Genomic DNA, 113,571 nt, shown 5'->3' on the forward strand with positions numbered 1-113,571 from the left:
CACCCGGAGCTCCAGTTCGACCGCCCGTACCTGCTCGCGATGGCGAACGCCGGGATCCAGTACGGTCACGGCACCAACGGCTCGCAGTTCTTCGTCACCGTCGTTCCGACCTCGCACCTGAACCGCAAGCACACCATCTTCGGCGAGGTCGCCGACGACGACTCGAAGAAGGTCGTGGACGCGATCGCGACCAGCAAGACCGCGCCCGGCGACCGGCCGCTCGAGCCGATCGTGATCAACAAGGTAGTCATCGAGCGCAAGAACGCCTGAGCTATCGGCGGGGCCGGGAGCCGGCCCCGCTCTTCCAGGCTCTTCAGGGGAGGAACGCACCGGCGTGACCGAGACCGTCTGCTACCGGCACCCGGATCGGCCCGCCGGGGTGCGCTGCCAGCGCTGCGACCGGCCGATCTGCCCGTCCTGCATGAACAGCGCCGCCGTCGGCTTCCAGTGCCCGAGCTGTTTCACCGAGGGCGTCCGCTCGGTGCCCCGGACCCGGACCTCGCTCGGCGGCATCCAGCGCGGCAACCAGTCGATCGTCACGTACGTGCTGCTGGCGCTGAACGTGCTGGTGTTCATCGCGGTCCGCACCGGCAGCCCACAGCTCGTGAACGATCTGGTGATGGTCCCGGTGCTGGCCGAGCACGAGCCGTGGCGGCTGCTCACGTCGGCGTTCACGCACCTGCAGATCTTCCACATCTTCTCGAACCTGTTCATGCTCTGGCAGCTCGGTCCGCCGCTGGAGCAGATGCTCGGCCGGCTGCGCTTCACGGTCCTCTACCTGCTGTCCGCGCTCGGCGGCAGCGTCGCGGTCTGGATCCTGTCCAGCCCGGGCGGCGCGACCCTCGGCGCGTCCGGCGCGGTGCTCGGCCTGGTCGGCGCGCTGCTGGTGATCCACCGTGCCCGCGGCCAGGACATCACCTGGATCATCATGTACGTCGGCGTCACCGCGTTCCTGTCCTTCGTGATCCCGAACGTGTCCTGGGAAGGCCACCTCGGCGGCTTCGTCGTCGGCGCGGCGATCGCCTGGATCTACCTCCAGCTGGCCAAGCACAACCGGCGCGACAAACAAAAGGCCTAGGCCACAATTCCGGCTCAGTTGGATAAAACCCGGTGACAACCCGGCGCGGGTACTCGTCTAATCAGGTGACGTCCCGACGGGGGACCGACTTGGTTAGGACATCCAGATGAGCCCACGCGCGGTGGACAAACGGGCCCGGCCCGGCAACGAACAGCATGCGATCCGGCCGCCGGCCCCGGAAACCCCGAGCGCGATCACCGTGCTCGCGGCCGCGGACCACCCGAGCAACCGGATCTCCCACCAGAAGCCACCCGCCAAGGCTTCCTGAACAGCCCGGGACCTGCGCGGGCGGTGGTCAGCGCAGCAGGAGACAGCTGTCGCCGAACTCGTGCCACAGGTAGTTCTCGTGCAGCGCGGCGTCGTACGCGCGTTGCACCAACTCCGTGCCGGCGACTGATTCGAGCAGGAGCAGGTGGGATGCCTCCGGTGCATGCCAGCCGGTGATCAGGCCGTCCACTACCCGCGGCGGGTTCTCCGGTCGGAGTACCAGGTCGGTCCAGCCATGTGATGGCGAGACGGAGCCGTCCGGTGCGACAGCTGACTCGATCGCGCGCACGGCGGTGGTGCCCACTGCGATCACCCTGCCGCCGTTGGCCTGCACCCAGTTCACCAACCGGGCAGTGTGTACGGGCACGTCGTACCGCTCGGGCTGTGGCGTCTCGTGGCTTTCCAGCGAAGACACGCCGCAATGCAAGGTGATCGGCGCGATCAGTACGCCCTGGGCCGCGAGCTGACTCACCAGTTCGAAGCTGAAAGGACGTGCGGCGCTAGGCATCTCCGCACTACCAGGTTCGCGGGCAAAGACGGTTTGGTACGACGCCAGCGGCCAGCGCTTGCCGACATAGTTGTACGTGATCGGACGGCCGTACCGCTGGAGGTAACCGAGTACGTCAGCCACCGGCGGCTTGGCGATCCACAAGCGGTTGCCAGGCGAGTACGGCGCCAACAGCGTCAGTACGCCCTCCGGCAATGGCACCTGGTCCCCAGCCGCACCGGCCAGCATCGGTGCGCCGCCTTCACGCAGTTCGACCACCCAGGTGCCGTCGTCAAGTGGTGCAGAGAAGTGCACTGTGTACGACGGTCCGTCAACCGCCGCGGCCAGCGTGCCGGAGGTGTTCACCAGCAACAGGTCACCAGCTCGCAAGTGATCACCCAGCCGGTCGAAGCGGGTGTGCGTGACGGTCGACCCCTCCGCGACCAGCAGCTTCACCTGGTCCCGTGACAAACCACGGGCCTCCGGCGGTTCACCGGCACTCAGTGCATCCGGCAGGACGAACCTCGTGTGTGGATGCACTTTCACGACGTCACCGCCGGCGCGAACTCGGCTGCTCGGTACCTACCACTCTCCGGGCGGTTGTCCAGCAACTGCAGGAACGCGGGTACGACCGTCGCGGGCTCCGGCCGATCGGAGATGTCCTCACCAGGGAACGCCGCCTGGTGCATCGCCGTCCGCAGATCACCTGGATCGACCGCGTACACAGCCAATGCGGGATGCTCAGCGGCCAGCACCCGAGTCGCGTGATCTAGCGCGGCCTTGGCGGAGCCGTAGCCGCCCCAGGTCTCGTACGCCTCAACTGCCGCGTCGGAGCTGATGTTGATCAGCACACCGGATGCCGCGGTCAGCGCGGGGAGCAGTGCTTGTGTCAGTGCGATCGGCGCGAGTACGTCGACCTCGTACACGCGACGTAGTTCGTCGAGGTCGGCGGTGCCGAGTGGCTGCAACGGGCTCGGGCCGAGGTAGCTGGCGTTGTTCACGATCAGGTCCAGCCGGCCGAGCCCGGCGATCGCGTCCACCAGGTCGGCGCGGTGATCCGGGTCGGTGATGTCACCGGCCAGCGGGACCACGTCGGTGCGGCCGGCCAGCGCGTCGGCGGCATCTTTCAGCGCCTCGGCGCCGCGAGCGTCGATCACCAGCGCCCAACCGCGATCGGCCAGCCCGTGCGCGAGCGCGAGACCGAGCCCGGCGGACGCACCGGTGACGAGAGCGACAGGACGGTCGGACGGTTCAGGAGTCATGCGGCCACCGTCGTACCTCAACTGAACTTGATGTCAAGGGTTGCCATCAGCATCGAATGGTCGAAGTCGTGACCCAGGCCGGTGCCTACGGTGATGAGCAGGACGAGCACAGGGAGCAGCCATGCCAGACGGAAGGCAAGAGAGCGGCGACGACGGCCAGACCAGATACGAGCAGAAGCAGTTCGAGGCCGGCTTGGGCGGCACCCGGAGCGACCCGAAGGGCACGCCGGTCGAGAGCGGCTGGCTGTCGGACCCGAAGAAGACCCTCGACGGCGATTCGCACGGTGCGAAGAAGCAGACCGGCAGCCGGACCAGGGACTCCGGCGGTCGGCGCGGCACCCAGCGGTAGCACTTCCCGGGTTACGGCTCCGGGAGCAGGATGCCTGGGTTGAGGACGTGGTTCGGGTCGAGGGTGGTTTTGACTGCCTGGAGGGCTTCGACGGCTAGTGGGCCGATTTCGGTGACGTAGGCGTCGCGGTGGTCGGTGCCGACGCCGTGGTGGTGCGAGATCGTGCCGCCGACGGTTGCGATCGCCTGGTTCGCGGCTGATTTCGCCGACCGCCATTGCGCGATCGGGTCGTCGGCCTGGGCGCAGATGACGGTGAAGTAGAGCGATGCGCCCGTCTCGTACACATGGGAGATGTGGCAGAGCACCAACGGTGGTGTCGCGCTCAGTGCGCCGACGATCGCCTCGGTGACGGCCGCCTTCAGCGCGGGGATGCGGGACCAGAACGCGGCGGTCTCGAGCGTCTCCACCAGCGCGCCTTCGTCCAGGAGCGGATCGCGCAGGTACGGGGCCCGGTACCGGCCGGTGCGCCACGTCTCGCCCGGACCTTCGCCCAGGTTCGTACCGCCGGCCGCGGTGAGTACGTCCGCGGTTGCCCGGTTGTACGGGCCGTCGAAGCCGATGATCGCGAGTACGCCGCCGGAACCGCCGCCGAGGACATCCGGGTCGGCGAGGTTCACCGCCGTCTCGACCTCGTCGGACAGCCGGAGCACGGTCGGCAACGGTCCGTCCTGCGCGAGCCGACGGACGGCGGTCAGTCCGGCGTCGAAGTTCTCGAACCGCCAGCCCTCGAAATGCCGCTCTGCCGGGCGCGGGCGAATCCGGACCCGTACCGAGGTGATGATCCCGAACGCGCCCTCCGACCCGAGCACCAGTTGCCGGAGGTCCGGCCCGGCCGCGGACATCGGCGCCCGCCCCAGCTCGACCGTGCCGCGCGGCGTGGCGAGCGTCAGCCCGACCACCATCTGGTCGAACCGCCCGTACCCCGCCGAGGACTGACCGCTCGAACGCGCGGCCGCGTAGCCGCCGATCGACGCGCCTTCGTAGGACTGCGGGAAGTGGCCGAGCGTGTACCCGTGCTCGGCCAGCAACGCCTCGGCGGCGGGGCCACGGACGCCGGCCTGGAGCGTCGCGGTACGCGAGATCTCGTCCAGCTCGACCAACTGGTCCAGCCGGCGCAGGTCCACGGTCACGAACCGCCGCGACGGCGCCAGCCCACCGACGACCGAGGTCCCGCCCGAGTACGGAACGAGGGCCAGCTCGTGCTCGGCGCAGCCGGCCAGCAGCGCGGCCACTTCGTCGTGGGAGGCCGGATAGACGACCGCGTCCGGCATCCCGGAGGCGTCACCGGCGCGGAACCTGAGCAGATCGGTCGTCGAGTAGCCGCGGGTGTGTGCCCATCGCGAGGACAGGTCGGACGCCACGTGCTCGGCGCCGACAACTGACGCGAGGAAACTGAGCTGCCCATCAGTCAACCTGTGCAGGTCCTCGGCACCCCGAGGCTCATTCCCAATCCGCGCCCCGCCCGAATCGGGGCCGGCCGAGCCACGACCGGCCGAATCGGGGCCGGCCGCGCCGGGAGGCGTCTGAGGGCGCTTGACGCCCAGGTGCTTGAGTGCGTCGATCGCCGCCGCCGGGAGGGCGACGGGGTGCGTTGGGTCGCCCCAGCGGCCCGGCGTGAGTTGCACCACCGGGAGGTCCGATTCGGTCATCTCTGCCTCCCGTTGACGGGGGTTGCGAGGTAGCGTCCGTGGGAGGTGGAACCCCCTGGCCTCCACCTCCCACGGACAGTTCCGGGATGCCGGAGTCGCTGATACACTCTGACATGTGATGTCTCAGCGTAACAGCACGACTCAGCCCGGCACCACCGGTGAGCCGGAGCCCGCCGCCACCCGCCCGGCCCCGGCCAACGCGATCGGCGAAGAACGCATCCTCGACGCGGCGTACGAGTTGCTGCTCGCGATCGGGATGCGCCGGATGACGATGGCCGATATCGCCCGGCACGCCGAGGTGTCCCGCGCCACCCTGTACCGGCGCTGGCCGAACGTGCAGGCGGTGGTGGCCGCGCTGATGACCCGGGAGTGGACGATCGCGCTGGTGTCGGCGTTCCAGCCGGACGCCGTTGACGGCCGGACTCGCTTGGTCGAGGGCGTGGTCGAGGTGGTCGCGAAGACCCGCGTGCACCCGCTGATGCGGAAGATCATCGAGCTCGACCCGGAGTTCCTCACGCCGTACCTGCTGGAGCGCCGCGGCAGCAGCACGGTCGCGCACCTGGCGCTGGTCGAGGAAGGCATCCGCCAAGGTCAGGCGGACGAGTCGATCCGGGCCGGCGACCCGGTCTGGCTGGCCCGGCAGATCATCCTGGTCTCGCTGGCGTCGGCCGTGTCCGGTCCGGTGATGGCGGAGAAGGACGAGTACACCAAGCTGGACGAGGAGCTGCGGATCATGCTCACCAGGTACCTGACGCCATGATGACCGTGGGCGACGCGAGCCTGAACGCGTCCCGCCGTGCCCGTGAGCTGGACTCACTGCGCGCGGTGGACGTGCTGGTGATCGGTGGCGGGGTCACCGGCGCCGGCGTCGCCCTGGACGCGGCCGCCCGCGGGCTGACCGTCGCCCTGGTGGAGAAGCACGATCTGGCCTTCGGGACCAGCCGGTGGAGTTCGAAGCTGGTGCACGGCGGCCTTCGGTACCTGGCTTCCGGGCACATTGGCATCGCGTACGAGAGTGCCGTCGAGCGCGGCATCCTGATGAAGACGACCGCGCCGCACCTCGTCCACCCGGTCCCGCAGATCGCACCGTGGTTGCCGCAGGCAAAGTTCGCGCAGGCCGCGCTGCTCCGGTCCGCGTTCCTCGGCGGGGACATCCTGCGTACGTTCGCGCGGACCAGTGAGGACTACCTCCCGCACTCCCGCCGGGTCAGCTCCGCGGAGATCCTCCGGTACGCGCCGACGCTGCGCCCGGAGGGGATGCGCGGCGGCTTCCTGACCTGGGACGGGCAGTTGTACGACGACGCGCGCCTGGTCGTGGCGATCGCCCGGACCGCGGCGCAGTACGGGGGCCGCGTCCTGACCCAGGTCGCGGCCACCGACGTCACCGGGCGCGGCGCGGTCCTGATTGACCAGCTGACCGGTGAGCGGCGTGACGTCGACGCGCGGATGGTGATCAACGCGACCGGGATCTGGGCCGATCAAGTTGCCGCCGGCATCAAACTCCGGCCGAGCCGTGGTACCCATCTGGTGCTGCCGCAGTCGGTGTTCGGCGGGCTGTCCGCAGTCCTCACCGTGCCCGTACCGGGCGTGCTGCGCCGGGTGGTGATGGCGATCCCGGCGCCGGACGACCGGGTGTACGTCGGACTCACCGACGAGGACGCGCCCGGCCCGGTCAGCGACGTACCCCGGGCGACCGACGCGGAGATCGACTTTCTGCTGAACACGATCAGCGCGGCGGTGCAGCAGCCGATCACCCGGGCGGACCTGCTCGGCACGTATGCCGGGCTGCGGCCGCTGCTCGACACGGGTCACCACAACGGGACCGCGGACATTTCCCGGCGGCACGCGGTGCTCACCAGTCCGGACGGGGTGGTGACGATCGTCGGCGGGAAGCTCACGACGTACCGGCGGATGGCCGCGGATGCGCTCGACACGGCGCTCGACCAATCGTCGGTGGAGGCGCGGCGGCCGTGCGAGACGCATCGGATTCCGCTCGTCGGCGCGGCGGACCGGGTTCGGCTGGCCGCGGTCCGGGCGCCGGCGCGGTTCGTGCAGCGGTACGGCATGGAGGCGCCACGGGTGATCGCCGGGCCGCCGGAGCTGCAGGAGCCGATCGCGCCCGGGCTGCGGACGACGTACGCCGAGCTGCGCTTCGCGATCCGGCACGAAGGCGCGCTGACCGAGGACGACGTACTCGATCGGCGGACCCGGATCGGCCTGTCGGCCGCGGACCGCGAGCTCGCGCTGCCGGCCGTCCGCGAGGCGTTCGCGGCGGTCTGAACCGGTTGTGGATAACCGGAACCACCCGGGCCCCCGTTCGGGTTAGGTTTGGCGGCGGGGAGGTGGAAAGGTGATGCAGCCTTATCCGGTGCCGCACCAGCCGGGGCCGTACCAGCCGCCGCCGGTGATTCCGCGGTACCGGCCGCTGAAGCCGGTGGCCATCGTCAGCATCGTGCTGATCGGGCTGACCGCGGTCGCGGCGGTGGTCCAGTCGGTGCTGATGTGGCGTTCGTACGACGAGGTGAAGCGGCTCATCTACGGCCTCCTCACCGAGGACGAGATCAACAGCAACGTCGAGACGATCGCCGGCGTCGGCCCGTTCCTGAACCTGGTCAGCTACCTGCTGATCGGGACCGGGATCGCCTTCATGATCTGGCTGTGGCAGGCCCGGGAGAACACCGACTTCCTGTACTCACCGTTCGCGCCGCGGCCGGCCGTACCCGCCGATCCGGTCCGGGGCCCGCACCGGCGCGCGGCCGGGTGGATCGTCGGGTCGTGGTTCTGCCCGATCGTCCAGTTCTGGTATCCGCTGCAGATCGTCCAGGACATCGCCGCCGCGAGCGAGCCGCCGGAGCAGCCCGGAGCGGGCCGCTCCGGGCGGATGCGGATGCTGCTGACCGGTTGGTGGGCGACCTGGACGGGCTTCTGGGTGATCGTGGTCGGCGGCGGTTCGTTCGCGGCGATCAGTTTCATCGTGTGGTTCATCCGGCTGGTGCAGGTCGCGGACAACAGCGACCCGGACAGTCCCTATGCCGACATTTACGACATGCAGGACTTCATGGTGCGGGTCGCGCTGGCCGTCGACATCGGGTTCACGGTCGCGGCCGTGCTGCTGATCGTGGCCGGCGTGGCGGCCGCGTTCATGATGCTCCGGATCACCGACTGGCAGCACCTCCGGGCGACCACGCCGCCGCCGGCGCAGTGGCCGACGCGCCCGCCGGAGCCACCGCGGTACGCGCCTCGATTCCAGCCGCCGCAGGCTCAGCCGCCCGGGCCTGGGTTCCCGTCCTACGGGCCTTGAAGGAAGACCACGCTCGCGTCGTCGTACCGCTTCCCCTTCGCGGTCGAGAGCGCGTCATACTCGCGTACGCGCTCGACCAACCGGCGCGGGCCTTCGGTGCCGAGTACGTCGAGAAGCTCGTCCCAGCCGTGCCCGTACCGTTCGCTGAACCGCGAAGCGCCGTCCGTGAGCAGCGCGATCGCGTCGACGGCGGCACGGTCGGTGTCGCCGGTCACCGCCTCGTACGCCGCCTTGGGCTCGGTGCTCGCGACCCAGAATCCACCCGGCTGATTCCGCAACCGGCGTACGGCGGCCAGCGTCCGTTCCGGCAACTGGTCGATCCGGTCGTCACTGTGTACGGTCACCTGTCCGGCCGGCGAGCGTACGACGATCGGCGAATCGGCCAGGACCAGGTGCTCGACGTGATCCGGATGCAGCCGCACCATCGCGACCGTTGACGACGGGCTGTCCGGATTGCCGACATCACAGCTGTCCGCGTGACCGGCCCGGACCGTGGCGATCACCTCGGCGAGGATCTCGGGCGGCGAAGCGGACGAGCGGGTGAGCAACGGTCGCGCGAGCTCCTCGGCCAGCCGCATCACCAGCCAGGCGACCGAGTGCAGGCAGCCAGACTCGACTCCGGCCGGAGCGGTGGCACCGTCGAGTACGACGGCGAAGTCCGGCCCGGTCAGGACCAGGTCCTCGTTCACCGCCGGCGGTCGCCGATCCGGCGCGGCCTCACTGATCGAACGGATCTCCACCGGGCCCAGGCTAGGGGACACGCCCTAGACGGACTCCGACCAGCTGTCGGCGAGGGACTGGTCCAGGGCGACTTTCGGGGACCAGCCGAGAGTTTCGCCGATCAGGGTGATGTCGGCCTGCTGCCAGGCCGCGCCGAGAGCGGTCTGGTCGTCGTCGACGATCCGGGCCGGCTGACCGCTCCGCTCGAACAGCTGACCGGCGACGTCCCGGGCCAGCGTCGCCCGGCCGGTGCCGACGTTCAGCACCGGTGGCAGCTTGCCGTCCGCGAGCGCGACCGCGAGTACCGCCTCGGCCACGTCCCGGACGTCGACGAAGTCCCGCCAGACATCCAGCGACCCGACTTCGATCAGCTGCCGCGACCGCAGGTCCCGGATCACCCGGCCGGTCAGCGTACTCTCCGGCGCGCCCGGCCCGATCACGTCGAAGATCCGCAGCACGACCGCGTCCCAGCCGGCCCGTTGCGCCCGCAGCACGAGTTCCGAACCGGCCAGCTTGGTGATCCCGTACGGTCCGAGCGGCCGCGGCGGAGTCTGCTCGTCGAGACTGGTCCCGTGCTGCCCGGCGCCGTACTCGGCCGCCGACCCGAGCTGGACGAACCGGGCGTGCCCGGCGTTGTCCCGCACCGAGTTGAGCAGCGCCGCGACCGCGATCACGTTCGCTCCGACCAGGTCGGCCGGCTCACCGAGGGTGGCGCCGACCGCGTTGACGATCACGGTCGGCTTGTACATCCCGATCTGGGTGTCCAGCGCGTACGGGTGCATCGAGGTCAGGTCGCACCGCCGGAACGGCTCGCTCCGCGTCCGGCTCAGGCCGCGGTACTCGATCCCACGATCAGCGAGCAGCGCGCAGATCCGGGCACCGAGAAACCCACCCGCCCCGAACACCATCACCCGCTGAGAGGGTGTTCGAGGACTCTGTGCCGTAGCGCCGAGGTGCCGTGCCGAGTGCCCCGCAGTAGGTACAGAGTCCTCGAACACCCTCTTGGTTCCGGTCACTCCTCCATCGTGCGGTGCCTATTTGTCGGTGGGCCTACCGTTCGCCGTCACAACTGTCTCGGTGATGTGTCGGCGCCGGGTGGCAGGGTGGGTGCACACCGAGCGAGGGAGTGCCATGGCTGACCGAGGGCGTACGGCCGCGCCGACCGAGTCGACAATCCGGGACTGGGACGAGGCGGACCCGTCCGGGCAGACGTACCGGCGGGTGTTGTTCGTCGACGCCGACCTGACCGAGGTGCAGAACCGTGGCGGGGTGTTCGAGGAGTGCACGTTCCGCGGGGTCAAGTTCAACGCGTCCACGCATACCGACGCCGCGTTCGTGAACTGCACGTTCGTCCGGTGCTCGCTGTTCGACACCACCTTCACCCGATGCAAACTGGTCGGCAGCTACTTCGACGACTGCAGCTTCAACCTGCTCAAGGTGACCGGCGGCGACTGGTCCTTCACCGCGCTCCCGCGGGCGAACCTGAAAGGCACCGAGTTCAGCGGGGTGAAGTTCCGCGAGGCGGATCTGACCGGCATCCGCGCCGCGAACGCCGGGCTCCGCGACCTCGACCTGTCCGGCGCGACGCTGCAGCGGGCCGATTTCACCGGCGCCGACCTGCGCGGCTCCGACCTGTCCACGCTCGATCCGCTGACCGTGACACTGCGGGACGCGCGGATCGACGTTACCCAGGCGATGATTGTCGCGGCCGCGCTAGGGCTCGACGTCAGACCGTGAGCTGTGGATATCCCCAGGTAGTTACGCGGTCGTCCACGGGCCTATCCACAGGCTGTGGATAACTATCCGGATAACTGTGTATTCGTTCTGTGATATCTCACGGCGGCGTTACGACGGTTCGGCGCCACCGAAGTACCACGCCGGTGCCGGGCGGGGCGTCGCCTCGAGCGTACGACGAGCAGCGCCGCGTGCTCGACCGCGTACGGCGCCGTGACCAGCCGGCGCCCGCGTACGCCGACCAGCAGGCCGTGCGCGATCGTCTGCAGCCCGGCCGCGAGGCCGACCCCGCAGAAGGCGCCGAGCGAGTTCGTCATCACGTCGTGCAGCTGGCAGGTCCGCCCGAGCGACGGGATCAGCGCCTGGATCGCCTCGATCGACGCTGACAGCCCGATCCCGGCCGCGACCGCCTCGGCCCGGCGGCTGCCGGCCAGCGTCAGCATCCCGGTGAACGGGACGAAGAGCAGCACGTTGAGCGGCGCCTGGATCGAGGTCAGCCCGCCGGAGCCGGCCATCCGCGCCCCGCACTGACCGACCACACCCAGGTGCAGGCCGGTCGGGCTGAGCGTCGCCGCGAGGACGAGGACGAAGGTCGCCGGCAGGCAGAACGCGGCCAGCCGGGGGATCAGGTCGCCCGGCCGGCGCAACGACGAGATGGCGATCGGCAGCGTCATGCCGGTGAGCACGAGCCAGCTGTCCAGTAGGTGTGGGATACCGCGATAAGTCTCGAGCACGCGTCCGGACCCTCCCGTGGTCGACGGCTGCCTCGAACCCTTCTCGACTTCCAGAACGACAATCTGCCGACCGCTCCCACCGCCGCCAGGCCTGTCCGGACATCTGCACGCAGCCGCAAGCCTCCCGTTACAGTCTGTGACACTCCGTGCACAAATTGACACGGAAGGAAGGTGCTCAGGGCAACGATCATGTGCCTTCCGGATCAGCGGCCGATCAACCGATCGGTGGAGCCGGATCCGGCCGGGCGGTCGATGTGCCGGACCGGGCTCCGGCGGCACAGTCGAGGTACCGAACCGAACCCTCGACAGGAGACCACCATGAACACCCCCGCGAACCTCGGGCACCCGCGAAGCGCCGCCACGTTGCGGAGCGTGCGGCTGCTGGTGACCGGCTACCTGGCGATCAGCGTGCTGACCCTGATCGCGATCGTCGTGATGCGCAACGACGCGACGGCCGTCAACCCCGCCGTCTGGACCCGCGGCACCATCGTGGTCGCCGCGGCGACGGTGACCTTCCTGCTCGCCCGGAGCGCCGCTCGCGGCTCCCGCGGGGCCTACCGCCGGCTCCGGATCGTCTCGGCGGCAATGCTGGTCGCGGTCGTGGTGATCATCGCCCTGCCGGGTACGTTCCCGCTGTGGATGAAGAGCGAGCAGGCCGTCTGCGGGCTGCTGCTGCTCGGTGTCGCCGTCCTGGTGAACGGGAAGCACCTCCGCTCGGTGTTCACTGACTAGATGAGCGAGCGCGTGTGGCCGGTTCGGCTGACAGTGGTGCCGTACGTACTGCTGGCGCTACTCGCCGGCGTCACGAGCCTGATCAAACGCGACCAGCCCGAGTCGCTGACCATCGATCTCGGGCTGTGCGCGCTGGTCGGGCTGTGGACCCTCGGAATGTTCACGCTGCGGCCGGCGCGACGGAGCGACACCCGCGCGATGGCGATCTTCATCGCGGGGTACGTGGTGCTGCTGGCCGTGCTCGTGGTCCGGGACCCGTGGTTCGGGTTCCTCACCCCGGCCGGGTACTTCTACACCTTCATGCTGCTGCCGTGGCCGTTCGAACTGCTCGGCGTCGGCGCGGTCGCGGTGATCGCCGGGACCGCACAGTCGTACGACATTCCGAAGACGGATGTGTTCGGCCTGCTCGGCTGCGCCGCCGCGATCGGCGTGAACGTGGTCGGGATGTGCTTCGGGGCCTGGCTCGTCCAGCGTCGCGAGGTGCTCAGCCGGCAACGCCAGGACGCGGTCGACGCGCTGACCGAAGCCAACCAGCGGCTCGAGGCGACGCTGACCGAGAACGCGGTGCTGCACGAGCAGCTCCTGACCCAGGCCCGGGAGGCAGGCGTGATCGACGAACGACAGCGGATGGCCCGCGAGATCCACGACACCCTCGCGCAGGGGTTGACCGGCATCGTCACGCAACTGCAGGCCGCGGAGCATTCCGCCGACTGGCGCCGGCACGTCACCACCGCAGTCGATCTCGCCCGGGACAGCCTGACCGAGGCACGGCGATCGGTGCACGCGTTGCGTCCACAGCCGCTGCAGTCGGCCACGTTGAACGAGGCGATCGGCGATGTCGTACGCCGCTGGTCCGCCGTGCACGGGATCGACGGGCGGCTCACCATCACCGGTACGCCGCGGGTGCTGACGCCCGATGAAGAATCCACCTTGCTGCGGGCCGCGCAGGAGGCACTCGCCAACGTGGCCAAGTACGCGCAGGCTACTCGGGTGGGGGTGACGTTGTCGTACCTGGAGAGGAAGGTCGCGTTGGACGTACGGGACGACGGGATCGGGTTCGATCCGGCCGCGAGTACTGACGGGAGCACGGCGTCGGCGGGCGGGGGATTCGGGCTGATCGCGATGCGGCAGCGGGTCGAGGCACTGAACGGCACCCTCGAAATCGAGTCCGAGCCCGGCGCCGGCACCGCGATCTCAGCAACCATCCCAACCTCCGGAGCAGCCGCCGACGCGGGCGCATCCGTCGACGCGGGAGTTGCCGGGGATGCGGGAGTAGCCGGAGCGGCCGGGGATGCGGGGGTGTCCTCGTGATTCGGTTGCTGATTGCGGACGATCATCCGATCGTGCGCGACGGGCTGAGCGGGATGTTCGCGGCCGAGCCCGGGTTCGAGGTGGTCGGCCAGGCCGGCGACGGCGCCGAGGCGGTACGGATGGCCGAAACGCTGCGCCCCGACGTGATCCTGATGGACTTGCAGATGCCCGACATGAACGGCCTCACCGCGATCACCGAACTCGCCGAACGCGGCATCACCTCGCGCGTACTCGTCCTCACCACCTACGACACCGACGGCTACGTCGTACCCGCGATCGAAGCCGGCGCCACCGGTTACCTGCTGAAGGACGCCCCTCGCGACGACCTGCTCCGCGCCGTCCAAGCAGCCGCCGAAGGCAAGTCGGTCCTCGCCCCCTCAGTGGCGAACACGTTGATGAACCACGTCCGTACGCCACCCACCCCCGACATCCTCAGCCCCCGCGAACTGGAGGTCCTGCAAGCCGTCGCGGCCGGCAACACCAACCGCGAAATCGCCGCCCACCTCTTCATCAGCGAAGCGACAGTCAAGACCCACCTACTCAACATCTACGCCAAACTAACCGCACCCGACCGAGCCTCAGCCGTAGCCAAAGCCTTCAAACTCGGCCTCCTCTGACCCCGGCGCTTCACTCCCGACTGGGCCGCGACGGCCCAGACCGATCCGGCCCGGACCGATCCGTGAACGACCGCTCCCCACCGGACGAGGCCGCGGCCTGCGGCGTACTCGCCCCCGCCGGGGTCTGCACCTGAGCCCCTGCTGCGTCCACCCTCAGCCCTTGCGAAGTAGCCGTCTGGCTCGCGGTCACGTTGACGCTGCCCATGGTCGAACTCGCCTTCACCGTTCCACCAGAGTTCGCATGCACATCGACTGACCCCTGCGGCGCCCGAACGTCCGCGTTGCCGTTGAGATCCGTGACCCGGACGTCGCCCAGCTTCGCGTGCAGGTTCGCGTCCTTGGTGGAGCCGACCGTGATATCTCCTCTCGACGAGGGCGTAGTGCGGGTAACTCCCACCCCTGTGGTCACGTCGACCTTGTCTGCGTTCCGGATGTCGACGGAGGCAGTGCCGGTCGACACATCAACCTCGCCGGCGCTCTCCACCTGGACGTGACCGTTGCCGCAGGTCGCATCGACAGTGCCCGCGTGCTCGACCCAGATTACGCCGTTGCCGGTCTCCGCCTCAACCTTGCCGGCACTCCCAACGTCGATATCGCCGTTGCCGGAATGCGCGTCAACGCTCTCGGCCTTTCCAACCTTGACCTTGCCGTTACCGGTGTTCGCCTTGACTGTCCCGGCGTTCGTGACGTCGATGTTGCCGTTACCAGTGTCCGCCTTGACTGTCCTGGCGTTCGTGACGTCGACGTTGCCGTTACCAGTGTCCGCCTTGACTGTCCCGGCTTGCTCAACCTTGACGTCGCCGTTGCCGGCCTTCGCCTCGACGGTCTCGGCTTGCTCAACCGTCACGTCGCCGTTACCGGTCCTCGCGTCGACGATGTTCAGCTTGCCTGACGTCTCAAGGCTCGCGTTGTGGGTCCGGCACTCCACCGAGCTGCCTTCCGGCACGACCGCGTAGATGTCGATCGGCGAAGGACTCTCCATGGAGTTTCCGCCGCTGACGTTGTAGCCAAAACGAGAAGCGTGACTGCCCGTGACGATTTGAGTATTGTTGCCAAAGGACATGTGCGTCGTGCGTCCACTATCGCTCACCGTGACCATCGACCCGTTGCCCACGACAACGTCTCCGTAGTAGTGCCCGCTACTGATGGTCCCGCCTTCGACGGAACCACCTACCTGTTGCACCTTGGCTTTGATTCTGCCGTCGGGGCCCGTACGCACACCGGCGTCCTGGACGGCATCCGCTGCCGGGCCGGTCGTATCCCTGGTGCTGACGGTGATCCGCGCCTCGGTGCAGTTGGGGTCGGCCACCACAATCACCCGCCCACCCGCCCCCAGCAACCGAGCGTCAAGCGTCACCGGGTCAGACCCCGGCACGGTCCACGTACGACTGGTCCCGCCCTGTCCCCGCCCGTCCGGGCCGCCCATGCCCGCCTGAGCCCCCGGGCCGCCCTGGCCTGGCGGACCTCCTTGGCCTGGACCTCCCGGGCCTTGTGTCGCTCGATCCTGAGCAGCTGCCTGCATTCCTTGCCGGAGCTCCTGCGCTGCTGCTCGGGCGTCGGCCTCTTGAGGTGACATGACCGACTGCGCAGCACCCGGTGCCTGAGCACCGGCGGATTGTCCGACGCCGGGTTGCGGTGTCATGCGGTACGGAGCCTGGCCGGCTCTTGCTTGGGCAGCCTGGATCGCCGCGTCTGCCTGCTGAACCGCTGCCCGCACCTGCTCAAGCACCGACTGCGCCTGCTGAGCCGGTGGTTGGTTCGGCCGGGCAGGGCCGGGCTGCATCACGTTGCGGTAGGCGGTCGCCATCGCGCTGTCACCGACGGTCGGTGTCGCGGAGACGATCGGGGCCTGGTTGCCGGGGCCCGCCGCCGGTGTCTGGGCTGCCGGGTTGAACGGAGTTGCCGGCTGGGCCCCTGGCGGCGGGGGTGCCTGGGGTACCCCGGGTGCCTGGCCTGGGGCCGGCTGGACTCGCTGGTTCGTTGCCGCCGCCGGGTTGAATGGCTGTACGAACGGGGGCGCCTGGCGCGGGGTTGCTGCTTGGGAGGCGAGGAGGGTTTGGCGGGCGATGTCCTCGGTCTGGCGAGCTAGTTGGAGTAGTCGGTTTCGATCGGCGGCGATGGCTCGGAGGGCGGGCTGGTAGCTCTGGTATGCGTTTGTCGCGGCGATCACTTGTGGATCACCGAACATGCCCTGCGGGTCGCGTATCTGGCGGAACGAGTTCGTCGTCCGGCCGGACCAGGCGCTGCCGTGGATCGCGGTGATCCGGCCCGAGATTTCGGCGGGGCTGCCGCCGCGATCGATCTCCGCGGTCAGACTCGGGCGCTGGGAGTCCACCTTCCCGTTGCGGTCCGTACGCGCGTTCCGATCCACCAAGTCCCGGAACTCCTGGCCCTTGGACTTGGAGATCCGGTCCATGAACCGCATCATCGCGCGGAGGACGCGCACCAGTTGCTCACGCGCTTGCGTGAGGACCTCTTCCTCCAGCGCCACGTCACCTCACTCGGCTCAAACTCGGCATACCGTCACGCAGCGTACCCGGCGAGCGGTTCGCCCCCAGCCCAGCTCAAACACCAGTTTCATCACGGCCCGGCGTGTCGTCAACGTCGGCCGGACCGGACCGGCATTCGGTCGTGAACCCCAAAGCCAAACGGGGATCAGCCGCGTACCGCGCGGATCGGAACGAGCTCTCGGCCCCTGCGCGACTGCCTGTCGGAAACGGCAGCTTGACAGTACGTCGCGTGCGCACGGCTACGTCGTACCGGCGATCGAAGCCGACGACACCGGGTACCTGCTGAAGGACGCCCCACCCGACGAACTCCTCCAGGCCGTCGCCGAAGCCTTCGAACTCGGCCTCCTCTGACCGGCCGACACTCAGTCCCGCCCACTCCCGGATTCCCGCCCCGGCCCAGAGCGCTCCGAAGCCTTGAAGTCCCGCTCCCCGCTGGACGAGGCCGCGGTTTGCTGCGTATTCGCCCCCGCCGGGATCCGCACCCGCCCTGGAGGCCCCTCCGCCTTCACCTTCAACCCCTCATCGACGGCGGCTGGGAGCGCGTTCACGCTGACCGAGCCAGTGGTCGAACTGGCTCGCACCTCTCCACCTGTGCTCGCAGAGACCCTGACGTTGCCCGTCGACGACCTCGCTTCGGACCAGCCCTGGACGTCGTCGATGTCGACCCTCCCGTCTGTCGAAATCCCTGTCGCATGCTTGGAACTCACGATGCTGACATCTCCGGAGCTGGACTTCCCGTTGGCGGTCTCCGAGTTCCTGATCTCGACACGCCCGCTTTCCGAGGCCCCTTTCGCGTCTTTCGAGGCCACGATGGTGATGTCTCCGGAAATGGTTGTCCCCGTGGCACGCTCCGCGTTCTTGATGTAGACCTGCCCGCTGTCGGTTGTGCCCGTGGCACGCTCCGCGTTCTTGATGTAGACCTGCCCACTGTCGGTCGTCGCCTTGACCGTATCGGCACCATCCACGGTCACCTGACCACTCCAGGTGTTCGCCTCTACGGTCCCGGCGCTGGTGACGTCGACCGAGCCGGAGGCGGTGTGGACCCTGACGGTATCTACTTTGCCCTCCGTCACGAGCGCGGCCGAGGTAGTCCTGCAGTCAACCGAGCTACCTTCCGGCACGACGGCATGGATCTCGATCTCCGGGGTAGAGCCGCGGTGGACTATGCCACCGTCGTCGCCGGCGCCGTAGTAGTTGTAGGCAAATCTCGAGTTGCCGTCCCCGGTGACGAACATGTTGCCGCCGGCGGCCGGGTCATTTGAGATGTATTGAAGAGGGCTGTTGGGGTCGCCGTTGGCCGCCATGGTCTCCAGCTCGTCCATTGAGTACGATCTGCCATTGGCATAGACCGTCTCCTGCCCGTCAGGGCCTATGTGCAGATCTCCAATGATCACTCGTCGGGCGCCGCCGCTCGATCTCATGCCTCGGTCGACTCTGTCACCGCCGAACGTATTGCCGACGTAGTTGTTCTGGATGTCCCTGACCGTGTGACTGCTCACGCCCATGTCATTGCCCACGACAAAGTCACCCTCGAAGACCCTGCCACCGAAGTCAGTGCCGCCGACATTGTTCTGGATGCCCCGCTGGTACGTACCCCTGACGTTGCGGACCGTCCTCCCGCTGGCCGCCTGAACGTCTACCTCGGCCAAGATTCGGCCCGAGTCCTGGGTCAGCTGGGCATTCCGTACGGCGTCGTACGCCGGGCCGCGGGTAGCGTAGGTACTGATCGTGATCTGCGCTTCGGTGCAGTTCGGGTCGGCCCGGACATGGACCCGCCCGGCCGAGCCGAGCAATCGGGCGTCAAGCGTTACCGGGCCGGGTTCCGCCACGTGGATACGACTGGTCGGCAGGCGCCCACTGCCACCCTCGCCTTGTTGCGGTGCGGATGAGGAGTAACCGGGGGGTTGGGGTCGCTGGGCCGGACCGGGCTGTCCTGCGCCTGGTTGGGCTCCGGGTTGCTGCGCTTGTGGCTCTTGTGCTCGGGGCTGCGCGCCTGGAGGGACCGCTGGGCGCTCTTCGGCCTCCTCCTCCGGGTCGAGGGCAGAAAGGTACTCCGAGTACAGACTCCCGCTGTACCGCCGATCATCGGTGAATCCGCTTGAACCGCCCATTTCGACGGAGCTGAGGCGGTCTAGGCGCTCGGCTTCCTGCCGCAACACGTCGGGGTTTACCCCCGGACCGTAGGTTGCCCGCAGCATCGGCATGAACCGTTCCGGGCCAGTCGCGTTGGACGGCCCACTCTGGTTGGCCGGGCCACTCTGGTTGGCCGGGCCAGGCGGATTGACCGGGCGGGGCGGGTTGGCCGGCGCGGGCGGCGCGGGCCGACTTGCCGCTGATGGGGACTGGTTTGCGGTCGCTGGCGCCGGGTTGACCGGGCTCATCGGCTGAGCCCCCGGTGCCGGGGCTGCAGCTGGCCGCACCGCTGGTGTCGGCGTCGGTGCTGGCGTCGGTGCTGGCGCTGGTGCCGGTGCCGGGGTAGCTGGCCGCGCCGCCGGTGTTGGGGTCGCCGGTGTTGGGGTGGCGCCAGGGGTTTGGTTTGTTGCGGCGGCTGCCGGGTTGAACGGCTGGACGAAGGCCGGCGATCGCGGCGGGGGCGCCGCCTGCGGTGGCGTGACCGTGGGAGGTGCTTGGCGCGGTGGAGGGGTCGGCTGGGGCGGGGTGCTCGTGGGCGGTGTCGGCTGGGGCTGAGCTGGCACTTGGGGTGACGTTGGGGTGTTGAGTACGGCTTGGCGGGTGACGTTCTCTGCGTCGCGCGCAAGTTGAAGAGCCCGGGCTCGATCGGCTGCGATGGCTCTGAGTACGGGCTGGTGGCTCGTGTACTCGTTCGTCGCGGCCACCACGGCGTCGTCCGCGAACATGCCTTGCGGGTTGTCCACCTCGCGGAAGGCGTTGACCGCCCGGGCGGTCCACGCGGGACCGTAGCTCTCGGTGATCCGGGCGGCGATCTCGGTGTCGCTGCCGCCGCGGTCGATCGCCGCGGTCAGACTCGGACGCTGGGAGTCCACCTTCCCGTTGCGATCCGTACGCGCGTTCCGATCCACCAAGTCCCGGAACTCCTGCCCCTTGGACTTGGAAATCCGGTCCATGAACCGCATCATCGCCCGGACGACACGCACCATGGCCGCACGCGCTTCATTCAAGATCTCGTCCTCGGTTGCCACGTCACCTCCCTCGGCTCGGACCCGGCATATCGTCACGCGGCGTGCCCGGGCGAGATCGTCTCAGCCTCATTGAAACATGAGTTTGAATCTCGACCCCGGCTGTCGTCAATGCGAGCCGTGGCGGATCGGAGTCCGGTCGAGAACCCCAATGCTAATGGGGATTAGCTGCTAATACCCAGCTAATCGGAGTGAACTGTTGACACCTGCGTGAAGCGCTGGCGAAACTTCCGGAACCGTAGTGGTAGGGCGTATTAGCAGGAAAGGTGACCGGATGCGTCGCAGCCCGGCAAAGCGACCCACGCAGGCTGATATCGCGCGGCTCGCCGGGGTCAGTCAGGCGACCGTCTCGCTGGTGCTCAACGAGCGCGACGCGGGGGTACGGATCAGTCCGGCGACCCGCGAGCGGGTGCTGACCGTGATGCGCGAGTGGGGGTACGTCGCGAACGCGTCGGCCCGTTCGCTGGCCGGCGGGCGGAACAAGATCATCGGCGTCTACACGTTCGAGCCGGTGTTCCCGACCAGCGGCGTGGACTTCTACTTCCCGTTCCTGCTCGGCATGGAGCAGGAGGCGGCGGACCTCGGCTACGACCTGCTGCTGTTCACCAGCGCCGGCGGCGAACGGCAGATCTTCCGCGACGGCTCGACCCGGCTCTGGCACGCGGACGGCGCGCTGCTGCTCGGCCGCGACCCCAATGTCGAGGAGATCGAGCAACTCCGCGACTCCGGTTTTCCCTTCGTGTACGTGGGCCACCGTGAGGTAGCCGGTCCACCGGTCTCGTACGTGGCCGCCGACTACGCGGGTGCTACGCGGCAGCTCACCGAGCGGCTGTTCCAGCTCGGGCACCAGCGGGTCGCGTACGCGCGGATCGGCAATGGTGTCGCTCAACCGAGCCGGGATCGCGAGCAGGGGTTCCGCCGGGCAACGCCCTCCCGGCATCTCACCGGTCCGGTCTGGACGCTGGACTCGGTCGCCGAGGTGGATGGGTTGTTCGAGGAGCTCCAGCGCGCCGGAGTCACCGCGGTGCTGGCCGAACAGCAGCTGCTCGCGGAGGAGTTGTTGTCGTGTACCAGGCGGCGCGGTTTGTCCGTACCGGATGACCTGAGTGTCGTGGTGCTTGGCGATTCGACCGGCGCGCGGCAGGACGGTACGCCGTGGACCGGGCTGATCGTTCCGCGCGAACAGATGGGGCAACGGGCGACGGCACTGCTCGTCCGGCAACTCGAAGCACCGGACGCGAGTGCACCGAACTCGGGTGCGCCCGACGAGGGTGCGCTGGACGAGGGTGCGCTGCGCTCGGGTGGGCTGAGCGAGAGCGTCGAGTGCTGCTTCGCGGTCGGTGCGACCGTTGGACCTCCCAAGGAGTTTTCATGATCCGCGTTGTGGTCAAGCGACTGCTGATCGGCGTCCTGGTGATGTGGGGCGCGGCGTCGCTGATCTTCCTGATCGTCCGGGTCGCACCAGGCGATCCCGTCTCGATCCTGCTCGGTCCGGATGCGACCCAGGACCAGATCAAGGAGCTGAGCGCTTCACTCGGTCTGGAACGCCCACTGGCCGTGCAGTACGTCGACTACCTCGCGCACGTCGTACGCCTCGACTTCGGCGACTCGTACCGGCTAGGGCATCCAGCGATGACCGAAGTACTCGATCGGCTGTCCGTGACCGCCGAACTCATGCTGGCGTCCACACTGATCGCTGTCGTACTCGGTCTGCTCCTCGGCCTCCTGGCCGGCGGCCGACCAGGCAGTGTGGTCGATCGAGTCGTGTCAGCCGCCGCGATCGCATTGCAGTCGTTCCCGACGTTCTGGATCGGCATCATGCTGATCCTGGTCTTCGCGCTCGCGCTACGACTGCTGCCAAGCGCGGGATCGGGTACGCCGCAACATCTGATCCTGCCGACGATCACCATGGCGTTACCGTTCACCGCGATCGTCGCGCGCCTGACCCGGACCAGTGTGGTCGAGACGCTGCGCGAACCGTACATCCAGACCGCGAAGTCGAAGGGCCTCACCGATCGTCAGGTACTGCTTGGCCACGCGCTCCGCAATTCGCTGCTTCCGGTCGTGACCATCGTCGGTCTGCACATGGGCGGTCTGATGGGCGGCGCGGTGATCGTCGAGAACGTGTTCGCCTGGCCAGGGCTCGGCTCGCTGGTCGTCGATTCGGTCACCAACCGCGACTACGAGGTGGTCCAGGCGGCGACGTTCGTGATCGCCGGGGTGGTGATGCTGTTCAACCTGGCCGCCGACCTCGTCTATTCACAGCTCGATCCGCGGATCCGCCTGGAGGGCAGCTGATGGCCACGCTCGCTGCGACGCGTCCACTCGCCGTTCGCCGGATCGGTACCTGGTTCGGCCGGATCCCCTACGTCGTGCTGACGATCTACGCCCTGGTCGCGGGGCTCGGACCGTTGGTGATCGACTACAACCCGATCAGTACGTCGCTGGACGACCGCATGCTCAAGCCTGGCGCCGAGTTGTCCACAGGCGGCACCGCCTGGCTGGGGACGGACGGTCTCGGCCGCGACGTATTCGCCCAGGTCGTGTACGGCGCGCGAACGTCGATCCTGATCGGTATCGCCACCGTCGTGGTGTCCTGCATCATTGGTGTCACCATCGGTACGGTCGCCGGGTACTTCCGTGGCCGGCTGGACACGTTCCTTGCCCGTGGCATCGACATCCTGATGGCGTTCCCGGCCATCCTGCTGACGATCGTGATCGCCGGCGCGTTCGAGCGGAGCGTACCGGTGGTGGTGATCGCGCTGGCCGCGACCGCGTGGATCTCGTTCGCCCGGGTCACTCGCAGCGTCGCGCTGTCGCTGCGCGAACGGGCCTGGGTGGACGCCGCCCGGGTGCTCGGTGTGCGCCGCCGGGCGATCCTGCTCCGGCACGTGGCACCGTTCACGATCGGTCCGGTGGTCGCGCTCGCCACCCTCGAGTTCGCCCTCGTCGTACTCGCCGAGGCCGGCCTCAGCTTCCTCGGTATCGGGCTGCCGCCGTCGGCGGTTTCCTGGGGTCAAACCATTGCCAACGGCAAGCAATACCTGGCGAGCGCGTGGTGGATCTCGGCGCTGCCGGGGATCGCCCTGTCGCTGTTGATCGTCAACATCGGAATCCTCGGTGACCAGCTCACCGCCCGCTACGGACGCGGACACCTGAAGTGACGCGCCGTCCTCCCGCGAAAGGCAGGAGAACCATGATTCCTCTGACCCGACGGGCCGCACTGGCCCTTGCGGCCGGTGCCGCCATGGCCCTGACCGCATGTTCCGGCGCCGCCACCGGCGGCGGCTCGGGTTCCGGTGGTGGCGAGGTCGTGATCGCCGGCACCTACCCGGTCGACAGCATCGATCCCGGCGGTCCACAGGGTGGTGGCACCGGACCACAGATGGTCGAGCAGCAGCTCTTCAGCCGGCTGGTACGGACCAAGGCGGACGGTTCGGTCGAGGGTGACCTGGCGACGTCCTGGAAGTCCGACCCGGCCGCGAAGACCTGGACGTTCACGTTGCGCAAGGGCGTGAAGTTCAGCGACGGCAGGGAGTTGAAGGCCGCCGACGTGGTCGACTCGTTCAAACGGTTCACGGACCTGAAGGGTACGAACGCGGCGAACTTCCCCGGGTACACGATGACGTCGCCCGCCGACGGCACCGTCGTACTCACCGCGTCGAAGCCGGACGCCGCTGTCCCGCGCAAACTCACGGTGTTCTTCGTACTGCCCGCGGGCGTCGGCGCGAACGACACCGCGTTCTTCGACAAGCCGGTCGGGACCGGTCCGTTCAAACTGGACAAGTTCAGCCCGAACGAGATCGTCCTGGTACCGAACCCGCAGTACTACGCCGGCGCCCCGAAGGTCACCAAGGTGACGATCAAGAAGATGCCTGAGCTCGCCGCGCGGTTGACCGCGTTGCGTACCGGTGAGGCCGACGTGGTCTGGGGCATCCCGGACGACCAGCTTCCCGAAGTACAGCAGGACTCCACGCTGAACGTCGAGGTCATCCAGAGCTCGGCCGTGTACACGATGTGGTTCAACTCGTCGACGCCCGCGTTGAAGGACGCCGCCGTACGCCGGGCGCTTTGGCAGGCCGTCGACTTCGCGACGATCATCAAGAAGCTTTATCCACAGACCGGTTCGCTGTCCGACTCGGTGGTGTCGAAGCAGACCCTTGGCTACGTAGCGCAGACGCCCGTGACGTACGACCCGGACGCGGCGAAGGCGGCGCTCACGGCGGCTGGATTCGACTTCGGCACGAAGCTGCGGCTGCAGTTCGCGAATGACGAGTTCAAGCAGTTCAACCAGGCGGTGGTCTCCGATCTGCAGAAGATCGGCGTCCAGGTGGACCTGCTGCAGAAGGAGCAGGCGGTCTTCACCAAGGACCTGCTCGCGCTGAACTGGGACATCAACTTCCAGCAACTGTCCAACCCGATGCTCGACGCCGTGAACACGGTCGGCCGGCTCTACCCGTGTGCGGCGAAGCGCAACGGGTACTGCAATCCGGCGTTGGACAAACTGATCTCACAGGCCGCCGGCAGCACCGACGAACAGGAGCGGGTCAAGCTGTACGGCGAAGCGGAGAAGATCATCTGGGACGACGCGGTCGGCATGTATCCAATGGCAGTCAAGTATGCGTACGCGTGGAACAAGCGGCTGAGCGGCTTCACTCCGGACCCGAACGGACTGCCCGGCTTCGCGCACCTGCAGGTCAACTCTTGAGCCCGGCCAAACAACCCACACCTGTGCAGGAACCTGTGGACAACTTCGCGTCACGGACACCCGCACCTGTGGATGAGCCGTTGCTCGACGTGTCCGGACTCAGCATCGACCTGCCTACGCGTTCTGCACCGGTCCGGATCGTCGACGAGGTGTCGTTCGCGATCCCGGCGGCAACGACCGTCGGGTTGATCGGGGAGTCCGGCTCCGGCAAGACGATGACCGCGAACGCGTTGATCGGTCTGCTACCGGACGGTGCCGTGGTCCAAGGATCGTTGCGGTGGCGGAACGAGGAGTTGCTCAAGGCAACTTCTTCCCGCCGCCGGGAGTTGCGCGGGGACGAGATCGCGATGATCTTCCAGGACCCGTTGGCCGCGCTGAACCCGACGCACACGATCGGGCGCCAAGTCGGCGAGATCCTGCGGCGTTCGGGGCAGTCCCGGGCCGCGGTCCGTACCCGGGTCGTCGAGCTGCTGGACCGGGCCGGCATACCCGAACCGGCGGCGAAGTTGGCGAGTTATCCACATGAGTTCTCCGGCGGCATGCGCCAGCGCGCGGTGATCGCGATGGCGTTTCGCTGCTGCTGGCCGATGAGCCCACGACCGCGCTCGACGTGACTGTTCAAGCGCGCATCCTTCGACTGCTCCGATCGATCCAGGAGGAGTCGGGATTGTCGATGCTGCTGGTCAGTCACGATCTCCGGGTGATGGCGCATGTCGCGCATCAGGTGGTGGTGATGTACGCAGGCCGGGTCGCCGAACGTGGTCCGACGGCAGCGATCCTGCGAACGCCGGCCCACCCGTACACCCGTGCACTGGTGCAAAGCGTTCCGGCCGTACGCACCAAGTCCGCACTCGCGCATCCACTGCCTGGTACGCCGGCCACGCCCGCCGCGCGTCCAACGGGTTGTGCCTTTCATCCACGGTGCCCGTTGGCGCGGGATCGATGTCGCGAGGAGCAACCCGTGCCGCGTTCCATCGGCCCGGGACGCTGGACCGCCTGTCACTTCGCCGAGGAGGTACTCGATGCTTGAGGTCAGGGACCTCCGGGTCACGTTCGGCCCACGCCGGAAACCCTTCGTTGCTGTCGACGGGGTCAGTATCACGGTCGGCGTCAACGAAACCGTCGGTCTGGTGGGGGAGTCGGGGTCGGGCAAGACTACCGTCGCCCGTTCGATCGTCGGCCTGGTTCGTCCACAGGCTGGGGACATCCGGTACGACGGTACGCCGCTGCCACCTGGTACGCGGCGGCCCGGCGAACTGCAGCGCGCGATCCAGATGGTCTTTCAGGACCCGCGGTCGTCGCTCAATCCACGGATGACCGTTGCCTCAATCATCGGTGAGGCCTGGCGCACCCATCCGTCCGCTGCGCCCGGCCCGGATCGCATCGGCGCGCTGCATCAGCTCCTTGCCGATGTCGGGCTGGACGAAACCGTTGCGACGCGGCGCGCCGGGCAGTTGTCCGGCGGGCAGTGCCAGCGCGTCAGCCTGGCGCGGGCGCTCGCGGTCAAACCACGACTCCTGGTTTGCGACGAGGCCGTGTCCGCGCTGGATGTCTCGGTGCAGGCGCAGATCCTTCGGCTGCTCGACGACCTGCGCCGACGGCACAACCTGTCGATGCTGTTCATCTCGCACGACCTCGGCGTGGTTCACCAGATCGCGGACCGGATCGCGGTGATGCGTCGCGGCGTCCTCGTCGAGGAAGGCGCGGCGACAGAGGTGCTGAGCGCGCCACAACACGAGTACACCCAGACCTTGCTTGCTGCTGCGCTCGAACTGAACAGTTAGTCCACAGGTCGTGCCTGCGCGACCGCGTCGGCCGTCGCGCTCTGGCCGGCCGTGCGCAGGCCTTCGATCACGCCGTCGATGTCCGCATCCGGCCGGTTCTGGCTGAGTTTGAACTTGGCCTCGATCCGGTTGATCGCCAGCTCGACGCCGACGATCGCGCGCAGCTGCCCACTGATGAACTTGGCCGGCGCGTCATTCACCGACCACGGTTCGTCCCGGCCCGCCTCGTGCTGATCGGACAGTCGGCGTACCACGTCCTCCACCCAGCCGGCATCGTCGTGCACGGTCAGCGTTCCGTACACGTGCGCGGTGATGTAGTTCCAGGTCGGAACCACGCGTCCGTGCTCACGCTTGGATGCGTACCAGGCCGGCGAGATGTACGCGTCCGGTCCGCGCATGATCACCAGCGCGTCGCCGACCACTGGCTGCTGCCACTGCTCGTTGTTCCGCGCGAGATGACCGCGCAGAACATTTCGTTCAGGATCGTGGACGAACGGCAGCATCGTTGCCAGCAAGCCGGCCGGCGTCATCGTGACCAGATCCGCCGCACCATGACTCGCCAGCAGTTCCTGCAGCTCGCGGTCATCGGCGGCGAAGTGCGCGGGTACGTACATCATCCACATCCTCACCTGTTGCGTTCAGCAACAGCCTGTCCTCCGTACGCGCTCGGGGACAGGTCCATTCGATCCTGCCTTCAGCAGTCCACTCAGGATTTCAGCGCGGCGGCGTTCTCGTAGTCGCGGCGCCAGTCGCCGGTGGGCGGGAGGATGACGCGTTCGGCGCCCGCTTCCTCGTACGCGGCGAGCTGCTCTGCCGCGTTCCCGTCCAGCTGCGGGGCGATGACTGTTGCCTTGAGCGTCTTTCCGTCGGCGAGCTCGTTGATGCGCGCCAGGTTGGTTCGGACCTCCTCCGGCGTCATCGCGATCGTCGCCCAGCCGTCGCCGAACCGCGCCGCGCGGCGATGCGCCCGCGCCCCGGTTCCGGCGATGAAGATCGGCGGCACCGGCGCGCCGGGGGACAGCGTCACCTCGAGGTCCGCGTCCAGCGAAGCCGACTTCCCGGCGATCAGATCCGGCAGCACGGCGAGCGCCTCGTCGGTCAGCCGGCCGCGATCGGTGAACTCGACACCGGCCGCGCGCCAGCCGATGTCACCATGCGCCGGGTTGCCGGTGCCGACGCCGATCACCAGGCGGTTGTTCGATACGAGCTGCAGGGTGTTGATCTGCTTGGCCGCCCAGGCGACCGGCCGCAGGGCCAGCAGCATCACGTTGTAGCCGACGGTGATCCGCTCCGTCACGGCCGCGGCCGTCGCCAGTACGACCGAACTGTCGAGCATCGGTGCGCCGGCGATCAGATGATCCGTCGACCAGACCGAATCCAGCCCGAGCTCCTCGGCGTGCCGGGCACTCTCACGTACGTCACCGAGAATCGCCTGCCCCGGCTGGGGCGACGAGGTCGGCAGGATGACTCCGATCTCAAGACTCATACCGGACCCAACCTGACGTAGGGGCGAACCATTCCCATCCGGTCCGGGTTAGGGTCCGTTGATGAGCAGACGAGTCGCGGCGTACGCCGTATGTATCGACGGTGAGCGGGTGCTGCTCGCGCGGTACGTTTCGCCCCACGGGGACGGGTCCTGGTGGACGCTGCCGGGTGGGGGAGTCGAGCCGGGCGAGGACCCGTACGACGCCGTGGTCCGCGAAGTCGCCGAGGAAACCGGGTACGAGTGCGTCGTCGAAGAGCTGATCGGCGTCGACTCGCGGGTGATCCCGGCCGCGCTGCGCCGCGTACGAGGCAAGGTGGACCACCAGAACATCGGAATCTTCTACGCCGTCCGCATCACCGGCGGCACCCACCGCCCGGAGCCGAACGGGGAGACCGCGGAATCGGTCTGGACACCGATCGCGGACGTCGAAACGCTGCGCCGGGCAGGCCTCGTCGACATCGGCGTCGCGCTCGGTACGACCCGCCCGCCGAGCGGCCACGTGCCACCGGTGACCGCCGGCGGCCTGATCGAACGCTGATCAGTCGACGAGGATCTGTTCGCGGAGGATATCGGCGTGACCGCAGTGATGGGCGAGCTCGCGGAGCACCTGGAGGTACACCCAGTGCAGGGTGCGCGGCCCGCCACGATGACCGGTCACGACCGCGTCGAGGGGCAGGTCCGCGACCGCTGCCCGAGCGGTCGCGCAGGTCTCCCGGAAGGCGGCCGTGACCGAGGCGATGGTGTCACCGGCAGCGAGCTTGAAGGACGCATCCGGACTCTGCACCAGACCGAGCTCCCGCCGCGACCTGCCGCCGACGCACTCCTCGAACCACACCCGCTGCATCCACGTGACGTGCTTCAGCAACCCGAGCAACGTCGTCGCCGACGGCACCAGCCGCCGGCGGGCCTGCTCCTCGCTGAGACCGTCGAGAGTCGCCTCGATCGTTCGCCGATAGTCCTCGACGAACGCGTCGAGCTGGGCCCGACCATCGTCCAGCAACGTGTCCGCCGGATGCTTTGCCTGAACCCGATCGCCATCCACGAGGAGCAAGCCTACGGAATCAGGGGATGTAAACCCCGTTGAACCATTGGCCGCGGGCGTCATCGGTGTACACGTCGACGTTGAAGTTGTAGTTGCCGTGCTTGCCTTCCCACAGGTAACCGGGGAGGCCGGAGCTGGCGTTGATGTCACAGATGATGTCGTTGGTGCACAGCGTCAGTACCGGCACGTCGCCGAAGAAGTTGTCGGCGCCGGCCAGCGGGGCGCCCACCACCGGAGCAACCAGCGGGTGCGCGGCGGCACCGGCGTTGCCCGGGCCCGCGGCACGCTTCGGATCCGCGATCAGCACCGCGTTGACGTTGTCGAACGTCTCCCAGTTCTCCGTCACCCAGGTGTGCACGACCGCGGCACCGAGCGAGAACCCGACCGCCTTCACATGCTGCCCCGGGCACGCGTTGCGATGATCCCGGATCAGCCGGTTCAGCTCGTTCACTCCCTGCCGGGCATTCACCCCGATCGGCTGCGCTGGGTACCCGACCCGCTGGCTGATGTTCCCACTCCAGTACGGCGCGTTCGAGTCGTTGTCACCCGTACCGCCGACCACGATCGTGTACGTCCCACCACAGTCATCCGCCTGCGCCGGGCCCGCCAACGCGTACACCCCACCCGCCGCAACCATGAGGCCGGCCAACAGTGCCGCAAGTTTCCGCATCATTTTCCTCCCGAGTAGTAACTCTCTGCAGTCTCCCGACCACACGACCGCCGACGCTACCCACGCCCCATCACATCCCCATCAAGCCCGAACAACAGGCCACCGGATGACCGCATCCGTCCATCCGGGCGGCCGCTTGTCGATCCGCGCCGTCGCCGAGCATCGGAATTGCATGATCGAAGACATCGTCCGGCCCGAGCGCGTCCGTACCGGCAGCTGGCTGGACATCCTCGCGTCCAACCTCGACTACCACCGCGCCACGTTCCAGTGGAAATGCGAAGGCCTCACCGACGCCCAGCTTCGGCAGCGCCCGATTCCGTCGTCGAACCTGACCCTGCTCTCCCTGATGCGCCACCTGCAGGGCGTCGAACGCTACTGGCTCCAGCGCCGCCTGGCCGGTACGTCGCCCACCTTCGTTCCGTACCGGATGACCATCACGCCCGAAGGCGACGAGTGGTTCGACGAATCCGACCCGACACCCGCCACCGAGGTGTACGCCGACTACCTGGCCGCCTGCCAGACCTCCCGCGACCTCTTCCCCCAAGCCACCCACAACCTCGCCCGAATCGAACCGAACCCCGAATTCGGCCGCACCAATCTCCGCTTCATCCTCGAACACGTAATCGAGGAATACGCCCGCCACACCGGCCACGCCGACCTACTCCGAGAATCCCTCGACGGCACCACCGGCGAGTAATCCCCAGAACCCCTGGACGTGGGTCCTGGTCGTGCGAGACCGAGCTGGGTGACGACGCCGAGTACCGCGGGATCTTCACGGTCGTGTTCGCTGACGCGCGGCCTGGGGGCTGACAATCTTCCTGGCGGGTGGTGTCGAGGTATGGGGCGCGCGTTCGACGTGATGGTAAGTACTCGATCGCATCCCGTTGAGGAGATTCCCACCATGTCCAATCAGGCTGACTCCGCGAAGGGCGCCCCGACCCGCAAGGTCGTTGCCGCGTACTTTCTCTCGCTCGACGGTGTGGCCGAGGCGCCGGACAAGTTCCTCACCGGCTGGGACGACGAAACGGATGCCAGCGGCGCTGACCTGATCGCCACCCAGGACACCGTCATCCTCGGGCGCCGCACGTACGACGACTGGACCAACTTCTGGCCAACCAGCGACATCCAGCCGTTCGCGGACTTCATCAACGCCGCCCCCAAGTACGTCGCGACGTCCACCCCGCTCACGGGCAGCTGGGCCAACTCGTACCCGATCGAAGGCGACCTGACCACCTTCGTACGCACCCTGAAAGCCCAGCCAGGCGGCGACATCGGCATCCACGGCAGCATCTCCATCACCCAGTCCCTCCTCGCCGCCAACCTCGTCGACGAACTCAGACTGGTAATAGCCCCCACCATCGCCGGCACCGGCCAACGCCTGCTCGAAACCCTCCCGCCCACCCACCTAGAACCAACCCCCGCCACCACCACCCCCAGCGGAAATCTCCTCATCACCTACCACGTACTGCATTAGCCGGCCGCCAAAATCCCGACTTTGTCCACACCCTTGACCACACCCCGTGGACAACTCGCCCTTCAAGTCCGCTACCCCGCACTCACCAAGGCACGGGGAGCGGGCACGATGACACCCCCACGACGGCGATCACAGCCCACCGGCCGATTTGTCCACAGCCCGATCACCGTGCACACGGCAACCACCGCGCTCCTCGCCCACGTGCCGCTCGCCCGACGATCAGCGGGACGCCACCTCGGTGTCCCAGTACGGGGGTAGGTCGGCCGGTTTCCAGGACGGATCGGGACGGAAGTCCGTGTACTGGCCGTCGAACGGGAATCGGCCGGCCTCGATGTCGCCGGTGATGCGTTCGCCGGCGGCGCGGATGCGGTCCGCCTCGGCTGCCGTCCAGTACGCCGGATGATCGACCCGCTCGGCCAGCTCGTCCTCGTCTTTCAACGACCAGCTGCGATCGGGCGCGACCAGGATGTCGAGCGCGTGATCGAGAATGTCGATCCCAGCCGACCAGCGGCGTACCGGCGACTCCAGGTTCACGTACCAGCCTTCGAACCGCATCTCCAGGTCAAAGAACCACCACACCGAATGGTCTGCCTCGGGTTCGGTGCGGATCAGCACGTGCCGGCCTTCCCAGTGCCGCGGCCAGAGCATCGACACCGTCCGATCGCGCTCCATCAGCGACATCTTTCGAATCAACGCACCATCCCGACCACCACGCAACATGCAGTCCGACCCAGCCGCAGTCCAGGTAACCAGCGCCTCCGCGTCATCCCGCACAACCCGCCCGGCCTGCACCGCCGCAATCATCCCGTTCAAATGCACATCCCGCCGAGCAACCGCCCGACCAACAACAAACCCCATCACGCCATGCTAGGGCCGTCACTTGACTGGTTGGTGGGGTAGATCAGCCGCTCACTGCGCAAGGCGGTCCATCAGCTCTGCGCGCTGATCGGCGATTGCGTTCGCGATACGAAGGACATCTGTGTCCGAGGCCTGAAGCTGACCGTCGACGGTTGCCGGCTCGCTCGCCTGGTCTGCTGCCTTCTGGATGCGGGTTCGGCCCGATCCCGTCTCACCAGCTGGCGACTTGAGCAGCGGCTCGTCAGGGCACACGTCGGTTCACGGGTGGTTGGGAGCGGTGCGGAGGGCGGCGACGGAGGAGTCGCGCGGAGCACGCGGGGGGACGTACGCCACGTGGGGGACGGACGCGGATATGCGTGGAGAAAAAGGTGGTGGAGACGAGGGGACTTGAACCCCTAACCCCTGCCTTGCAAAGGCAGTGCTCTGCCAGTTGAGCTACGCCCCCGGGTGGTCAGTGACCTGGGGTCACTGAGTCTACGGCCTCGGACCAGAGGTCCTTGTCGGCGCGGGACTGCTGGGTTTTCTTGTAGGCGAAGTAGCCGCCGATGCCGGCCAGCAGTACCAGCAGGATCTTTCTCAGCACTGGAGACTCCTTGGATCGGACTTCGGTACCACGTGTGGGTGGGCCTAACTGGACTTGAACCAGTGACCTCTGCCTTATCAGGGCAGCGCTCTAACCGTCTGAGCTATAGGCCCGCGTACTGCGGTGTCGAACCCGGGAGAGATTACCGCACCAAGTGCCCTACTCCCAAACCGGTTCCGGCCAGGCCCTTGACGGGCCCGGCCGGGTTGCCGGGTGCCGGGTCAGTCCTCGGACGCGAGGGTGACTTCGAGGCCGCCGAGGAGCGTGGCGGCGATGTTGTAGAGGAAGGAGCCGAGCGTCGCGAGCGCGGTGATGATCAGTACGTCGGCGCAGGCGAGCAGGGTGGTGAAACCCATCACCTTGCCGGTGTTGATGTAGTTCTCCACCCGGAACGGTTCGCCGGCCGGCGTGCCCAGGACTTCCTGGACGGTGCTGTTGATGTTGTCGAAGACCCCGGCCGCGCCGATCGCCGACCAGACGATGAACACCGCCACCCAGGTCACGATGCCGAACGCGATCGACAGCAGGAACGCCGTCTTCATCACCGACCACGGGTCGATCCGGGACATCCGCAGCCGGGCCTTGCGGGTCTGCGGCCGGCTCGACGCCTTGGCGTCCTTCTCGGCCAGGCGGGCCTGCTTGGCCTCTTCCCGCTCGGACTTGTCCGGTTTCGCCGACTTCACCGCGGCCGCCTTGTCCAGTACGGCCTGTCGCGCCGCGCTGACCCGGTCGCCGATGGACTCGGTTTTCGCCTCGTTACCGCCGTACGCGGCGCCGTTCGACGCGGCGCCGTTGGAACCGGCCGCACCGTTCGACCCCGCCGCCCACGGCTCCGGCCGACCGGCCGCACCCACAGCACCACCGGCGCCAGCAGCCCCAGCAGCACCTGAACCCGGCCGCGTGCCACCACCGGGAGTACCAGGAGTACCAGCACCGGGCCGCCCCGGCGCGCCACCCTGCGTACTCTGCGTACCCGGGCGGGGTTGCGGGCGGTACTCGGCCGACGGGCGCTGTTGCCCGTTCGACCCGCCTCGCTGCTGTCCGTTGCCACCCGGAGCGCCAGTACCACCCGGTGCCCCGTTGGAACGACCGTTGGCGGCACCGTTGGAAGCCGGGTTGGCCGGGGCGGCAGACTGCTTCCCGCCCGGCGCGGTGCGCTGGGACTTGGAGCCGTCGGCCGCACCTTCAGGCCATGTCGGCCTCGCGCGGTTGGTCATCAGTCACCCTCCTGGCCGGCTTCGTCGCTTTCGACGGTAGCCGGGCCGTCCACGTCCGTCGAACGCTCTTCATCATTCTGGACGCTCTCAGAGGTGGATTCGGTTGTCGATCCGTCCACATTCTGGGCACCGTCCTCGACAGTACCCTCCTCGGCCGGATCCGATTCGTCGAGTGCGACGGTCAGATCGGTGTTCCGGGCGATCGCGACCACCGCGTCGGACTCGCCGACCCCGGCGAACCGGACACCCATCGTGTCCCGGCCCTTGACCGGCACGCTGTCGACCCGGCTGCGGACGACCTGGCCGCTGGCCTTGATCGCGAGCACCTGGTCCTCGTCCACGACGATGATCGCGCCGACCAGCGAGCCGCGCTCGTCGTTCAGCTTGACCGCCTTGATGCCGAGCCCGCCACGACCCTGCTGCCGGTACTCCGACACCTTCGAGCGCTTCGCGTACCCGGCGTCGGTGACGGTGAAGACGAACTGGACGTCCTCCTCCGAGCCGGCCCGGATCACCGACATCGACAGCAACTCATCGCCGGACCGGAACTTCATCCCGGTGACACCCGAGGTGGCCCGGCCCATCGGCCGCAGCTGGTCGTCGTTCGCGGTGAAGCGGATCGACTGGCCCTTGCGGGACACCAGCAGGAGGTCGTCCTCGGCGGTGGCCAGGTCGGCGCCGATCAGCTCGTCGTCCTCCTCGCGGAAGTTGACCGCGATGATGCCGCTCTGCCGGGCCGAGTCGTAGTCCCGCAGCGCGGTCTTCTTCACCAGGCCGCGCTTGGTCGCCAGTACCAGGTAGTCAGCCTGCTCGTAGTCACGCAACGTGAGCACCTGCGCGATTTCCTCGTCCGGCTGGAACGACAGCAGGCCCGCCACGTGCGAGCCCTTCGCGTCCCGGGCCGACTCCGGCAGCTGCCACACCTTGGCCCGGTAGACCCGGCCCTTGGTGGTGAAGAACAGCATCCAGTGGTGGTTCGTGGTGGCGAAGAAGTGGCTGATCTCGTCCTCGGCCCGCAGCGCCGCGCCGCGGACGCCCTTGCCGCCACGGTTCTGGGTCCGGTACAGGTCGGTCTTGGTGCGCTTGGCGTACCCGCCGCGGGTGATCGTGACGACCACGTCCTCGTCCGGCACCAGGTCCTGCACGGACAGGTCGCCGTCGGCCGCGATGATCTCGGTACGGCGCTCGTTGCCGTACCGCTCGACGATCTCCGTGAGCTCGTCCTTGACGATGGTCCGCTGCCGCTCCGGGCTGGCCAGGATGTCCTCGAGGTCGGCGATGATCGCCTCGAGCTCCTGCAACCGCTCGATGATCTTCTGCCGCTCCAGTGCGGCCAGCCGGCGCAGCTGCATGTCCAGGATCGCCTGCGCCTGGATCTCGTCGATCTCGAGCAGCCGGATCAGGCCGGTCCGCGCCTCGTCCACGTCGGGGCTGCGCCGGATCAGCGCGATCACCTCGTCGAGGGCGTCCAGCGCCTTCACGTACCCGCGGTAGATGTGGGCGTTCTTCTCCGCCTCGCGCAGCCGGAACCTGGTCCGCCGCTGGATGACCTCGATCTGGTGATCGATCCAGTGGCTGATGAACAGGTTCACGCTGAGCGTGCGCGGCACGCCGTCGACCAGCGCCAGCATGTTGCAGCCGAACGTGTCCTGCAGCTGCGTGTGCTTGTAAAGATTGTTCAGTACGACCCGTGGCTGCGCGTCCCGCTTGAGCACGATCACCAGCCGCTGACCGGTCCGGGACGAGCTGTCGTCGCGGATGTCCGCGATGCCGTTCACCTTGCCGGTGTTCACCAGCTCGGCGATCTTCTGCGCCAGGTTGTCCGGGTTCACCATGTACGGCAGCTCGGTGACCACCAGGCTGGTCCGCCCCTTGGCGTCCTCCTCGATGTCCACCACGGCGCGCATGGTGACCGAACCACGGCCGGTCCGGTACGCGTCGTCGATGCCCTTGTAGCCGACGATCAGCGCGCCGTTCGGGAAGTCCGGGCCCTTGATGTGCTGCAGACAGGCGTCGAGCAGCTCCTCCGGGGTCGCGTCCGGGTGCTCGAGCGCCCAGTCGACCGCGGCCGCGACCTCGCGCAGGTTGTGCGGCGGGATCTGGGTCGCCATCCCGACCGCGATCCCGGACGAGCCGTTGACCAGCAGGTTCGGGAAGCGGGACGGCAGGATCACCGGCTCCTGCGACTTGCCGTCGTAGTTCGGCCGGAAGTCGACCGTGTCCTGGTCGATGTCGCGGACCATCTCCATCGCCAGCGGCGCCATCCGGCACTCGGTGTACCGCATCGCGGCGGCCGGGTCGTTACCCGGCGAACCGAAGTTTCCCTGGCCCTGGATCAGCGGCGCCCGCATCACCCACGGCTGCGCCAGCCGGACCAGGGTGTCGTAGATCGCCGAGTCACCGTGCGGGTGGTACTGACCCATGACGTCACCGACGACGCGGGAACACTTGTTGAAACCACGGTCCGGCCGGTAGCCGCCGTCGTACATCGCGTACAGGATGCGCCGGTGCACCGGCTTCAGGCCGTCGCGGACCTCGGGCAGCGCGCGGCCGACGATGACGGCCATCGCGTAGTCCAGGTACGACTGCTGCATCTCGGTCTGCAGGTCGAGTGGCTCGACGCGGTCGTGGCCAGTGGGCGTCTCGGTCATGAAAAAGTCCCGTTCAGATCAGTACGTCGGATGAGCAGCGAGATCAGATGTCAAGGAAACGAACATCCTTGGCGTTGCGCTGGATGAAACTGCGCCGTGCCTCGATGTCGTCGCCCATCAGCGTCTGGAACGTCTCGTCGGCGCGGACCGCGTCGTCGAGGGTGATCTGCAGCAGCACCCGGTTGGCCGGGTCCATCGTGGTTTCCCACAGCTCGTTCGCGTTCATCTCGCCCAGACCCTTGTAGCGCTGGATCGGGTTCTCCTTGGGCAGCTTCTTGCCCGCTTCGGCGCCGGCCTCGAGCAGCCCGTCGCGCTCCCGGTCGGTGTACGCCAGCTCGTCCGGCTGGTTGCTCCAGCGGATCTTGTACAGCGGCGGCTGCGCGGCGTACACATGGCCACGCTCGATCAGCGGCCGCATGAACCGGAACAGCAGCGTCAGCAGCAGCGTACGGATGTGCTGGCCGTCGACGTCGGCGTCGGCCATGATCACGATCTTGTGGTAGCGGAGCTTCTCTTCGTCGAAGTCCTCGTGGATACCGGTGCCGAGCGCGGAGATGATCGCCTGCACCTCGTTGTTCTGCAGGACCTTGTCGATCCGGGCCTTCTCGACGTTCAGGATCTTGCCCCGGATCGGCAGGATGGCCTGGAACTTCGGGTCCCGGCCGCCCTTCGCGGAGCCACCGGCCGAGTCACCCTCGACGATGTAGACCTCGCACTCCTCCGGGTTGGTCGACTGGCAGTCGGCCAGCTTGCCGGGCAGTCCACCGCCGCCGAGCAGGCCCTTGCGGTTGCGGGCCAGGTCGCGGGCCTTCCGGGCCGCGATCCGGGCACTCGCCGCGGCGCTCGCCTTGCGGATGATCTCGCGGCCCTCGGCCGGGTTCTGCTCGAACCAGGCGCCGAGCTTGTCGTTCACCACCCGCTGGACGAAACCCTTGACCTCGGTGTTGCCGAGCTTGGTCTTGGTCTGGCCCTCGAACTGCGGCTCGGCCAGCTTGACCGAGATGATCGCGGTCAGACCCTCCCGGATGTCGTCACCGGTGAGCCTGTCCTCCTTCTTCTTGATCATCCCCTGGTCCTCGCCGAACGAGTTCACCAGTGAGGTCAGCGCGGCCCGGAAGCCCTCCTCGTGGGTACCGCCCTCGTGGGTGTTGATCGCGTTCGCGAAGGTGTGCACCGACTCCTGGAACGATCCGCTCCACTGCAGCGCGACTTCGAGGCTCATGGTGTCATCCGCGGTGGCCGCCTCGAACGAGATCACGTCCCGGTGCACGGTCTCGCGAATACCGGTCAGGTACTTCACGTAGTCGACCAGCCCGTCCGCGTACCGGAAGGACTGCTCCAGGGGCTTGCCGTCCTCGTCGATGTGATCGGGGCGCTCGTCCCGGATCACCAGCTCGAGGCCCTTGTTCAGGAACGCGTACTCGCGGAAGCGGGTGGCCAGCGTCTCGTACGAGTAGGTGGTCGTCTCGAAGACGTCCGGGCTGGCCCAGAAGGTGATGGTCGTACCGTTCGAGTCCGAGGTGCCGATCTCGGCCAGGTCCTCGTCCGGGTTCCCCATCGTGAAGGACTGGGTGTACAGCTTGCCGCCGGTCTTCACGTCGACCTGGAGCCGGGTGGACAGCGCGTTCACGACCGAGACGCCGACGCCGTGCAGACCGCCGGACACCTTGTACCCGCCGCCGCCGAACTTGCCGCCGGCGTGCAGCACGGTCAGCACGACCGTGACGGCCGGCTTGCCCTCGGACTCGACGATGCCGACCGGGATACCCCGGCCGTTGTCCTCGACCCGGACCCCGCCGTCGCCGAGCAGCGTCACCACGATCCGGTCACCGTACCCGGCCATTGCCTCGTCGACCGCGTTGTCGACCACCTCGGTGACAAGGTGGTGCAGACCGCGCTCACCGGTGGACCCGATGTACATCCCGGGGCGCTTCCGGACCGCGTCCAGCCCTTCCAGCACCTGGATCGCACTCGCGTCGTACTCCCGCTCGACGACCGACGAGGGAATCTCGTCCAGATCGGGTGCGGCGGTATCACTGCGGCCGATGGGGTCGGCGGACTGGTTGGCGTCGATCTCGATCGGCTCGTCGGTCACCGGTGGTTGTCCTCCTCGGACCCCGCGTTCGCGAGGCATCGCGGCACAGTAGAGCCGCCGTCTACGGTGATGGCGGCGGTGCGTCCACCAGTGTACCCGTCGAGCGAAGCAGAACCTGCCACCAGCCGCCTGAAACTCACCTCAGGGCGTCTTTTCTCCCTCATCGCCATGTCCCCTCTCGCGGGTGGGGGGCCGGAAAGCGCTCACGGGCACTGAGTGGCTCTCAGCCCGCTTTCGATTGTCCGGCGATCGACCTTCGGGAGACCGACCGGTCCAGACCGCTGCGGGGCGGTCCGATCGACTGCCGGCCGGCCGCGCACCCACCGCCCCTTAGGATCGCTGCCGTGGAAAGTCTCGACGAGATCATCGACGCGATGATCGCCGACCGGGTGATTCACCGGCATCGGCGGATCTGGCTGGTGGTGATCGCCCTCGTCGTGGTCGCCGCCCTCGTGGTCCTGGCCACCGGCGGCTGGAAGGAACGGAAGGGCCGCTCGGTCCCGACCCTGACCGCGCCGGCCACCGTCACCGCGGGCCGGTACGAGTTCGACTTCACCACCGCCGTGATCCTCCGGAAGCCGAAGACCGACTACAGCGAGGCCGAGACCCGGCTCCGGGTCTCGTTCAAGGCGAAGAACATCGACTCCGAGGAGCACAAGAGCCAGAGCCCGGACAGCGGGCTGCTGCTCTTCGTTCCCGGCCACGGCGCGGACCTGGTCGACGCGACCGGCATCACCTGCCGCGGCGAGGTCACCTGGGTGCTGGTGTACGGACTGCCGCCGGAGGACTGCTACACGGAGTTCAAGGTGGAACCGGATTTCAAGGCCGACGAGGTCGAGATCGGTGTACAGGCCGAGTCGTTCGAGGCGACCAGCGGCGTGTTCGGCGCGAACGACACCAAGTTCTGGCAGAACGAGGCACCGGTGGCGGTCGTACGTTTCACGCCGAGCGAGAAGACCGATGGGGGCAGCAAATGAAGCTCTACCGCCCCGCGACCATCCTGGTCGGTGTCGTCTTCGTGCTGGTCGGCGGCCTGACCCGGCTGGCGACACCCGACCAGGTGTACGACGAGCAGAACATCAAGGTGGTCAGCGGCACGATCGGGCAGGCACTGGACTACGCCGGCAGCGGATCGACGGTGAAGGTGACCCGGATCAAGTTCGCCCGCTCGGTGCTCGACAGCACCGCCAGTGACGACGACAAGCCGCTGGAGACGAACGGCATCTACCTGGCGATCGAGTGGGACGCCGTCCGCGGCGTACCGAAGCCGGACGGCATCACCCCGACGCTGATGTCCGACGGCGGCAGCGTGTACGTGCCGGTGCAGGGAGTGAGCAGCAGCGGGATGGACTTCCCGGATGCCGGGTTCGCGAAGTCCGGGACGCTCGTCTTCGAGGTGAACCCGGCGGACATGAAGGGCCTGACGCTGAAACTGCGCTCGCTGATGATCTTCAACGTCTACAACTCCAGCATCCAGGTCGATCTCGGCATCCCGACCGAGGCCGTCGCCCAGCAGATGGTCGACACCGCCGCGCCGGAGTACGTCGTGGAGAAGTCAGTCACCCGGGTGGAGTCATGACGTTCTCCGGCCGGACGTCCCGGCTGGTCGTACAGGTCTCCCTGCTGGTGGCGTTGCTCGCGGTCGGCGTCTTCGTGATGTTGCGGCCGTACATCGCCGACGAGGAGCAGATCTACAGGCAGGGCCGGATCGACCAGGTGGTCAGTCAAGGGCCGGTGACGATCGGGCATGTCGAGTGGAAGCTCGAGTCGCTCAAGGCGTACACCACGCTGGTCGACGACGAGGGCAAGCCGATCAGCCTCGGTGCCCCGGCTGGCTCCGTCGTGGTGGTTGCCAACCTGACCGCGACGCCGCGGGACGGCCTGTTCCTGAAGGAGCGCGGCTTCAGCTGCAGCAGCACGCTGCGGGACGACCGCGGCAACACCTGGGAAGACCAGCAGGCGTACGGCTATCCGCTGCCGACGTACTGCAGCGACGACGACCACCCGTTCACGATGAACAAGCCGGCCCAGGTCGCGCAGGTGTACGTGGTCCCGAAGACGGCCGTACCGCATCTGACCGGGATCATCTTCGAGGACTTCGACGAGCGCCGCCGGGCGCTGATCACGCCCTGACCCTGCACCGACTGCCCTGCACCAACCTGATGGTCAGGCGGTGACGGGCTGCTTGGTTTCGGTTGCCTTGGCCTCGGTCTCGGCGGCGAGCTCGGTCCGGCGCTGCGTACCGACCGAGATGCACAGGTCGAACGCGGCCGCCAGCAGCGCGATCCGGAGCGGCTCGAAAATGAGGTCGCGGATCAGGCCGGTGATCTCCATGTTCATCAGGCCCCAGTAGTCACCGTGGTTCCCGATCAGGCGCTGGATACCGACGTACGCCCAATCGCTGCCGAGCAGCCAGAACGTGTAGACCATGCAGACCACACCGAGGAACACCGGCCCGACCCGGACGAGCAGCCGGAACGCGTTGATCGCCGGGTAGAACTTCTCCCGGACACCGGCAAGCAGCAGGTCCGGGGCCTTGTACGTCAGCTCGACAATGCGCCCGCGCTGCGCCGGCTCCGCCTCGGCGCGAACGCCCAGGCGGCGCTCCAGCCGGGTACCACGGAACGCCGCGCCGCCGGAGAGCACGCGGTGCCCGAAGACGACCGTGGTGATCGCCAGCCAGGTCAGCGGCTCGGCGACACCCAGCTTGAACAGCGGCCAGAGGGACTCCCAGAAGAAGCCCCAGAGGAACTCGATTCCGGCCGGGATCGGGATGTGGATGCCGGCGAAGAACTCCTTCGCGCTGTCCCACCAGCCCAGTGACCAGTACCAGAAGCTGCGGTCCTTGAACCAGTCCTTGCCCTCGATGATCGCGAACGGCGTGATCACGAAGGTCAGCAGCACGAAGAACGCCTCGGCCCAGACCTGGGCGAACTTCACCGGCCGGTTCGGCCACCGGTCGTCGACGCCCTGCAGCACCCGCCGCAGCACGAGCAGGACGACGAGCGCCGGCAGGTACTGATGCCAGCTCGTCGGACCGAGCTTGAAGAACTGCGAGCCTTGCTGTGTCCCGTTCAGCACCAGGTTGGTCGCCGCGAGCTGCTGGACCTGAGCGTCGAAGAAGCCCCAGGCGGACCAGACCGCGACCAGCGGCAGCAGCGTGACCGCCAGCAGCTCCAGCAGACCGCGCTGCGTCGGGTCCGACGTCTCCTCCGCCTCGCTGCTCGCCGCGTCCCGCCAGCGGTACAGCGACATCGCGCAGGTCCGGATCATGCCGACCGCCGCGGTGATCTGGAGTAGTACACCGACCGCGAACAGGCCCGTACCGAGGCTGGAGTGCTGGTGCTGGCCCAGCCAGATCGCGCCCTGCAGACACACCGTGAAGCCGAGATACCCGGCCAGCCACCAGGTGGTCATGGGCAGCAAGTTCTTCCACCAGAGCCGGAACGTATCCAGGATCAGGTGGACCATCTCGCGAAAGCCATCAACCAGCGTGCGCATCGGGCCCGATCCTAAGGGAGCGGTGGGTCGCGGCCGCAATCCGCGTCCGGCCGTCGCCGTGGGTGGTCAGCCGTAGGTGTCGCGGGGGCCGCGGCCGCCGCGGATGGTGCGGGGGCCCTTGCGCCAGGAGGGGGTGTGTGGGCCCTGGACGTTGACGCGGGTGACGGTGCCGTCGCCCAGTTCGGTGTTCAGGCGGCGGACCAGGTCGGGGGCGAGCAGCTTGAGCTGGGTCGCCCAGGCGGTCGACGAAGTCCGCACGGTCAGCACGGTGTCCTCGTACGACTCGGGTTTGCAGTGTTCGGCCATCTCGCGCCCGACGATGGTCGGCCAGCGCGCCATCACCCCGTGCACCGCGACGTCGACCTCCCAGCCCTGATCGCGCATCAGCCGGCCGAGCGTGTTGGTCAGCTTCTGCGGGTCGCGATCATCGGGCCGGGCGCTGCTGATCTGGGCGCCGTCGATCCGCGGCCGGCGGCGGCGCTTGACCGGCTTGATGCCGCCCTTCGCCGCCTGCTGCTTCAGCCGGCCGGCCAGCGACTTGGCCAGATCCAGACCCTGCTTGTCGTGCTCGGCCTCCGGCCCCGGGTCGCTCTCGAGGTCGCTCTCGGCGGAATCCGGAGGTTCAGGCACGCCGAACGGTCCCGTCCCCGACCTCGAAACGCACCCCGCTGAGCTCAGCCGGTACGTCCGCGCCGACCGCCGCGGTCACCAGCACCTGCTCGGCCGGTGCGACCAGCTCAGCCAGACGGTCGCGGCGCTGCGAATCGAGCTCGGCGAACACGTCGTCGAGGATCAGCACCGGTTCACCTCCGTCCGCGCGCAGCAGCTCGTACGAGGCCAGCCGTAGCGCCAGCGAGAACGACCACGACTCACCGTGACTCGCGTACCCCTTCGCAGGCAAGTCCCCGAGCCCGAGTACGACGTCGTCGCGATGTGGTCCGACCAGCGAAACCCCGCGCTCCAGCTCGTCCTGCCGCTTCTCCCGTAACGTCGCGAGCAGCACCTCCGCGAGTTGCTCCCGGGACACGACTCCCGGTTCGAGCACGATCGATGACTTGTACTCGAGCCGCGCATCGCCCTTGCCGCGGGCAACAGCGTCGTACGCGCCGGACACCAACGGGCGCAGGGATTCCAGCAGCTCCAGCCGGGTCGCCAGCAGATCGGATCCGGTCCGGGCAAGATGCGAGTCCCAGACTTCGAGCGTACGCAGCTGTCCTTCGGCGGCGCTGGTCCGGTTCTGGCGTCGTGCCTGGGATGCGCTCCGGAGCAACGAGTTCCGTTGCTTCAGCACCCGGTCGTAGTCCTGGCGTACGCCGGCCATCCGGGGCGACCGGAGCGTCAGCAGCTCGTCCAGGAACCGCCGCCGCTCGGACGGGTCGCCCTTCACCAGCGCGAGATCCTCCGGCGCGAACAGCACCGTACGCAACAGGCCGAGCACTTCCCGGGGCCGCGGCACCGGCGAACGGTTGATCCGGGCCCGGTTCGCCTTCCCCGGATTGATCTCCAGCTCGACGACCACGTCGCGGTCGTACTGGCTGCGGATCTCGGTCCGCACGATCGCCCGGGAGGCGCCGGCCCGGACCAGCGGGGCATCGGTCGCGACCCGGTGCGAACCGAGCGTGGCGGTGTAGTGGATCGCTTCGACCAGGTTGGTCTTGCCGTGACCGTTCGGCCCGACGAAAGCCGTCACGCCCGGGGCGAGCTCGACCTCCGCCTGCTGGTAGGACCGGAAGTCGAGCAGACCCAGGGCGGTGACGTACACCTCAGTGCTTGGTCGGGGGCGTCGCGTACGAGGGGTCCTCGGCGCCCTTCACCGCGTGACCGCCGAACTGGTTACGCATCGCGGCGATCGCCTTCATCGCCGGCGAGTCGTCCTGCCGGGACGAGAACCGGGCGAACAACGCGGCCGCGATGGCCGGCACCGGGACCGCGTTGTCGATCGCGGCCTCGACCGTCCAGCGGCCCTCGCCGGAGTCGTCGGCATACCCCTGGATCTTGGCCAGGTGGTTGTCGTCCTCGAGCGCGTTCACCAGCAGGTCCAGCAGCCAGGACCGGATCACGGTGCCCTCGCGCCAGGACCGGAACGCCTCCGGCACGTTGTCGACGATGTCGGCCGCCTCGAGCAGCTCGTAGCCCTCGGCGTACGCCTGCATGATGCCGTACTCGATGCCGTTGTGGACCATCTTCGAGAAGTGCCCGGCACCGACCTTGCCGGCGTGGACGAAACCGAACTCGCCTTCGGGCTTCAGCGCCTCGAAGATCGGCATCACGGCGTCGACGGTGTCCTTGTCGCCGCCGCACATCAGCGCGTACCCGTTCTCCAGGCCCCAGACGCCGCCGGAAACCCCGCAGTCGACGAACCGGATGTCCTTCTCGGCCAGCTGCGCGGCCCGGCGGGTGTCGTCGGTCCAGCGGCTGTTGCCGCCGTCGATCACGATGTCACCGGGCGACAGCAGCTCGGCCAGCTCGGTCACGACCGGGTCGATCGCCTGCACCGGGACCATCACCCAGACCACCTTCGGCGCGCCGGTCAGCTGACCGACCATGTCGGCCAGGTCCTTGGCGTCCGAGATCTCCTGGTTCGAGTCGAAACCGACCACGGTGTGACCCGCGTCGCGGATCCGCTGGCGCATGTTGCCGCCCATCTTGCCGAGACCGACAAGGCCGAGCTCCATCGTGAATCCCCTTGTTCTGTTGGATTTCAGCTGTTCAGGCGGACCGGCATCAGCACGTACCGGAACTCGCTGATCGGGTCGCCGTCGAAGTCCCGTACGCCGGTCAGCTCGGCCGGCTTCGTCGCCTGGGTGAAGGCCAGGTGCGCCACCGGCGTACCGATCGCGCCCAGGCCGTCGAGCAGGTACGTCGGGTTGAAGCCCACCGTCACCGGGTCCCCGGAAACCCGGGCCTCCAGCGACTCGGACGCCTGCGCCTCGTCACCGCTGCCGGCGTCCAGCGTGACGGTGTCGTCCTCGAACGTCAGCCGGACCGGAGCGTTCCGCTCGGCCACCAGCGCGACCCGCTTGACCGCCTCGACCAGGGTCGCGGTGTCGATCCGGACCCGGGTCGCGATCGCCGCGTCGGTCGGGATGATGCCACGGACCTTCGGGAACTCGCCGTCCAGCAGCCGGGTGGTGGCGCGCCGGCTGCCACCGGACACCTGCCCCTCGAAGCCGACGATGCCGTCACCGGTACCCGGCGCGGCCAGCGACACGGTCACGTCCGAACCCGTCATCGCCTTGGCGGTCTCGGACAGCACCCGGGCCGGCACCAGCGCGGCCGCGGACGCGTCGGGGGACTCCGGGTTCCACTCCAGCTCACGGATCGCCAGCCGGTACCGGTCGGTGGCCAGTAGGGAGATCGTCGAACCCTCGATCTCGACCCGGACACCGGTCAGCACCGGCAGCGTGTCCTCGCGGCCGGCCGCGGTGACGACCTGGGAGACGGCCTGGGTGAAGACATCCGACTTCACCGTGCCGCTCGCGGCCGGAAGCTCCGGAAGGGCCGGGTACTCCTCGGTGGGAAGCGTCTGCAGGGTGAACCGCGAGCTGCCACAGGTGACCTGAGCCTTCGCACCGTCCACCGCGACATCCACGGGCTGGTTCGGGAGGCTCTTGGAGATGTCGGCGACGAGCCGGCCGGAGATCAGGCACTTGCCCGCGTCCGCCACCTGCGCGGGCACGGTGACTCGTACCGACGTTTCGTAGTCGAAGCCGGACAGGGTGATCTGCCCGTCCTCGGCCTCGACCAGAAGGCCGGCCAGGATCGGGACGCTGGGACGACTGGGCAAACTACGCGCGGCCCAGGCCACCGACTCGGCCAGTACGTCGCGCTCGACGCGAAACTTCACCGCTGGGTGCCTCCTGTATCGGCTGGGTGCCAGGCAGATCCTGCCACGGACAAGTGTGCTGTGCGCCATTCGGGCCTGACGTGGCGCTTCGGGCGGGTCGCGTCGGCGTCGTACCGGTGTTGTTGCCAGCTGTCGTGCAACTGCTGTCGAGGACAGCCTGACAGGTCGCTCAAGCCGGCGCGAGTGCGGGGTTTTCCCCAGCTCGAGCCGCTCGTTCGTTTTGTGGACTTTGGACTCTCTACAGGTTCCATAGTGTTCTTCGCACCGGTGGATAGTGTGGAAAAGCGGTGTCTTCGCAGGTCAGACCGCAAATGGCCATGTGGACGGCGTGTGGACGGCGCTCGCTTTGTCTGCGGACGACGGTGGACGACGAAATCTGTCCCCACAGCCAATCCACATGATCGACTGACCTTTCCACGGCAATACCCACAGTTTTCCACAGCTGTGTCCCCAGGCTGTGCAGCTCTCGGCAGCTCAGTTCGACGGCCGACGAGCTACTGCTGTTTGGCCTGATGCTTGATCCGGTTGGTCAGTTCGGTGACCTGATTGAAGACCGACCGCCGCTCGGACATCAGCTGCCGGATCTTCCGCTCGGCGTGCATCACGGTCGTGTGGTCGCGGCCGCCGAACTGCTGGCCGATCTTCGGCAGCGACAGGTCGGTGAGTTCGCGGCACAGATACATGGCGATCTGCCGCGCGGTCACCAGTACGCGGCTCCGGCTCGATCCGCACAGGTCGTCGATGGACAGCCCGAAGTACGAGGCGGTCTGGCCCATGATCATGCTCGCGGTCACCTCGGGCTTGCTGCCCTCGGGGATCAGGTCCTTCAGCACGATCTCGGCCAGGCTCAGATCGACCGGCTGCCGGTTCAGGCTGGCGAATGCGGTCACCCGGATCAGCGCGCCCTCGAGCTCGCGGATGTTCGTCTGCACCTTCGACGCGATGAACTCCAGCACCTCCGGCGGCGCGGTCAGCCGCTCGGTCGCCGCCTTCTTCCGCAGGATCGCGATCCGGGTCTCCAGGTCCGGCGGCTGGATGTCGGTGATCAGACCCCACTCGAACCGGTTCCGCAGCCGGTCCTCCAGCGCCTCCAGCCGCTTCGGCGCGCGGTCGGAGCTGATCACGATCTGCTTGTTCGCGTTGTGCAGCGTGTTGAAGGTGTGGAAGAACTCTTCCTGCGTCTGGATCTTGCCTTCCAGGAACTGGATGTCGTCGATCAGCAGCACGTCGACATCGCGGTACCGGCGCTGGAACTGGGACGCCTTGTCATCACGGATCGCGTTGATGAAGTCGTTGGTGAACTCTTCACTCGACACGTACCGGACCCGGGCGCCGGTGTAGAGACTGCGTACGTAGTGCCCGATCGCGTGCAACAGGTGCGTCTTGCCCAGACCGGAGTCGCCGTAGATCAGCTGCGGGTTGTACGCCTTGCCCGGCGCCTCCGCGACCGCGACCGCCGCCGCGTGCGCGAACCGGTTCGAGCTGCCGATGACGAACGTCTCGAAGGTGTACTTCGGGTTCAGCCGCGCCTCACCCTGCGCCTCGGTAGCCGGCTGGGTCGGCACTGAGCCGCTCGGCCGCGGAGCAACCGAACCAAGCGGCTGCCCGAACGGCGGCTGCCCATAGTGCTGCGGCGCAGCCTCCTGATGCGGCGCGTACTGCGCCCCGTGATCCGGATCAGTCAGCGCGGACTGGATCGTCGGCTGGTACGCGCCATCCGTACGCAACGGTTCCCGCACCGCCGGCGGCTGCGGCCGCCCACTCCCCGCCCGCTGCCCACTCCCAAGCCGCCCCTGCTGCTCCTGCACATTCCCCTGAACACCCTGCTGCCCAGCCTGCTGCCCAGCTCCGTGCCCAGCCTGCTCCCCAACTCCTTGCCCGGCGTGCTGCCCAGCTCCGTGGCCAGCCTGCTGCCCAATCCCTTGCCCGGCTTGCTGCCCAGCCTGTTGCCCAGCACCCGGCTGCCCCAACTGCTGTGCCTGCTGCTGCCCCTGCCCGACCGGCTGCCCCTGCCCGTGCTGCTGCTCCTGGCCGTGCTGCTGCCCGTGCTGCCCCTGGCCGTGTTGCTGCGCCCCATTCGCCTGCTGCGACCGGTCCAACTGCTGCGACTGATCCACCTGCGGTTGCTGGTCGGCCTGCCCACCCGGCTGCAGCCCTGCCTGCTGGTGCGACTGCTGCGACGGCTGCTGCCCGATCTCACCGAACTGCCCGTGCCCGAGCTGACCTGCCTGACCAGGACCGGCCTGACCCGACTGCCCGGACTGCCCGTGCTGATCCGACTGCCCGGACTGCCCGTGCTGATCCGGCTGCCCGGACTGACCGGACTGCCCAAACTGACCCGACTGACCCGACTGCCCGAGCTGGCTGTACTGCCCGAACTGCCCCGGCTGCCCAAGTCCACCGTGCTGCCCCGGCTGCCCAAGTCCACCGTGCTGCCCCGGCTGACCGAACGGCCCGGGCTGCTGGTGTGGTTGCTGTTGGGCGTGCTGCTGCAGATGAGGCTGCTGCCCGTACTGCTGCTGCCCCAGCGAGTTCTGCTGGAGATGCTGACCGTGCTGCTGTGATTGCGCGGGTTGCTGCGAGTACTGCTGCTGCGGCGCCGCCTGCTGCTCCTGAATCTCCGGGTCGAGTGACGGGTCGACAGTCACCGCGATCCGGATGTCCCGACCGAAGCTCTCGGTCAGAATCCGCTCCAGGTCCGGCCGCAGCCGAGTCTCCAACTGCCCCCGGGTGAAGTCGTCCGGCACCGCCACGATCGCCGTACTCTCGTGCAACGTCACCGGCCGAGAGTTCGTCAACCAGGCCCGCTGATTCGGCGGCAACCCAGCAAGCACCCGAGCCCACGCATCCCCCAGATCCGTAGCCGCCCCCACCACCGCCCCACCCAACTGCCCCGAGTACTGCCCACCCGGCTGCTGGTTGTGCTGCTGGGAGTGCGGCTGTCCGGTTGCCTGTTGGGTTGGCTGTTGTCCGAGGTGCTGTTGTCCGGCTGCCTGCTGGGTGTGCTGCTGCCCGAGGTGCTGCTGCCCGTGCTGTCCTTGGACCTGCACTTGCTGCACCTGTTGCTGAGTCTGAGGTTGCTGCGGTGCCATCTGCGGCTGCTGCGCTTGCTGAGGAGCCGCCTGCTGCGGCACGTAGTGCGGAGCCGACTGCCCAACCAACTGCTGCCCACCAACTTGCTGATACGGCTGCTGCTGCGAAACCTCCTGAGCCACCCGCTCCTGAGCCACCCGCTCCTGAGCGACCTGCTCCTGAGGCACCCGTACGTCAGTCGCGTACTCCTGCGATACCTGCCCGTGAAGCTCCAGCTCCCGAGCCGCCTGCCCGTGGGCCGCCTGCTCCTGAGCTGCCTGCCCGTGGGCCGCCTGCCCCTGAGGTACGTGTTCGTGGGGCATCTGTTCGCGGGACTGACCAGCCGGCGAGAACGACTCCTGCGTCAGCTCATGCGCCTGCTGCGGCACCAACTGCTCCTGGGGGAGCTGCTCCGACGACAGCTGTTCCTGGCCGACCTGCTCCGACTGGATCTGTTCCTGATTGGTCTGCTCCGCGGGCGGTTGTTGCTGCTGAGCCTCTTCCTGGGAGACGCCGTCGGCAGGCGACTGGTCCTCAGAACCGTGCTGCTGAAACGCCTGCTGCCCGGTGACTTGCCGCCCGGCGACCGGCTGCTCCGATGACGGCTGCTCCGGGGGCTGCTGTACGGGGGACTGCTGCACCTGACCCTGTTGCTCCGACGTGTCCTGCCCCAAGACCTGTTGTTCCGCGAGTTGGAGCTGTTGGTCGGTGGAAGGCTTGGGTGTCGGCTCGTCGGTGGCGGACGTGTCCGCGTTCGAGTGACCGACGGACTGTGGCTCGGCGGGGGAGTTGCTCGGCCGCTGATCGTCGGCGGGCGCCGCGGGCTGCGCGCTCGACCCGGACGCCGCCGGGAACAGCGGTTCCGGGACCTGCGGGTCTGCGGTGTGCAGATCTGCGGTGGCGGAGCCGGGGGTGTCCGAGCCGACGGTCTGCGCGTTCGGGCTGACCGTCTGCGAGTTTGGGTTTGAGGTTTGTGGGCTTGGGTTGTAGGGGGACGAGGGGGTGGGGGTCCACTGGTTGGGGGCTGGGTTGTCCACTGGTGCATCACCCTCGTTCGGTCCCGGGACGGCTGTGTCTCGGGACCCAGTACCCCATTCGGCGGATCCGCTCCACTGGTTGCCCGTACCGGCGTGTTGGATGTCGCCGACGGCGGGGGCGCTGCCGAAGTAGGTGCTGCCGACGGCCGGGAGGTCGGTGGCGGCACGTTCCAGTTCGGAGCGGTAGCCGTACGGTCCGGGTGGTGGCGCGGGGCGGTACCCGGAAGCCGGCGGTTGCTGTGGCATCGGGATCGGCAGTGACGGGCTCAGGTAGTCACCCGGATCCGTCCACGGCCGGTCCGCCCGCGACTGCTCCCGCTGGGACTGCTCACGCCCCGACCGGTCCGTCTGCGACCGGTCCGTCTGCGACTGGTCCGGCCGCGGTTGCTCTGTCCGCGGTTGTTCCGTGCGGGGCAGCTCTGATCGGAATGGTTCCGGGCGGGGCTGTTCCGGGCGGGGGCGTGGCTCGGGTGCGGGTGGGACCTCGGTGCGGAAGTTCGCGGTCGGCTCGGGCCGGAGGCCGGCGTCGGGTTCGGGCCGTAGGTCGTGTTTGCCGTCGGCGGCGAACTCCGGTCGAGGTTCGGCCGGGCCGGTGGTGAATGGGCCGGTCGTGAATGGGCTGGGTGTGAAATCCGCATTGGCGGAATGGTCCTCGACCACGCGTTGCTCCCCGAATCCATCGCTGCGGTGGCCGGCGCAGACCGGGAAAGCTCCCGTCCGGCGCGACCGTTCGACCCGATACCGTGCGGCTGTTGAGTCGGCGTGCTGTTCGGCTCAGCGCGGTAGCTACCGCCGTTCCTGGTATCCGCCTTGTCCACACGGTTGTCCACAGTTGTGAACGACCGCCGGAGCAGGTTGGTTACCGATCGCGGGGTGTGGGACCTCTGGTGTGAAGGAGTGACGCTAACAAGTCCGCCCAGCCACCTTCAAGCCGTCATCCACAGGCTATGAACACCAAATTGGGGGCAACCTGCGGCGTGTCGGGTGGACGGCGGAGCGTAGTCATGGTTGGAAATCGCTCTCGGTGCCCGATCTGAGCCGGAGCGTACGGGGTGGGTGGCGGGCGTCGTCGGCAACCGGCTGTCCACTAGACTGTCCACAAGCCTGTGGAAAACTCTGGGGATACCTGGTTTGACCTGTCCACAGCAGGCCACCTATCGTGGATCGGTCGGTGTTGAGCCGGCCCTTTCGTGCTGCGCTCCCTGCGGGACCTTACTGGTTCTCCGACGGTGTGCAGGACTGCACCACCGGGCAGATCCTAATCAGTGGATTTGTCGACAATTTGTGATCTCGAGTAACCGGAGTCATTCCAGTGAGCAAGCGGACGTTCCAGCCGAACAACCGTCGTCGGCACAAGAAGCACGGCTTCCGTCTTCGGATGCGCACCCGTGCGGGCCGGGCGATCATCGCCGCCCGCCGTGGCAAGGGTCGTCAGCGCCTCGCGGCCTGAGCGACCTCCTCGACGGTGACCACCTCGTGTTGCCCGCGTCGAACCGGCTGCGCCGGTCCGACGACTTCCGTCGCGCCGTCCGGTCCGGACGTCGTGCGGCGCGGCGCGCGGTGGTTCTCCACCTGCTGGTGGCGGACGGCCAGGGCGACCCGGCCGTACCCCCTCGCGTCGGATTCGTTGTGAACAAGGCGGTGGGCAACGCGGTTCTGCGGAACCGGGTCCACCGCCGCCTGCGTGCCGTGCTGGCATCGCGGCTGAGCGATCTGCCGGCCGGCAGCCTGACCGTTGTCCGCGCCCTCCCGTCGTCCGCCTCGGCGTCGTACGACGAGCTGGTCGCGGAGGTCGACGGTGCGCTCCGCCGGCTGCAGCGATCATGATGCGCGTGAATCCCGTGCGGAGCGGGATCATCGGTTTTCTCAAGCTGTACCGCCTGCTGATCAGCCCGCTGTACGGGCAGGTGTGCAGGTTCTACCCGAGTTGTTCGGCGTACGCCTTGGAAGCGGTCGAACGCCACGGTGCGGTGCGCGGTAGCTGGCTGGCGGTGAGGCGACTCCTCCGCTGCCACCCGTGGAACCCCGGCGGCTACGACCCCGTTCCACCCACAGATGTCGACCAGCGCGGAGAGCCCCTCTCCGCCAACCAGCCCGGATCGTCAGCCGACGCCGGGCCTGTGCAGCGAGGTGTGTGAGTGACTCTTCTGGCCATCCCCGGGCTCGCGGTGTGGGACGGGATCGTAGACCTGTTCAACACCGTCATGACGCCGCTGTACTGGGCCGTGTCGGCGCTGCTGGTCGGGTGGCACTGGCTGCTCGGCCAGGTGCTCGACCCGAACGGCGGCTGGGCCTGGGCGTTGTCGATCGCCGGCCTGACGATCGTGATCCGGACCATCCTGATCCCGCTGTTCGTGAAGCAGATCCGGTCCAGCCGGAACATGCAGCTGCTGCAGCCGAAGATGAAGGAGCTGCAGAAGAAGTACGGCCATGACCGGGAGAAGCTCGGTCAGGAAATGATGAAGCTGTACAAGGAGACGGGTACCAACCCGTTCTCCTCGTGCCTGCCGCTGCTGCTGCAGTCGCCGATCTTCCTGGCGCTGTTCCGGGTGCTCGACTACGCGGCCAAGGGCCAGTGGCACAGCGAGATCATGAAGCCGTACGTCAACTCGCTGCAGCACGCGAAGATCTTCGGCGCGGAGATCTCGCAGACCTTCCTGAAGGCCAGCGGCGCCGGCTCGGGCAACGTCAAGGTCGTCGCGATCGTGCTGATCATCCTGATGACGGCGACGATGTTCACCACCCAGCTGCAGCTGATGCGGAAGAACATGCCGAAGGAGGCCCTCACCGGCCAGGCGGCGCAGATGCAGAAGATCATGCTCTACGTCTTCCCGATCTTCTTCCTCATCGGTGGCTTCAACTTCCCGATCGGTGTACTCATCTACTGGTTCGTCTCGAACCTGTGGACGATGGGCCAGCAGTTCTACGTGATCCGCCGGAACCCGGCTCCGGGTACGCCGGCGTACGACGCGATGCAGGAGCGCAAGCGGCACCACAACGTCCGCCACGGCAAGCCTGCCGACGAGGGCGTCCCGGGCACGACCGACACCGACACCGCGACCGAGACCGACCGTCGCCCGGCCCAGCGGCAGCAGCCGAAGCGGCAGTCGCGGAGCGACCGGCGTGGCGGTAGCGGGTCGACCGGTACCTCCGGCTCGAACGCGTCGGACAACGGGCAGACCGCCGCGAGCGCTTCGCAGGACGCGCCGCAGGGCCAGGAGACGACGCCCAAGAAAACTCAGGCCGGGGGCGCCAAGCGTCAGCCGGCCGGCAAGAAGGGTTCGGGAGCGAAGCGCCAGCCCGCGGCGAAGTCGGCCGCGCAGAAGAAGGCGGCGCAGAAGCGTTCGGGTGGTTCGCGCTGAGGCGCTGACCGCTGTCCCTGTTCTTGCTTGACGAACCTGGTCCCCGTGGGGCGGATCTCGACATTGTGAAGGAGTGGCCGTGACCGACGGCGTGCAGAACGAGGCGGAGCAGTCCGCCAGTACGAACAGCGGTAACAACGGCGGCGCCGACGACCGCCTCAAGGCGCTCGAGGCGGAGAGCGACATCGCGGCGGACTACCTGGAGGAACTGCTCGACATCGCCGACCTCGACGGTGACATCGACATGGACATCGACGGGGATCGCGCCGCGGTCTCGATCGTCGGTGCCGAGCTGAACAACCTGGTCGGCGAGAACGGCAAGGTGCTGGAGGCGCTCCAGGAGCTGACCCGGCTGGCCGTGTATCGGGAGACCGGTGAGCGGTCCCGGCTGATGCTGGACGTGTCGAACTACCGGGCGAACCGGAAGGCCGAGCTGGAAGAGGTCGGCCGGAAGGCGGTCGACGAGGCGAAGGCGTCCGGTACGCCGGTGCGGCTGGACCCGATGACGCCGTTCGAGCGCAAGGTCGTCCACGATGTGGTGGCCGCCGCCGGGCTGACGTCCGAGTCCGAGGGCGAGGAGCCCCGTCGGCGCGTGGTGGTACAGCCGTGATCGCGGCACGATGAACGAGGACGTTTCACGTGAAACACCGCCGCTCGTGGAGAAGCTGTTTCCACGGGCGGCGGTCCGGCTTTCGGCGTACGCCGAACTGCTCGCCACCGAAGGCACTCTGCGTGGGCTGATCGGTCCGCGAGAGGTGCCGCGGCTCTGGGACCGTCATCTGCTGAACTGCGCGGTCGTCGAACGACTGGTTCCGGAAGACGCGTCGGTCGCCGATGTCGGTACGGGCGCCGGACTGCCTGGGATCGTGCTCGCGATCGTCCGGCCTGATCTCCAGGTGTCGCTGGTCGAGCCGTTGCTCCGGCGGACCACCTTCCTTCAGGAAGCAGTCGACGTACTGGAGCTGGACAACGCGACGGTCGTCCGGGCCCGAGCGGAGGATCTTCCGCCGGCGTCGTACGACGTGGTGACTTCCCGCGCGGTCGCTCCATTGGGCAAACTGGCGCGATGGTGCCTGCCGCTCTGTGTCGAGGGTGGACTGATGCTGGCGATGAAGGGGTCGTCCGCGGAGGAGGAAGTGGACGCCTCGGAACGTGAATTGACCAAGCTCGGAGCAGAGCTTTGGCATATTCATCAACTCGGCGGCGAGGAACTGGCCCAGCCCACGACTGTGGTGAGTATTGTGGCCGGACGTGCTGCAGGGGGATCCCGGCACGGAAGACGCGGGAGGTGAGCGGGTTGGTGAGTCGTGCCCTCGGATGGCCCGAGAAGAGCACCGGTGAGCCGAGGTCGGAACCAGGCATCGGCTGGCCGACCGAACCGGACGCCGCGGTTCGCGTGGTCACCCAGGACGCGACTCCCAACCCGACCCCAGCCCAGAACACCTCAGCTGTCGTTCCGGTCCCGCCGATCGACACTTCGGGGCTTCGTGCTGCCGCCGCTGCCGGCCTGGACGGTCCGGCCGTGGTCGACCCGAGCGCCGTTTCACGTGAAACAGCGGCCGCCGTTTCACGTGAAACACCCTCGATGCGGGATGATGGTTCCGAGTCCGATTCGGCACCTCTGGTGGACGCCGAGCCGGACTTCTCCGAGTCTCCACCGCCTGTGGATGACCACCGCATGAAACTGCCGGTTTACCCGGGAATTCATCCACAGAAGCCTGTGGACGGAGCTGGGGGCAGACCCGCTCCGACCCCTACAGACATCCTCTTCGGGCCAAGTCCCGCACCTATTGGAATGGGCGCTATGACTGCCGCACAGATCGCCGCGCGGGCTACGTCGGACGAGCTTCAGCGACGACTCCTTGAGACTCCGATCGCCGCCGCGACCGAACGGACCCTGCTGGTGAATGAAGGACGCACGATGGGCCGGGAGTTCCCGCTGCCCGACCAGACTCGAGTCTTCGTCGTCGCGAACCAGAAGGGTGGCGTCGGCAAGACCACCACGACGGTCAACGTCGCCGCCGGACTCGCGCTGTACGGCGCCAGGATCCTCGTGATCGACCTCGATCCGCAGGGAAACGCGTCGACGGCCCTGGGCATCGACCACGCCGAAGGCACGCCGGGTGTGTACGAGGCCGTGATCGAGGGCGAGCCGCTGAGTAAGCTGATCCAGCCCTGTGCCGAGCATCCCGGGATTCAGGTGATCCCGGCGACGATCGACCTGGCCGGCGCCGAGATCGAGCTGGTCAGTCTGGTGGCCCGCGAGAGCCGGCTGAAGAGCGTGCTCGAGGCCTACCTGTCCGAGACTGAAGCCGCGGGGGAGAAGTACGACTACGTCTTCATCGACTGCCCGCCATCGCTCGGCCTGCTGACCGTGAACGCGCTGACCGCCGCGCGCGAGGTGCTGGTCCCGATCCAGAGCGAGTACTACGCGCTGGAGGGTCTGTCCCAGCTGCTCCGCCACATCGACATGGTGAAGTCGCACCTGAACCCCGGGCTGGACGTCTCCACCATCCTGCTGACGATGTACGACGCCCGGACCAAGCTGGCCGGCGAGGTGGCGGCGGAGGTGCGCGGCCACTTCAAGGACGCGGTGCTCCGGACCGCGGTGCCGCGCTCGGTGCGGATCTCCGAGGCGCCGAGTCACGGGCAGACCGTGCTGGCGTACGACCCCGCGTCGGCGGGCGCGCTGTCGTACCTGGAAGCGTCCCGCGAGATCGCGATGCGGAACAACGCCTGATCTGTCGGTTCGGTATGGCACCGTTTCACGTGAAACGTGGCAGCGCAGCAGTAGTTCAGCAGGTTGTCGATCTCGAGGGAGCGCGATGAACACCCGACTCGGACGCGGACTTGGTGCGCTGATCCCCAGCTCGCCGACGCCCACCACCCTCGGCAGCAAGTCGAGCTCCATCCCTGGCGCACCGCCGGTGGCCAAGCCGGCCGACGCCGACGCGGGGGACGCGAGCACGCCAGGCACGCCAGGTACGGCCGTGTCGAGTGGACCGGAGTTGGCGGTTGTCCCGGGAGCCTCGTTCGCGGAGATCGACGTCGAGAAGATCACCCCGAACCCGAAGCAGCCGCGGACGGTCTTCGACGAGGATGCGATGGACGAGCTCGTCCACTCGGTCAAGGAGATCGGTCTGCTGCAGCCGATCGTCGTTCGGCGGCTCGACGACGGCAAGTACGAGCTGGTGATGGGTGAGCGGCGCTGGCGGGCGACGCAGGCGGCCGGTCTGACCACCATCCCAGCGATCGTCCGGGAGACCTCGGACGACGACATGCTCCGCGACGCGCTGCTGGAGAACCTGCACCGCAGTCAGCTGAACCCGCTCGAAGAGGCGGCCGCGTACCAGCAGATGCTCGACGACTTCGGCTGTACGCAGGAAGTGCTCGCGACCCGGATCGGGCGTTCGCGTCCGCAGATCTCCAACACGCTGCGGCTGCTGAAGTTGCCGGCATCGGTGCAGCGGCGAGTTGCGGCCGGCGTACTGTCGGCGGGTCACGCCCGTGCCCTGCTCGGACTGCCGAGTGGCGATGCGATCGAGCGGCTGGCGCAGCGGATCGTTGCCGAGGGCATGTCGGTGCGTACGGTCGAGGAGATCGTTGCGCTCGGCGACATGAACACCGACGACGCGCCGGTGGCGCGGAAGCGGAACAAGCCGGTCGCGCCGCGACTGGTCGATCTGGCCGATCGGCTCTCGGATCGCTTCGAGACTCGGGTGAAGGTCGACCTCGGCAAGACCAAGGGAAAGATCACCGTCGAGTTCGCGTCGATCGACGACCTGGAGCGAATCGTCACCCTGATGGACCCGAATCGGGTCTCCGGCGACTGAAAATCCGATCCAACGGTGAGTCCGCGAACTCGCTGAGGATCGCGCTCACAGAGCTAGTTCGAAGTACGAAGTATGCGATTCATACCCAGAGGGATTTGTCGACAAAACCACTTAGAAACTAATGGGGTCACCGTTTCACGTGAAACGGTGACCCCATTGTTCTGAGCAGGGTCAGCGACCGAGAAGCTCGTGCGTCGTCTTCCGCTCGGCGTAGAACGACAGGAACGGAATCGTCCCGGCCAGCGCCATCAGCACGAGTCGCGGGAACGACCAGCGGACCCGGCGGAACAGGTCGAAGGTGCCGAGCAGATACACCATGTACAGGAACCCGTGCAGTGGGCCGATGACGTCCATCGCACCGGCGCTGTCGGCGAAGTACTTGAGCGGCATCGCGAGGAATACCAGCAGCAGGAGCATCACCCCGACGATGTACGCGATCACGCGGTAGCGCATCAGCGCACCGCGAACAGCCGGGGTGAGGGGCCGGGAGCCGGCGGAGGTGGCGGGATCGGCAGAGGAAGTCACGCTGAAACGGTACCGCTTGACCCCACACGCGCACCGGCCTGGTCGGCCTCCCGGCCATCCAGCCCGTCCCTGTCGTCCAACGCACCGGACCCATCAGTGCGGCCAGCGCCATCGGCGCCTACCGCGACGTCCGCTCGGGCGCCATCATCGGGTCCTTCGCCCGCGTCGTCGCCCGCGTCGTCGTCGGGGTCATCGGACTCGCCCTGGGAGCGGTGTGCGTCGATCACCATTCGGCCCCACATCCACAGGGTGAAGGCCGCGAAGACCCACCACTGGAAGGCGTATGCGACGTTCCGCAGGCCGGCCTGCTCGGTCGGTGGGGGAGGCGGGGTGACAGCCGCCGGCGCCGGCGCCGGTACAACTCCGGCGTCCAACGAGGTCTCCACCACGAACGCGTCGTACAACCGGTAATCCACCATGTGCACGATCGTCGGAATCCGCAGAGACGACAGCACCCGCCCCTTCGCGGCATCGCCGGAAGAGTCCTCGGCCTCGGACGCGACTACCGCTCCGGTCAACCGCACAGTGCCAGTCGGCGCCTTCACGGCCGGATCGGAAACCGAAGGCACCCAGCCCCGGACCACCATCACTCCGCCGCTGGCGTCCAGTTTGACCGGAGAGGCGACCCAGAACCCGTCCCTGCCGCCCTGTGAGCGGTTCGCGATCAGCACCTGGTCCGCCGCAGGCCCCCAGGTCCCTTCGACTGTCACGCGGCGACCGACGGCCTTGGACGGCAGTCCCTCGTCGATCGAGAACAGCGACTGCAGCGACACCGGCGCGCCCTCGGCTCGCTTCGCCGTCGCGTTCGCCGTCTTCGAGTGATAAACGTCCAGTTGCCACACGCCCAGCACCGACATCACCGCGGCGATCGCCAGCGCCAGCGCCAGCAGTCCGCTCCACCGCGGGGTCAGCACGATCCGCCAGAGCGGACGATCCGGCTGACTGTCAGACGCCAGGTCGCGGGTGTCGGACATCGATCCCTCTCGGTTCAGCGGGCCGCGGCAGTGGCCAGCAGGTCGCGACAGAGTACGCCGAGCTCGACTCCGGCCGCCTCTGCGGCCAGCGGAACCAGCGACGTCTCGGTCATCCCCGGCGCGACGTTCACCTCAAGGAACCACGGCACCCCGGCCGCATCCACGACGAGGTCGGACCGGGACAGGTCGCGCAGGCCCAGGGCCTGGTGCGCCTGCACCGCCGCGGCGGCACACGCGCCGGCGACCTCCGGTTCCAGCCGCGCGGGTACGACAAACTGCGTCGCCCCGGCCGTGTACCGCGCTTCGTAGTCGTAGAAGCCCGAGTCCGGCCGGATCTCCACCGCGGGCAGCGCGCGCGGACCGTCGCCGGTGTCGATCACCGTCACCGCGACCTCGGTCCCATCGATGTACTGCTCGATCAACGCCACCGGGCCGTACGCGTAGCAGTTCACCATCGCCGACGGCAGCTCCTCGGCCGACCGGACGATCGAAGCGCCGAGCGCCGAACCGCCGCGGGCCGGCTTCACCACCAGCGGCAACCCGATCTGCTGAACGACAGCCTCCATCAGCGACGCGGCGCCCAACTCCCGGAACGTGTCGTGTCCGAGCACGACCGACGCCGGCGTGTGCAGGCCGGCGGCCCCGACGACGGTTGCCGCGACCGGCTTGTCGAAGGCGGTGCGGCAAGCGGCCGCGTCGGCCCCGACGTACGGAACGCCGTACAGATCGAGGACCTGGCGCAGCGCGCCGTCCTCGCCGGTGACGCCGTGCAGGACCGGAAAGACCGCGTCCGGCGGATCCTCGCGCAGCCGCTCGACCAGGCTCGCGTCGACGTCCCGCTGTTCGACCTCGACGCCGACGCTGCGCAGGGCGTCCGCGACCCGCCGGCCGGACCGGAGCGAGACGTCCCGCTCGTGCGACAGTCCGCCGGCCAGTACCAGCACTCGACCCAGATCACTCATCACAAATATCCCGATCACTCGTGGGCGACTCCGGCACGGGCGCCGGTCCCGAGGCCCACTGGAACGGTACCGCTAATGCGTCAAGGACCCACCGCCACCCGGCAACCCTTAACTCAGCTCTGGCCCCGGGGCGTCGTAGTCGCGGCCCGCGCCCGGTGGCACCGAGCCGAAGGTCTGCCGCAGTTCGAGCTCTTCGTTGATCACCGCGGCCAGCCGGCCGACCCCTTCGGTGATCCGCTCCGGCGTCGGATGACAGTACGAGAGGCGCATGCACTGCGACCCGAATCCGTCCGAGAAAAAGGCGGTTCCGGGAACGTACGCGACGCGGTTGGTGACCGCGCGGGGCAGCATCGCCTTCGCGTCCAGCCCGTCCGGCAGCGTCAGCCAGACATAGAACCCGCCACCCGGCTTCGTCCAGGTCGTTGCCGCCGGCATCTTCTCGGTCAGTGCCGCGAGCATCGCGTCCCGGCGCTCGCGGTACATCTCCCGGAACTGCTTCACCTGACCCATCCAGTCGTGCCGAACCAGGTACGACGAGATGGCCAGCTGGCTGAAGATCGGTGGGCACAACGTCGCGGACTCCTGCGCCAGCACGAGTTTCTCGCGTACGGCGTGCGGCGCGACCGCCCAACCGACCCGGAACCCGGGCGCGAACGTCTTCGAGAACGAACCGAGGTAGATGACGCCTTCCCGATCCGCCGCCCGCAACGCCCGCTGCGGTTCCCCGTCGAACCCGAGCAGCCCGTACGGGTTGTCCTCCAGGATCAGCAACTGCGCCCGCTGGCAGATCTCCAGCACCCGCGCCCGCCGCTCGTCCGACAGCGAGACACCGGCCGGGTTGTGGAAGTTGGGAATCGTGTAGAAGAACTTGATCCGCTTGCCGGCCGCCCGCACCGAGGCGATCGCCTGCTCCAGCGCCTCCGGTACGACGCCGTTGTCGTCCATCGCGACATGCACGACCTCGCACTGGTACGCACGGAAAACGCCGAGCGCGCCGACGTACGAAGGTGCTTCGCAGATCACCACGTCGCCCGGATCGCAGAACACCCGTGTGACCAGGTCGACCGCCTGCTGGCTGCCGACGGTGACGACGACGTCGTCCGGATGGGCCTCGATGCCCTCCAGCCGCATGATGTCGCAGATCTGGTCACGCAGCGTCGGGTCGCCCTGACCGGAGCCGTACTGCATCGCGGTCGCGCCGTTCTCGATCACCAGGTCGCGAACCGCGCTGCCGACCACGTCCAGCGGCAGCCCGCCGATGTTCGGCATGCCGCCCGCGAGCGAGACCACCTCGGGCCGGCTGGCGACCGAGAACAGTGCCCTGATCTCGGATGCGGTCATGCCCTTCGTCCGGGCTGCATACGCCTCGACGTAGTTGTCGAGGCGGGTCTGCCGGACATCGGGCACGTCAGCACTCACGAGGGCCACTCCAACGGTGATCGAGGGGGAAGTCACCAGGTTACGTCGAGAGACCCGAGTCTGGGCTGTGGATCGGCGCGACCTCTCACTACCATGCCTTATAGGGGCAGGTTCGACCATGCCGGAATCTGGCTGTTGAGACAGCCGGGGCAACGGTGCGGCCTGAGAGGCTGAGCTGGAAGGCAGGATCGGGATGAGCGTGGGCAAGACAGCCGGCTGGACGCTCGGTGGATTGTTGCTGGGCGTGCTGGCCGGGTTCGCCGGTGAGTTGTTCCGGCGTCAGTCCAGCGCGACGGTGCAGCAGCGGTACGTTGCTCCGGAAGCGACGCGTACGCCGGACGCGCGGACGCCCGCGCCGGTACCCGAACCAGCGGCCGAGCCGGCCGTGACCTGATGCCGAGGGCAACACGTACCGTGACGAAGCTAACAGGCACCGGGCGAGATCGCTCCGCTGAGCGGACGCGCTGATGGCCCGACGGCTCGAACCGCTGACGCTCGCCAATCTCGGCGAGCTTCCGCTGCCGTGCCGTGACTGTGCCTTCTGGGAGCTCGATCCGGTCGCCGTGCGCCAGGCCGTACGCAACGGGGACACCGGCCTGGAGAAGGAGGCCTGGCTTTCCCAGTTGCTGCTCGACTGGGGACCGGCCGGCTTCGTGCTGTCCGTCGACGACGATCCGGCCGGGTTCGTGATCTACGCGCCGGCGAAGTACCTGCCGCGCATCCACGCGTTTCCGACCGCGCCGGTCAGCCCGGACGCGGTAGTACTCGCGACCGGGCGGATCCAGCCGCGGTACCTCGGTCTCGGCCTGGGCAAGATCCTCGTGCAGGCGGTCGCCAAGGACGTACTCAAGCGTGGGTTTCGGGCCCTGGAGGCGTTCGGGGACTCGCGCTGGGACGGGCCGGGCTGCGTCTGGCCGACCGAGTTCCTGCGCGCGGTCGGCTTCGGGGTCGTCCGCGAGCATCCGCGAAACCCGCGGCTCCGGCTCGATCTGCGCTCGGCGATCACCTGGCGGAGCGAGATGGAGGCCGCCGTCGAGCGGCTGATGGGGGCGATCCGCCCCGAGAAGTCACCGCACGCGCCGGTGACGGTCCGGGACGCGCTGAGGTCGGGCCCGGAGTAGTGATGGGGTGGCGCCTGCTGGCCGACGTGGTCATGGTCGTACACGGCGCCTTGCTGCTGTTCTTCGTGATCGGCGGCTTCCTCGCCTGGCGCTGGCCGAAGCTGATCTGGGTACACCTCACGATCGTGGTGTGGAACGTCGTGATCGTGCTGGTCGACTTCGGCTGTCCGGTGACGGCCACCGAGAAGTACTTCCGCCGGCTGGGCGGCGACAGCGTGTACTCGGGCGGGTACATCGAGCACTATCTGGACGGGTGGCTCTGGCCCGCAGGGAAGACCTCAACCGTGGAGCTGGTCGCCTTCGCACTGGTGGTGATCGCGTACGTCGGCTTCGTGATCATGCGGCTCGGTCGACGGTCCAAGGTCAGGGGCGAGTCAGTGGGACCCCGGACGTGAGCCCGCGCGCGCGTCCTCATACTGGAGGGGTGTCCAGTATCAGCACGCCGGTCGACGTCTACCTGGCCGCACTGAGCCGCGAGCTCAGCGGACCGCGGCGCCGCAAGGCGGATCTGCTGGCCGAAGCCCGCGATCACCTGACCGACGCGACCGAAGCCTTTGAGGCAGGCGGTCTCGAGCGGCGCGACGCCGAGCAGGAAGCCGTCGACGACTTCGGGGACCTCTCCGAGGTGGCGCCCGGCTACCGCGCCGAGCTCGCGATCACCCAGAGCCGCCGGACCGCGATGATGCTGCTGATGGCACTGCTGATCCAGCCGATCGTCTGGCAGGGCGGCGCCTGGATCTGGACCCACGAGCCCACCCGGACGAGCGCTCTGAACGACTTCCTGCAGGTTCTGGTCCGCGACATCGGCGGTGTGGTGATCGCCGGCGCGGTGCTGGCCGTCATCGGCACCGGCATCGGAGTTCGGTACCCGCTCGTCCGCGAGCACCTGAGTCGCGTGACGGCGATCTTCACGCTGGCCGGCTCCGCGCTGATCGCCGTCATCGGCGTCGCGATGGCATCCACCAGCCTCGACGACCGCGGCCTGCTCGCGTACGCGGTGGTCGGCACGTTCGTCGTCCTGCCGCTGACGTTCGTCAGCCTGCAGGCGAAGCGCTGCCTACGCCTCGCCCGGGCGTAGCACGCCCTCAACCACCGAACGGAACGCCAGCCACTCCTGCTTGCCGGATGCGAGCATCTTCGCGCCGGCGCTGGTGAGCTGGTAGGTCCGGCGTTTCCGCCCGCCCACCGTGCTCCACTCGCTGGCCAGGTAGCCGGCCCGCTCCAGCCGCCGCAGCGCCGGATACAGCGTGCCGGTCGGTAGGTCGAGCTCACCACCGCTGCGCGCCAGCAGCGCCTCCATGATCGCGTAGCCGTGCAGCGGCTCGGCCTCGACGACGGCCAGGATCATCGGGTCGAGGTGTCCACGCAGCGCATCCGCCTTCATGTAGCCAGTCTACCCATATGGCTGCTAATGTCGAGAGGCAACATGTAGCCGATCTACTTATGAAGTTGTGAGGAGGCCCTGAGATGGCCGTGGACACACCCGCACGACCGCCCCGAACGACCCGGCCCGGTCTGCTGCACCGGGTGTCCGGCTGGGCTATGCGGCGTGCCGTACTGGCGCTGGTGCTGTGGGTGGTCGCGCTGGCCGCCGTGACCGTCGCATCGACGCTGATCGGCGACCGGTACAAGAACGACACCTCGCTGCCGGGCACCGACTCCCAACGGGTCACGGACATCTTCCGCGCGCATCAGCCGCAGGGCGACACCGCCTCGGTGCAGATCGTGGTCCGCGCCGACGGCGGGCTCGACGCCGACAAGTCCCGGGTGGCGTCCATGCTGGCCGCGGTCCGCGGGCTCCCGCACGTCGCCTCGGTCGCGGATCCGTTCACTGCTCCGGGCTCTTTGTCGACAGATCGACGTACCGCTTACTCGACCGTCGCCCTCGACGTCGCGCAGGCGGACATGCCGATCGACGACGTCCGGGCGATCATCCACCAGGCCCAGGACTTCGCCCGGCCGGGACTGCAGGTCGAGGTCGGCGGTGACCTGGCCCGGACTGCCGCGGAGAGTTCGGGTGGTGCCTCCGAAGGCGTCGGCATCCTTGCCGCGCTGGTGATTCTGGTCTTCCTGTTCGGATCGTTGCTCGCGGCAACACTTCCGCTGCTGACGGCGGTGTTCGCGGTCGGCAGTACGCTCGGCCTGCTGGTGCTGGCGTCGCACTTGTTCACGGTGCCGGAGTACACCGCGCCGGTGATGATGCTCGTTGGCCTCGGCGTCGGCATCGACTACGCGCTGCTGATCTTCTCCCGGTACCGGCATGAGTTGCTCAAGGACGGCACCGACCGTGCGTCCGCGTCGACCGTGGCGCTGGACACCGCCGGCCGTTCGGTGATGTTCGCCGGCTGTACGGTCGTGATCGCCCTGCTCGGCCTGCTCGCATTGGGACTTGGTGCTCTGCAAGGCGTCGCGCTCGGCGTCACGTTGACCGTACTGACGACGATGCTTGCCGCCGTCACCCTGCTGCCCGCGCTGCTGACCCTGTTCGGCAAGCGGATCGAGCGGAGCGTACGCAAGCACGCCGCGAAGAGCCGGCGGACGCCGGGCGACGGCTGGCGGAAGCTGGCCGCGATGGTGCAGCGCCGTCCGCTGATTCCGTTGGTACTCGGGGTGGTCGCGCTGATCGCGTTGTCCTTGCCGGCGTTGAACATGCGGCTGGGGTTCGCCGATGCCGGCACCGATGCGCCGACGAAGACCAGCCGGAAGGCGTACGACCTGTTGGCCGAAGGCTTCGGGCCGGGATTCAACGGGCCGCTCGTCGTGGTGTCGCAGGGCGATCAGGCAGCGGCGCAGGAGCTCGGCAAGACCCTCGGCGCGGATCCGGACATCGCAGCGGTCACGCCGCCGCAGGTACTTCCGGACGGCAAGATCGCGACCGTACTGGCGTTCCCGAAGTCGGCGCCGCAGGACGCGGCGACCAGCGACCTCGTCCAGCGCCTGCGCGACGACACGCTGCCGAAGCTCGAGGCGCAGACCAAGGCGACGTACCTGGTCGGTGGCTCCACCGCGGCGGCAGACGACTTCGCCGCCGCGGTCAGCAAGCGGCTGCCGATCTTCGTCCTCGTGGTGGTCGGACTGTCGGCGCTGTTGCTGATGGCGGTGTTCCGCTCGATCCTGATCCCACTGAAGGCGGCCGCACTCAACCTGCTCAGCATCGGCGCCTCGCTCGGGGCGATCACGCTGGTGTTCCAGCAGGGCTGGTTCGGCGCGCAGGCCGGGCCGATCGAGGCGTTCGTGCCGGTGATGATCTTCGCGATCGTGTTCGGGCTGTCGATGGACTACGAGGTGTTCCTGGTGTCCCGCATCCACGAGGAGTGGCGGCGTACGAACGACGCGCGGGCCGCCGTTCGCGAAGGACTCGCCACCACCGGCACCGTGATCACCGCGGCGGCCGCGATCATGATCGTGGTCTTCGGCGCGTTCCTGCTCAGCCCGGATCGGATGCTGAAGCAGTTCGGCCTCGGTCTCGCGACCGCCGTACTGATCGATGCGTTGCTGATCCGGTGCGTGATCGTCCCGGCAGTGATGCGGTTGTTCGGCGACCGCGCATGGTGGCTACCGCGTGGCCTCAACCGCATCCTGCCGAGGATCAAGCTGGAGGATCACTCGTAGTGCGAGCTCCACACGCGGGCCTTGTAGATCTCTGCTCCGGTCAAGGTCCGCGTCGCGGCCGGTGACGCGAAGCTGACGGTGTCGGTGCACCAACTGGTCCGGCACCCCGACTTCGGGCTGGTCCGGACCTGCTGGCCGTTCGCCTTGCTGGTGATGCTCTTGATACCGGCTTGGTCGTACGTCGCGACGACCTTGCGGCTCGACTTGCTGACCTGGTACACCTTCGAACCGGTCGAGACCCACAGCCGGTCGTGGTTCGCGAGCACCGGCGACAGGTCGTGGCCACCGCCGGTCGGCAGGGTGATCGTGTTCTGCTCGGACAGGGTCGGTGCCGCGGCGGTGCCGCCGACCGTCAGCGCGACCAGTTGGTCGCCGCCCAAGGCCCACAGCACCTTCCGGGTCGGATCCCACTGCACGCCGTGGGCGTCGGGCAGCGCGTAGCTGGCGTAGCCGGCCGAACTCGAGCCCTGGGACGCGTTGTACAGCCGGATGAAACCGCCGGCGCTCGCCGCCACGGCCACATTGCCGTTGGGCAGCATCTCGATGCTGTGCGGGTTGTTGGAGGCGCCAACATTAACCCCCCAGATCCGTTGTCCGGCCGGATAGCTGATCAACGCGGCCAGGCCATTTGAGTCGGCGACCACGGCGACGGAGGAACCTGACTTGAGCCGGAGCTTCGCGTCACTGGGCAGTCCCCAGGCGGATGTCAGGTCGCCGAACCCGTTCGCCGCCGTCGGCGACCAGCTCCAGGTCTGAGCGGCCCCGGTGTTCCAGTTCGCGACTGCCGGGTTCATCACCCGGAGCCGGGCGGCGGACGGATTGTCGAACCTCTGATCGGTGAGAGCGATCAGGTCCCCGTCGGCGGCAGGGCGGGCGGCCGCGCCGGCGGGCAGTTGCATCGTAGGAGTCAAGAGAGCGGCCAGGAGGCCGAGGCTGCTGAAGAGGCGGATCATCACTACTCCCAGGTTGTCAGGTGCGACCTAGGGTAGTAATTTTCGCGAAAGCTGGCCAGGTATGAGAATAATTAACTAAATGGGAAGGAATAACTACACAGTCAGCTGGCCCAGCCGCAGCATTCCGGTGGCCGCGTCCTGCTCCGGCGGCAGGTACACGCGCTGGATCGCGACCACGATCGACTCCGCGACCACGTCGCGGAACGCCGGGTCCGCCAGCCGGGCCGAGTCGTGCGGGTTGGTGACGTAGCCGATCTCCAGCCGGACCGCGGGCATCTTCGTACGGCGAAGCAGATCCCAGGTCTTCGCGTGCGTACGACAGTCCAGCAGGTCCGTACGAGCAACGATCTCGCGCTGCACCAGGCCGGCGAACTGCTCGCCGACGCTCGACGTGGCGCCGTGCAGGTCATTGCCGTAGAAGTACGTCGCGACGCCCTGCGCCTCCGGGTTCATCGAACCGTCGGTGTGCAGGGAGACGCACAGGTTGGCGTCGGTCTCGTTCGCGAAGGCGGCGCGGGACAGCTCGTCCGGGCCCTGATCGCGGCCGCGGGACAAGTACGCGCGGACGCCGGTGGCGCCCAGCCGGCCCTCGATCCGGGAGGCGAGGTCGTACGCGATGTCCGACTCGCGCAGGCCGTAGCCCTCCCAGCCGTGGTCGAAACCGCCGTGGCCGGGGTCGATCACGACGGTCTTGCCGGACAGCCGCGGCCCGGCGGCGCGTACGGCCTCCCGGGCCCGGAGCGCGTCCGGCCGGCCGCCCGTAGCCATTGGGCGGATCCGCTGCAGCGCCTTGAAGGTCGAGGGGCCACACGTCCCGTCGGCGGGCAGGCCCATGTTCCGCTGGAACTCGGTGACCGCGCGCTGGGTGTCGGCGGCGAAGATCCCGTCGACCCGGGCGACCGCGAAGCCCAGCTCCTGCAGCTTCGCCTGCAGCGCCTGCACGTCGTCACCGGAGAGCGGGTGCGACGGCACGTACGTGAGCAGCCGGTCGCCCAGCCGCCAGCGCGCGTCGTCGATGGCCTGGTAGGTCTGTGGGCCGACGATCCCGTCGATCATCAGCCCACGTTGTTGCTGGAACCCCCGGACAGCGTGTGCGGTCGCTTCGTCGTAGACGTCGTGACCGCCGGTCAGCAGCCCGAGCCGCTGCAGCTTTCCGACGATCTCGGCGACCGCTTCACCGCGGTCGCCGATCCGGTACACGCCGTGCGGGGATTCCATAGTGCTCCTTGCGGTGTAGCGGACGATCTCAGGCAGTGAACTCGGCGAGCTCCTTCAGCAAGGCAGCCTTCGGCTTGGCGCCGACGATGGACTTGGCCAGCTCACCGTTCACATAGACGTTGATGGTAGGGATACCGGTGACCTTGTAGTTGCTCGGGGTGACCGGGTTCTCGTCCACGTTCATCTTCAGGAACGTCAGCTTGTCGCCGTGGTCCGCGTTCAGTTCCTCCAGGATCGGGGAGACCTGGCGGCAGGGGCCGCACCACTCGGCCCAGAAGTCCACCAGCACCGGCTTGTCGCTCTTCAGCACGGTCTGGTCGAACTCGGCGTCGGTGACGGCGTTCATCTTCTCGCCCACGGGCATATCTCCTTCGTACGGTGTCAGCTTCGGTCTGGGAAGGCCTGGGGATACGTCAGACGGTGACGGGCTGGGTCGCCGCGGCGGCAGCGGCGGTCGCCGCGTCCTCCAGGGTGGCCAGGTAGCGCTCCGCGTCCAGCGCGGCCGCGCAGCCGGTGCCGGCCGCGGTGATCGCCTGCCGGTAGGTGTGGTCGACCAGGTCGCCGGCCGCGAACACGCCCGGCAGGTTCGTCTCGGTGCTGTCCGGCCGCACCAGCACGTAGCCCTCGGCGTCCAGCTCGACCTGGCCCTTGACCAGCTCCGAGCGCGGGTCGTGCCCGATCGCGATGAACAGTCCGGTGGCCGGCAACTCCCGGGTCTCACCGGTGACGGTGTCCTTCAGCGTCAGATGGCTGAGCTTGTCGTCGCCGTGGATCGTCTCGACCGCCGAGTTCCACTGGAACTCGATCTTGTCGTTCGCGTACGCGCGGTCGGCCATGATCTTCGAGGCGCGCAGCTCGCCGCGACGGTGCACCAGGTGCACCTTCTTGGCGAACTTGGTCAGGAAGGTGGCCTCCTCGACGGCGGAGTCGCCACCGCCGACGACCGCGATCTCGTGGTCGCGGAAGAAGAACCCGTCGCAGGTCGCGCACCAGGACACGCCGTGGCCGGACAGCCGGTCCTCGTCCGGCAGGCCGAGCTTGCGGTAGCCCGAGCCCATCGCCAGGATCACTGCCTTGGCGCGGTGCTCGGTGCCGGCCGAGTCGGTGACGACCTTGATCTCACCGGTCAGATCGACCTTGATCACGTCGTCCGGCACCAGCTCGGCGCCGAACCGCTCGGCCTGCGTGCGCATCTCGTCCATCAGCGCCGGACCCATGATGCCCTGCGCGAAGCCGGGGAAGTTCTCCACCTCGGTGGTGTTCATCAGCGCGCCACCGGCGGTCACGGAGCCTTCGAACACCAGCGGCTCCAGGGCCGCGCGAGCGGCGTACACGGCGGCCGTGTAGCCGGCCGGGCCGGAGCCGATGACGATGACGTTGCGGACTGCGGAGTCGCTCATGCAGGCGTTCCTCGGGGAGTCGAGATCGATACGACGGATTCAACGGATCCTAGAGGCCGTCCATTCCCCCTGACCGGGGCGGTGGGGCGGGGATGTATCAAATACGGTACCCACCTGCACAGACCATGAACTCAGCGGCTGCGCAGTGTCACGTTGGTGTCGTAGAACGAGCTCGCGACGCCGCCTGGTTCGCTACAGCCGGTGACCGCAAAGATGTGGATGTCACGCGGCGTACTGCCCTGCAAACCGATCAGCGTGGCCCGGGTGCCGTCGATCTTGGCCGGCTGGATCAGCCGGATCGCCGGATTCGGCCGGCCGGCCGCGAAGGTCTTCGCGCAGGCCTGCTCGGCCGCCGTACCGTGCAGGATCGCGTTCGGCGTCTGCTCGAGCCACTTCTGCGTACGCGGACCGATGTCCTTCGTGCTGATCGTGACCGTGTCGGCCGGCGGGCTGTTCTGGTCCGTACTGGCCGCGCCTTCGTTGGCCTGGTCCTTGGTCGCGAACACCACGCCGACGCCGAGCGCCGCGATCAGTACCACGCCGGCCGCCGCGCCGAGCAGCTTCGGCAGGTGCCGCCGGGGCTCCTCGCGGAACTGGGCCAGCGAGTGCACGCCGACCGTGGACGCGCGCAGCACCGACTCGGACACGATCACCGCGTCCAGGTGCTCGGCGACGTCGGCCGGCATCGGGATGTCCGCCCGGCCCTCCTCGGCGAGGTCGGCGGTCAGCTCCAGCAGCGCGTCGTACGTCTGCTGGCACTCCGGGCAGGCCTTCACGTGCTCGCGGGCCCGGTGCGCCTCGGTCGCGGGCAGCAGGTTCTCGATCAGGTCGGCGATCGTGTCCGTGTCCAGGTGCTCGAGGTGTTCACTGGTCGGCAGACCGGGGTCGGTCATCGGGGGCTCACCTCCGCACGGGAAGGCCGTAACAGCACAGTCATAGGGGTACTCCGGTCGAAAGCAGCTGACATCCGGTCGCCAGAGGCAGGCGACTTCGCTTCGACGGGGTACCCACTCATTCGGTTCCCACTGCTTCCGGAGTGGTTTTGTCCGGGTCGCCGGACCCGCGGGTGGTCTGCCAGTGCCGGAGCAGCGGCAGCAGTTTGGCCCGGCCGCGGGCGCACCGCGACTTGACCGTGCCGGGGGCGCAGTCGAGGATCGCGGCCGCTTCCTCGATCGAGTACCCCTCCATGTCGACCAGGACCAGCGCGGCCCGCTGGTCCTCGTTGATCTGCTTGAGCGCGTTCAGCACGTCCAGCCGCCGCTCCCGGACCTCGGCCGGGTCCTCCTCGGCCGGCCCGGCCAGCTCGGCGGCGCGGTCCTCGTCCTCGGGCAGCGGGTCGGCGGCGCGGACCTGCCGGCGCCGAATCCGGTCCAGACAGGCGTTCACCACGATCCGGTGCAGCCAGGTGGTGACCTTCGCGTCACCGCGGAACGAGTCCGCCCGCCGGAACGCAGAGATGAACGCCTCCTGCAGCGCGTCCGCCGCCTCCTCGGGCTCGCCGAGGGTACGGATCGCGACCGCCCACATCCGGTCCCGGTGCCGCTTGACCAGGAACCCGAACGAGTCCGGATTGCCGGCCACGTGCATCCTGAGCAGCTCGTGGTCGTCCAGCTGCTCGTAACTCGTCGGCCCGGCGGGCACCGGCTCGGGCACGCCCGGAACCGCCGGCTCGCCCGCGCCGATGCGCGGGACGTCCGGCGAGTTGCCCGAGTCCAGGGGAACGGTCATTTCTGGATCGCGACCTCCGAGATCGTGCCCCGGTACTTGCCGCCGTCGTCCTTCGGCAGCTTCGTCAGCCAGACGAGCACGTACTGCGTCTCGGTGGACGCCGAGACCGGAAGCGTCACCGTACCCTCCGGCTGGTCCTCCTTCGTCGCGACCGGCGTCCAGCCGTCGATCGTGTCCGGGGACGTGGCGGTGTCGCCCTTCGGGATCAGCACCTGCAAGCTGGTGCCGTCTCCCTTCAGGCCGACCGCGACACTCGAGATCGGGGTCTTGGCGCCCAGGTTGTAGATGATGCCGACGCCCGGCTTCAGGCCGCCGAGGTTCGGACGGCTGTACGACATCGTCGTCCAGGTCGTGCTCGGGTCGCCGTCGTACGTGTTCGGTACGTCCTTCGGGTGCTCGCTCTTGTCACCGTCCGGGTCGAAGTCCTTGGCGCTCGCGATCGTCGCCTTCCCGCCGGTCGTCGACGGGGTGGTACTGGTCTGCGGCGTGCTGCTGGTGCTGGTACTGCTGTTGTTGCTGCTCTTGTCGTTGTTCATCGCGCCCTTGAGCAGGAACTGCGCCATCGCGACCACCGAGAGCAGCGCGAGAATGGCGAGCAGGATCAGGATCCGGCCGCCCCAGGAGCCCTTCCGCTTCGGCTCGTCCCGGCGCCGGCCGTTGCCGTTCCCGTTCGCCGGTGGCTGCCGCCGGACCGGTCCGGTCTCGGCCGCGGCGTTGTAGGCGGGCTGCGGCGGGCGGTACCCGGTCGGTTCGGGGTTGTACACCGGCTGCGGGGTCGGGTCGAGCGCCGGCGGCGCGGTCGGCGGTACGACCTGGGTCGCGTCGTCGATGCTGCCGTTCTGCCGGGCGACCTGGACGGTCTCGTCCATCTGATTCGGCGGCTCGTGCGAGCTGCCGACGACACCGGACAGCGCGGCGGACAGGCCGGCCGCGCTGGTGATCGGCGGTGCGTGGTGCCGCGGCGGGTCGCCGAGCAGCCGGTCGCTGATGTCGTCCAGCGAGCGCGGCACCCCGGCCCGTACCTGCCGGGGGCTGAGCAGCCGGCCGTGCTCGACCGGCGCGGGCTGCAGGCCCCAGGCCGGCGCCGGACCGGGCCAGCGGCCGGTCAGCGACGCGTACAGCAGCTCGCCGAGCGAGTGCACGTCCTCTTCGGGCGAACCCGCGCCGGACGAGCGCAGCGCCGCCTCGGTGGCGACCCCGACGACCTTGATCGCGCCCGCGTCCGTGACCACCACGGTCGCCGGGCTGATCGCGCCGTGCGCGTAGCCGGTGCGGTGCAGGTTCTCCAGGGCTTCGGACACCTCACGGGCCAGCCAGCCCGCCTGCTGACCGGTCAGCGGCCCGCTGGCGAGCATCCGCTCCAGCGGCCGGCCGCCGGACCACTCGCGGACGCAGTACGTGACGCCGTCGTGCACGTCGCAGTCGAGCACCCGCAGGAACCGCGGGTCGTTCGCGGCGGCGGCCCGGCGGGCGGCGTCGAAGAGCAGGTTGGTCCGCGGATCGCCGACCGGCAGCACGTCGACCACGACCGCACGGCTGAGCACCTCGTCGACGGCGCGCCACACCCGGGCGCCGTCGATCTCCGCCAGCAACTCGGCGATCCGGTACCGTCCGGCCAGCAAGGCACCAGGACTCACGGTCTGGTTCGACACGGTGTCTCTTGCCCTCCTTGATGCCCCAACGGCCTGATCGCAGCCCCCATGCTAGTGCCCCGTTGACCAGACAAGGGGTGCACTATCGCACAAGCGCTCCGGATCACCGGCCGATCGGCAGCTTCGATGTGACCATGGACACCACGTCGTTCACTTCGTGAATCCGCAGTACCCGGGAGATACCGGCGTACACCGGCAGCATCACCGCCGCCGCGATCGCCAGTTCGAGGATCGCGCCGAGCGGTCCGGACCAGTTGACGGCGAGGCTCAGAATCCAGAGCACCACCTTGCCGGCCCCGGCCCCGGCCACCGCCGCGATCACCATCGCGAGCAGCGGCAGCCCGATCCCGGAGCCCGGCACCCGGGGCACCCGGCGGCGTAGCACCGGCCGCGAGACCAGGACGGCGACGAGGTACGCGAGCGCGTACGCCCCACCGAGCACCACGCCGCTGAACCGGAGATCTTCCTGATTGAGCAGTACCCGGACCCCGATCACGGCCGCCGCGATGTTCGTACCGGCGATCACGCACTGCAGGAAGAACGGTGTCCGGGTGTCCTCGAACGCGTAGAACGTGCGCAGCTGGAAGTACTGGATGGTGAACGGCACGATCCCGAGCGCGAGTGTCATCAGCGTGTACGACATCAGCGTCAGGTTGTTCCGGCCGGAGCCGTACCCGGCGATCAGCGTCACGATCGGGTACGCGAACGCGACCATCGCCGCTGCCGCCGGGACCACGATCGCCAGCGTCTGCCGGATCGACCGGGCCGAGATCTGGGCCACTTCGACCACGTCACCCTCGGCGGCCAGCGCGGACATCTGCGGCAGCGCGGCGGTCGCCAGCGAGACGGTGACGATGCCGTGCGGCACCAGGATGATGAGCATCGCGGTGCTGTACGCGAACAGGCCGGCCTTGGCGCCCGGGTCCTCCGAGGCACTACCGGCGATCGCCAACTGCGTGACGACGACCAGGGTCACCTGGTTCACGGCCACGAAGAGCACTGTCCACAGGCCCAGCCGGGCGGTGTGTCCCAGCCCGGTGCCACGCAGGCCGAACTTCACCCGGTACCGGTGACCGCTGGCCCGCAGGTACGGCAGCAGGACGAGCAGCTGCACCGCGATGCCGAGCGTGTGCCCCAGGCCGAGCAGCAGCTCCTCGCCGTGGCTGTAGGTCGGCGGGTTGTCGCCGACCCGGTAGATCAGCAGGAAGATCACGATCGAGCCGCAGGCGACGATGTTGTTAGCGATCGGCGCCCACATCATCGGTCCGAACCGGCGGCGCGCGTTCAGTACCTGGCCGACCAGGACGAAGGCGCCGTAGAAGAAGATCTGCGGCAGGCAGAGCCGGACGAACATCACCAGGTTCGCCTTCTCGGCCACCCGGGACGGGTCGTGCAGTTCCTTCGGCAGGTACAGCTCCGCGATCGCGGGCGCGAGCAGTACGCAGCCGACCGTGACGACCGCAAGCACCACGAAGCCGAAGGTCAGGATCCGGTTGGTGAAGTCCTGGCCGCCGTCGTCGTGATTCTTGATCGCGCGCACCAGCTGCGGGACCAGGACGGTGTTGAAGACGCCGCCGGCCAGCAGGATGTACAGACTGTTCGGGATCGTGTTCGCCGCGGTGAAGATGTCACCACGGAGCGCGGTACCGATCGCGGCCGCGAGCAGGGCGATCCGGATGAATCCGAGCAGGCGGGACAGCACCGTTCCGGCTGCCATCACCGCCGCGGATCGCAGGGTGCGGTCAGCCATCCTTCGAACCGACTCCTTCTTTCAGTGACGCGTCCGGAGTCGCGGCTTCGGGGACGCCGTCCGGCTCGGAGCGCCCATGGGCGGGATCAGGGGTCTGCGCGCCGCCCGGCAGCTCCGGCTCGGCGATGCCGGCAGTCTCGGTGCTCTCGGTGCCCTGCGCGGTCCCGGCGTGCTGACCTGTCTCGGTGTTCTGGGTCGCGGCCTCCGCCGCGGCCGGGTTGCGGCGTTCGCTGCGGACCCGGCGGTAGATCCGGACGAACGACGTCCCGAACAGCAGCGCGCAGGCGGCGCCGACCAGGACCCAGCCGACGCTGCCGTACTGGCTGGCCTGGATCAGCAGCTCCTGGGATTTCCCGATCGGCTGACCGTCCGCGTTCACGACCTGGGCGTCGGCCCGGATCAGACCGTTCTGCTCGGCGCTGGCGTTGATCCGCGGCGTCCACTTGCCGTGCGGCGGCAGTACGACGGTTTCCGGCGTCTCGATCTTCAGGTCGGTCCGGTTCACGGCCTTGACCACGATGCCGACCCGTACGGACCACTCGGTGTCGTTGGCGATGGTCAGCGGGAAGGTGCCCTTGCTGCCGGCCAGGTTGACCTTGATCTCCTTGCGCAGGCCCTTGTCGACCTTGGCGTTCACCAGCCGTACGCTGCCGAGCTGCTTGTTCACCGAACCGAGCTCGATCGCGGCGAACTGCCGGGACTCCTCCGGGTACCCGTTCCAGCCGGCCGAGGCGGACCGCAGCAGTGCCTGCGACATCACCTCCGGCAGCGCCGCCTCGTCGACGAGCAGCTTCTGCATCGTGCTGGTCGCGTTGGCCAGCCGGCCGACGCTGGTCAGCTGGTTCTCGGTCAGGATGCCGTTGGTGGCTTCGGGGGCTGGTGCCCTCATGGTGCGCGGCCGCTGGTTGCCGTTCGCGATCGAGCTCAGGTCGGTGGCCTTGAGCCAGGGCAGGGTGAGGCTGTTCGCGAGCGCGGCGGTGGCGGTGCCGTCGGTGTCCCAGCCGCGCGGCGGCAGCGCGACGACGGACGAGGCGCCCTGGCCGCCGCCGCTGGCCGCGAGCAGAGCGGTCACGGCGGCGAACCGCTGCCGGACCTGGAGCGGGGTGTCCACGGCGTCCGCGTCCGGGCCGCCGGCGGTCAGGGACGAGTCCGCGACCACGGTCCGGACCGCTTGGTCCGGGCTCTCGGGGGCGATGAGGTTGTACACGGGGGTGGTGGTCAGCACCGGGCGCTTGGCGGCCGGCCACGAGGAGCTGCTGACCAGGTTCAGGTCCTCGGCCGTGGCGCCGGGGAAGCCGGTGGACGCGGGGCCCAAGTAGCGGCTCGCCGCGGCTCCACCCTCCAGCCAGAGCCCGTTGGCGAACCCGGTGGAGCCCAGGTCGAAGCGCTCGGTCCGGGTCCGGGCCTGCCGGACCATGTCCTTCAACTGGCCCCCGGCTTCCAGTAGCGAGGCCACGTCCGGATCGCCGTACGGCAGCAGGACGACTTCGTTGCCGTGCGCGCGGCTGGCGTCGAACTCCTTGAGCCAGTTGATCGCCGCCACTTGTCCAGTACCCGTCGTGGTCTGGCCGTTCTGACTGACGACGACGTAGCCCTTCGCCAGCTGCCGGATTTCGTCGAGCATCGCCGGATCGACCAGCCAGGTGACGCGGTGCTGTCTGCCCAGCATCAGCGACCGGCCCAGTGCGCCGGTCGGGCCGAGGTCCTTGGCCAGTGACTCGTTCGCGAAGTTCTTACCGCCGAGTTGGGTCGGGCGGTGCAGCAACGGGATCACGAGCGCGGTGTTGACGGTGCGGGTCAGCGGCTCCTTGCCGGCCACCGGCATCAACGTGCGGGACCGGCCGGCGGCGATGCGTTCGCTGTTCGGCGGCTGGCCGCGAAAACCGACGCCGACGACGTACACGCCGGTGTGGTCGCTGATCCGCCATTCCTTCCACGGCACCGTGAGCGCGAAGGCGACCGTTTCCTTCGGTGCCAGCGGCCGCTCGAACGGTTTGAAGGTCTGCGGATCGTTGGTCAGGTTCCCGCAGCTGTCCCGCTTGTCCATCGGGATGTTCTGCTCGGTCGGGATCGCGTCCAGGGCGGAGGTGCTGGCCAGCCGGGTCCGGTCGATACAGGCCAGTACCTGCGGGTCGGCGAACGTCACCGAGCTGGTGTTCGTCACCGTGCCCTTGATCACCACCGGCTGACCGGGCTTCGGCACCGACGGGCTGAACCCGTCGATGGAGACCTGAACGACCGGGTCGTCACCCGGCGCCGCCTCGGCCGGAGCCGCCACGGTCGCTGCCGAAGCAGCCACCAACAGGCCGGCCCCCAACACCGCCGGGAGCCTCAGTCGCCGTCTGAACACGCCGTCACCGTAACCTAGTTCCCCGTGTCACCCTTTGCCGACCAGTCAGCCCCCGCCGGATCCTTGCCCGCCGTGCAGCGGCGCGCCGTCCAGGCCTTGCTGGAACTCGCTCCGGTGGTCGACGAGCTGGGCTCCCGCTTCGCCGCCGCCGGCCATGAGATCGCCCTGGTCGGCGGTCCTGTCCGGGACATTCTGCTCGGCCGGGGGAGCAAGGATCTGGACTTCACCACGTCAGCCCACCCGGACGCGATCGAGCGGCTGGTGGCCGGCTGGGCGGACCACGTCTGGGACATCGGCAAGGCGTTCGGCACCATCGGTTGTCGTAAGGGTGAGTGGGTCCTGGAAATCACTACGTACCGGTCGGAAACCTACGATCCCACGTCGCGCAAACCCGAGGTCGCGTACGGGGACAGCCTGGAGGCCGACCTGGCCCGCCGGGATTTCGCCATGAACGCGATGGCGGTCCGGCTCCCGTCCCGGCAGTTCGTCGACCTGTACGGCGGGATCGAGGACGTGGCGCACCAGCGCATCCGTACTCCCGGTACCCCGGAGGACTCGTTCTCCGACGACCCGCTGCGGATGATGCGGGCGGCCCGGTTCGCGGCGCAGCTCGGCTTCACCCCGGACCCGGCGGTGGTGGCGGCGATGACCGCGATGGCCGACCGGATCACGATCGTGTCCGCCGAGCGGGTCCGCGACGAGCTGGAGAAGCTGATGATCGCCGACCACCCGCGGGTCGGACTGGAACTGCTGGTCGGTACCGGCCTGGCCGGGCACGTGCTGCCGGAGCTGCCCGCGCTCCGGGACGCGAAGGACGAGCACAACCGGCACAAGGATGTGTACCAGCATTCGCTCACCGTCCTCGATCAGGCCATCGATCTGGAGTCCCGTCTCTCTGTTCCGACGCCCGATTTCGTCGTTCGGTTCGCCGCGTTGCTGCACGACATCGGAAAACCCAAGACGCTGCGGTTCGAAGGTGACCGGAAAGTGACGTTCCACCACCACGACGTGGTCGGGGCGAAGCTGGCCCGGAAGCGGATGAAGGCGCTCCGGTTCAGCAACGAGCAGATCGACCAGGTCAGCAAGCTGATCGAGCTGCACCTGCGTTTCCACGGGTACGGCGAAGGCGAGTGGACCGATTCCGCCGTCCGCCGGTACGTGCGCGACGCCGGCGACCAGCTCGAGCGCCTGCACGTACTCACCCGGGCCGACTGCACCACCCGCAACCGCCGCAAGGCGGACGCCCTCCGGGCCGCGTACGACGACCTGGAGGAGCGGATCGCCCGCCTCCAGGAGCAGGAGGAGCTGGACGCGCTCCGCCCCGACCTGGACGGCAACCAGATCATGGAGATCCTCGGCATCGCCCCGGGCCGCGAGGTCGGCGAGGCCTACAAGTTCATGATGGAACTCCGCCTGGACCAGGGCCCCCTCGGCGAGGACGAGGCCCGCGAGCAACTACTCAACTGGTGGTCCACCCGAAGCTAGACCGGCTCCGGCAGCAGTAAGAGTTCGGTCACACGCATTAAGGTCCTGCCCGTGGACGTGTGGAGCATCGTCGGGTGGGGCGGGTCGGCGCTGGTTGTGCTGTCGTTGTTGCAGACCCGGATCCTGCGGCTGCGCATCCTGAACCTCGTCGGCTGCGTGATCCTGGTCGCGTTCAACGCGATCGTCGGGGTCTGGCCGATGGTGGGGATGAACGCCGTACTCGCGGTCATCAACGTCGTACATCTCTGGCGGTTGCTTCGGCACCGGCACGACGAGACCGAGTACCAGGTGCTCCAGGTCGGCGAGACGGACGCGTACCTCGGCTACATCCTGGACCGGCATCGCAAGGACATCACCCGCTTCAACCCCGGCTTCAGTGCCGGCACGAGCCCGTACGCGTTCCTGGTCCAGCACGGCGACCGCACCGTCGGCGTGGTCCTGGCCCACGACGCCGGCACCGGCCGGGCGCAGATCGACCTCGACTACGTGGTGCCGAAGTACCGCGACTTCACCCCGGGCGAGTTCGTCTACCGCCGCAGCGACGTCTTCACCCAGCACGGTTTCCGTCAGGTACTTGCCCCACCCCGCATGCGTGACTCCGCCCGCTATCTGAGCAACCTCGGCTTCCACCACGACGGCGAAGATCTGGTCCTCAACCTCTAGAGTTCCTTCGCTTTGTCGAGATTTGATTGCGAAGTAGTGCGCGAAACGGGTGGTTTGTGGCAGGTTTTGGGCATGACGCTTCGGATCGGCATTGCCGGGATCGCCATCGAGTCCAGTACGTTCTCGCCGCACCGGGCCGGGCTGGCGGACTTCGACGTCCGCCGCGGAGACCGCCTGCTGGAGCGGTACGAGTTCCTCGGCAAGGACTGGGCGCAGGGGATCGAGTGGGTTCCGCTGGTACACGCGCGCTCGCTGCCCGGCGGCGCGGTGCTGCCGGAGGTGTACGACGACCTGTCCGCGGAGATCATCACCCGCCTCGAAGCGGCCGGTCAGCTGGACGGGTTCTTCTTCGACATCCACGGTGCGATGAGCGTAGTCGGCCGGCAGGACGCGGAGGCCGATCTCGCCACCCGCATCCGGTCGGTACTCGGTCCCGACGTACTGGTCTCGGCGTCGATGGATCTGCATGGGAACGTGTCCCGCGAGCTCGGTACGGCGGTCGACCTGATCACCTGTTACCGGATGGCGCCGCACGAGGACGCGATGGAGAGCCGTGAGCGCGCCCTCCGGAATCTGGTCGAGCGCGTGCGCTCCGGCAAGGGCAAGCCCGGGAAGGCGTGGGTTCAGGTCCCGGTGCTGCTGCCGGGGGAGAAGACGTCGACGCGGCTGGAGCCGGCCAAGTCGATCTACCGGCGGGTAGCTGAGATCGCGGACGAGCCCGGCGTACTGGATGCTGCCGTGTGGGTCGGGTACGCGTGGGCGGACGAACCGCGCTGCCGGGCAGCAGTCGTCGTAACCGGTGATGACCACGAGCTGATCACCACCCGGGCGGCCGAGCTGGCGCGGGCGTACTGGGATGCCCGCGACAACTTCGAGTTCGTCGCGCCGACCGGGACGTTGGCCGAATGCGTCGAAGCCGGCCTCGCGAGCAGCGCGCGCCCGTTCCTGATCAGCGACTCCGGCGACAACCCGACCGCGGGTGGTGCCGGCGACACGTCCTGGACGCTCGGCCAACTGCTGACCGTCGAGGAGCTCGCCGCCGGCAAGGCAACCGCGATCCACGCCAGCATCGCCGACCCCGACGCGGTCGCCGCTTGTGTCGCGGCCGGCGTCGGCAACGAAGTACACCTCACCGCCGGCGGCAAGGTCGACTCCGGCCCCGCCGGTCCGGTCGCCCTGTCCGGCACCGTCTTCTCCTTGTCCGAAGATCCGGTCGGCGGCACCGTCGCGGTAGTCAAGGCCGGCGGCCTCCACTCAATCCTCACCAGCCGCCGCAAGCCGTACCACCACCTGGCCGACTTCACCCTCCTCGGCCTGAACCCCGCCACCACAGACCTCGTCATCGTAAAGATCGGCTACCTGGAACCCGAGCTCTACAACCTCGCCGCCGACTGGCTCCTGGCCCTGACCCCCGGCGGCGTAGACCAGGACCTCCTCCGCCTGGGCCACCACGGAGTCCTCCGCCCGCTGTACCCCTTCGACCCAGCAATGCCCGCCCCAACCCTCACCCCAGAACTACTCCCGTAGGTAGAAGCGCGGGGGTGTTACAGCTTTCGGAGTACGTGGAGGGCTTCTATGGAGTGGTCTATCAGGTGGTTGGCGTCGTATGGGCGGTCTTCTTCGGGGAGGCCGGACCATTCGAGGGCGAGGTCTTCGGTGTACGACAGCCAGGCGTGAATGCGCAGGTACTCCGGTGACGTCGGCGCATCGGCGACCTCGGGGGTACCGATGTACGTGAGGATGCGCTTCGTCAGGCCGGCGCGGGTTTCGTCGTACACCTCGACCGCGTAGTCGTCGCCACCAGCGGCACCGCGTACGAAGGAAATGTACGCCGGCCGCCGTCGGGCGATGAACGCGACGAACTGCACCAGCATCTCGCGCAGTTGTTCTTCGGGCGGGAGTGATTCGTCCGCCTTGGTCACCCGCAGCAGGCGACGCCCGGCGGCTGAGATGACAGCGACGTAGTAGTCGCGTTTGCTCGGAAAGTAATGGAACAGCAACCCGCGGGAGATCCCGGCCTGGCCGGCGATGGCGTCGATCGACAGCTCGTGGATCGGTTTCGTGCGCAGCATCATCAGGCCGATCTTGACCAGCTGCTTCTTGCGGTCCTCCGCCGAGAGTCGGTGCTCCATCTATTGAGCATTGCTTAGAAGATGGGCTACGGTCAAGACGAGGAGAGGAGTCTTGATGGGGTTCGAACCTTCGGCCCGGGCTCAGGACCTGATTGCCCGTGTTGCCGAGTTTCTGCGGACCGAGATCGAGCCGGTCGAGGCCGAGTTGCACACCGCGATCCGGAGTGCCGGCGACCCGTGGCAGCCGCAGCCGCTGATCAAGGACCTGCAGGCGCGAGCCCGCGCCGCCGGCCTGTGGAACCTGTTCCTCCCGCCGGCCGAGCCGGGCAACGAGCAGTACGGCGAAGGCCTGTCCAACTTGGACTACGCCCCGATCGCCGAACTCACCGGCCGGTCGTTCATCGCGCCGTACGTGTTCAACTGCAACGCGCCGGACACCGGCAACATGGAGGTCCTGCTCCGCTACGGCACCGACGAGCAGCAGAAGCGCTGGCTGGAACCGTTGCTCGACGCCACCATCCGCTCCGCGTTCTGCATGACCGAGCCGGACGTCGCGTCCTCCGACGCCACCAACATGGCCGCCACCGCTGTTGTCGAAGGCAACGAAGTGGTCCTGAACGGACGCAAGTGGTGGAGTACGGGCGTCGGCCATCCGGACTGTGAACTGCTGATCTTCATGGGCCTCACCGCACCCGACGCGCATCGGTACGAGCGGCACACCATGGTCCTCGTACCGCGTGATGCCCCGGGCGTGAAGGTGGTCCGGCTGCTCCCGGCAATGAGCAGGTACGACGAACCGCACGGCCACGGCGAGGTCTCGTTCACCAACGTGCGCGTACCAGTCGAGAACATCCTGGTCGGCCCGGGCAAGGCGTTCGAGATCGCCCAAGGGCGGCTCGGTCCGGGTCGCGTACACCACTGTATGCGGCTGATCGGACTGGCCGAGAAGTCCCTCGAGCTGGCGCTGCGGCGCGGTACCAGCCGGACCGCGTTCGGCAAGCCGCTGGTGAACCTCGGCGGCAACCGGGAGCGGATCGCGGACGCTCGGATCGCGATCAACCAAGCACGTCTGCTCGTCCTGCAGACCGCGTACCTCCTCGACACGCAAGGTCTGGTCGGTGCGTTGAGCGAGGTCAGCCAGATCAAGGTCGCGGTGCCGCGGATGGCGCAGGACGTGATCGACATGGCGATCCAGTTGCACGGCGGTGGCGGCCTGTCCGACGACTTCCCGCTCGCCGCGGCCTGGACGAGCGCCCGGGCGCTGCGGCTGGCCGATGGTCCGGACGAAGTGCATCGTGGCGTGATCGCCAAGATCGAGCTGGCCTCGTACCTGGCCGGTCAGGAGGCGACGTGAGCCGGGTTCTCGTCACCGGTGCCGCGAGCGGGCTCGGCGCCGCGCTGGTCGCCAGGTTTGTTGCTGACGGCCACCAAGTGCTCGGTACGGACGTCGCCGAAGGCACCGTGGACCGGAGGCTCGACGTACGAAGTGCCGATGACTGGGATGCCGCGGTCGAGTGGTGTAAGCAGAACTGGGGCGGCCTGGACATCCTGGTGAACAACGCCGGGATCGCGACCGGTGGCCGGATCGACGTCGAGACGCTGGACGAGTGGAATCGGGTCGTCGACATCAACCTGATGGGTGTGGTTCGCGGGTGCCGCGCGTTCACGCCGATGTTCAAGCGCCAGCGTTCCGGTTACATCGTCAACACCGCGTCCGCGGCCGGGCTGATCCATCCGCCGATGATGAGCTCGTACAACACGGTGAAGGCCGGTGTGGTCGCGCTGTCGGAGACGCTGTCACACGAGCTGCGCCCGTACGGCGTGACCGTGTCCGTGCTCTGTCCGTCGTTCTTCCGGACGAATCTCGCCGACTCGATCCGCGGCGCGGACACCACGATGGGGACGGCCGCGCGGCAGCTGATCGAGACGTCGCCACGGACCGCCGACGACATCGCGACCGCGGTGCTGGCGGGGATCGCGAAGAAGCGGTTCCTGATCATCCCGGACCGGCCGGCCCGGGTGGCGTGGCTGTCGAAGCGCTACGCCCGCCCGCTGTACAACCGTCAGATGTACAAGATCGCGGCCCGCGCCCACATTCGCGCCGAACGGGAAGAGCGGTCGGACCGGCAGTGACGGGAGCACCGGACGGCGCCCGGCCGGTACGGGCCGAGGACGCTTTCGACGTGGCCGCGATGGATGCCTGGCTGCGGTCCCGGACCGAGTTGCCGGACGGTCTGCCGGAGGTCAGGCAGTTCACCAGCGGCGCGTCGAACCTGACCTATCTGTTGGCGTACCCCGATCGCGACCTGATCCTGCGCCGCCCGCCCAGCGGCACGAAGGCGAAGAGCGCCCACGACATGGGCCGCGAGTACCGGATTCAGGCAGGCCTCAAACCCGTCTTCCGCTACGTCCCCGAAATGGTTGCTCATTGCAACGATGAGACGGTGATCGGCTCCGAGTTCTACCTGATGGAGCGCGTCGCCGGCACCATCCCCGGGCACCGCGCGCTCGGCGTCGACCTGACCGCTGCCCAAACCCGGCAGCTCGGCTTCACGCTGATCGACACCCTCGCCGAGTTGCACGCCGTCGATCCCGCCGCGGCCGGCCTGTCCGACCTCGGTCGCGGCGCCGGGTACGTGGGCCGTCAACTCACCGGCTGGTCCGACCGGTACCGCAAGGCAAAGACCTGGAACGTACCCAGCTACCACAAGGTCATCAGCTGGCTTGTGGATAACCAACCGAATGACGTCCGGACCTGCGTTATCCACAACGACTTCCGGCTCGACAACGTCGTGCTCAGGCCGGACGATCCGCTCCGCGTGGTCGGCGTCCTCGACTGGGAACTCGCCACTCTCGGCGATCCGTTGATGGATCTCGGCAGCGCACTGGCGTACTGGGTGCAGGCCGATGACGACTGGGCGTTTCGCCGGTTCAAACTGCAGCCGTCGGACGTACCCGGCATGCTGACGCGCGACGAGATCGTGCGGTACTACACGGAACGCTCCGGCCTCGAACCGGTGAACTGGGCGTTCTACGAGGTATTCGGGCTGTTCCGGCTGGCGGTGATCGCGCAGCAGATCTACTACCGCTATCACCACAAGCAGACGCGGAACCCGCGCTTCAAGAACTTCTGGCTGCCGGTGAACGTACTCGAGCGGCGCTGCCGCAGGATCATCCGGCAGGCTTAGGTGGCTGCCATCTATCTGGTCCGGCACGCGCAGGCTTCGTTCGGCGCGCGCGACTACGACAAGCTGTCCGCGTTGGGGGAGCAGCAGGCGGCTCGGCTCGGGCAGACCTTGGCCGAGGTGCAGCCGGCGCTGGTGGTTTCCGGTTCGATGCGCAGGCATCAGCAGACCGCGACGTTGGCCGGCTTCACCGCGGAGGTGGACGCGGGGTACGACGAGTTCGATCACCAGGAAGTGATCGTCGCGCACAAACCCGCGTACCGGAATCATGCAGTGATGGTCGCCGAGCTGGCCCGGACCGGTCATCCACAGCGGGCGTTCCAGACCATGTTCACGGCGGCGACGGACCGCTGGATGTCGGGCGCGGACGGCTACAGCGAGACCTTCGAGGCGTTCTGCGAGCGGTCCGGCGCGGCGGTTCGGCGTACTGCCGAGCGCCTCGGGAAGGGGGAGTCCGCCGTGGTGTTCACGTCCGGCGGGCCGATCGCGGCGGTGGTGAGCAGGCTGCTGTCCGGCGGTGACGGACTGTGGCCGAAGCTGAACCCGGTGACGATCAACACCGCGATCACCAAAGTCGTGTCCGGTCGCGGCGGGCTGACTGTGGTGAGCTACAACGAGCACGTACACCTCGGCACCGAGCTGCTCTCGTACCGGTAGCTCTTGCACAGAATAGGACTCCGATGCGACGGAACATCCTGATCACCGGCGCCAGTTCCGGGCTCGGTGCGGAGATGGCCCGGCAGTTCGCCGCGAAGGGCCATGACCTGGCGCTGACCGCGCGCCGTACCGAGCGCCTGGAAGCGTTGCGGGCCGAGCTGGCCGGAAGTTATCCACAGGCCAAGGTGGTTATCCACACGCTGGATGTGAATGACCACGAGCAGGTCTTCGAGGTGTTCCGGGCGATCGACGCCGAACTGCCGCTGGATCGAGTCGTGGTGAACGCCGGTCTCGGCAAGGGCGCCCCGCTCGGTACCGGCCGCTTCGACGCGAACCGGGACACCGCGCTGACCAACTTCGTCGGCTCGCTCGCCCAGGCCGAGGCGGCGATGGAGCTCTTCCGGGCGCGGAACGCCGGCCATCTCGTCCTCATCTCGTCGATCTCCGGGTTGCGCGGTCTGCCGAAGACGGTCACCACGTACGCGGCGACCAAGGCCGGCCTCGCCGCGCTCGGCGAAGGGCTCCGAATGGAGCTGCTCGGGAAGCCGATCAAGGTGAGCACGATCTACCCCGGTTACATCCGGTCCGAGATGAACGAGAAGGTCGCGAACACGCCGCTGATCGTCGGCACCGAGCCCGGAGTACGCGCGATCGTCGCCGCGATCGAGGCGGAGAAGGCGAAGGCGTACGTGCCCCGGTGGCCGTGGGCGCCGATCGCGCGGGTGATGCGGTTCGCGCCGCTGCCGGTGCTGAGGAGGATGATCTGATGCGGTGGGGGCTGACCGTACCGTTGACCGGGGTGCCGCTGCGTGACCATCGGGACCTGATCTCGGAGCTGTACGACCTCGGGTACACCGATCTGTGGTCGGCGGAGGTCGCGGGCGCGGACGCGTTCACCCCGCTGGTCCTCGCGTCCGAATGGGACGACCGGCTGCGGTTGGGGACAGCCGTCGTACCGGTACACACTCGCGGTCCGGCCGCGCTCGCGATGAGCGCGGCGGCGCTCGCGGACCTCGCACCCGGCCGGTTCGTACTCGGCATCGGCGCGTCGTCCGAAACGATCGTGACCGGGTGGAACGGGATCGCGTACGACCCACCGTTGGCGCGTACGCGGGACGTACTGCGCTTCCTGCGGCAGGCGTTCGCGGGGGAGAAGGTGGACGGGTCGTTCGACAGCTTCACCATCAACCGGTTCCGGTTGGAGAAAGCGCCGGACGTACCGCCCGCGATCATGCTGGCCGCGTTACGCCCGCAGATGCTCCGGCTGGCCGCGCGAGAAGCCGACGGCGCGATCACGAACTGGTTGTCCGCCGAGGACGTACGCCAGGTCCGCGCCGAGCTGGGCCCCGGCAAGGAACTCGCCGCCCGCATCTTCGTCTGCGTCACCGAAGACGCCGAGATGGCCCGCAACATCGGCCGCTACCTGATCGCCACGTACCTGACCGTCCCCGGCTACGCCGCCTTCCACGACTGGCTCGGCCGCGCCGACCTGATGAAACCCATGCGCGAAGCCTGGTCCACCGGCAACCGCAACGCCGCCATGGCCGCCATCCCCGACCACCTCGTCGACGCCCTGATAGTCCACGGCACCCCGGCCGAATGCCAATCCCACATCAACCGCTACATCGAAAACGGCCTCGACACCCCCATCATCGCCACCCTCCCCACCGCCACCCCTCTCCTCCAAACCGCCCAATCCCTCGCCCCGAACCGAAGGACACCGCTCCGCGGCGACTGACCTTCTGGCACCTTCGGTGCCGCGCCGACCCGCTCGTGGGCTGCTTGCCTGGCCAGTTGGTGGGTTGCCTGGTGGGAATTCGAGGGGGTGACGCTGCATTTGAGGGGGCAACGGGTTCAGGAGGGGGTTAGTTGGAAGGCGGTTACGCAGAGGGGGGCGGGGGGTAGTTGCTGGATTATCAGGATGCCGGTGGTTTGGGTGTTGTTGGTGGTGCCGGTGAGGGGGATTACGAAGGTGGGGGACTGGCCGATGGGGTGGCCGGGGGTGAGGTTGGTGGGTGGGGTGAGGAGGGTTTTGATCAGGGTGGGGAGTAGTTGGCGGGAGTTCGCGCAGGCCAGTTTTGTGGCGGCGGTTGAGTTGTTGGCGTTGAGGTGGGTGACGAAGCGGGCGGCCAGGGCGCTGGCTTCGGCGGCTGTGGCGGGGTTCGCGGGGGAGACCGGCTGACCGGTGGACGTCCAGGTGGTCGACCACGTCGTCGTCGAAGAACTGCTGGACGGCCGACCAGTTGGAACACCAGTCCGGCCGGCAGTTGGTGCGGTGGTCGCGGCGGGCGGTCGTGGAGTGCGCGCCGCCGCTCCCGGTGACGCCGATCCGGACGAGGCCCCAGGCGAAGAACCCGGTGTGGACGCTGGTGAAGGTGCCTGGGAGGTCGGTGGTGAAGTGGCGTTGGTGGTGTGGTTGGTGACCAGGCGGTAGGCGAGGATGCCGAGTGCGGCCAGGGCTACCAGGGTCAGTACGGCGATCAGGGCGATGATCAGGCCGGCGCGGCTCTTCCGGGGTGGCCGGCCGTACGGGGGCGCTGATTGGAAGTCCTGTACCGGCGGTTGCCAGCGCTGGTTCGGCTCGGGCGGAAGTGAGCTCACGGGGTCAGTGTGGCAGCGTGGTCAGGCCAGGCGCTGCTGTTTCAGCCAGATAGTTGCCCGCCGGTTCGAGGCGCGGGAGAGCCAGGCGTCCTGGATCACCTCGGTCAGCTCCTGGCGGGACAGTTCGCCGAGCCGGCTCGCGCGTACGAGCACGGACGGATGCCCGTCGAAGTGCGGTGTGGTGAAGAACGGCTTCGACTCGTCCGACACCAAGGCCAGCTTCTCGTCCTCGGATTCGACCCAGATCATGATCACGTCGTCGTACCGCTCCCCGGTCACGTCGTCGACGGCGTCCGGCCGGGGCGTACGGAAGAACACGAACGACTTCCCGCCGACCTGGTACACCGGCCGGTCGGTCCCGTCGTCACGTTCCCATTTGGTGACGTACGGCATCCCGCCGGCGATCTTGTGTACGTCAGCCACCCGCGCCTTCATGTCAGACAGGTTAGTCAGCCGGAATCCACACCGTGAAGGTCGATCCGGAACCGACGACGCTGGTGACGGTGATGCGCCCGTCGTGCGCCTCGATCAGATGTTTGGTGATCGCCAGACCAAGTCCACTGCCCCCGGTACTGCGGGTACGCGACTGATCCGCCCGGTAGAACCGATCGAACAGATGCGGCAGATGTTCTTCCGCGATCCCGGTCCCGTTGTCGGTGACGGTGAGTTTGTACCCGTCGTCGACCAGCCGTACGCCGACGACAACCTGCCCGCCGGGCGTGTACCGGATCGCGTTCGAGACCAGATTCCCCAACGCCTGCCGAATCCGCGCGCCGTCCACAACCGCAATCGCCGGCGCGACAGCTGTCGACGTGAGACTGACAGCAGCAGCGTCCGCAGCCGGTCGATGCGCCGAAACCACCTGATTGGCCAGTTCGGTCAGATCCCGCGGCGCCGGATGCAGGCGCAGCATGCCCGCGTCGGCGAGGGCGAGATCCTGCAGATCGGCGACGAGATGTTCGAGCAGCGCGGTCTCTTCGAGCAGCGAGCTGACGAGTTCGCGATCGAGCGGTACGACGCCGTCCTCGGACGCGACCAGGTACCCCTTGATGTTGGCCAGCGGCGTACGCAGCTCATGCGCTACGTCGCTGACCATCGCCTTGCGCTGGAAGTCGTGCCGCTGGATCGATTCGGCCATGTCGTTGAACGCGTTCCCGAGCCGCGCGACCTCGTCCTTCCCGCTGACCGGGACCCGCGCCGCGTGATCGCCGTTGCGCATCCGCTGCGCGGCGCCGGTGAGCGCGACGATCGGCCGGACCAGGCGGCGGCCGGCGAAGATCATCACCAGCGCGGCGATCAGCAGTACGCCGAGGGCGGTCGCGGCCGTACGCAGCAGTCCTTCGCCGGAGAACACGTCGAACGTGCTCTTCGCCCCGAGGTACAGCTTGGCCGGCGGCGCGACGTACGGCGTCAGTGCCTGCACCCGGGCCTGCGTGGCGCACTCCATGAACCGCGCGGAAGCCGTGCCGTCGTCCTTCGGCTGGACCGACTTGATCCCGTCGTAGTCGGTGAGGTCGTACTTGACCCCGGCCTTGTCCAGACAGTCGGTGGCCCGCCGGATCTCGTCGTCGTTGACGATCTTCGCCTTCGCGCTCGGCGCGTTCAGCCCGGCCGGCATGCAGTTGTCCGGATTCGCCCGCACCAAGGGCTTCTCCAGCTTCTTCACGTTTGCGGTCGACCCGGCCGATTCGACCATCACCTGCGGGATCCGGTCGGTTGTGGACACGCTCGCGGACTGTCCCTTCGCGGCGTAGCAGGCGACCGCCTTCTTGGCCAGCGCATCGCGGGCGCGCTTCTCCTCGTCGGTCATGCCCCAGCCCGGGTACATCATGAACGGGGTTCCGATCACCGGCGACACCGTCGCGTACCCCTCGACCTTGCCGAACGCGACGGTCTTCCGGGCCGCGTACACGGTCGTCGTGCCGGCCAGTGTCGCGGACCCGTCGTTCCGCGCGTCGATGGTTGCCGCCGGCACCGACGGGAGTTCGGGCGCGGCGCCGAGGATCCGGGCCGAGTCCGTGATCACCGTGCCGTCCTCGGCCGTGACCGCGATCCGGCGGCCGAGCTTGTCGGCCAGGTCGTGCACAAGTTTGTCCACACCCGACCAGCCCGGATGCTCCGAGGCGTACTTCGACAGCTCGCCGTAGATCTCGCCGTCCACCTGGAGCTGCCCGGTGTTCAGGTCGATCTCGCCCTGCAACTTCTCCGACGTGCTGTACGTGGCGATCACCGCGGTCGCGATCACCGCGCCGAGCGCGACCGCGAGCGACAATCCGAGGAACCGGATCAGCACGCTACGACGCATGGTCGGCCGCCAGCTTGTCGGCGAGCTTGTACCCGACGCCGTAAACGGTCTTCAGGTACGCCGGCTCGCCCGGCGACGGCTCGATCTTCTTCCGGAGGTTCATCATGTGGACGTCGACGGTCCGGTCGAACACGTAGTGGTCGAAGCCGAACGCGTGCTCCAGCAGTTGCTGCCGCGAGAACGCCCGCCCGGGGGAAGCGGCCAGACAGGCGAGGATCTTGAACTCCGCCGGGGTCAGGTCGATCAGCTCCCCGGCCACCCGCACCTCGTGCCGGCCCGGGTCGATCTCCAGCGCACCGACCCGGTACACCTCGCCCTCGCCGCGGACTCTCGTCCGGCGCAACACGGTGCGGACCCGGGCGACCAGCTCCCGCGGGTTGTACGGCTTGGTCAGGTAGTCGTCCGCGCCCAGGTCGAGCCCGAGCAGCAGGTCGTCCTCGGTGGACCGGGCGGTCAGCATGATGATCGGCAGGCCGGCGCCGTTCGAGGCGTCGGCGCGCAGTACGCGGCACACGTCCAGGCCGTCCACCTTGGGCATCATCACGTCGAGTACGAGCAGGTCGGGGCTGCGCCGGCGGGCCTCGTCGATGGCGGCCCGGCCATCGTGCACGACGACGGTCAGGTGCCCTTCGCGTTCGAGGTACCGCCGGATCAGATCCGCCTGTTTGAGGTCGTCTTCGGCGACCAGGATCCGCGCTGGCATACGCACCAATGTCGCCGAAGATGATGAGAATCCGATGAAGATCGGCTGAGAGCATCAGGTGCAAACCGGTCCTTCACAGGTTCTTCACGGCCTTGACGGCACGCTCGGCTGCCATGGGAATGACACGGAAAGCACCGGCCGGTGCGCTCGCGGTTATCGCCGTCCTGGCGCTGGCCGCGTGTGGCAACGGCAACGACCCCGCCCCGGTGGGCGGCGACAAGAAGAGTGAGAAGAGCCCGCTCGCGGAGTACATGGGCGACGGTTTCGCCACCGTGTCCGGCGGCGGCGCATTCGTGTCCGCGACTCGGTTGGGTGGCGGCAAGCAGCCGAGTGAGGAGGATCTGGCCAAGCAGCGCAAGGTCGAGGACGCGACCGTCGCCTGCATGAAGAACGCGGGCTTCGAGTACATCGCGGTCGCGCCGGACTCGGCCAAGAAGGGCAAGTTCGACGACGCGTTCAACCTGCCGCCGGACAAGTTCGCCGAGCAGTACGGGTACGGCATCAGCACGATCGACTGGTCCAAGGCCGGACCGGACGACAGCAGCGACCCGAACAAGAAGATCCGCGACGCACTGTCCCCGACCGCCCAGAAGGCGTACGACAAGGCGCTGAACGGTGACGGCGGCGGCCCGGCCGGCACGGTCAAGGTCGAAGTAGGTGGCGACGGCCCGTCGAGCAAGGGTCAGCTGGACCAGGGCTGCCGCGGCAAGGCAGCCGCCGATATCTATGGCAAGGGCGAGGACCGCGAGGCCGATTTCAAGAAGTACGAGAACCTGTTCAAGGACATCCAGGCGCTGTCCCAGCGGATCGACGCCGATCCGCGCGTGGTCGACGCGACCAAGGCCTGGTCCGACTGCCTCGCCGACGCCGGTCAGCCCGGATTCAAGAAGCTGAACGAGCCGCAGGAGAAGATTCGCAAGGAACTGGACACGCTGACCGGGAACAAGCCGAGCGGGGACGGCCCGATGAAGGTTCAGGGCCCGCCGTCGTTCGACAAGGTCGACGCCGCGAAGCTCGGTGACCTGCGCAAGGAGGAGATCGCGCTGGCCACCGCCGACCAGAAGTGCAAGGCGTCGAAGTACAACGAGCCGTACAAGACGGTCCAGTACGAGCTGGAGAAGGAGTTCGTCGCGCAGAACAAGGCGCAGCTGGAGGCGTACCGCGACGGAATGGCGAACCGGTGACCTCATCACCCAAGTCCCGGCGCCGGGTCCTGGTCGGGATCTCCGCGATCGCGGCGGCGTCACTCGGCGTCGGCGTGGTCGCGGGCAGCCGGATCACCTCGCCGGAGGACGCGGCCGCGAAGACCGCGCCGCCGAGCGCCTCTCAGATCACCGTTCCGGCGGAGAAGAAGGCGCTGTCGAGCAAGGTGGTCGGTCGTGGGGACGCGTCGTTCGACGGCGCGGTGAACATCCGGGTCGAAACCAGCGGCCTCAAGACACCGGCGATCGTCACCGGAAAGGTGCCGGCCGTTGGTGCCACCATCACCGAGGGCAAAGCGTTGCTGGAGATCACCGGGCGACCGGTGATCGCGCTCGCCGGTACGTTGCCGATGTACCGCTCGCTCTCGCCCGGCAGCAAGGGTCCGGACGTACTGCAGTTGGAGCAGACCCTCGACCGGCTCGGCTTCGACCCGGGCAAGGTCGATGAGGAGTACGACGGCGACACGGCCCGCGCGGTGGAGCGGCTGTACGAAGCGGCCGGGTACGACGCGCCGGCGCCCGACGAGGGTCTCCAGCAGGCCGTGGACGGGGCGAAGAAGAACGTCGACGGGCTGAAGAAGGCGCTCCGGCAGGCGCAGGTGCAGCTGAAGCAGGCGAAGGCCGCGAAGGCCAAGGACCTGACGGTACAGCAGGGTGCCGTCGACGACGCCGAGGCGAACCTGGCTGACGGCCGGCAGGCGCTGAACGAGGCCGAGTTCAAGGCGGGTACGCCGCTGCCGGTGTCGGAGATCGTGTACGTGAAGACGCTGCCGCGCCGGGTCGACAAGGTGAACGTCGAGCGCGGCGGCACGGTGAACGGCGTGGTGATGTCGGCCAGCGGGGCCTCGCTGGTGGTCACGCTCAAGGTCGACGTGCAGACCGCCGAGCACCTGAAGGCAGGCATGCCGGCGACGCTCACCCTCGGCGACGGCTCGACGGTCGCGGCGAAGGTACGTCGAATGACCCGCAACGGTGACAACTACGACGTGGTGGTCGCGCCGAACAAGCTGACCGCAAAGCAGATCGAACAGCTGCGGGACGCGAACGTACGGGTGTCCATTCCGGTCAAGAGCACCACTGGAAAGGTGCTTGCCGTACCGATCGCCGCGGTGTCGTCAGGCTCCGACGGCGGCGCGCGGGTCGAGGTACTGCGGAACGGGAAGATCGAGCTCGTACCGGTCAAGGTCGGACTGTCCGCGGACGGGTACGCCCAGGTCACGCCCACCGGCGACGCGACCCTGACCGAGGGCGATCAAGTGGTGGTCGGGCGATGACCGGCGCCGTCGGGGTCGCGCTGCCGGCGCCGGTCGTGGAGATGATCGGCGTCCGGCGGTTCTTCCCGGGGCCGCCCGAGGTGGAGGCGATCCGGGACGTCGATCTGACCATCCGGCAGGGCGAGTACCTGTCGATCGTCGGACCGTCCGGGTCCGGGAAGTCGACCCTGCTGCACCTGCTCGGGCTGCTGGACAACCCGAGCGACGGGACGTACCGGCTGGACGGCGTGGACACGATGAGTCTGCGCGAACGTCGTCGGGCCGTACTGCGCGGCGAGCGGATCGGGTTCGTCTTCCAGTCCTTCCATCTGCTCAACCACCGGACCGTACTGGAGAACGTCGCGCTCTCGATGGTGTACGTCGGCGTACCGCGGAAGGAGCGCGTCGCCCGGGCGCGAGTCGCACTGGAGCGAGTCGGGCTCGGGCACCGGATGGAGTTCGGGCCGGCCACCCTGTCCGGCGGTGAGCGGCAGCGGGTCGCGATCGCCCGCGCGCTGGTCGCGGAGCCCAGTCTGCTGCTCGCCGACGAACCCACCGGAAACCTGGACACCACCAACGCGGAGGCGATCCTCGAAGTGTTCGACGAGTTGCACCGGGACGGAATGACGCTGGCCGTCATCACCCATGACGAACATGTCAGCGCGCGGGCCCAGCGCCGGGTTCGCATCGTCGACGGGACGCTCCAGTGGTGAACCCCCCAGCAGGCCCCCCGGAAGATCCCGCCGGCGGGCCGTCCACCTCTCCGCCCGGACCTGACTGGTTCGGCCCGGAGCCGGAGGCGCCGCCCGCCCACGCGGCGTCTCCACGGTCCCGCCGCCGCGGATTACTGCGCCGTGCTTCCGAGCGGTTCCGCGGCGGCGGGTCCCGACTTCGCACCGGACCCGCCTTGCGAGACGTACTGGACGAGGCGCTGGCGGGCGTCGCCGCGCGGCCGACCCGGCTGGTGCTGACAACGCTCGGCACCGTACTCGGCGTGGCCGCACTGGTCGGGACCGTCGGACTGGGACAGACCGCGGGCGGCCAGATCACCCAGAAGTTCGATCTGGCGGTGGCGACGCGCGTCGTCGTATCGCCGGACGACAAAGGCGGTGACGACAAGGAGGCGGCCACCGTACTGCCCTGGGACGCGGCGGACCGGATCGCCCGGCTGAACGGTGTGGAAGCCGCCGGCACGGTCAGCGCGGTCGACGTCGGATCGGACCTGGTCCAGTCGGTCGCGGGGCTCGGTGACCAGAGCGAAGGCCAGGCGCTGAAGGTGATGGCCGGTTCGGCCGGGCTGTGGGACGCCGTCCGGGCGACTCTCGCCACCGGGCGGTTCTTCGACGCCGGGCACGACCAGCGCGGCGACAAGGTCGTTGTCCTCGGCAAGCATGCCGCCGAGCGGCTCGGCATCAACCGGGTCGACGGGCAGCCGGCCGTGTTCATCGGCGACCAGCCCTACACGGTCATCGGCATCCTCGACTCGGTCGCCGGCCGGGCCGAGCTGAACGACGCGGTGATCATGCCGAACGGTACGGCCCGGACCGGGTACGGCCTGGAGTCACCGGACGCGGTCGAGATCCGGACCGCCGTCGGCGCGGCCCAGTTGATCGCCAAGCAGGCACCGATCGCGATCGACCCGAACAACCCGAGCACCCTGCGGGTCGACGCGCCGCCGAAACAAGGCGCCGTACGAGAGGGCGTCCAGGCGGACCTGAACGCACTGTTCCTGCTGCTCGGGGCGGTCGCGCTGCTCGTCGGTGGGCTCGGAATCGCGAACGTGACCCTGCTGTCCGTACTGGAACGGGTCGGGGAGATCGGGTTGCGCCGGGCGCTCGGAGCGGCGCGAAGACATATCGCGCTGCAGTTCCTGGTGGAGAGCGTGATCGTCGGCTTCCTCGGCGGACTGCTGGGTACGGCGGTCGGCGTCATCCTCACCGTCGGGGTGTCCTTCGTACGGGACTGGACACCGATCCTGGACAACCGGTTGGCGTTCGGTTCACCCCTGCTGGGTGCGGTCATCGGCCTGATCGCCGGCACGTACCCCGCCTGGAAGGCCTCCGCCATTCAGCCCATCACCGCGTTGCGCGGCGCGTGAGCTGAGCCGTCCGTACACCAGGCCGGAACCGGCGAAGCCGAGCACGATCAGTGCCAGCACCGGGTAGGACTTCCCGTTGTCGGGCAGGATCGTCGCGCCGAGCGCCGCCGCGGAGACCTGCCCGACGTTGAAGATCATGTCGTACAGCGCGAACACCCGGCCGCGGTACACGTCGTCGACACCCGTCTGGACGAGGGTGTCGACGCTGATCTTGATGCCTTGCGCGCAGATACCGGTGAGGAAGCCGCCGATCACCAGCGCGGGTTTCGTGTACAGGCCGATCGGCACGATCGTCACCACGGCCGCGACGAAGAACAGCACCGTGATCCAGCGCCGCAGCGACAGCACCCGCGTACCCCAGGGGGTGATCAACGCGGCGACGAACAGCCCGGCGCCGACCGCGCCGGTCGCGATCGCCAGTGCGCCGAAGGCCTGATCGAGCTGACCGGGACCGTAGAAGTAGTTGCGGTACAGCAGGATCATCGCGACCGTCATCAGGCCGAAGAAGAACCGCAGCGAGCCGATCGCGGCCAGTCCCAGCGCCGGCTGCTTGCGCTCCCGCAGGTGCCGCCCGCCGTCGACCAGGCCGGTCGCGATCGTCCGCACCGCGGCGAGGATCCCCGGCTCGTCACCGCGCAGGTCAGGGCCGAGCTGGTCGCGGCGCAGCCTCAGCGCGAGCAGGGCTGCCGCGACGTAGATGACGACCGTCAGGCCGAGGACGGACAGATCGGAGTCGACCAGCAGTTTCACGCCGGCGCCGATCCCGCCGCCGACCAGGAAGGCCGCCGTGCCGGAGGTCGGGGTTACGGCGTTGGCCATCACCAGCTCGTCGCGCTCGACCACGTGCGGCAGACCGGCGGAGAGCCCGGAGAGCAGGAAGCGGTTCACGCCGAGGGTGAGGAGGACCGCGAGGTAGAACAGCACGCCCGCGTTGCCGGCGGCGACGATCGCGCCGACACCGATCACGAGTACGGCCCGGGTCAGGTTCGCCCCGAAGAGGATCTGGCGACGGGACCAACGATCCAGCAGTACGCCGGTGAACGGGCCGAGGATCGAGTACGGCAACAGGGCGACCGCGAACAACCCCGCGATCGCGGCCGCGTCCGGCGCTCGTTCCGGCGAGAACAGCACGTACGACGCCAGCGCGACCTGGAATACGCCGTCACCACACTGCGACGTCAGCCGGACCGCGAACAGCCGCCGGAAATCCCGGCGCCGCAGCAACGTCCCCAGATCCCGGATGAACCGCACGCCTGCACTGTAACCGTCAGCGGTTGGGCAGCAGGTACTCCAGCATGGCATCCGCCTGGCCGAGCATCGGGAAGTGCGAACCGGGCAGTTCGTCCGGTGCGAAGCCGAGCCGCTCCGTCGTCACCCGGCGCAGGAAGTCGACCGGGAAGACCCGGTCGTCACGGGTGATCACCGCCCGGGTCGGCACCTCCGGCCAGCGTTCGAACGTACACGGATCGTTCATCGGGCCCGCGGTCTGCGTACGCAGCTGCTGCCGCGCCTCGGCGGCGTACTCGGCGGGGAGATCGTGGAAGAACAGGTCGGCATCGCTTGGTTCCACGACGTGACCGGTGTTCGGCCACCACTCGCTGATCCGCTCCCCGGGCGCGGGCACCATGGCCGTGACCAGCACGAACTCCTTCACCGGCAGGCGATCACACACCAGCGTGCCGGTGAATCCACCGAGTGAGTGCGCCACGACGACAACCTCTTCACCGTCAGGCACCGCGTTCACCACGGTGTCGACGTACGCCGCCAATCCGGCCGACGGATCTTGACAAGGCAGATCCACCGCGATTACTTCATGCCCACGCGCGCGCAGCCCGTCAGTCACCGGATGCCAATGCCAGGAAGTGCATCCGGCGCCCGGGATCAGTACAAATCGCATGCTCAATTCAATCCTCTGTAAAGGCCAATCGGGAGACGCGCCGTAGGTAGTGGGGTTCAGCCGCCGGGCGATAGGGTCATGCTGACGGTGTCACAGTCCGTTGCGCACCGGTTACGACGGCCCGGTTCCGGGCCGCAGCGCGGATGGGAAATTCATGGCTGAATCGCAGGACGAGAACGTCGACCCGCGGATGTTCGAGCAGCTCCGGCTCGACCGGCCGCACGGCGCTCGGGTGTACGACTACTTCCTGGGCGGGAAGGACAACTTCGCGATCGACCGGCAGGCCGCCGAGCATCTGCTGCAGGCGTTCCCGGGATTCCGAACCGCCGCCCTCTCGAACCGGATGTGGATGCACCGCGCGGCCAGGTACGCGGCCGAGCAGGGCATCACCCAGTTCCTCGACGTCGGCACCGGTATCCCCACCAGCCCGAACCTGCACGAAGTGGTCCAGGAGATCACCCCGTCGGCCCACGTCGTGTACGCCGACAACGACCCGATCGTGCTGGCGCACTCCCGGGCGCTGCTGGTGAGCAAGCCGGAAGGCAAGACGGCGTACCTCGAGGCCGACGTCACCGACCCGCAGAAGATCCTGGGGTCCGACGAGGTCACGGGGCTGATCGACTTCAGCCAACCGGTCGCGCTCAGCATCGTCGGGGTCTTCCACTACCTGCCGGACGCGCTCAAGCCGTACGACCTGGTCCGCCAGCTGGTCGAGCCGCTCGCGCCCGGATCGCTGCTGATCTTCTCGCACTGCACGCCGGACTTCGCGCCGGAGCTGTGGGAGCGGGCGATGGTGGTCTACAAGGCCGACGGCGGTGACGCGCAGGTCCGCAGCAAGGAAGAGGTCACCCGCTTCTTCGAGGGCACCGAGCTGGTCGAGCCAGGCGTCGTGTCCCCCTTCCGGTGGTACCCGGACCAGGAGACCGACCGACTGGTCGAGAAGGGCGAGTTCACCGACATCATGTGCAGCCTATGGGTCGGAGTCGGCCGCAAACTCTGACGGCGCTGGCCGCAAACCCCTGACGAACTCCCGGCGGCGCCGATCCTCCCCGGCTCCGCGCCGCCACCCCGTCAGCCGCCGCTCGCCCGCGCCGCGCCGCCGCTCCGTCGTCCACCGGTGCCTGACCCGCCGGTCGTCAACCGCCGCTTCTTTGCAGGTTCTCCACGGTCTTGAGGGCCGTCGCGTCCTCCAGCGCCCGCGCCTCCGGTGTCAGGTTCTCGCCGAAGTCCGCCGCGGTCGCGCTCGCCCGGATCTCCAGCCGCCCGGTGTTGCCGCCGTCGGCCGCCAAACAGCGCCAGCCCCACTCGAGCGCCTCTTCCCGGGACGCCACCTCGATCAGGCAGAACCCGGCAATCAGCTCCTTGGTCTCCGCGAACGGCCCGTCGATCACCCGGCGTTCGCCCGCCTCGAGCTCCATCCGGAACCCTTTCGAGCTCGGCAGCAGCCCGTCGGCCGCCAGCAGCACGCCCTTCTCGGCCATCTCCGCCATCACCAGACCCATCGCGGTCAGGCTCTCCTCGCTCGGCAACCCACCTGCCTCGGACTCCTCGCTGGCCCGGAACATCATCAAGAAGCGCATCGCAACCCTCCACTCAGCGTTAAATCCCGAGACGAATCTATACAGCGGCGGGGACCATCGGGCAGGCTACTCACAGTGTGTCCATGTACACCGGCCGTGAGTATGTCAAGTGAGGCGCGCCGGAGTCCCTGAGGAGACCCGCCCCATGCAAACCCGCCCCCGCCCGTCCGATGCCCGACGTGTCGGTATCCCCAACTGTTCGACCGACCCCAGCCGAGGCGCGTACACAGCCCGCTGCGCCACCTGATCCCAGACCACCCGGGGCCGCCGATCCCACCGAGATCGACGGCCCCGGGTCTTTTCGGGGGGAACCGCCCATCGGGGGGACCGTGAGGAAGGACCGACAGTGAAAAGAATCCGCCGCATCGGTGCATTGGCGTGCTCCGGTGCTGTTGTTTTCGGAGGGCTGGCTGCCGCATTTGGCAACCAGGCCAGTGCGCGGCCGACACCGGTTGACCAGCTCTTGTCACAGCCATTGGCCGGCAGTCAGGCGCTCAGTAAGGTGCAGACCCGGCTCAGTGAGGTCGCGGAGCTCAACCGGCTTCCGGTAGCTCAGCTCCGGCAGACCCTTGCCACCGACAAGACTGCCTGGCTGGACGCGGACAGCAGACTGTTCTTCCGCGAACCCAGTCTGACCACCGCACGGAAGTCACCCGAAGCATCACCACGCTGGGCGCGTACCGCGGTGGCCGGCGCGACCGGTCCGGCGTTCCAGTTGCACAGCAAACCCGGTTCGAACCGGGTGATCTACCTGGATTTCGATGGTCACACCATCACCGGTACGGCTTGGAACGCGTCCAAGGGCGTCGACCCGGTGAACGTGTCCCCGTACGACACCGACGGCAACCCGGCGACGTTCAGTACCGCGGAGCAGGACGTGGTGCGAGACGTGTGGGCGCGAGTGGCTGAGGACTACTCGACGTTCGACGTGGACGTGACGACCGAACAGCCGCCGCAGTCCGCGATCGACCGGTCCGGTACGTCGGACCAGCAGTACGGCACCCGCGTACTGATCGATCCGGACACCTGGTACCAGTCCGGTTGTGGCTGTGGTGGTGTGGCGTACGTAGGGGTGTACGACAGTTCCAGCCGGCATGACTACTACCAACCGGCTCTGGTGTTCACCAAGGGAGTCGGCACTGGTGCGAAGAACCTTGCCGAGGCGGCGTCGCACGAGGCGGGCCACAACGTCGGCCTGAGTCACGACGGCACGTCATCCGTCGGGTACTACCAGGGTCATGGCGCGTGGGCGCCGATCATGGGCGTCGGGTATTACCGGGGCATCAGCCAGTGGAGCAAGGGCGAGTACGCCGACGCCAACAACAAGGAAGACGACTTCGCGGTCATCGGTACGCACGGGCTGGCGTTGCGTGCTGACGAAGCCGGTGACACTACTGCGACCGCGGCCGCGCTTGCGGTTGGTACGCCGGTGTCCGGTGTGATCGCGAAGGCGGACGACACCGACGTGTACCGCGTCGACATCAGTGCCGCCGGCAACTACACCGCAACGGCGGACGCGGCTCCGACCGGTGGAAACCTCGACATCAAGCTGGACCTGCTGGACAGTTCCGGTGCGGTTGTGGCGTCCAACGACCCGGCCTCCGGGCAGAGCGACGCCGGCACGCCGACGGGACTCGGTGCGAGTGTCAGCACCGCGCTTCAGCCGGGTCGGTACTACCTGCGGATCGACAACGTCGGCTACGGCGATCCGCTGAACACGGGCTACTCGACGTACGGCAGCCGCGGCGCGTACAGCCTCGGCATCAAGCCCGCCTGATCCCTGCGGCTGGTCGGTCGCTGGCGGACCGACCAGCCCCAGGCCCTGGTCAGAGCGGTACTCGCCGGCGTCAACGCCCACCTGGCCGACGAACGTCAGGCCAAGTGGCCGGCCGCCAGTTGTGCCAGCGCGACCGCTTGGTCGCCAAGAACCGCATCGTCGAACCGCACGATGCTCGAATGGTTCGACGGTGCCTCCGCCGCGGACACGTCGTCCGGCCGGGCGCCGACCATCACGAATGTGCCCGGGACCTCCTTCAGCACCATCGAGAAGTCCTCGGCTCCCATCAACGGGTTGTCGAGGCCCTGCACCCGATCCGCTCCGAACAATCCGGTGAGCACCTCGAACGTCTCCGCCGTACGCGCCACGTCGTTGACCGTCACCGGGTACTGCGGATCGAGCCGCGCGTCGGCCGTACACCCATGCGCCGCGGCGATCCGCTCCGCCAATGCCGGCAGCTCACGCGTCAGCTGATCGAGCATCGCGTCCGACAACGTACGCACCGTCGCGCCGAGCCGAGCGGTGTTGGGGATGACGTTGATCGCGACACCTGCCTCGAGCTGCGTCACCGTGATCACCACCGGGTCGAACACACTCACACGCCGGGTCGCGTACGCCTGCAATGCGAGCACGATCTCCGCGACGACCGGTACCGGATCGACGGTCCGGTCAGGCATCGACCCGTGCCCACCCTTGCCGCGTACGGTGATGTGCAACTGGTTGGAGCTCGCCATCGTCGTACCGGGGCGCAGCTGGAACACTCCCCTGGCCGCCTGCGCCCAGACATGCAGGGCGTACGCCGCGATCGGCTTGTCGCCGGTTGCGTCGAGTAGACCCTCGCGCAACATGTACCCGGCACCGCCGAGACCTTCCTCGCCCGGCTGGAACATGAAGAGCACGTTGCCCTTCAGTTCCTCCCGGCGCGCGCTCAGCAGCTGGGCCGCGCCGACGAGTCCGGCGGTGTGCAGGTCGTGGCCGCAGGCGTGCATGTTCCCGTTCTCGGCCGCGTACTCCAGCCCGGTCTCCTCGACCACGGGCAACGCATCCATGTCGCCACGCAGGAGCACCGTCGGTCCTGGCTGACCACCACGCAGTACGGCAACGACGGAGGTGAGCTCCTGTCCCGTGGTCACCTCGAGCGGCAGGCCGGCAAGCGCGTCCAGCACGACGCTCTGCGTCCGCGGCAACATCAGCCCGACCTCAGGCTCCCGATGCAAGACCCGTCGCAACTCCACCAGCCCGGGAAGCACCGCCGCACCTTCACCCAGAAACTCCACCAATCCACCCTTCATCCGGCAGGCCAACCCCCCACACCGCCCCAACCCACCACAAACCCGCCACCGGGGTCCACCCCACTCCCCCGTGCGGGCGAATAACCACTTGCCCGGTAAGGCATCATGGAACTGTTGCCCGCGGAGACGCGGTCGACCGAACTGAAGAGGGACCAAGTACGACTCCCCTCAGCGCCGCGGGACGGGTGCCGAGGCCGGGTGCGGACAGGGTCGGAGGAAGCTCCAGGACCCCGATTTGCATCCGGACCATGGATGTCAGTAATGTTCTTCTTGTTGGAGCGAGGCGCGGACGCGAAAGCGGCCAAGCCCTTCAACAAACTCCCTGAAGGATTCGTAAGCCGAAACCTGCCTCGGTAAGTTTCGGTAAATGAGTCACGCAGAGAGACTGGATCGAAAAAGGCCGATTTGACCGGCTGGAAGCGAAACAGTAAAGTTGGGCGAGTTGCCCCGGAGCTTCAAACGAAAGTGCGAAGCGCGGTGTGCGTCCGATTCTTGAGAACTCAACAGCGTGCCGAAAGTCAATGCCGAAAGATGCATTAACCCCGTCTACAGGCATTTGTTTGTCTGTGGCGGATTCCTTTGAAGTAATACGGATGACAAGCCAGTGATGGTTTTGTTTCTGATTCAAAGGGTCATTCGATGTTGTTGACTGTCCGGGGCTCCTTTGGGGTTTCGGTTGTCTATATTTTTCAACGGAGAGTTTGATCCTGGCTCAGGACGAACGCTGGCGGCGTGCTTAACACATGCAAGTCGAGCGGTAAGGCTCCTTCGGGAGTACACGAGCGGCGAACGGGTGAGTAACACGTGAGCAACCTACCCTCAACTTTGGGATAAGCCTCGGAAACGGGGTCTAATACCGGATAATATCTCATGCTTCATGGTGTGGGGTTGAAAGTTCTGGCGGTTGGGGATGGGCTCGCGGCCTATCAGCTTGTTGGTGGGGTAATGGCCTACCAAGGCGTCGACGGGTAGCCGGCCTGAGAGGGCGACCGGCCACACTGGGACTGAGACACGGCCCAGACTCCTACGGGAGGCAGCAGTGGGGAATATTGCGCAATGGACGAAAGTCTGACGCAGCAACGCCGCGTGAGGGATGACGGCCTTCGGGTTGTAAACCTCTTTCAGCAGGGACGAAGCGAGAGTGACGGTACCTGCAGAAGAAGGACCGGCCAACTACGTGCCAGCAGCCGCGGTAATACGTAGGGTCCGAGCGTTGTCCGGAATTATTGGGCGTAAAGGGCTCGTAGGCGGTTCGTCACGTCGGGAGTGAAAACTCGGGGCTTAACCCCGAGCCTGCTTCCGATACGGGCAGACTAGAGGTAGGCAGGGGAGAGCGGAACTCCTGGTGTAGCGGTGGAATGCGCAGATATCAGGAAGAACACCGGTGGCGAAGGCGGCTCTCTGGGCCTTACCTGACGCTGAGGAGCGAAAGCGTGGGTAGCGAACAGGATTAGATACCCTGGTAGTCCACGCCGTAAACGTTGGGCGCTAGGTGTGGGGGACATTCCACGTCCTCCGTGCCGCAGCTAACGCATTAAGCGCCCCGCCTGGGGAGTACGGCCGCAAGGCTAAAACTCAAAGGAATTGACGGGGGCCCGCACAAGCGGCGGAGCATGCGGATTAATTCGATGCAACGCGAAGAACCTTACCTGGGTTTGACATATAGGGAAATCCTCCAGAGATGGGGGGTCCGTAAGGGTCCTATACAGGTGGTGCATGGCTGTCGTCAGCTCGTGTCGTGAGATGTTGGGTTAAGTCCCGCAACGAGCGCAACCCTCGTCCTATGTTGCCAGCACGTCCTTCGGGATGGTGGGGACTCATAGGAGACTGCCGGGGTCAACTCGGAGGAAGGTGGGGATGACGTCAAGTCATCATGCCCCTTATGTCCAGGGCTTCACGCATGCTACAATGGCCGGTACAAAGGGCTGCGAAACTGTAAGGTGGAGCGAATCCCAAAAAGCCGGTCTCAGTTCGGATTGGGGTCTGCAACTCGACCCCATGAAGTCGGAGTCGCTAGTAATCGCAGATCAGCAACGCTGCGGTGAATACGTTCCCGGGCCTTGTACACACCGCCCGTCACGTCATGAAAGTCGGCAACACCCGAAGCCGGTGGCCTAACCCTTGTGGAGGGAGCCGTCGAAGGTGGGGCTGGCGATTAGGACGAAGTCGTAACAAGGTAGCCGTACCGGAAGGTGCGGCTGGATCACCTCCTTTCTAAGGAGCATTCGGCGCTGGGCTGCAGAGTTTTCTCTGGGTCTTGGTGCCTATTCATCACTGCCCGGGCGTACGTCTCGGGGTGATGGTGCTTCGGAATGTGGAACATTGACCATTAGGTTCGGAGCCTGCTCGAGTGAGCTAGTACTGCTGATACTTCCTTTCAGGGGGTGGATGCGTGGAACGTGAGCGAGGGTCAGGGGATGGACCGAGGCGCGCTGTTGGGTCCTGAGGAATCGGACCTGACCATCAGGGCCCGTTGGGGTTTTGGGGGTTGGGGCTGTTTCTTCTGGGTCACGGATCGACCGGGACGGGTGTTCTGGTTGGTGTGGTGGCTGGGGCCGGCCTTCGATATACCGTCGAGGGAGTTCTTGTTCTGGGTGTGTTGTTTCCCTGGGGCTGGGGTTCTTCTGGGTGGGTGTCGGTTCGGGTTGGTGTTCCTGCCCGTATTTTGAGAACTGTATAGTGAACGCGAGCATCTTTTGTAGCGTAATTTTTGCTTTTAGTTAGTGACAAGCTACTGAGGGCAATCGGTGGATGTCTTGGCACCAAGAGCCGATGAAGGACGTTGGAGCCTGCGATAAGCCCCGGGGAGTTGGCAACCGAGCTGTGATCCGGGGGTGTCCGAATGGGGAAACCCAGCTGGCATTCTAAAGCCAGTTACCAGTGCCTGAACACATAGGGTTCTGGAGGGAACGCGGGGAAGTGAAACATCTCAGTACCCGCAGGAAGAGAAAACAATAGTGATTCCGTGAGTAGTGGCGAGCGAAAGCGGATGAGGCTAAACCATGTGCGTGTGATAGCCGGCGTGCGTTGCGTATATGGGGTTGTGGGAGCATTCAGGTCTTAATGCCGTGAGACCGGAGAGTTATCAATCACTGTTGAAGTCGAATCTTCTGGAATGTTGAGCCGTAGTGGGTTATAGCCCTGTAGGCGTAAGACAGTGACTCTCGAGTGTTTTCCCAAGTAGCACGGGACTCTTGAAATCCCGTGTGAATCTGGCGGGACCACCCGCTAAGCCTAAATACTTCTTGGTGACCGATAGCGGACTAGTACCGTGAGGGAAAGATGAAAAGTACCCCGGGAGGGGAGTGAAATAGTACCTGAAACCGATTGCCTACAATCCGTCGGAGCATCTCCTTGTGGGGTGTGACGGCGTGCCTTTTGAAGAATGAGCCTGCGAGTTAGTGGTGTGTGGCGAGGTTAACCCGTGTGGGGTAGCCGTAGCGAAAGCGAGTCTGAATAGGGCGTTTTAGTCGCATGCTCTAGACCCGAAGCGGAGTGATCTATCCATGGGCAGGTTGAAGCGCGGGTAAGACCGCGTGGAGGACCGAACCCACCAGGGTTGAAAACCTGGGGGATGACCTGTGGATAGGGGTGAAAGGCCAATCAAACTCCGTGATAGCTGGTTCTCCCCGAAATGCATATAGGTGCAGCGTCGCGTGTTTCTTACCGGAGGTAGAGCACTGGATGGTCTAGGGGGCTTACCGGCTTACCGAAATCAGCCAAACTCCGAATGCCGGTAAGTGAGAGCGCGGCAGTGAGACTGCGGGGGATAAGCTCCGTAGTCGAGAGGGAAACAGCCCAGATCACCAGCTAAGGCCCCTAAGCGATTGCTAAGTGGAAAAGGATGTGGAGTTGCCCAGACAACCAGGAGGTTGGCTTAGAAGCAGCCACCCTTGAAAGAGTGCGTAATAGCTCACTGGTCAAGTGATTCCGCGCCGACAATGTAGCGGGGCTCAAGCAATCCGCCGAAGCTGTGGCACTCACATAAGTACTCGGCCGACTTTCGGGTTGGTCCAGGTGTGTGGGTGGGTAGGGGAGCGTCGTGCAGCGTGTGAAGCAGCCTAGTGATGGAGTTGTGGATGCTGCACGAGTGAGAATGCAGGCATGAGTAGCGAATGACGGGTGAGAAACCCGTCCGCCGGATGATCAAGGGTTCCAGGGTCAAGCTAATCTGCCCTGGGTAAGTCGGGACCTAAGGCGAGGCCGACAGGCGTAGTCGATGGACAACGGGTTGATATTCCCGTACCGGCACTGATACGACCCGACCGAACCTGCTGATGCTAAGCCAAGGATGCCATGATGTCTTCGGATGGATTGGTGGAGTTGGTGACCCGAGGTGGTAGTAGGTGCATTGAGGAGTGACGCAGGAGGGTAGTCCAACCGCGGCGATGGTAGGCGCAAGCTGATCCGCGGGCAAGGTGGTAGGGCGAGGCATAGGCAAATCCGTGTCTCATATAGCCTGAGAGCCGAGGCGGACCCGTTCAGGGGAAGTGGATGATCCCATGCTGCCGAGAAAAACTTCGCAGTGAGTGTCAGAGCCGCCCGTACCCCAAACCGACACAGGTGATCAGGTAGAGAATACCAAGGCGATCGAGTGAACCATGGTTAAGGAACTCGGCAAAATGCCCCCGTAACTTCGGGAGAAGGGGGACCGGAACCGTTACACCACTTGCTGGTGGAAGCGGTGATGGTCGCAGAGACCAGGCCCAAGCGACTGTTTACTAAAAACACAGGTCCGTGCGAAGAAGTAATTCGATGTATACGGACTGACGCCTGCCCGGTGCTGGAACGTTAAGGGGACAGGTTAGCTGGTTTCGGCCGGCGAAGCTTTGAACTTAAGCGCCAGTAAACGGCGGTGGTAACTATAACCATCCTAAGGTAGCGAAATTCCTTGTCGGGTAAGTTCCGACCTGCACGAATGGCGTAACGACTTGGGCGCTGTCTCAACCATGGACTCGGCGAAATTGCATTACGAGTAAAGATGCTCGTTACGCGCAGCAGGACGGAAAGACCCCGGGACCTTTACTACAACTTGGTATTGGTGGTCGGTACAATTTGTGTAGGATAGGTGGGAGACTGTGAAGCTCGGACGCCAGTTCGGGTGGAGTCATCGTTGAAATACCACTCTGATTGTTCTGGCTGTCTAACTTTGGTCCGTTATCCGGATCAGGGACAGTGCCTGGTGGGTAGTTTGACTGGGGCGGTCGCCTCCTAAAAGGTAACGGAGGCGCTCAAAGGTTCCCTCAGCCTGGTTGGCAATCAGGTGTTGAGTGTAAGTGCACAAGGGAGCTTGACTGTGAGACAGACATGTCGAGCAGGGACGAAAGTCGGAACTAGTGATCCGGCGGTGGCATGTGGGAGCACCGTCGCTCAACGGATAAAAGGTACCCCGGGGATAACAGGCTGATCTTCCCCAAGAGTCCATATCGACGGGATGGTTTGGCACCTCGATGTCGGCTCGTCGCATCCTGGGGCTGGAGTAGGTCCCAAGGGTTGGGCTGTTCGCCCATTAAAGCGGCACGCGAGCTGGGTTTAGAACGTCGTGAGACAGTTCGGTCCCTATCCGCTGCGCGCGCAGGAGACTTGAGAAGGGCTGCCCCTAGTACGAGAGGACCGGGGTGGACGAACCTCTGGTGTGCCAGTTGTTCCGCCAGGAGCACGGCTGGTTGGCTACGTTCGGGAGTGATAACCGCTGAAAGCATCTAAGCGGGAAGCACGCTTCAAGATGAGGTCTCCCACCGGGTTAACCGGGTAAGGCCCCCAGTAGACCACTGGGTTGATAGGCCAGAAGTGGAAGCGCCGTAAGGTGTGGAGCTGACTGGTACTAATAGGCCGAGGGCTTGTCGCACACATAACTATTATGCAAGCTGCGCTATGTAACAAAAGTTTGTTCGCGTTCACTGTACGGTTCCCAGGATACGGTCAGACCCCTAGCCCATGTGATTGAGTAGTGGCTTGTGCTGGTTTGACATGTGATCCTTATAGAGTTTCGGTGGCCATAGCGTCGGGGAAACACCCAGTCTCCATTCCGAACCTGGAAGTTAAGCCCTTCAGCGCCGATGGTACTGCGACCGGGAGGTCGTGGGAGAGTAGGACGCCGCCGGACATTCACACTGTTAAGGGCCACCCCCACCGGGGGTGGCCCTTAACATTTCCCCAGCGCTTTGCGCTCTGGTGTGTAGGACCACCAGGGCCGGCCCGGGTTTCCGTTCGCCTGGTCGACCGCGGACATGATCGTGTCCAGCAGACACGGGTCGTACCGTTGGGCACCGCGTTTGCAGATCGTCTCGTACAGCTCAACTGGATCACGCCCCACGAGCTGGCCGACCTCCGTGACATCGGCACGAGCCAGATGGCGGACCACCGCCGGTCCGACATTCATCAGGCTCCGGAGATCGCTAGAGTTCTTCGTTCCCATGATCGGACTCTCTCCCAACCACCAGCCGGTTGTCTTGAACAGATCGGACACACGCCGGCCGCCAACTCGTGAGGCAGCAGAGCGTCCGCGGCAAGCGGATTGCCTGCAAGATCGCCGGCGCCGCGTTGTGTGGTTCTGACAATTGTTGGCCGGGAGTCACCGCGCGAGGATCGAGTGGTGAATGTACTCGAAGGGCTTGTAAACAAGGCGCTGGATCGCACGCTCCCGACCCGCGACGAGGCACTCCACGTACTGACCGGTGACGACGACCTACTGGATGTTGTCGCGGCCGCGTACCGGGTGCGGCGGGAGTTCTTCGGGCGCCGGGTGAAGCTCAACACGATCATCAACATGAAGAGCGGTCTGTGCCCCGAGGACTGTGGCTATTGCTCACAGCGCCTCGGCTCCACCGCGGAGATCATGAAGTACTCGTGGATCGATCCCGCCGACGCGGCACAGTTGGCATCGAAGGCGGTAGACGCCGGTGCCAAGCGCGTCTGCCTGGTCGCGAGCGGTCGCGGACCGGGCGATCGGGACGTACGCCGAGTCGAAGGCACCATCGACGCGATCAAAGCCGAACACCCGCAGGTCGAAATCTGCGTCTGCCTCGGCTTGCTGAAGGACGGCCAGGCAGAAGTACTCCGGGACGCCGGCGCCCACGCGTACAGCCACAACTTGAACACCAGCGAAGAACGGTACGGCGACATCTGCACGACTCACACCTACACGGACCGCGTCGACACGGTCGAGCGCGCCACCAAGGCCGGCCTCTCCCCCTGCTCCGGTGCGATCTTCGGAATGGGCGAATCAGATGACGACATCGTCGACCTGGCGTTCGCGCTCCGCGAGCTAGATCCGGACTCCGTACCCATCAACTTCCTGATCCCGTTCGAAGGCACTCCGCTGGAAGACCGCTGGGAGCTGACGCCGGAACGCTGCCTGCGAATTCTCGCGCTGTTCCGGTTCTGCTTCCCGGACGTCGAGGTGCGGCTGGCCGGCGGGCGGGAGATCCACCTCCGCGGCCTGCAGACCTTGGCGCTGCACGTGGCTAACTCGATCTTCCTCGGCGACTACCTCACCAGCGAAGGACAACCTGGCACCGACGACCTCCAGCTGATCGCCGACGCCGGCTTCACCGTCGAAGGCCTCGACCATGCGACCTTGCCCGCCGCTCGCCACGACCTGGTCACCCTGAGAAGACGCGGAGCAGGCACCACCACTCCCCCGAACGCCTGAACTCCAGCGCTCGTCCTGCCCCGACCCCTCCCCCAGTGCTCGTCCCGGTCCCGATTCCTCTCCCAGCGCTCGTCCCGCCCCACACCTCTCCCGTTGCCGGCTCGTCGCGTATGCGGTGCCGTCACCGTAAGGTCAGCTGGGTGGCGATGATGGTGTTGATAGTCGGGTTGCCGGGTGCCGGGAAGAGTTCGTGGGCCCGGAAGGTCGAAGCGGATCGGCAGGCGCTTCGCCTGACACCCGACGAGTGGATGCACGCACTGTTCGGTGCTGGCGAGGCCGACGGCCGGCGTTGGGTACTGGAGTCCGAGCTGTTGTGGAGCATCGCAGCCAGAACACTGGCGCTCGGCGTCGACGTCATCCTCGACTACGGCTGCTGGTCCGAGGAAGAACGCGAACTGTTCCGAACCCGGGCCGCGCAACAGGGCGCCAGTACGCAGCTGGTGCTGCTCGATCCACCGTTCGAAGTGTTGTCGGCTCGAATCGAGCAGCGAAACGCAAACCTCCCGCCGGCGACGTTCCCGATCAAACAGAGCGACCTTCGCGACTACCAAGCACAATTCGAACGCCCGACAACCAAGGAACTACAACGCTGGGACCAGCGCCTCGTACTCACCGACTAACCAACCCCAGCCCACCAAGACACAGTTCACCGTGAACGTCAGCCGCTGCCGGCACCCGTTCACCACAGCGAGCTCCGCCGACAGATCAGCAACACGACCTTCTGGAGGCGGCGGCGACCGGTGGGCAGTGTTGGTCAGGCCTCGGGTGCGATGCCGACCAGGGCGGCCGCGGCGCAGATGTGTACGGGCGTCATGTCGATCGGCGCAACGGGTGCTTGCAGGAGCGTCCCCCGCTCGTACGGCGTGAGGTCGATGTCGATACCCGGAGCACCCGCGACGAGCCCGTGGACGTACGTGAGCCAACCCATCATCGGAATACCGCGGCGGAACACCCCAGCCGCCGCGGCGAGCTCCGTGTCCGCGATGCTCGCCCAGGCCGGCTCCCAGATCGTCACGACCGCGCGAAGAACCTGCGCGAATCGCTCGGACTGCTGCAGCGCGTCCTCGTCGCTCCAGTGCAGCGTGAGCTGATCGGAGATCGTGGTCATCGTCCCGCCCATGGACAGGTCGAACAGCCACGGGAGCTCGCCGGTGCTCTGCAGATGCAGCCGCGTCGTACTCGTGCCGTTGGCAAGGACCTTGGTCGTCGCCTCGACCATCTCCCGCAACGGCGTCGAGCCGTCGGCCTCGAGTACGTGATATCCCCAGCGTTCGTCCTGGGTCCAGTTGTGCACGTCGGGGAACGCGACCGCGACGGCGGTCAGCGTACGAAGCACGCGCAGGGCCCGGTGCTCGACGGTCTCGTCACGGTGCGACCACTGGGCGCGGAGCAGCCACGAAGCCATTCACGCCCTCCGATCATGAGGCGGCCGGTTCTGCGGAGGAAATGCTGCACCGGATGCAGGCGACGGTACGCCGTCAAACGATCGGTTGACCAGAGTTCCGCCTACTCGGCGTGAGCGGGCACCGCGGCTCTCCGGAAAAGTCACCGCAACAGTCTGCTGCACCCCCACCCCCGAGACCAGCACCGGGTCCCGACTTCGGCAACAACCCATCCAAATCTAACCAACTGTCAAGACCCCACCGCCTCACCCCCACCGCCTCACCCCCACCTCGCATCCATCACCATCGCGTCACGCCACCGCGTCACACCACCGCGTCACACCACCGCGTCACACCACCGCGTCACACCACCGCGTCACACCACCGCGTCACACCACCGCGTCACACCACCGCGTCACACCACCGCGTCACACCACCGCGCGCCGCAGGCAGGGATTGGCCCGGGCAGGGCTTGGCTCACGTAGGACCGGCTCATGCAGGACCGGCTCACCCACCTACTGGTGCGGCAGCCTGCCGCGCGTCCGGGGCACGGCAGCCTGGCGCCGCCACCACCCGCCGGTTCGCGGGTACACCGTCTACTCGACCGTCGGTTCACTAGTCCGCCGTCAACCTGCCGCTCAACGGCCGCGACCACCGATCGACTCAGGTGTTTCAAGCGCCTAAGCCGGGCATCACCACGGTCCGCTGCACAGCATGGCCGGGTCCGGTCGGGCCGCGCGGGAGCGGTCGGGCCGCGCTTGGGTGGCCGGGCGCGGGTCGGCAGGGCGCCTGCGAGCCGGCCTGCTGCGCAGCCTCGTGCAGGCGGGCCTGGTGCGAGCGGGCCTGGTGCGAGCGGGCCTGGTGCGAGCGGGCCTGGTGCGAGCGGGCCTGGTACGAGCAGGACCGTACGGGCGGGGGGACTGCGTGGTGGACCTGGTGTGGGTCACCTCGTTTGGTGGAGGTCGCGGGGTTGGGGGTTGGGGCGGGGTGGTTGGGGGCGGGTGCCGGTTGAGGGGTGGTGGGGGGATACGAGTGCGCGAGGTGTTGGTGAGGTGGGTTGGGGTGGGGGTGTGGGGCGGCGGGATGGGGGTGCGACGCCGGCCAGGGCCGTGTGGGTTGGGGACGGTGTGGCGTGCTCGTGTGGGCGGAGGGTGTACGTGGACTCGGCGGGCCGGAGTTCGTCCAGGTGCGGGCGGAGGGTTTGCCTGGACTCGGAGCGCTGCGCTTCATCGCGGTGGGGGTTGAGAGTGTGAGTGGACTCGGTGGGCCGGACTTCGTCGAGGTGCGGGTGCAGGGTGTGCCTGGACTCGGAGCGTTGGGCTTCGTCGAGGTGGGGGAGCAGGGCGTGCCTGGACTCGGTGGGCCGGATTGCAGTGAGGTGGGGACGGAAGGTGTACGCGGACTCGGCGGACTGGATTTCGTGGTGGAGGTGGTCGAGGAGTTGGTGGGCGGTGGTCAGGGAGTTGGCGGTGGCGGTTTCGGGTGGGGCGAACTCGAAGTTGTCGAGGTGGGCCAGGCCGGAGCGGAGGATGGACTCCAGGCGGTCTCGGGTGGGGGCGTTGGGAGGTTCGAGGTCGGGGAGACGGGTGGAGTTGTAGGTGAGGGCGACCAAGGTGGGGAGTTGGCCGGCGGCGGTTTGGCGGTTCAGGAGGGCGAGGAGTTCGCCCGGGGCAAGGTTGTTGCGGGATTCCAGGTCGGTGGTGAGGGTGCGTACGGCGGGGACGAAGGCGGCGTAGTAGCCGGGGGCTTGGATCGACGTGATTCCTGGGGCGGCTTTGTCGATGCCGAGGTGGTGGAGGTACGCGTCGAGGTGGTCCTGCGCCCAGGCTTCGGTGATGCCTTCTTCGAGTTGGCGGCTGCCGGGTTTGATGAAGGCGTCGCGGGCGGCTTCCTGAGTGGCGTTGGTGGGGCCGAGGAAGTGGGCCTGCTCGTGGAGGAGGGTGGCGAGGGATTCTCGGTAGCTGATGAGGGTTGCTGCTGAGTGGGTCTCGCCGGCGTGGGCGTACAGGTGGTGGAGAGGGTCGATGATTGCTTCGCGGTCCAGGTAGAGGGTGCCGTCCCAGTGCGCCAGGCCGAGGATCGCGCCGGTGGACTCGATCACCTGACCGTTCCAGGCGGAGTGGTCGGCGGCGGCAAGTACGCGGGCCGCTTCACCGCTTACCTGGAGCAGTTCGTTGACGGAGCTTGGGTGTGGAGGACGTGCGGCCGCGTCGGTGGTGGGCGGTGGGGCGGTCGCCGCACGTTTGGTTGCGTGGCGGGTCGTCGTGCGCGCGGGTGCGGCGCGGTGGGCGACGTGGTTGCTGCTGCGCGGACTTGTGGTGGAGCTGCTGGTGGTTTCGCGATCAGGTGTGGGGCGGCGGGCAGTCGCGCGCGGGAGTGTGGCGCCGCGGACCGTGGCGGGTGCGGGTGCGGGTGCGGGTGCGGGTGCGGGTGCGGGTGTGGGGCGGGGGTGGGTCGGCTGGGGTTGCTCGGGGGGCGTCACGGGCGGGCGGCGCTTGCTAGGCGGATGAGGGAGTCGGCGGTGCGGCGGTAGCGGGCCTGGTCGTAGGGGTTGTCGGCGTGAGTTGCCAGGCGGCGGAACTCGGTGATGAGCCACTCGGCGCGGGCTTGGCGTTCGGCGCGGGAGGTGCGGGCCGCGGTGGGGTTGCCCGCCGGACCGGTGGTGTGACCGGGTACGGGGCTGGTGGGTGCGCTGGCGCAGCCGGGTACGAGGCTGGCGGGTACGCCGGTGTGTCCGGGGACGAGGCTGGTGGGTGCGCTGGCGTAACCGGGTGCGAGGACGGTGGGTTCGGTGGTGTGGGTGGGGGTGAGGTGGGTGGGGGTGGGTTCGTAGGTTGGGGTGTTGGGGTCCATATGTTGTCCTCCGAGGGGTGAAGTCGGCGGAGAACATATGGAGTTTGGGGGTGGGGGAGGGTGGTGAGTTTGGGGTTGTGGATAACTAGAAGAGGGTGGGGGGTTCGGTGGGGGTGGGG

General features: G+C 67.6%; 106 protein-coding genes, 2 tRNA genes and 3 rRNA genes (2 of these 111 only partly in view). 58 read left to right on the forward strand and 53 right to left on the reverse strand.

Annotated features, from left to right (window positions below):
- The 3 genes from HDA44_RS26010 to HDA44_RS26020 form a co-directional block, all read left to right on the forward strand.
- Window positions 1–270, forward strand: the final stretch of a protein-coding gene (locus HDA44_RS26010; RefSeq protein ID WP_420488543.1) for a peptidylprolyl isomerase. It extends 273 nt beyond the left edge of the window; the window shows 270 of its 543 coding nt (coding positions 274–543); its start codon lies off the left edge, out of view; it ends in the stop codon at window positions 268–270.
- A 64-nt stretch (window positions 271–334) separates the two neighbouring features.
- A complete protein-coding gene (locus HDA44_RS38685; RefSeq protein ID WP_184838766.1) occupies window positions 335–1,078 on the forward strand; it encodes a rhomboid family intramembrane serine protease in 744 nt (247 codons plus the stop codon).
- Window positions 1,079–1,184: 106 nt separating this feature from the next.
- On the forward strand, window positions 1,185–1,346 hold the full coding sequence (locus HDA44_RS26020) for a hypothetical protein (protein ID WP_184838768.1): 162 nt from the start codon (window positions 1,185–1,187) through the stop codon (window positions 1,344–1,346).
- Window positions 1,347–1,373: 27 nt separating this feature from the next.
- On the opposite strand, the gene HDA44_RS26025 is transcribed toward HDA44_RS26020, so the two are convergent.
- Both HDA44_RS26025 and HDA44_RS26030 read right to left on the reverse strand, forming a co-directional pair.
- Window positions 1,374–2,378: an S-adenosylmethionine:tRNA ribosyltransferase-isomerase gene (locus tag HDA44_RS26025; RefSeq protein ID WP_184838771.1), complete on the reverse strand. Its 1,005-nt coding sequence runs from the start codon at window positions 2,376–2,378 to the stop codon at window positions 1,374–1,376.
- Window positions 2,375–3,094, reverse strand: a complete 720-nt coding sequence (locus tag HDA44_RS26030) for an SDR family NAD(P)-dependent oxidoreductase (protein ID WP_184838773.1) — start codon at window positions 3,092–3,094, stop codon at window positions 2,375–2,377. Before HDA44_RS26030 ends, HDA44_RS26025 begins: the two co-directional genes overlap by 4 nt.
- A 121-nt stretch (window positions 3,095–3,215) precedes the next feature.
- Between HDA44_RS26030 and HDA44_RS26035 the strand changes: the two genes are divergently transcribed.
- Window positions 3,216–3,443 carry a hypothetical protein gene (locus tag HDA44_RS26035; RefSeq protein ID WP_184838775.1) on the forward strand — a complete coding sequence of 76 codons (228 nt, stop codon included), beginning with the start codon at window positions 3,216–3,218 and terminating at the stop codon, window positions 3,441–3,443.
- A gap of 11 nt (window positions 3,444–3,454) precedes the next feature.
- Here HDA44_RS26035 and HDA44_RS26040 read toward each other — a convergent pair whose 3' ends face one another.
- Window positions 3,455–5,092 carry an FAD-binding oxidoreductase gene (locus tag HDA44_RS26040; protein ID WP_184838777.1) on the reverse strand — a complete coding sequence of 546 codons (1,638 nt, stop codon included), beginning with the start codon at window positions 5,090–5,092 and terminating at the stop codon, window positions 3,455–3,457.
- 118 nt (window positions 5,093–5,210) lie between these two features.
- On the opposite strand from HDA44_RS26040, the gene HDA44_RS26045 reads away from it, so the two are divergent.
- The 3 genes from HDA44_RS26045 (at window position 5,211) to HDA44_RS26055 (ending at window position 8,393) form a co-directional block, all read left to right on the forward strand.
- A complete protein-coding gene (locus HDA44_RS26045) occupies window positions 5,211–5,852 on the forward strand; it encodes a TetR/AcrR family transcriptional regulator (protein ID WP_184838779.1) in 642 nt (213 codons plus the stop codon).
- Complete coding sequence (locus HDA44_RS26050) at window positions 5,849–7,372, forward strand: glycerol-3-phosphate dehydrogenase/oxidase (protein WP_184838781.1); 1,524 nt, start codon at window positions 5,849–5,851, stop codon at window positions 7,370–7,372. The genes HDA44_RS26045 and HDA44_RS26050 overlap by 4 nt, the downstream gene beginning before the upstream one ends.
- 73 nt (window positions 7,373–7,445) lie before the next feature.
- Window positions 7,446–8,393, forward strand: coding sequence for a DUF4328 domain-containing protein (locus HDA44_RS26055; RefSeq protein ID WP_238353345.1), 948 nt, complete (start codon window positions 7,446–7,448; stop codon window positions 8,391–8,393).
- Here HDA44_RS26055 and HDA44_RS26060 read toward each other — a convergent pair.
- Window positions 8,381–9,133 (reverse strand): protein phosphatase 2C domain-containing protein, encoded by a 753-nt coding sequence (locus HDA44_RS26060; RefSeq protein WP_184838786.1) that lies wholly within the window; start codon window positions 9,131–9,133, stop codon window positions 8,381–8,383. The genes HDA44_RS26055 and HDA44_RS26060 overlap by 13 nt on opposite strands.
- A gap of 24 nt (window positions 9,134–9,157) precedes the next feature.
- Window positions 9,158–10,021 carry an NAD-dependent epimerase/dehydratase family protein gene (locus HDA44_RS26065; RefSeq protein WP_184844261.1) on the reverse strand — a complete coding sequence of 288 codons (864 nt, stop codon included), beginning with the start codon at window positions 10,019–10,021 and terminating at the stop codon, window positions 9,158–9,160.
- Window positions 10,022–10,244: 223 nt separating this feature from the next.
- Between HDA44_RS26065 and HDA44_RS26070 the strand changes: the two genes are divergently transcribed.
- Window positions 10,245–10,850, forward strand: a complete 606-nt coding sequence (locus HDA44_RS26070; protein ID WP_184838788.1) for a pentapeptide repeat-containing protein — start codon at window positions 10,245–10,247, stop codon at window positions 10,848–10,850.
- 62 nt (window positions 10,851–10,912) lie between these two features.
- Here the strand turns inward: HDA44_RS26070 and HDA44_RS37560 are convergent, their stop codons facing one another.
- Window positions 10,913–11,581 carry a VanZ family protein gene (locus HDA44_RS37560; protein ID WP_184838790.1) on the reverse strand — a complete coding sequence of 223 codons (669 nt, stop codon included), beginning with the start codon at window positions 11,579–11,581 and terminating at the stop codon, window positions 10,913–10,915.
- Between the two features lie 318 nt (window positions 11,582–11,899).
- On the opposite strand from HDA44_RS37560, the gene HDA44_RS26080 reads away from it, so the two are divergent.
- From HDA44_RS26080 to HDA44_RS26090, 3 genes are read left to right on the forward strand one after another with little or no spacing between them, the layout of a single operon-like run.
- Window positions 11,900–12,313 carry a hypothetical protein gene (locus HDA44_RS26080; RefSeq protein ID WP_184838792.1) on the forward strand — a complete coding sequence of 138 codons (414 nt, stop codon included), beginning with the start codon at window positions 11,900–11,902 and terminating at the stop codon, window positions 12,311–12,313.
- Entirely contained in the window at window positions 12,314–13,624 is a 1,311-nt protein-coding gene (locus HDA44_RS26085; protein WP_184838794.1) for a sensor histidine kinase, read from the forward strand.
- A complete protein-coding gene (locus tag HDA44_RS26090) occupies window positions 13,621–14,241 on the forward strand; it encodes a response regulator (RefSeq protein WP_184838796.1) in 621 nt (206 codons plus the stop codon). The genes HDA44_RS26085 and HDA44_RS26090 overlap by 4 nt, the downstream gene beginning before the upstream one ends.
- 10 nt (window positions 14,242–14,251) lie before the next feature.
- On the opposite strand, the gene HDA44_RS26095 is transcribed toward HDA44_RS26090, so the two are convergent.
- On the reverse strand, window positions 14,252–16,732 hold the full coding sequence (locus tag HDA44_RS26095; protein ID WP_184838798.1) for a DUF4097 family beta strand repeat-containing protein: 2,481 nt from the start codon (window positions 16,730–16,732) through the stop codon (window positions 14,252–14,254).
- A gap of 381 nt (window positions 16,733–17,113) precedes the next feature.
- A complete protein-coding gene (locus tag HDA44_RS26100) occupies window positions 17,114–18,580 on the reverse strand; it encodes a DUF4097 family beta strand repeat-containing protein (RefSeq protein WP_184838800.1) in 1,467 nt (488 codons plus the stop codon).
- A gap of 958 nt (window positions 18,581–19,538) precedes the next feature.
- On the opposite strand from HDA44_RS26100, the gene HDA44_RS38225 reads away from it, so the two are divergent.
- The 8 genes from HDA44_RS38225 (at window position 19,539) to HDA44_RS26130 (ending at window position 26,401) form a co-directional block, all read left to right on the forward strand.
- Window positions 19,539–19,673 (forward strand): hypothetical protein, encoded by a 135-nt coding sequence (locus HDA44_RS38225; RefSeq protein WP_272956435.1) that lies wholly within the window; start codon window positions 19,539–19,541, stop codon window positions 19,671–19,673.
- A gap of 510 nt (window positions 19,674–20,183) precedes the next feature.
- Window positions 20,184–21,284 carry a LacI family DNA-binding transcriptional regulator gene (locus HDA44_RS26105; protein ID WP_184838802.1) on the forward strand — a complete coding sequence of 367 codons (1,101 nt, stop codon included), beginning with the start codon at window positions 20,184–20,186 and terminating at the stop codon, window positions 21,282–21,284.
- On the forward strand, window positions 21,281–22,207 hold the full coding sequence (locus HDA44_RS26110; RefSeq protein WP_184838804.1) for an ABC transporter permease: 927 nt from the start codon (window positions 21,281–21,283) through the stop codon (window positions 22,205–22,207). Before HDA44_RS26105 ends, HDA44_RS26110 begins: the two co-directional genes overlap by 4 nt.
- Window positions 22,207–23,073 (forward strand): ABC transporter permease, encoded by an 867-nt coding sequence (locus HDA44_RS26115; protein WP_184838806.1) that lies wholly within the window; start codon window positions 22,207–22,209, stop codon window positions 23,071–23,073. The genes HDA44_RS26110 and HDA44_RS26115 overlap by 1 nt, the downstream gene beginning before the upstream one ends.
- 32 nt (window positions 23,074–23,105) lie before the next feature.
- Window positions 23,106–24,617, forward strand: a complete 1,512-nt coding sequence (locus HDA44_RS26120; protein ID WP_184838808.1) for an ABC transporter substrate-binding protein — start codon at window positions 23,106–23,108, stop codon at window positions 24,615–24,617.
- A gap of 68 nt (window positions 24,618–24,685) precedes the next feature.
- The gene (locus HDA44_RS36795; RefSeq protein ID WP_202887566.1) at window positions 24,686–25,231 is read left to right on the forward strand and encodes an ATP-binding cassette domain-containing protein; all 546 of its coding nucleotides are present in this window, start codon (window positions 24,686–24,688) and stop codon (window positions 25,229–25,231) included.
- On the forward strand, window positions 25,228–25,647 hold the full coding sequence (locus HDA44_RS36800; RefSeq protein ID WP_202887568.1) for an ABC transporter ATP-binding protein: 420 nt from the start codon (window positions 25,228–25,230) through the stop codon (window positions 25,645–25,647). The genes HDA44_RS36795 and HDA44_RS36800 overlap by 4 nt, the downstream gene beginning before the upstream one ends.
- Window positions 25,640–26,401, forward strand: coding sequence for an ABC transporter ATP-binding protein (locus HDA44_RS26130; protein WP_184838810.1), 762 nt, complete (start codon window positions 25,640–25,642; stop codon window positions 26,399–26,401). Before HDA44_RS36800 ends, HDA44_RS26130 begins: the two co-directional genes overlap by 8 nt.
- On the opposite strand, the gene HDA44_RS26135 is transcribed toward HDA44_RS26130, so the two are convergent.
- On the reverse strand, window positions 26,398–27,018 hold the full coding sequence (locus HDA44_RS26135; protein WP_238352551.1) for an FMN-binding negative transcriptional regulator: 621 nt from the start codon (window positions 27,016–27,018) through the stop codon (window positions 26,398–26,400). The genes HDA44_RS26130 and HDA44_RS26135 overlap by 4 nt on opposite strands.
- 89 nt (window positions 27,019–27,107) lie before the next feature.
- The gene (locus HDA44_RS26140; protein WP_184838812.1) at window positions 27,108–27,887 is read right to left on the reverse strand and encodes an LLM class flavin-dependent oxidoreductase; all 780 of its coding nucleotides are present in this window, start codon (window positions 27,885–27,887) and stop codon (window positions 27,108–27,110) included.
- 61 nt (window positions 27,888–27,948) lie between these two features.
- Here HDA44_RS26140 and HDA44_RS26145 point away from each other — a divergent pair, with 61 nt between their 5' ends.
- On the forward strand, window positions 27,949–28,425 hold the full coding sequence (locus HDA44_RS26145; protein WP_184838814.1) for an NUDIX hydrolase: 477 nt from the start codon (window positions 27,949–27,951) through the stop codon (window positions 28,423–28,425).
- On the opposite strand, the gene HDA44_RS26150 is transcribed toward HDA44_RS26145, so the two are convergent.
- Window positions 28,426–28,929 (reverse strand): DinB family protein, encoded by a 504-nt coding sequence (locus tag HDA44_RS26150; protein WP_337906429.1) that lies wholly within the window; start codon window positions 28,927–28,929, stop codon window positions 28,426–28,428.
- 19 nt (window positions 28,930–28,948) lie between these two features.
- Entirely contained in the window at window positions 28,949–29,599 is a 651-nt protein-coding gene (locus tag HDA44_RS26155) for a cutinase family protein (protein WP_184844266.1), read from the reverse strand.
- Between the two features lie 106 nt (window positions 29,600–29,705).
- Here HDA44_RS26155 and HDA44_RS26160 point away from each other — a divergent pair, with 106 nt between their 5' ends.
- On the forward strand, window positions 29,706–30,296 hold the full coding sequence (locus tag HDA44_RS26160) for a DinB family protein (RefSeq protein ID WP_202887570.1): 591 nt from the start codon (window positions 29,706–29,708) through the stop codon (window positions 30,294–30,296).
- 204 nt (window positions 30,297–30,500) lie between these two features.
- On the forward strand, window positions 30,501–31,073 hold the full coding sequence (locus tag HDA44_RS26165) for a dihydrofolate reductase family protein (RefSeq protein ID WP_184838818.1): 573 nt from the start codon (window positions 30,501–30,503) through the stop codon (window positions 31,071–31,073).
- A 219-nt stretch (window positions 31,074–31,292) separates the two neighbouring features.
- Here HDA44_RS26165 and HDA44_RS26170 read toward each other — a convergent pair whose 3' ends face one another.
- From HDA44_RS26170 to gyrB, 7 genes are all read right to left on the reverse strand, one after another.
- Entirely contained in the window at window positions 31,293–31,745 is a 453-nt protein-coding gene (locus HDA44_RS26170) for a ribonuclease FAU-1 family protein (RefSeq protein WP_238352552.1), read from the reverse strand.
- Window positions 31,746–32,300: 555 nt separating this feature from the next.
- Window positions 32,301–32,376: transfer RNA gene (locus tag HDA44_RS26175), tRNA-Ala, on the reverse strand.
- A 6-nt stretch (window positions 32,377–32,382) separates the two neighbouring features.
- Complete coding sequence (locus HDA44_RS37565; RefSeq protein WP_408954195.1) at window positions 32,383–32,514, reverse strand: DLW-39 family protein; 132 nt, start codon at window positions 32,512–32,514, stop codon at window positions 32,383–32,385.
- A gap of 39 nt (window positions 32,515–32,553) precedes the next feature.
- Window positions 32,554–32,627: transfer RNA gene (locus HDA44_RS26180), tRNA-Ile, on the reverse strand.
- A gap of 108 nt (window positions 32,628–32,735) precedes the next feature.
- Window positions 32,736–33,368, reverse strand: a complete 633-nt coding sequence (locus HDA44_RS38690; protein WP_184838822.1) for a DUF3566 domain-containing protein — start codon at window positions 33,366–33,368, stop codon at window positions 32,736–32,738.
- 362 nt (window positions 33,369–33,730) lie between these two features.
- On the reverse strand, window positions 33,731–36,382 hold the full coding sequence (gyrA, locus tag HDA44_RS26190) for a DNA gyrase subunit A (protein WP_184838824.1): 2,652 nt from the start codon (window positions 36,380–36,382) through the stop codon (window positions 33,731–33,733).
- A 43-nt stretch (window positions 36,383–36,425) separates the two neighbouring features.
- A complete protein-coding gene (gene gyrB, locus HDA44_RS26195; RefSeq protein WP_420488544.1) occupies window positions 36,426–38,516 on the reverse strand; it encodes a DNA topoisomerase (ATP-hydrolyzing) subunit B in 2,091 nt (696 codons plus the stop codon).
- A gap of 305 nt (window positions 38,517–38,821) precedes the next feature.
- Between gyrB and HDA44_RS26200 the strand changes: the two genes are divergently transcribed.
- From HDA44_RS26200 to HDA44_RS26210, 3 genes are read left to right on the forward strand one after another with little or no spacing between them, the layout of a single operon-like run.
- On the forward strand, window positions 38,822–39,454 hold the full coding sequence (locus HDA44_RS26200) for a hypothetical protein (RefSeq protein ID WP_184838828.1): 633 nt from the start codon (window positions 38,822–38,824) through the stop codon (window positions 39,452–39,454).
- A complete protein-coding gene (locus HDA44_RS26205; RefSeq protein ID WP_184838830.1) occupies window positions 39,451–40,056 on the forward strand; it encodes a hypothetical protein in 606 nt (201 codons plus the stop codon). The genes HDA44_RS26200 and HDA44_RS26205 overlap by 4 nt, the downstream gene beginning before the upstream one ends.
- Window positions 40,053–40,610, forward strand: a complete 558-nt coding sequence (locus tag HDA44_RS26210) for a hypothetical protein (RefSeq protein WP_184838832.1) — start codon at window positions 40,053–40,055, stop codon at window positions 40,608–40,610. The genes HDA44_RS26205 and HDA44_RS26210 overlap by 4 nt, the downstream gene beginning before the upstream one ends.
- Window positions 40,611–40,643: 33 nt before the next feature.
- Here the strand turns inward: HDA44_RS26210 and HDA44_RS26215 are convergent, their stop codons facing one another.
- From HDA44_RS26215 to dnaA, 6 genes are all read right to left on the reverse strand, one after another.
- Complete coding sequence (locus HDA44_RS26215; protein ID WP_184838834.1) at window positions 40,644–41,978, reverse strand: hypothetical protein; 1,335 nt, start codon at window positions 41,976–41,978, stop codon at window positions 40,644–40,646.
- A gap of 66 nt (window positions 41,979–42,044) precedes the next feature.
- Window positions 42,045–42,608: a DciA family protein gene (locus HDA44_RS26220; RefSeq protein WP_184838836.1), complete on the reverse strand. Its 564-nt coding sequence runs from the start codon at window positions 42,606–42,608 to the stop codon at window positions 42,045–42,047.
- Window positions 42,601–43,740, reverse strand: a complete 1,140-nt coding sequence (gene recF / locus HDA44_RS26225; RefSeq protein ID WP_184838838.1) for a DNA replication/repair protein RecF — start codon at window positions 43,738–43,740, stop codon at window positions 42,601–42,603. The genes HDA44_RS26220 and recF overlap by 8 nt, the downstream gene beginning before the upstream one ends.
- 1 nt (window position 43,741) lies before the next feature.
- Window positions 43,742–44,653 (reverse strand): phosphogluconate dehydrogenase (NAD(+)-dependent, decarboxylating), encoded by a 912-nt coding sequence (gene gnd, locus HDA44_RS26230; RefSeq protein WP_184838840.1) that lies wholly within the window; start codon window positions 44,651–44,653, stop codon window positions 43,742–43,744.
- Between the two features lie 26 nt (window positions 44,654–44,679).
- Window positions 44,680–45,825, reverse strand: coding sequence for a DNA polymerase III subunit beta (gene dnaN / locus HDA44_RS26235; protein WP_184838842.1), 1,146 nt, complete (start codon window positions 45,823–45,825; stop codon window positions 44,680–44,682).
- Between the two features lie 494 nt (window positions 45,826–46,319).
- Window positions 46,320–50,180 carry a chromosomal replication initiator protein DnaA gene (dnaA, locus tag HDA44_RS37570; protein WP_337906433.1) on the reverse strand — a complete coding sequence of 1,287 codons (3,861 nt, stop codon included), beginning with the start codon at window positions 50,178–50,180 and terminating at the stop codon, window positions 46,320–46,322.
- Window positions 50,181–51,246: 1,066 nt separating this feature from the next.
- Here dnaA and rpmH point away from each other — a divergent pair.
- The 8 genes from rpmH to HDA44_RS26280 all read left to right on the forward strand — a co-directional run bounded on the left by rpmH (window position 51,247) and on the right by HDA44_RS26280 (window position 57,129).
- Window positions 51,247–51,384, forward strand: a complete 138-nt coding sequence (gene rpmH / locus HDA44_RS26245; protein WP_130386492.1) for a 50S ribosomal protein L34 — start codon at window positions 51,247–51,249, stop codon at window positions 51,382–51,384.
- 26 nt (window positions 51,385–51,410) lie between these two features.
- A complete protein-coding gene (gene rnpA, locus HDA44_RS26250; RefSeq protein ID WP_184838844.1) occupies window positions 51,411–51,761 on the forward strand; it encodes a ribonuclease P protein component in 351 nt (116 codons plus the stop codon).
- Window positions 51,761–52,072, forward strand: a complete 312-nt coding sequence (gene yidD / locus HDA44_RS26255) for a membrane protein insertion efficiency factor YidD (RefSeq protein WP_184844275.1) — start codon at window positions 51,761–51,763, stop codon at window positions 52,070–52,072. Before rnpA ends, yidD begins: the two co-directional genes overlap by 1 nt.
- Window positions 52,073–52,138: 66 nt before the next feature.
- Window positions 52,139–53,296, forward strand: coding sequence for a membrane protein insertase YidC (gene yidC / locus HDA44_RS26260; protein ID WP_202888515.1), 1,158 nt, complete (start codon window positions 52,139–52,141; stop codon window positions 53,294–53,296).
- A 79-nt stretch (window positions 53,297–53,375) separates the two neighbouring features.
- Entirely contained in the window at window positions 53,376–53,906 is a 531-nt protein-coding gene (locus tag HDA44_RS26265; protein WP_425557173.1) for a Jag family protein, read from the forward strand.
- Window positions 53,907–53,952: 46 nt separating this feature from the next.
- On the forward strand, window positions 53,953–54,588 hold the full coding sequence (gene rsmG, locus HDA44_RS26270) for a 16S rRNA (guanine(527)-N(7))-methyltransferase RsmG (RefSeq protein ID WP_337906435.1): 636 nt from the start codon (window positions 53,953–53,955) through the stop codon (window positions 54,586–54,588).
- Between the two features lie 512 nt (window positions 54,589–55,100).
- Complete coding sequence (locus HDA44_RS26275) at window positions 55,101–56,036, forward strand: ParA family protein (protein ID WP_272956437.1); 936 nt, start codon at window positions 55,101–55,103, stop codon at window positions 56,034–56,036.
- A gap of 85 nt (window positions 56,037–56,121) precedes the next feature.
- On the forward strand, window positions 56,122–57,129 hold the full coding sequence (locus HDA44_RS26280; RefSeq protein WP_184838852.1) for a ParB/RepB/Spo0J family partition protein: 1,008 nt from the start codon (window positions 56,122–56,124) through the stop codon (window positions 57,127–57,129).
- A 171-nt stretch (window positions 57,130–57,300) separates the two neighbouring features.
- On the opposite strand, the gene HDA44_RS26285 is transcribed toward HDA44_RS26280, so the two are convergent.
- The 4 genes from HDA44_RS26285 to HDA44_RS26300 all read right to left on the reverse strand — a co-directional run bounded on the left by HDA44_RS26285 (window position 57,301) and on the right by HDA44_RS26300 (window position 61,009).
- Complete coding sequence (locus tag HDA44_RS26285; protein WP_319036518.1) at window positions 57,301–57,654, reverse strand: DUF3817 domain-containing protein; 354 nt, start codon at window positions 57,652–57,654, stop codon at window positions 57,301–57,303.
- The gene (locus tag HDA44_RS26290; RefSeq protein WP_184838854.1) at window positions 57,651–58,628 is read right to left on the reverse strand and encodes an SURF1 family protein; all 978 of its coding nucleotides are present in this window, start codon (window positions 58,626–58,628) and stop codon (window positions 57,651–57,653) included. The genes HDA44_RS26285 and HDA44_RS26290 overlap by 4 nt, the downstream gene beginning before the upstream one ends.
- Before the next feature lie 14 nt (window positions 58,629–58,642).
- The gene (locus tag HDA44_RS26295; RefSeq protein ID WP_184838856.1) at window positions 58,643–59,590 is read right to left on the reverse strand and encodes a D-alanine--D-alanine ligase family protein; all 948 of its coding nucleotides are present in this window, start codon (window positions 59,588–59,590) and stop codon (window positions 58,643–58,645) included.
- Window positions 59,591–59,698: 108 nt separating this feature from the next.
- Window positions 59,699–61,009: an aminotransferase-like domain-containing protein gene (locus HDA44_RS26300; RefSeq protein ID WP_184838858.1), complete on the reverse strand. Its 1,311-nt coding sequence runs from the start codon at window positions 61,007–61,009 to the stop codon at window positions 59,699–59,701.
- Window positions 61,010–61,202: 193 nt separating this feature from the next.
- Here HDA44_RS26300 and HDA44_RS26305 point away from each other — a divergent pair, with 193 nt between their 5' ends.
- From HDA44_RS26305 to HDA44_RS26320, 4 genes are all read left to right on the forward strand, one after another.
- Window positions 61,203–61,403, forward strand: coding sequence for a hypothetical protein (locus HDA44_RS26305; protein ID WP_184838860.1), 201 nt, complete (start codon window positions 61,203–61,205; stop codon window positions 61,401–61,403).
- Between the two features lie 73 nt (window positions 61,404–61,476).
- A complete protein-coding gene (locus HDA44_RS26310; RefSeq protein ID WP_184838862.1) occupies window positions 61,477–62,130 on the forward strand; it encodes a GNAT family N-acetyltransferase in 654 nt (217 codons plus the stop codon).
- A gap of 2 nt (window positions 62,131–62,132) precedes the next feature.
- Window positions 62,133–62,525: a DUF2784 domain-containing protein gene (locus HDA44_RS26315; protein WP_184838864.1), complete on the forward strand. Its 393-nt coding sequence runs from the start codon at window positions 62,133–62,135 to the stop codon at window positions 62,523–62,525.
- A 29-nt stretch (window positions 62,526–62,554) separates the two neighbouring features.
- Window positions 62,555–63,208: a permease prefix domain 1-containing protein gene (locus HDA44_RS26320; RefSeq protein ID WP_184838866.1), complete on the forward strand. Its 654-nt coding sequence runs from the start codon at window positions 62,555–62,557 to the stop codon at window positions 63,206–63,208.
- Here HDA44_RS26320 and HDA44_RS26325 read toward each other — a convergent pair.
- A complete protein-coding gene (locus tag HDA44_RS26325) occupies window positions 63,188–63,514 on the reverse strand; it encodes a PadR family transcriptional regulator (RefSeq protein ID WP_184838869.1) in 327 nt (108 codons plus the stop codon). The genes HDA44_RS26320 and HDA44_RS26325 overlap by 21 nt on opposite strands.
- An 83-nt stretch (window positions 63,515–63,597) precedes the next feature.
- On the opposite strand from HDA44_RS26325, the gene HDA44_RS26330 reads away from it, so the two are divergent.
- On the forward strand, window positions 63,598–65,742 hold the full coding sequence (locus HDA44_RS26330; RefSeq protein ID WP_184838871.1) for an MMPL family transporter: 2,145 nt from the start codon (window positions 63,598–63,600) through the stop codon (window positions 65,740–65,742).
- Here the strand turns inward: HDA44_RS26330 and HDA44_RS26335 are convergent.
- From HDA44_RS26335 to HDA44_RS26375, 9 genes are all read right to left on the reverse strand, one after another.
- Window positions 65,733–66,641, reverse strand: a complete 909-nt coding sequence (locus tag HDA44_RS26335; RefSeq protein WP_184838873.1) for a DUF6528 family protein — start codon at window positions 66,639–66,641, stop codon at window positions 65,733–65,735. The two genes, HDA44_RS26330 and HDA44_RS26335, sit on opposite strands and share 10 nt — an antisense overlap.
- A 147-nt stretch (window positions 66,642–66,788) precedes the next feature.
- Entirely contained in the window at window positions 66,789–67,913 is a 1,125-nt protein-coding gene (locus tag HDA44_RS26340; protein ID WP_184838875.1) for an N-acetylmuramoyl-L-alanine amidase, read from the reverse strand.
- A 28-nt stretch (window positions 67,914–67,941) separates the two neighbouring features.
- Window positions 67,942–68,259, reverse strand: coding sequence for a thioredoxin (gene trxA / locus HDA44_RS26345; RefSeq protein WP_202888519.1), 318 nt, complete (start codon window positions 68,257–68,259; stop codon window positions 67,942–67,944).
- A gap of 67 nt (window positions 68,260–68,326) precedes the next feature.
- Entirely contained in the window at window positions 68,327–69,313 is a 987-nt protein-coding gene (trxB, locus tag HDA44_RS26350; RefSeq protein WP_184838879.1) for a thioredoxin-disulfide reductase, read from the reverse strand.
- A gap of 131 nt (window positions 69,314–69,444) precedes the next feature.
- A complete protein-coding gene (locus HDA44_RS26355) occupies window positions 69,445–70,206 on the reverse strand; it encodes a hypothetical protein (protein ID WP_184838881.1) in 762 nt (253 codons plus the stop codon).
- A gap of 118 nt (window positions 70,207–70,324) precedes the next feature.
- Window positions 70,325–71,041 carry an RNA polymerase sigma factor SigM gene (gene sigM / locus HDA44_RS26360; RefSeq protein ID WP_238352553.1) on the reverse strand — a complete coding sequence of 239 codons (717 nt, stop codon included), beginning with the start codon at window positions 71,039–71,041 and terminating at the stop codon, window positions 70,325–70,327.
- Window positions 71,038–72,693: a protein kinase family protein gene (locus HDA44_RS26365; RefSeq protein ID WP_184838883.1), complete on the reverse strand. Its 1,656-nt coding sequence runs from the start codon at window positions 72,691–72,693 to the stop codon at window positions 71,038–71,040. Before HDA44_RS26365 ends, sigM begins: the two co-directional genes overlap by 4 nt.
- Window positions 72,694–72,796: 103 nt before the next feature.
- Entirely contained in the window at window positions 72,797–74,443 is a 1,647-nt protein-coding gene (gene murJ, locus HDA44_RS26370) for a murein biosynthesis integral membrane protein MurJ (protein WP_184838885.1), read from the reverse strand.
- Complete coding sequence (locus HDA44_RS26375) at window positions 74,436–76,793, reverse strand: DUF6049 family protein (RefSeq protein WP_184838887.1); 2,358 nt, start codon at window positions 76,791–76,793, stop codon at window positions 74,436–74,438. Before HDA44_RS26375 ends, murJ begins: the two co-directional genes overlap by 8 nt.
- A gap of 63 nt (window positions 76,794–76,856) precedes the next feature.
- Between HDA44_RS26375 and HDA44_RS26380 the strand changes: the two genes are divergently transcribed.
- From HDA44_RS26380 to HDA44_RS26390, 3 genes are all read left to right on the forward strand, one after another.
- Window positions 76,857–78,278, forward strand: a complete 1,422-nt coding sequence (locus HDA44_RS26380; protein WP_184844287.1) for a CCA tRNA nucleotidyltransferase — start codon at window positions 76,857–76,859, stop codon at window positions 78,276–78,278.
- Window positions 78,279–78,329: 51 nt separating this feature from the next.
- On the forward strand, window positions 78,330–78,941 hold the full coding sequence (locus HDA44_RS26385; RefSeq protein WP_184838889.1) for a YgjV family protein: 612 nt from the start codon (window positions 78,330–78,332) through the stop codon (window positions 78,939–78,941).
- Window positions 78,942–79,013: 72 nt separating this feature from the next.
- Window positions 79,014–80,468: a M81 family metallopeptidase gene (locus HDA44_RS26390; RefSeq protein ID WP_184838891.1), complete on the forward strand. Its 1,455-nt coding sequence runs from the start codon at window positions 79,014–79,016 to the stop codon at window positions 80,466–80,468.
- 17 nt (window positions 80,469–80,485) lie between these two features.
- Here the strand turns inward: HDA44_RS26390 and HDA44_RS26395 are convergent, their stop codons facing one another.
- Entirely contained in the window at window positions 80,486–81,073 is a 588-nt protein-coding gene (locus tag HDA44_RS26395) for a TetR/AcrR family transcriptional regulator (protein WP_184838893.1), read from the reverse strand.
- A gap of 55 nt (window positions 81,074–81,128) precedes the next feature.
- On the opposite strand from HDA44_RS26395, the gene HDA44_RS26400 reads away from it, so the two are divergent.
- Genes HDA44_RS26400 through HDA44_RS26425 form a run of 6 tightly spaced genes read left to right on the forward strand, consistent with a single transcriptional unit; the run spans window position 81,129 to window position 86,593 of the window.
- Entirely contained in the window at window positions 81,129–82,367 is a 1,239-nt protein-coding gene (locus tag HDA44_RS26400) for an acyl-CoA dehydrogenase family protein (RefSeq protein WP_184838895.1), read from the forward strand.
- The gene (locus tag HDA44_RS26405; RefSeq protein WP_184838897.1) at window positions 82,364–83,146 is read left to right on the forward strand and encodes an SDR family NAD(P)-dependent oxidoreductase; all 783 of its coding nucleotides are present in this window, start codon (window positions 82,364–82,366) and stop codon (window positions 83,144–83,146) included. The genes HDA44_RS26400 and HDA44_RS26405 overlap by 4 nt, the downstream gene beginning before the upstream one ends.
- On the forward strand, window positions 83,143–84,201 hold the full coding sequence (locus tag HDA44_RS26410; protein WP_337906441.1) for a phosphotransferase family protein: 1,059 nt from the start codon (window positions 83,143–83,145) through the stop codon (window positions 84,199–84,201). Before HDA44_RS26405 ends, HDA44_RS26410 begins: the two co-directional genes overlap by 4 nt.
- On the forward strand, window positions 84,202–84,855 hold the full coding sequence (locus HDA44_RS26415) for a histidine phosphatase family protein (RefSeq protein WP_184838899.1): 654 nt from the start codon (window positions 84,202–84,204) through the stop codon (window positions 84,853–84,855).
- A gap of 23 nt (window positions 84,856–84,878) precedes the next feature.
- On the forward strand, window positions 84,879–85,622 hold the full coding sequence (locus HDA44_RS26420) for an SDR family oxidoreductase (protein WP_184838901.1): 744 nt from the start codon (window positions 84,879–84,881) through the stop codon (window positions 85,620–85,622).
- Complete coding sequence (locus HDA44_RS26425) at window positions 85,622–86,593, forward strand: LLM class F420-dependent oxidoreductase (RefSeq protein WP_202887572.1); 972 nt, start codon at window positions 85,622–85,624, stop codon at window positions 86,591–86,593. The genes HDA44_RS26420 and HDA44_RS26425 overlap by 1 nt, the downstream gene beginning before the upstream one ends.
- A gap of 116 nt (window positions 86,594–86,709) precedes the next feature.
- Here HDA44_RS26425 and HDA44_RS26430 read toward each other — a convergent pair whose 3' ends face one another.
- Genes HDA44_RS26430 through HDA44_RS26445 form a run of 4 tightly spaced genes read right to left on the reverse strand, consistent with a single transcriptional unit; the run spans window position 86,710 to window position 90,464 of the window.
- Complete coding sequence (locus HDA44_RS26430; RefSeq protein WP_184838903.1) at window positions 86,710–87,456, reverse strand: hypothetical protein; 747 nt, start codon at window positions 87,454–87,456, stop codon at window positions 86,710–86,712.
- Between the two features lie 21 nt (window positions 87,457–87,477).
- On the reverse strand, window positions 87,478–87,891 hold the full coding sequence (locus HDA44_RS26435) for an MmcQ/YjbR family DNA-binding protein (RefSeq protein ID WP_184838905.1): 414 nt from the start codon (window positions 87,889–87,891) through the stop codon (window positions 87,478–87,480).
- Window positions 87,892–87,901: 10 nt separating this feature from the next.
- Complete coding sequence (locus HDA44_RS26440; RefSeq protein WP_184838907.1) at window positions 87,902–89,761, reverse strand: sensor histidine kinase; 1,860 nt, start codon at window positions 89,759–89,761, stop codon at window positions 87,902–87,904.
- Window positions 89,751–90,464 (reverse strand): response regulator transcription factor, encoded by a 714-nt coding sequence (locus HDA44_RS26445; RefSeq protein WP_184838909.1) that lies wholly within the window; start codon window positions 90,462–90,464, stop codon window positions 89,751–89,753. Before HDA44_RS26445 ends, HDA44_RS26440 begins: the two co-directional genes overlap by 11 nt.
- Before the next feature lie 113 nt (window positions 90,465–90,577).
- Between HDA44_RS26445 and HDA44_RS26450 the strand changes: the two genes are divergently transcribed.
- The 4 genes from HDA44_RS26450 (at window position 90,578) to HDA44_RS26465 (ending at window position 95,017) form a co-directional block, all read left to right on the forward strand.
- Window positions 90,578–91,648, forward strand: coding sequence for a hypothetical protein (locus HDA44_RS26450; RefSeq protein ID WP_238352554.1), 1,071 nt, complete (start codon window positions 90,578–90,580; stop codon window positions 91,646–91,648).
- Window positions 91,645–92,940 carry a peptidoglycan-binding protein gene (locus tag HDA44_RS26455; protein WP_184838911.1) on the forward strand — a complete coding sequence of 432 codons (1,296 nt, stop codon included), beginning with the start codon at window positions 91,645–91,647 and terminating at the stop codon, window positions 92,938–92,940. The genes HDA44_RS26450 and HDA44_RS26455 overlap by 4 nt, the downstream gene beginning before the upstream one ends.
- Window positions 92,937–93,632, forward strand: a complete 696-nt coding sequence (locus tag HDA44_RS26460) for an ABC transporter ATP-binding protein (RefSeq protein ID WP_184838913.1) — start codon at window positions 92,937–92,939, stop codon at window positions 93,630–93,632. Before HDA44_RS26455 ends, HDA44_RS26460 begins: the two co-directional genes overlap by 4 nt.
- Window positions 93,633–93,826: 194 nt before the next feature.
- Window positions 93,827–95,017, forward strand: coding sequence for an ABC transporter permease (locus HDA44_RS26465; RefSeq protein WP_238352555.1), 1,191 nt, complete (start codon window positions 93,827–93,829; stop codon window positions 95,015–95,017).
- Here the strand turns inward: HDA44_RS26465 and HDA44_RS26470 are convergent.
- Together HDA44_RS26470 and HDA44_RS26475 are read right to left on the reverse strand one after the other, a co-directional pair.
- Window positions 94,919–96,268 (reverse strand): MFS transporter, encoded by a 1,350-nt coding sequence (locus HDA44_RS26470; RefSeq protein ID WP_184838915.1) that lies wholly within the window; start codon window positions 96,266–96,268, stop codon window positions 94,919–94,921. The genes HDA44_RS26465 and HDA44_RS26470 overlap by 99 nt on opposite strands.
- Before the next feature lie 16 nt (window positions 96,269–96,284).
- Window positions 96,285–96,914, reverse strand: coding sequence for an alpha/beta fold hydrolase (locus HDA44_RS26475; protein ID WP_184838917.1), 630 nt, complete (start codon window positions 96,912–96,914; stop codon window positions 96,285–96,287).
- Between the two features lie 154 nt (window positions 96,915–97,068).
- On the opposite strand from HDA44_RS26475, the gene HDA44_RS26480 reads away from it, so the two are divergent.
- Window positions 97,069–97,914: an SAM-dependent methyltransferase gene (locus HDA44_RS26480; protein ID WP_184838919.1), complete on the forward strand. Its 846-nt coding sequence runs from the start codon at window positions 97,069–97,071 to the stop codon at window positions 97,912–97,914.
- 136 nt (window positions 97,915–98,050) lie between these two features.
- On the opposite strand, the gene HDA44_RS26485 is transcribed toward HDA44_RS26480, so the two are convergent.
- Complete coding sequence (locus tag HDA44_RS26485; RefSeq protein WP_184838921.1) at window positions 98,051–98,494, reverse strand: YciI family protein; 444 nt, start codon at window positions 98,492–98,494, stop codon at window positions 98,051–98,053.
- A gap of 502 nt (window positions 98,495–98,996) precedes the next feature.
- Here HDA44_RS26485 and HDA44_RS26490 point away from each other — a divergent pair.
- Entirely contained in the window at window positions 98,997–100,271 is a 1,275-nt protein-coding gene (locus tag HDA44_RS26490; RefSeq protein ID WP_337906442.1) for a pre-peptidase C-terminal domain-containing protein, read from the forward strand.
- Window positions 100,272–100,366: 95 nt separating this feature from the next.
- Here HDA44_RS26490 and HDA44_RS26495 read toward each other — a convergent pair whose 3' ends face one another.
- Window positions 100,367–101,548 (reverse strand): M20 metallopeptidase family protein, encoded by a 1,182-nt coding sequence (locus HDA44_RS26495; protein WP_337906443.1) that lies wholly within the window; start codon window positions 101,546–101,548, stop codon window positions 100,367–100,369.
- A gap of 704 nt (window positions 101,549–102,252) precedes the next feature.
- Between HDA44_RS26495 and HDA44_RS26500 the strand changes: the two genes are divergently transcribed.
- From HDA44_RS26500 to rrf, 3 genes are all read left to right on the forward strand, one after another.
- Window positions 102,253–103,777: ribosomal RNA gene (locus tag HDA44_RS26500) — 16S ribosomal RNA — on the forward strand.
- 510 nt (window positions 103,778–104,287) lie between these two features.
- Window positions 104,288–107,411, forward strand: a 23S ribosomal RNA gene (locus tag HDA44_RS26505).
- A gap of 140 nt (window positions 107,412–107,551) precedes the next feature.
- Window positions 107,552–107,669: ribosomal RNA gene (rrf, locus tag HDA44_RS26510) — 5S ribosomal RNA — on the forward strand.
- Together the 16S, 23S and 5S rRNA genes form the textbook arrangement of a ribosomal RNA operon.
- Before the next feature lie 39 nt (window positions 107,670–107,708).
- On the opposite strand, the gene HDA44_RS26515 is transcribed toward rrf, so the two are convergent.
- Window positions 107,709–107,981 carry a helix-hairpin-helix domain-containing protein gene (locus HDA44_RS26515; RefSeq protein WP_272956441.1) on the reverse strand — a complete coding sequence of 91 codons (273 nt, stop codon included), beginning with the start codon at window positions 107,979–107,981 and terminating at the stop codon, window positions 107,709–107,711.
- Between the two features lie 177 nt (window positions 107,982–108,158).
- Between HDA44_RS26515 and bioB the strand changes: the two genes are divergently transcribed.
- A complete protein-coding gene (gene bioB / locus HDA44_RS26520) occupies window positions 108,159–109,217 on the forward strand; it encodes a biotin synthase BioB (RefSeq protein ID WP_184838929.1) in 1,059 nt (352 codons plus the stop codon).
- Between the two features lie 146 nt (window positions 109,218–109,363).
- The gene (locus tag HDA44_RS26525; protein ID WP_184844302.1) at window positions 109,364–109,837 is read left to right on the forward strand and encodes a P-loop nucleotide/nucleoside kinase family protein; all 474 of its coding nucleotides are present in this window, start codon (window positions 109,364–109,366) and stop codon (window positions 109,835–109,837) included.
- A 134-nt stretch (window positions 109,838–109,971) separates the two neighbouring features.
- On the opposite strand, the gene HDA44_RS26530 is transcribed toward HDA44_RS26525, so the two are convergent.
- From HDA44_RS26530 to HDA44_RS26545, 4 genes are all read right to left on the reverse strand, one after another.
- A complete protein-coding gene (locus HDA44_RS26530) occupies window positions 109,972–110,622 on the reverse strand; it encodes a hypothetical protein (RefSeq protein ID WP_184838931.1) in 651 nt (216 codons plus the stop codon).
- Window positions 110,623–111,542: 920 nt separating this feature from the next.
- Complete coding sequence (locus tag HDA44_RS26535; protein ID WP_184838933.1) at window positions 111,543–112,700, reverse strand: hypothetical protein; 1,158 nt, start codon at window positions 112,698–112,700, stop codon at window positions 111,543–111,545.
- Window positions 112,701–113,077: 377 nt separating this feature from the next.
- On the reverse strand, window positions 113,078–113,452 hold the full coding sequence (locus tag HDA44_RS26540) for a hypothetical protein (protein WP_184838934.1): 375 nt from the start codon (window positions 113,450–113,452) through the stop codon (window positions 113,078–113,080).
- Window positions 113,453–113,537: 85 nt separating this feature from the next.
- Window positions 113,538–113,571: the 3' portion of a DUF72 domain-containing protein gene (locus tag HDA44_RS26545; protein WP_184838936.1), read on the reverse strand. 797 nt of this gene lie beyond the right edge of the window; 34 of the gene's 831 nt are visible here — the last part of the coding sequence; its start codon lies off the right edge, out of view; its stop codon occupies window positions 113,538–113,540.

It is taken from the genome of Kribbella solani, from assembly GCF_014205295.1.
In the GTDB taxonomy this organism is placed as follows: domain Bacteria; phylum Actinomycetota; class Actinomycetes; order Propionibacteriales; family Kribbellaceae; genus Kribbella; species Kribbella solani.

Bases quoted from the DNA above. Each gene is read 5' to 3' on its own strand.
- HDA44_RS26020 (WP_184838768.1), top strand. From the start codon at position 1,185: ATGAGCCCACGCGCGGTGGACAAACGGGCCCGGCCCGGCAACGAACAG.
- HDA44_RS26030 (WP_184838773.1), bottom strand. From the start codon at position 3,094: ATGACTCCTGAACCGTCCGACCGTCCTGTCGCTCTCGTCACCGGTGCG.
- HDA44_RS26035 (WP_184838775.1), top strand. From the start codon at position 3,216: ATGCCAGACGGAAGGCAAGAGAGCGGCGACGACGGCCAGACCAGATAC.
- HDA44_RS26040 (WP_184838777.1), bottom strand. From the start codon at position 5,092: ATGACCGAATCGGACCTCCCGGTGGTGCAACTCACGCCGGGCCGCTGG.
- HDA44_RS26045 (WP_184838779.1), top strand. From the start codon at position 5,211: ATGTCTCAGCGTAACAGCACGACTCAGCCCGGCACCACCGGTGAGCCG.
- HDA44_RS26050 (WP_184838781.1), top strand. From the start codon at position 5,849: ATGATGACCGTGGGCGACGCGAGCCTGAACGCGTCCCGCCGTGCCCGT.
- HDA44_RS26055 (WP_238353345.1), top strand. From the start codon at position 7,446: ATGCAGCCTTATCCGGTGCCGCACCAGCCGGGGCCGTACCAGCCGCCG.
- HDA44_RS26065 (WP_184844261.1), bottom strand. From the start codon at position 10,021: ATGGTGTTCGGGGCGGGTGGGTTTCTCGGTGCCCGGATCTGCGCGCTG.
- HDA44_RS26070 (WP_184838788.1), top strand. From the start codon at position 10,245: ATGGCTGACCGAGGGCGTACGGCCGCGCCGACCGAGTCGACAATCCGG.
- HDA44_RS26080 (WP_184838792.1), top strand. From the start codon at position 11,900: ATGAACACCCCCGCGAACCTCGGGCACCCGCGAAGCGCCGCCACGTTG.
- HDA44_RS26085 (WP_184838794.1), top strand. From the start codon at position 12,314: ATGAGCGAGCGCGTGTGGCCGGTTCGGCTGACAGTGGTGCCGTACGTA.
- HDA44_RS38225 (WP_272956435.1), top strand. From the start codon at position 19,539: ATGGCTCTGAGTACGGGCTGGTGGCTCGTGTACTCGTTCGTCGCGGCC.
- HDA44_RS26105 (WP_184838802.1), top strand. From the start codon at position 20,184: ATGCGTCGCAGCCCGGCAAAGCGACCCACGCAGGCTGATATCGCGCGG.
- HDA44_RS26110 (WP_184838804.1), top strand. From the start codon at position 21,281: ATGATCCGCGTTGTGGTCAAGCGACTGCTGATCGGCGTCCTGGTGATG.
- HDA44_RS26115 (WP_184838806.1), top strand. From the start codon at position 22,207: ATGGCCACGCTCGCTGCGACGCGTCCACTCGCCGTTCGCCGGATCGGT.
- HDA44_RS26120 (WP_184838808.1), top strand. From the start codon at position 23,106: ATGATTCCTCTGACCCGACGGGCCGCACTGGCCCTTGCGGCCGGTGCC.
- HDA44_RS26130 (WP_184838810.1), top strand. From the start codon at position 25,640: ATGCTTGAGGTCAGGGACCTCCGGGTCACGTTCGGCCCACGCCGGAAA.
- HDA44_RS26135 (WP_238352551.1), bottom strand. From the start codon at position 27,018: ATGATGTACGTACCCGCGCACTTCGCCGCCGATGACCGCGAGCTGCAG.
- HDA44_RS26140 (WP_184838812.1), bottom strand. From the start codon at position 27,887: ATGAGTCTTGAGATCGGAGTCATCCTGCCGACCTCGTCGCCCCAGCCG.
- HDA44_RS26145 (WP_184838814.1), top strand. From the start codon at position 27,949: ATGAGCAGACGAGTCGCGGCGTACGCCGTATGTATCGACGGTGAGCGG.
- HDA44_RS26155 (WP_184844266.1), bottom strand. From the start codon at position 29,599: ATGCGGAAACTTGCGGCACTGTTGGCCGGCCTCATGGTTGCGGCGGGT.
- HDA44_RS26160 (WP_202887570.1), top strand. From the start codon at position 29,706: ATGACCGCATCCGTCCATCCGGGCGGCCGCTTGTCGATCCGCGCCGTC.
- HDA44_RS26165 (WP_184838818.1), top strand. From the start codon at position 30,501: ATGTCCAATCAGGCTGACTCCGCGAAGGGCGCCCCGACCCGCAAGGTC.
- HDA44_RS26170 (WP_238352552.1), bottom strand. From the start codon at position 31,745: ATGGAGCGCGATCGGACGGTGTCGATGCTCTGGCCGCGGCACTGGGAA.
- gyrA (WP_184838824.1), bottom strand. From the start codon at position 36,382: ATGACCGAGACGCCCACTGGCCACGACCGCGTCGAGCCACTCGACCTG.
- gyrB (WP_420488544.1), bottom strand. From the start codon at position 38,516: ATGCCTCGCGAACGCGGGGTCCGAGGAGGACAACCACCGGTGACCGAC.
- HDA44_RS26205 (WP_184838830.1), top strand. From the start codon at position 39,451: ATGAAGCTCTACCGCCCCGCGACCATCCTGGTCGGTGTCGTCTTCGTG.
- HDA44_RS26210 (WP_184838832.1), top strand. From the start codon at position 40,053: ATGACGTTCTCCGGCCGGACGTCCCGGCTGGTCGTACAGGTCTCCCTG.
- HDA44_RS26215 (WP_184838834.1), bottom strand. From the start codon at position 41,978: ATGCGCACGCTGGTTGATGGCTTTCGCGAGATGGTCCACCTGATCCTG.
- gnd (WP_184838840.1), bottom strand. From the start codon at position 44,653: ATGGAGCTCGGCCTTGTCGGTCTCGGCAAGATGGGCGGCAACATGCGC.
- dnaA (WP_337906433.1), bottom strand. From the start codon at position 50,180: ATGCCACAGCAACCGCCGGCTTCCGGGTACCGCCCCGCGCCACCACCC.
- yidD (WP_184844275.1), top strand. From the start codon at position 51,761: ATGCGCGTGAATCCCGTGCGGAGCGGGATCATCGGTTTTCTCAAGCTG.
- yidC (WP_202888515.1), top strand. From the start codon at position 52,139: ATGACGCCGCTGTACTGGGCCGTGTCGGCGCTGCTGGTCGGGTGGCAC.
- HDA44_RS26275 (WP_272956437.1), top strand. From the start codon at position 55,101: ATGACTGCCGCACAGATCGCCGCGCGGGCTACGTCGGACGAGCTTCAG.
- HDA44_RS26280 (WP_184838852.1), top strand. From the start codon at position 56,122: ATGAACACCCGACTCGGACGCGGACTTGGTGCGCTGATCCCCAGCTCG.
- HDA44_RS26290 (WP_184838854.1), bottom strand. From the start codon at position 58,628: ATGTCCGACACCCGCGACCTGGCGTCTGACAGTCAGCCGGATCGTCCG.
- HDA44_RS26295 (WP_184838856.1), bottom strand. From the start codon at position 59,590: ATGAGTGATCTGGGTCGAGTGCTGGTACTGGCCGGCGGACTGTCGCAC.
- HDA44_RS26305 (WP_184838860.1), top strand. From the start codon at position 61,203: ATGAGCGTGGGCAAGACAGCCGGCTGGACGCTCGGTGGATTGTTGCTG.
- HDA44_RS26310 (WP_184838862.1), top strand. From the start codon at position 61,477: ATGGCCCGACGGCTCGAACCGCTGACGCTCGCCAATCTCGGCGAGCTT.
- HDA44_RS26315 (WP_184838864.1), top strand. From the start codon at position 62,133: ATGGGGTGGCGCCTGCTGGCCGACGTGGTCATGGTCGTACACGGCGCC.
- HDA44_RS26325 (WP_184838869.1), bottom strand. From the start codon at position 63,514: ATGAAGGCGGATGCGCTGCGTGGACACCTCGACCCGATGATCCTGGCC.
- HDA44_RS26330 (WP_184838871.1), top strand. From the start codon at position 63,598: ATGGCCGTGGACACACCCGCACGACCGCCCCGAACGACCCGGCCCGGT.
- HDA44_RS26335 (WP_184838873.1), bottom strand. From the start codon at position 66,641: ATGCAACTGCCCGCCGGCGCGGCCGCCCGCCCTGCCGCCGACGGGGAC.
- HDA44_RS26340 (WP_184838875.1), bottom strand. From the start codon at position 67,913: ATGGAATCCCCGCACGGCGTGTACCGGATCGGCGACCGCGGTGAAGCG.
- trxA (WP_202888519.1), bottom strand. From the start codon at position 68,259: ATGAACGCCGTCACCGACGCCGAGTTCGACCAGACCGTGCTGAAGAGC.
- trxB (WP_184838879.1), bottom strand. From the start codon at position 69,313: ATGAGCGACTCCGCAGTCCGCAACGTCATCGTCATCGGCTCCGGCCCG.
- HDA44_RS26355 (WP_184838881.1), bottom strand. From the start codon at position 70,206: ATGACCGACCCCGGTCTGCCGACCAGTGAACACCTCGAGCACCTGGAC.
- sigM (WP_238352553.1), bottom strand. From the start codon at position 71,041: ATGACCGTTCCCCTGGACTCGGGCAACTCGCCGGACGTCCCGCGCATC.
- murJ (WP_184838885.1), bottom strand. From the start codon at position 74,443: ATGGCTGACCGCACCCTGCGATCCGCGGCGGTGATGGCAGCCGGAACG.
- HDA44_RS26390 (WP_184838891.1), top strand. From the start codon at position 79,014: ATGACGCTTCGGATCGGCATTGCCGGGATCGCCATCGAGTCCAGTACG.
- HDA44_RS26395 (WP_184838893.1), bottom strand. From the start codon at position 81,073: ATGGAGCACCGACTCTCGGCGGAGGACCGCAAGAAGCAGCTGGTCAAG.
- HDA44_RS26400 (WP_184838895.1), top strand. From the start codon at position 81,129: ATGGGGTTCGAACCTTCGGCCCGGGCTCAGGACCTGATTGCCCGTGTT.
- HDA44_RS26420 (WP_184838901.1), top strand. From the start codon at position 84,879: ATGCGACGGAACATCCTGATCACCGGCGCCAGTTCCGGGCTCGGTGCG.
- HDA44_RS26425 (WP_202887572.1), top strand. From the start codon at position 85,622: ATGCGGTGGGGGCTGACCGTACCGTTGACCGGGGTGCCGCTGCGTGAC.
- HDA44_RS26435 (WP_184838905.1), bottom strand. From the start codon at position 87,891: ATGAAGGCGCGGGTGGCTGACGTACACAAGATCGCCGGCGGGATGCCG.
- HDA44_RS26440 (WP_184838907.1), bottom strand. From the start codon at position 89,761: ATGCGTCGTAGCGTGCTGATCCGGTTCCTCGGATTGTCGCTCGCGGTC.
- HDA44_RS26445 (WP_184838909.1), bottom strand. From the start codon at position 90,464: ATGCCAGCGCGGATCCTGGTCGCCGAAGACGACCTCAAACAGGCGGAT.
- HDA44_RS26450 (WP_238352554.1), top strand. From the start codon at position 90,578: ATGGGAATGACACGGAAAGCACCGGCCGGTGCGCTCGCGGTTATCGCC.
- HDA44_RS26460 (WP_184838913.1), top strand. From the start codon at position 92,937: ATGACCGGCGCCGTCGGGGTCGCGCTGCCGGCGCCGGTCGTGGAGATG.
- HDA44_RS26475 (WP_184838917.1), bottom strand. From the start codon at position 96,914: ATGCGATTTGTACTGATCCCGGGCGCCGGATGCACTTCCTGGCATTGG.
- HDA44_RS26480 (WP_184838919.1), top strand. From the start codon at position 97,069: ATGGCTGAATCGCAGGACGAGAACGTCGACCCGCGGATGTTCGAGCAG.
- HDA44_RS26485 (WP_184838921.1), bottom strand. From the start codon at position 98,494: ATGCGCTTCTTGATGATGTTCCGGGCCAGCGAGGAGTCCGAGGCAGGT.
- HDA44_RS26515 (WP_272956441.1), bottom strand. From the start codon at position 107,981: ATGGGAACGAAGAACTCTAGCGATCTCCGGAGCCTGATGAATGTCGGA.
- HDA44_RS26525 (WP_184844302.1), top strand. From the start codon at position 109,364: ATGATGGTGTTGATAGTCGGGTTGCCGGGTGCCGGGAAGAGTTCGTGG.
- HDA44_RS26530 (WP_184838931.1), bottom strand. From the start codon at position 110,622: ATGGCTTCGTGGCTGCTCCGCGCCCAGTGGTCGCACCGTGACGAGACC.
- HDA44_RS26540 (WP_184838934.1), bottom strand. From the start codon at position 113,452: ATGGACCCCAACACCCCAACCTACGAACCCACCCCCACCCACCTCACC.